The following is a 92,602-nucleotide window of genomic DNA, read 5'->3' as shown; positions in this document are numbered from 1 at the left end:
GTGAACGAGGAGGCCGCGCGCCCCCCTCCACGACTAATGCGCCGCCCGGCTGGGAGGGGGAGGCCGCCTGTCGGGGACCAACTTTCGCGAAGTTGTGAATGGAGGAGCCCCGCGCCCCGGCTTCACGACCAATGCGCCGCCCCGGCCGGGAGGTAGAGGCCGCCGCTCGGGGACCAACTTTGGGAAAGTTGCGAATGGGGTGACCGCGCGCCCCCTCTTCACGACTGATGCGCCGTCCCGGCCGAGGCGGGAGAGGCTGCCCCTCGGGGACCTACTTTCGCGAAGTTGCGAATGCGTTCGCCGCACGCCCCCCTGAGCAGCCCATGCGCCCCCAGCATCCGAGCCCACCGCGCCACAATCCCGCGATGACCGGCCCTGCGTGACGGCGCGCAGGGCGTGACAGGGGGGCGCGCGGCATCTCCATTCACAACTTTTCCAAAGTAGGTGCCCGACCGGACGCGATGGACCGTCCCGCGCCCGGCGATGAAGGGTGATGGCCCGGCCAGCCGGGCCGCGCCGGGCGGCCGCACCCCGAGCATGGCCCGCGCCCACGATGAGCCGGTCCGCACCCGGCCGCGAAAGCCGATGACCCGAGCGGCGAAGCCGGGAGCCGAGCCCCGACGGTGACGTCGGCGCACGTTGGGCCGGGCCGCACCCGGCGGCGAAAGGGGATGACCCATCCCAGGGATACCCGTCGGCCCCACCCCTGGCCGTCCGGGTCAAGGTCAACGTGCGGTGGAGGGGCGGGAGTCAAGGGTGGAGCGGAGCGGAATCGGCGTAGCCGACGCGCAGCGCAGCGGAGCGCCCTTTACTGCCGGCCCGGAGGCGCCACACTCCGGAAAGCCCGGGCGGCCCCGGTGACCGTCAACGTCACCGGCCCACCGAACACGGAGCGTTGTTGGAGTGCCTGTACTTTTCAGGTTACGTGCAGGTGGACACTCTGGGTGATGAGAAGGGAACACTCAGTGTGAGAGGTGGAGGTCATGGCGCTGACGGCGGAGGAACGGGTGCGGGCGGTCGAGGATGCCGTGCGGCAGTTGAAGGCGGGGCTCGCGGAGGTCGGGGTCACGTTGCCCTCGTTGCGGATCGATCCGCTGACGGCGGCGGCCGAGGGCACGCTGCCCCTGGTCGAGTTGGGGCGCTGCAACCTCGACACCGCGCTGCGGCTGGCCGCCGTACTGGAGGAGGCGCGGTGAAGGAGGAGGGGGCGGCGTCTCGGGCGCGGGTCGGGGGCCCGGCTGAGGCCGGGGGCTAGTCCGTGGTGCGGGAGTTGTCGAGGGCCGCGCGGAGGTGGCCGTCGGAGACGGTGAGGAGCCGGGCGGCAGTGGGGCCGTCGACTCCGCCGAGGATCGTGAGGATGGCGTTCTTCACCTCTCCGTCGGTGGCGGCGAGCGCGGCCTCGATCTCCTCGTCGGACGCGCCGGTGGCGAGGGCGACGATACGGCGGGAGCGGGCCCGCAGCTTCTCGTTCGACGCGCGGACGTCCACCATCAGGTTTCCGTACGTCTTGCCGAGGCGGATCATCGTGATCGTCGACAGCATGTTGAGGACGAGCTTCTGAGCCGTGCCGGCCTTGAGGCGGGTGGAGCCGGTGAGGAGTTCGGGGCCGACGACGACCTCGATGCCGTGCTCGGCGGCGGCCGCGAGCGCGCTGTCCGCGTTGCAGGAGAGGCCGATGGTGAGTGCGCCGTAGCGGGTACGGGCGTGCTCGACGGCGCCGATCGCGTACGGCGTGCGACCTGACGCGGAGATGCCGACGACGACGTCGTCCGCGGTGAGGCCGAGCCCGTCCAGGTCCTCGGCGGCCAGCTCCTTGCTGTCCTCCGCGCCCTCGACCGCCTCGACCAGGGCGCTCGGACCGCCCGCGATGAGGCCGACGACCTCGCTGGGGTCGGTGTTGAAGGTGGGCGGGCACTCGGAGGCGTCGAGCACGCCGAGCCGTCCCGCCGTGCCCGCGCCCGCGTAGACGAGGCGGCCGCCGCGGGCCATGCGCTCGGCGGTGGCGTCGATGGCGGCGGCGATGGCGGGGAGCCGCTCGGCGACGGCCGCGGGGACGGTGGCGTCCTCACCGTTCATGATCTGCGCGATCTCGGCGGTGGGCAGCCGGTCGATGCCGGAGAGCTCGGGCCGGAACGCCTCGGTGGTGAGGGTGGCCAGCTGGGCGCGGAGCTCGCCGTAGTCGTCGCCACGCTTGTGCTGGTGGTGGTGGGGGGCGCCCGTCGGGTCGGTCGCGTCGCTCGCGTCGGTGGTGGAGGTCATGGCGGCTGCGGCTCTTTCGTGTCCGGTGCGGGGGGTTGGGGGGGGTGTCAGCGGCTGGTGCCGCGCGGGCTGTGGCGGTGGGCCAGCGCCTCGTAGGACGCGGCGAGGGCGGGCGCCGCCGTCTCGTACGTCCGCTGGGCGACACCCACGAACAGACAGTCCACCACAAGGAGTTGGCTCGTGCGGGACGACATCGCGGCCGGCCGCAGCTCGCTCTCGCGGGCCGTGGAGGTGGTCAGTATGTGATCGGCGTACTGCGAGACGGCCGCGCCCGGCCGGCCGGTGATCGCGATCGTCGTGGCGCCGTGCTCGAAGGCGACGCGGAGGGGTTCGATCACGTCGCCGGTCGAACCGGAGTGGGTGATCGCGATCGCCACGTCCTTCGCGCGGAGCGTCACCGCGTTGGTGACGGCCAGGTGCGGGTCGGAGTGCGCGTGCGCGATGTGTCCGATGCGGAGCAGTTTCTGGGCGAGGTCCTGGGCGACGAGGCCCGAGGCGGCGACGCCGTAGATCTCCACGCGGCGGGCGGTGGCGAGCGCGGCGACGGCGGCGCCGAGCTGCACGGTGTCGAGCCCGGCGGCGGTGTCGGCGAGGGTCTGCTGCTCGTCGTACGCGAGCTTCGCCACGACGTCCGCGATGGGGTCGTCGACGGCGATGTCCGCGGTCACGGCGGGTGCGCGCCCCGACTGCTGCTGGGCGGCGAGACCGGCGAGCGCGAGACGCAGGTCGCGGTAGCCGGGGTAGCCGAGGAGGCGGGCGGTGCGCACGACGGTCGCCTCGCTCGTGCCCGTGAGCTCGGCGAGACCGGTGACCGTGAGGGCCGCGCAGCCCGCGGGATCGCCCGCGACGGCCTCGGCGACCCGCTGCATGGACCGGGTCATCGACGGGGCCAGCGTCCGCACCTTCGCCGCGAGGGCGGCGGGGGCGGGGGGCGCGGCGTCCGCGAAAATTTCCTTCACGTCATGGGTCACATTTGAAAGGTATTTTCGGTCAGGTGCCCGGTCAAGACCTCGTCGGCCGGGTGTCTCCCGTGCGTCCCGTCGGTTCTCCGGTGTGGTGCGGGTGGGGGGACAATGGCTGCATGGACGCGATCGACCCCTTGGAGCAGGCGTTGCACGCCGCTCGCGCACTTGTCCTCGCCGACCTGGTCGCCCGCGAGGTCGCCGAGGCCGAGGTCGTCTCGATGGTCGAGGAGTCGGTGGCGCACCGGCGCTGGTGGGTCGAGCAGTGGCCCGAGGGCGTCGACTACGTCGCGGGGCTCGTCGCCCAGGACGTCCAGGACGCACTCCTGGAGCGGTACGGACGGTGGCCGCTGTGCCCCGTGTGCGAGACGGGAGAGCCCCACGCGCTGGACGTGGAGCCGGAGTTGGGGCCCGACCCGCATTGGGTGTGCGGCAAGGCGGGCGTGGTCGTGGCGCCGGTGGGCGGCCTGACGTGAGCGTCTACATAGACCCGCCGACCTGGCCCGGGCACGGCCGCATGTGGTCCCACCTGGTCAGCGACGTCTCGTTCGAGGAACTGCACGCGTTCGCGGCACGCATCGGCTGCCCGCCGCGTGCCTTCGAACGCGACCACTACGACGTACCCGCCGAGCGCTACGAGGACGCGGTGCGCGCGGGCGCGGTGGAGATCGGCTCCAAGGAACTGGTCCGGCGGCTCACGGGCGCGGGGCTGCGGAGGCCCAAGGGACGGCCGGCCTAGTCGCTAGGGTCGGGCGCATGATCACCGTTCATCTGAAGTACGAGATCGATCCGGACCGCATCGACGACTTCGAGGAGTACGGCCGCCGCTGGGTGGACCTCGTCAACCGCTTCGGCGGCACCCACCACGGCTACTTCCTCCCGAGCGAGGGCGACAGCGACATCGCGTACGCCCTTTTCTCCTTCCCGAGCCTCGCCGCGTACGAGCAGTACCGCACCGACAGCACGACGGACCCCGAGTGCCAGGCCGCCTTCGAACTGGCGCGCCGGACGCGGTGCATCCGGCGCTACGAGCGGCGTTTTCTGCGGCCCTTGGAGTGACCAGCCGAGCCTCAGGACCGTTGCAGGCCGTACGCGTGGTTCGTGTCGCGGTCTGCCAGCCTGACGTAGCCGGCGCCGGTCGCCACCCGCTGGGACGGGGCGTTGTCGGGGGCGGTCACCGCGAGGAGGGACGTCACCTCGGGGTGGGTCAGGGCCCAGTCGGAGAGGGCGCGCAGTGCCTGTGTGGCGTAACCGTGGCCGCGTGCCGCCTCCACCAGGTCGTAGCCGACCTCGACGCAGCCGTTGTCGTCCGGCGGGCCGTGGAAGCCCATGCCGCCGACGGCCAGCTCGTCGGCGGTGCGGACCAGCGCGTACATGCCCCAGCCGGGGCGGAGCACCCCGGCGGCGTACGCCTTCGTGAGCATGCCCGCGGCCCTGCGTGTGCCGTCGAAGGGGGCGCCGTCCAGCCAGGTCAGTCCGCCGGTGCCGCCGTCGGCGAGATCCGCGGCGGCCGCGGGCGTCACCTCGCGCAGGGCGACGGGTCCCGCGGGGAGCGAGTGCGGGTTGTGCCAGCGCCACTGCGTGACGGGGGCGCGGCCCGGCAGGGTGCCGCGGCCCGTGGCTCCCAGCAGGGTCGTCCAGGGGGTGGTGCCCGCGAGGGCCGGCGGCACGTGCGGGAAGAGGTGCGCGAGGACCGACGCGCACAGCTCGGCGGGCGGTTCCGCGTCGACGCCGAGCGTGTGGGCGATGTCGTACGTGTGGAGCAGGACCTCCGCGACGGCCATCGCGGCGAAGCCCGTCGCGTCGGCGGCGCCAGAGGGGTAGGGGTGGTAGGCGCGGACGCCGCGGGGCGTCGCGCGGACCACGGCGGACAGGATGGCTCCCGCCGCCTCGATCGCCCGGATCGCGCCTTCGGGGCCCGTGCCCTCGTCGAGGGTCGTCTCGAAGGGGACGTAGCCGTCCGTGGCGCGGCCCGTCAGCTGGCCCGCGTACGCGATGTGGCAGCCCGCGATGTGTTCCGCCGTCTGGAGGCAGCTCCAGTCGAGGTCATCCGCCTTGGCACGCCAGTCGCGGTCCGCCGCCGCGCGCAGCACCCCGGCCGCGTGCGCGACGGCCTCGTCGATCCGGTCCCCACCCATGAGAAGCATGCGGCAGAGAGTACGGGAGTGGCACCGGAAGGGCCTCAGGTTTCCAGCAGGGCCAGTTCCGTCGCCAGGTTCTCGCGGGCCGGTGCCTCCCAGTTGGCCGCCCCGTACGGCGTCCTGAAGAGGCGCGGGAGCGCCATGAGCCGGCGCAGCACGTCGGCCCTGCCCCGGCGGAACGCCTCGTCCGGCACGAAGCCGTACTCCTCGCGGACGGCGGCCGCGTAGGCGGCGTACGCGTCGGGGGAGGCCGCGAGGATCGCCAGGTCGGCGTCGCACAGCGCCTCGCCGTTGTGGTCGCCGTCGGCCGGGTCGTGCGTGACGGTGAGGCGGACCAGGCGCGCCACTTCGGCGGTCCGGTCGGCCGGCAGGCCCGCTTCGGTGAGGGCGCGCTCGGCGAGGCGGGCGGAGCGCTCCTCGTTCTCCGAGCGGTCGGGTGCGTACACCGCGTCGTGGAACCACGCCGCGAGGCGTACGAGGTCGGGGTCGTCGGCGTGGTCCTCCAGCACGTCGATGTGGTCAAGGACCGCCGCCAGATGGTCGGTGGTGTGGTACCTGCGCTGCGGCTCGGCCCAGCGGGCGAGGAGGCGTTCCGCGTAGGGGGCGGGGTCGGGGGTGCCCTCGCCGGGGTGCGGGGTGCCCTCGCCGGGGTGCGGGGTGTCCTCGCCGGCGCGGAGCAGGGCGGCGGCCCAGCGGGCGTGGAGGTCCTTTTCGTCGGCCATGCCGCGACTCTAGTTCGCCTTCTACCCGTGGGGGGTATGTTGCCATGTGGGGCCGCAGGCTGTTGGCTGCCGCCATGGCCACCATCGAAGAGAGCTACGAACCCGACCGCGCGGGACGCCTCCTGCGTACCGAACGCGACGCCCTCATACCGCTGTTGAGGGCCGCCCCCGACACGGCGTACGAGATCCGCACCTGCTGTCCGGGCTGGACCGTGCGGCATGTGCTCGCGCACTGCGGCTCCGCGCTGATGCGGGTGGTGGAGGGCCGGTTCGAGGAGGGCGTGTACTCGCCCGAGAGCAACGAACGCGACATCGCCGAGCGCGCCGACTGGTCCAACTCCCGTGTCGTGGACGAGCTGGAGCGTGGCATGACGGAGGCCGGGCCGGTGCTCGCCGCGGCCAAGGGGCTCCTGGACGGGGTGGCGCTCGGCGAGTGGGTGCACGCCGGTGACGTACGGGAGGCGTGGGGGAAGCCGGGTGCGTACGGCGGTGAGGGGCTGGCGGACGCGCTGCCCCTGCTCGAACAGTTCAGCAGGTCGGCGCATGCCGCCGCCGCGCTGCCGCCGCTGCACGCGGACGTCGACGGCCTGGACGAGCCGCTGACCCTGGGCGTCACCGACGGCAAGCGGCCGCCCGCCCGCTACATCGGTGACGCGCCGACGCTGGTCCGGCTGTGCACGGGACGGCCGCTGACGGGCACGCGGTACGAGCTGGTGGGCGTCACCGAAAAGGAGTTGTGCCTCTTCGGGTGACGGGGATCATGGAGGGATGGCCTCCGACACCTCCGGCGCTTCCGACACCCCCGGCGCTTCCGCCACCCCCGGCACCCCCGCCGCAGCCGGCTCCGGCGCACCTCTCGTCCCCGCCGATCCGAACGTGCTGCATCCCATGCCGGGCCAGGAGCGTGTGGTGCTGCTCAAGCCGCTCGTGACGTCACCGCTCATCGAGGTCGGGGACTTCACGTACTACGACGACCCCGATGACCCGACCGCCTTCGAGACGCGGAACGTGCTCTATCACTACGGGCCCGAGCGGCTGGTCATCGGGAAGTACTGCGCGCTGGGCGAGGGCGTCCGGTTCATCATGAACGGCGCCAACCACCGGATGGACGGGGCCTCCACGTTCCCCTTCCCGATCATGGGCGGGTCCTGGAGCGAGCACTTCGACCTGATCTCCGGGCTGCCGGGACGCGGCGACACGGTCGTCGGCAACGACGTCTGGTTCGGCTACCGCTCGACCGTCATGCCGGGCGTGCGCATCGGGCACGGCGCGATCATCGCGTCGGGGGCCGTGGTCGTCGACGACGTGCCCGACTACGGCATCGTCGGCGGCAACCCGGCGAAGCTCATCCGGCGGCGCTTCGGTGCCGACGACATCGCCCGGCTGCTCGAACTCGCCTGGTGGGACTGGCCTCTCGACCATCTGACCGCGCACGTCAGGGCCGTCATGTCGGGCTCGGTGGACGATCTTGCGGCGGTGGCGCCGACCGCCGCCTGAGCCGCGCCCGGCCCCGAAGCCGTCAGTGCCCGTGGCCGCCGCCCTTCTCCGGCTCACGGGGCTCGGCGTGCGCGCCGCCGCCCGCGTGCACCGTGAACTCCGCCGTGCGGACCTTCCCCTCGTGCTTGAAGTCGAGGAACAGGCGGTACGCGCCCTTGCTCGGCGCCGCCGTGCCGAAGGAGATGCCGGGGCCAGCCTTCGTCCGCCCGTCGCCGGGCGCGCCGTTCGGGTGGACGTGGAGGTAGGCGAGGTCGCCCGCCCGCAGCGCCACGAGGTGGCCGTACGCCCCCAGGTAGGGCTGTAGATCGGTCACCGGCCTGCCGTTCTTCGCCACGCTCAGCGTGAGGTCGCCGCCCGCGCCCGTCTTCAACTCGCCCTTCAGCTCGACGTCGTAGCCGTCGACCTTCGCGGTGGTGCGGTGCCCGGGCAGTTCCTTCGGGTCGTACGAGCCCGCCACGCCGAGGTCCGCGCCCAGCGTCAGGCCCTCCTTCGCGCCCTCGGGGCGGAAGTCGGCGAAGACGCGGTAGCCGCCCGCCTCGGGCAGTTCGACCTTCGTCGACCAGGTGCCGTCGGCCGCGCGGGCCGGGTGCAGATGGCGGTAGGTGGTCAGGTCGCGTGAGGCGACGATGAGGTGCAGCTCCTTGTCGTGCTCCTTCCGGTACGCGGTGACGTTCCGGCCCGAGGAGTCCTTGACGACGGCGAAGCGGAGCTCCTGCGGCCGGCCCGCGTCGATGCGGGGCGTCTCGAGGTCGAGCGTGTAGCCGCGATCGGAGACCTGCAGGCCGCCGGGGACCGCCCCGCCGTGCCCTTCGGGCTCTCCCGTGCCCTCCTTCTCGCCGTTCGGCTGCTTCTCCTTGTGCGGGTCGCCGTCGTGCTGCCCGTGCCGGGCGGTCGGCGCCTTGTCGGTGACGGGGTCGATGCCCGTTCCCACGCCGTACGCGGTGCCGAAGGTCGCGGCGACGGCGGCGGCGAATGCGGTGATCTTCAGTCCGGAGTTCATGACACCGAAGATACCCCCCTGGGGTATGAAGTCAAGCGGGTGGAGCGGGGGAGGAACCTCTTGCATTTGATACCCCCCAGGGGTATACATGGACTCGTCACCGGTACCCGCCCCGGGTATCGGGACCCCGACGCGTACAGGAGCCCGAGACATGGCCACCACCACATCCGGTGCCGCCGAGACGGCGGCGCCCGCCGCAGAGGTCGAACTCGCCATCGGTGGCATGACCTGCGCCTCCTGCGCGGCTCGGATCGAGAAGAAGCTCAACCGCATGGACGGCGTCGAGGCGACCGTCAACTACGCCACCGAGAAGGCCAAGGTCAGCTACCGCGGCGAGGACGTCTCCGTACAGGACCTGATCGCGACCGTCGAGGCCACCGGCTACACCGCGCAGGAGCCCGCCCCGGCCCGCACCGAGTCCGGCGCGCCGGACGGCGACGGCGACGGCGGCGAGGAGCAGGCCGCCGCCGACGAGCTGCGGCCCCTGCGCCAGCGCCTGATCACCGCGGCGCTGCTCTCCGTGCCCGTCATCGCCATGGCGATGGTCCCGGCGCTCCAGTTCGAGTACTGGCAGTGGCTCTCGCTGACGCTCGCCGCCCCCGTCGTCACGTACGCGGCCTGGCCCTTCCACAAGGCGGCGTACACCAACGCCCGGCACGGCGCGGCCACCATGGACACGCTGATCTCGGTCGGCACGTCGGCGGCGTTCCTCTGGTCCCTGTGGGCGCTGTTCTTCGGGACGGCCGGTACGCCCGGCATGACGCACCCCTTCGAGCTGACCATCGCCCGCAGCGACGGCGCGGGGAACATCTATCTGGAGGCCGCGGCCGGAGTGACCGCGTTCATCCTCGCCGGGCGGTACTTCGAGGCCCGCTCCAAGCGGAAGGCGGGCGCCGCCCTGAAGGCGCTGCTCCAGCTCGGCGCCAAGGACGTCACCGTGCTGCGCGACGGCGGGCGTGAGGAGACCGTCCCGGTCGGCGAGTTGAAGGCCGGGGACCGCTTCCTCGTACGGCCCGGCGAGAAGATCGCCACGGACGGCAAGGTCGTCGAGGGCTCCTCGGCCGTCGACGCGTCCATGCTCACCGGCGAGTCCGTGCCCGTGGAGGTCGGTGAGGGCGACTCCGTCACCGGCGCCACCCTCAACGTCGGCGGCCGCCTCGTCGTCGAGGCCACCCGCGTCGGCGCCGACACCCAGCTCGCCCGCATGGCCAGGCTCGTCGAGGACGCGCAGAACGGCAAGGCCGCCGCCCAGCGCCTCGCCGACAAGATCTCCGCGGTGTTCGTGCCGGTCGTCATCGGCCTGGCGCTCGCCACGCTCGGCTTCTGGCTCGGCAACGGCGCCGGTCTGACCGCCGCCTTCACCGCCGCCGTCGCCGTACTGATCATCGCCTGCCCGTGCGCCCTGGGCCTCGCCACGCCGACCGCCCTCATGGTCGGCACCGGGCGCGGCGCCCAGCTCGGCATCCTGATCAAGGGCCCGGAGGTCCTGGAGTCCACCCGCAAGGTCGACACCATCGTCCTGGACAAGACCGGCACCGTCACCACCGGCAAGATGACCCTGCTCGCCACCCACACCGCCGACAACGCCACCGAGGCCGAAGTGCTGCGGCTGGCCGGCGCCCTGGAGCACTCCTCCGAGCACCCCATCGCCCGGGCCGTCGCCGCCGGCGCCACCGCCTCGGCGGGCGAGCTGCCCACCCCGGAGGACTTCGCGAACGTCGCGGGCCTCGGCGTCCAGGGTGTGGTGGAGGGCCACGCGGTCCTGGTCGGCCGCGAGCAGCTGCTCCACGAGTGGGCGATCCGGCTGCCCGTGGAGCTGGAGCGCGCCAAGGCCGAGGCCGAGGCGGCGGGACGTACCGCCATCGCGGTCGCCTGGGACGGCGAGGCCCGCGCGGTCCTGGAGGTCGCCGACGCCGTCAAGGACACCAGCGCCGAGGCCATCGGGCGGCTGCGCGCGCTCGGCCTGACCCCGATCCTGCTGACCGGCGACAACAAGGCCGTCGCCGATTCGGTCGCCGCGGAGGTCGGCATCGCGCCCGAGCACGTGATCGCCGAGGTCATGCCGCAGGACAAGGTCGACGTGGTCAAGCGGCTGCAGGCCGAGGGCAAGTCGGTCGCCATGGTCGGCGACGGCGTGAACGACGCGGCGGCGCTGGCCCAGGCCGACCTGGGCCTCGCGATGGGCACCGGCACGGACGCCGCGATCGAGGCGGGCGACCTCACTCTCGTACGAGGAGACCTGCGGGCGGCGGCCGACGCGATCAGGCTCTCCCGCCGCACCCTCGGTACGATCAGGTCGAACCTGTTCTGGGCCTTCGCCTACAACGTCGGCGCGCTGCCGCTGGCCGCCGCAGGACTGCTCAACCCGATGATCGCGGGCGCGGCCATGGCGTTCTCGTCGGTCTTCGTGGTCGGCAACAGCCTGCGCCTGCGGGGGTTCAAGCCGCTGGCCTGACCGCCGGCCTGACGTTCCTTCCCGCAGGTTTCCCGCACCCCGGCGTGAGCGACTCGGCTCGCGCCGGGGTGTTCTGCGCGTAGGCTGGTAATTGGACTAGACCTATGCGGGCAGCGAGCAGAAGGAAGAGACATCCATGAGCAAGCGTGCAGTCCTGGAGGTGATCGCCCTCGACACCGAGGACGCCGTCGCCGCCCAGGCCGGCGGAGCGGACCGCCTGGAGCTGGTGACCGACATGGCCGCGGACGGCCTCACCCCGTCCCGCGAGACCTTCGCCGCGATCCGCTCCGCCGTCGACATCCCGCTGCGCGTCATGCTCAGGCTGGCCGACGGATTCGCCGCGGGCGACGTCGACGAACTGCTGCGCCGCGCCCACGAGCTTCGGAGCGAGGGCGCCGACGAGTTCGTGCTCGGCTTCCTCGACGAGGCGGGCGGCCCCGACCTGCCCGCCGTCGAAGCGCTGGCGGGCGCCCTCGACGGCTGCCGCTGGACCTTCCACCGGGCCATCGACCGGGCCGCCGACCGCGACGCCCTGCGCAAGCAGCTCGCCGACCTGCCCGGACTCGACACCTACCTCACCGCGGGCGCCGCGACCGGCGTCGACGACGGCCTGCCGACCCTGCTCGCCGAGGCGGCCCGGCGCGGCGAACCGGGATACGGGCCGCAGCTGCTCATCGGCGGCGGCCTCCGCCTCGACCACCTGCCGCGCCTGACGGGGGCCGGCGTCGACGCCTTCCACATCGGCGGCGCCGCCCGGCCCGACGGCTGGTCGGCGCCGGTGTCCGCCGCGGCGGTCGCGGAGTGGCGGGCCGCGCTGGACTCCGGGTCGTTCACCGGTTGATCGTTTCTCCGCGGGACGCGATAGAACTGGTTCGACACGGAGGGGACCTCATGCCGACACCAGCAGAAAAGACGCGTCCCGCGGAGCGCATACTCGCGGCCGGGACGCTGCCCGTCGCCGCGACGCTGCTCACGGGGACGGTCGCGCTCTACATCGCGCTCGTCGCGTTCGGGAACATCACGGACTTCGACACCAACCGGCAATTCGTACGCCATGTCCTCGCGATGGACACCACCTTCAAGGACAACGGCCTCAAGTGGCGCGCGGTGGAATCCACCGCGCTCCAGGACGCGGCGTATGTCGGGATCATCGCCTGGGAGACCCTGGCCGCGCTGGTCCTCGGCACGTCGACGGTCCTGTGGGCCCGCGCCCTGCGCCGGCCCCAGGGCCCGCGCAGGGCCGAGGGCTTCCACCGGGCCCGGCGCACGGGCAGCATCGGCCTGCTGATGATCCTCGTCCTCTTCGGCGTCGGCTTCATCGGGATCGGCGGCGAGTGGTTCGCCATGTGGCAGTCGGACGCCTGGAACGGGCTGGACGCGGCGACACGGGTGATCACGCTCACGGGAATCGTCCTGATCGTCACGCACTTGCCGTCCGCCACCGCTCCGGCATCCGCCGGGACACCCGCGGACCCGGCGGACGACCCCAAGGGCCCCTAGGCCCTAGGCGCTAGGCGAGCTGCTTGGGCAGATCGTCCGCGTGGACGACGATCAGGCCCGACACGGCACGGGTCAGTGCCACGTAGAGGCGGCGCAGGCCCGTGCGTTCGTCGGGCTCGCCGTCGACGACGGCGGCCGGCTCGTCGAGTACCACGTAGTCGTACTCGAGCCCCTTCGCGAGGGACGCGGGCACCAGCGTGAGGCGGGTGTCCGGCGTCGTCTCCTCGCCGGGGGAGAGGTACGTGATCCCGGCCGCCGCCAACGCCCCGGCGAGCGACGGAATCCGGGCGTCCGCGGCGATGAGGCCGATGGAGCCCTCCTGCCGCAACGACTCCGCGCACGCCTCCAGGCAGGCCGCGTCCAGCCCCTCGACACCCGCACCATCGTCCACCCGGCGCACCGCCAGCGAACCCGGCGCCTCACGCACCGAGTCGACCGCCGTGAGACCCGGCGCGATGTCCGGCAGCAGCCGCGACGCGTACGCGATGACCTCGCGCGGCACGCGGAAACCGGCCGTCAGCTCCTCCACGACGGCACCGTCCTTGCCGAGATGCCGCAGCGCCTCGTCCCAACTCCGCGTCGCCCACGGCGTGGTGCCCTGCGCGAGATCGCCGAGGACGGTCGCCGAACCCGTCGTGCAGCGCCGGCCCACCGCGCGGTACTGCATGGGGGAGAGGTCCTGCGCCTCGTCGAGCACGACATGCCCGAGGGAGTGGGTCCGGGAGACCAGGTCGGTGGCCTCGTCGATCAGTACGGCGTCGGCGGCGGTCCACTTGGCGGACTTGACGCTTCGCGCGGGCTTCGCCCAGAGAACGGCCTTCTGCTCCTCCTCGCTCAGGATCCCCCCGGCGTGCGCGGCGAGGAAGTCGGCGTCCGACAGCAGCCGCAGCACGAGCTTCGCGGGATCGACGGGCGGCCAGACGGCCTTGACCGCCGCCTTCACCGCGGCGTTGCGGGCGACGGCGTCCTGCACGCGGTCGTCCGGCGCCTCGCCCGCCTGCTCCATGCGGACGAGCACGGCATGCGCGATGCGCTGCGGAAGTGCGTCCCGGGCGGCCCCGTACCGGATGTCCCGCGCGAGCAACTCACCGACGATCTCTTCGAGTTCATACGCGGGGACACGCCACCTGCGCGACCCGCGCACGACGACGACCGGCTCAGTGGGCATGGTGACGTGCGACCGCACCGCCTTGCGCAGCACCTCCGCCATGCGGGCGTCGCCCTTGACGAGGGCGGCGGCCGGCTCGTCCGTGCCGCGCACCTCCACGTGGGCGACGAGGTCGTCGACGGTGGCCTGCTTGACCTCCAACTCGCCGAGCGCGGGCAGGACCTGCTCGATGTAGTGCAGGAAGGAGGCGTTCGGCCCGATGACGAGGGTGCCGGTGCGGGCCAGCCGCTCCCGGTGCGCGTACAGCAGGTAGGCGACCCGGTGCAGTCCGACGGCGGTCTTCCCGGTCCCCGGCCCGCCCTGCACACAGACGCTCCCGCTCAGCCCGCTCCGCACGATTTCGTCCTGCTCGGGCTGAATGGTGGCGACGATGTCCCGCATCGGCCCGACGCGCGGCCGCTCGATCTCGCGCTGGAGCAGCTCGCTGGTCCGCTCGGCCTCGCCCGGGTCGCTGAGGTGCTCGTCCTCGTACGCGGTGAGGTCGCCGCCGGTGTAGCCGAAGCGGCGGCGCAGCGCGATGTCCATCGGGTCCTTCTTGGAGGCCCGGTAGAACGGCTGGGAGACCGGCGCGCGCCAGTCGATGACCATCGGGTCCCCGCCGGCGTCGTGCACGTGCCGCCGCCCGATGTAGAACTGCTCGCCCTCGGCGCCCTCCGCCTGCTCGGCGCCGGGCGCGTGCAGATAGTCGAGCCGCCCGAAGAAGAGTGGGGTGTGGGCGAGATCGGCGAGCGACTTGATCCGTTCGTCGAGCTGCCGCTCCAGGACCGTGGCGTTCACCCAGTTCGCGGTGACGTCACGGATGTCGAGGGCCTCGGCGTCCTCACGCATGGCGCGCAGGGCGGCACGGGACGCGGCGAGGTGGCCGCGCTCCCGGGCGAGGGGGTCGGGTTCGGCGTGCGCGTGCACGGGGTGCCTCCGGCGGTTCAGCGGTGTCGTGGTGCTGGCTCATCGGGCTGCCATCCGGTTTCCGTCCGGACGGCGGCACTCCGCGCGGGAGGCCGGGGAAGAGGGCATCTTAGGCCCCCCTTGATTGCCCCTGCCAACGACTTTTTCCCCGACGGCCCCTCAAGGGCGGGACCGCCCTCCCCTCAAGGGTGGGGGCGCCCGCTCAGGGGCGCAGGGAACTGCGCGCCCAGCTACGACGCGCCAGCACTCGGCAAACGGCCCTCAGGGACCGCTGCCCCAGGGGCGCGGGGAACTGCGCAACAAACCACGACGCGCCGGCACCCGAAAGACGGGCGCCAGGGGCCACCCCCCAGGGGCGCGGGGAACTGCGCGCCCAGCCACGACGTGGCGACACGCGAAAGACGACCGCGGGGGGCCGCCTCCCCAGGGGCGGGGGGAACTGCGCAACAAGCCACGACGCGCTGGCACCCGAAAGACGGGCGCCAGGGGCCACCCACCAGGGGCGCGGGGAACTGCGCGCCCAGCCACGACGTGGCGACACGCGAAAGACGACCGCGGGGGGCCGCCTCTCCAGGGGCGCGGGGAACTGCGCGAAAAACCACGACGCCCCCGCCCCCGGGAGCCACGCCTCACTCGTCGGCAAGCTCGGCAACCCCCGTGATCCGGTGCAAGGGAAACGTGCGGACCTCATCCGCAGTGTGGTCGTAGGCCGTCACGAAGCCCCCTTCGACCCGCACCGGCGCGATGACACGCTGACTCGCGGCCCCCTCCGCGTTGACGTAACCGATCCACACCGCCTCACCGGTCATCACCGCGGCCTGCATCGTGGCGAGCGTCTCGGCAGCGGTGGTACGCGGCAGCCGCCCGTCCGCCGCCGCCGCCGAGGCGGAAGAGGCCGACGCCGGCGCCACCTTCCGGGGCGCCGTGGACGCCAGATCCCCCGCACGAATCGCCCGCACGGCCGCGTCGATGAGCGTCGCCCCGGGCACCGGCGGCCCGTCCGGCACGGGCTCGGGCGCCGAACGGGGCGGCGTGCGGTGGGCGTGGGCGCGGGTGATCAGGACATCGCCCTCCGCGCTCTCCGCGGCGGGCGCGAACCCCATGGACCGCAGCCCGTCCAGGAGCGCCCCGGGATCCGCCTGGGCGGCGAGCACGGTGGGCGCGAGGCGGCGCAGCCGCAGACTCTGCGCCCGCTTGTCCGCCATGATCTCGTCGAGCATCGCCTCGTCGTCGCACCGCACGTACGCGGAGGCGGCGCCGATCCGCAGGTGGCCGTGGCGGCGCGCCACGTCGTCGATCAGATAGGCCAGGGGCTGCGGGACCGGCGTACGGGAGTGGGCGGCGAGGAAGGCGTGCAGGTCGGACGCGGACTGCCCGGCGTCGAGCGCGCGGCGCACGGACCCGGGGGAGAAGCGGTAGACGGTGGCGCCGCCCTTCGACTCGACGTCGGCGAGCACGGCGAGGGCGTCACCGAGCGGCCGCTCCAGCGGGCCGGGGGCGACGGCGGTGAGGTCGGCCTGGAGGAGGACGTGATCGAGGGGCTTGGGGAGGAGCGGCGCAAGGAGCTCGGCGGCACGGGCAGCGGCGAGCCGACGCTCGCCGGTACTACTGGCACCGACACCGACACCGACACCCGCACCGGCACCGGCAGCCGCACCGGCAGGAGCAGCGGCACCCGCACCGGCACCCGCACCGGCAGGGACAGCGGCACCAACACCGGCACCCGCACCTGCACCGCTCCCCGCTCCCCCATTCCCTTCAGGCAACAGCGCCCGCCCATGCGTCGACAACGCCCCCCGCCCCGTGACACCCAGCAACTCCGCCTCGTCCAACGTCCATTGGGCGATCCGGGAGCGCAGGTCCGGAGCGGACGCGGCGTCGGCGGGACGGTTGCGGCCGGCGGGCGGGCGCTCCCAGCGGAGCCGGGCCTGGAGGGACTCCGGGTCGGGCGCCGAGCCCTCGGGGAGCGTGGCGAGGAGCGCGAGGACCCGGTGGCGTACCTCGGGGGCCGACGACCGGTCGAGGTGCGGACCGAGCGCGGACAGCGTGCGGTCCTTGCCGTCGCGGCCGCCGACGAGCCCCGCCGTGCGGGTGGCCGCGAGCCAGGCGCCGGCGAGCGCGGCCCAGCGCTCGGGGGCGGGCAGCTCCTGCCATTCGTCGTACGCGGGAGTCGCGGCGTACCGTTCGTCGGCCTCGCCGTCGGACGCCAGCAGGCCCGCGGCGTAGGCGAGTTCGACCCAGAACGCGGCCAGCGGCTCGGACGTGTCGAGCGCCACCGCGGTCCGCTTCAGGTCGCGCACGCTGAGGCCGCCCGCGCGCAGCACGGCGGGGCCGCCCTCGTCCCAGTCCTTCAGGAGTTCCTCGACGGTGGCGAGCGCGGTGTACGCCTGCCCGGCGGCGGTCGCGTCCACAACCTGTGGACGGTGTTCGCGCGCGACCTCGACGGGCGGCGGCGTCGGCTCGACCGTGCGGTGGGCGCGGCCGGCGCGCAGGTGCAGGGCGGCCTCGCGGGGCAGTACGACGGTGCCGGGCGCGGTCGGAAGGAGCAGCCCCCGGTCCAGGAGCCAGCGCAGGTGCCGGGCCGGGTCGGCGGTGACCTGTCCGTAGGGCGGCCCCCACACCAGGCGGGAGAGCACCTCGACGGCCTCGGTGGGCGCCTCGTCGAGCAGTGCCGACATGCGCGTACGGTCTGTGAACAGCGCGGTCAGCGACTGTACGGCGGACACCGCGTCGTGCGTCGTCGGGAGCCCGGCCGCCGCGACGATGTCCTGGATGCGGGTCGGCGACATCCCGGCCGTGGCCTCGGCGACGGTGGGGCCGAGGCCGGTCGGGGACGGGTGCTGCGGCGACGGGGCGAGGAGCTCCCGCGCGGTGCGGACGAGCCGGAGCCGGTCGTCGGTCCCCCACACGAGTGCCTGCTCGTGGAGCGTGCCGAGGGCGCGCCGTAGCGCCCGCTCGACGGCCGGGTCCCCGTCGTCCCCGGCGAGCAGCCCACGCACCTCCTCGTACGAGGCGGGGTCCGACGCCACGGCGAGCGCCTCGGCGACCTGCTGCGCGAACCGGTCGAGCCGCTCCAGGGCCCGCACCACGGAGGCCCGGGTCCCCGCCCGCGTGGCGAGCTGGGTGAGGTCGCCGGGCACCGGGTTCAGCAGGTCGGGCCGGACCCGGAGCAGGTCGGCGAGCGCGCCGTCCTCCCGCGACCGCAGCGCTTCGGCGAGGGAGCGGGGCGTCTCCGCCCCGCGAGGCGATACGGGCGCGCTCGCGCCGGCACTGTCCGTGGGCTGCGGCTCGTCGGTGCTCATCCGGTTCACGGTAGCGGGTCGGGCGCTCCCGCCGGTGGAGTCACCTTCGCGGTCGAGCCTCGGCAGGGGGCTGGTGGCCGACGTCTTCGTTCCGCGCACCCGAGTGCGAGAGACCGGATGTTCTGCCTACGAGAGACGCTTGCGTGCACAGCCCTCCCTTCGTTCGGTCGGCCAGGGATCACCCATGTCTCTGAGTGACCGGACGCCCTCCGCACGATGCGGCATGCTTGTGCAGGGGAGGGTGGTGTGGGCAAAGCATCGAGAAAGAAGCGGGAGCGGAAGGTGGCCGTAGCCCCTTCAGTCGAAGTCCTGGACGGTAGTGGTGGCCCCCGAGCGATCGGCGAGGCTGCAATGGTGCGGCTGTTGCGCTCAAACACCCCAGGAAAGCCCAGCTTGGCCGCTGCCTACGCAGCCGGTTTCATGGAGTTGTGGCTTGCTCAGCAAGAGGACTCAGCGCCGCACTGGTATGACGACATGGACCCGTTGGACGCACTGTTCCTGGGGGCTGCCTTCCCCAGGACTTTCCGTGACGAGTTCGAGTTCGCCAACGCGCGTGATGCCTGGCTGCGCTTGTTGCGCGGCACTGTGCACGGGAAGGGCATCCAGCGCTTCGTCCGCGAGGTCGTCTCAGCCAGCGAGGAGCTCCATCTCCCGGTGGACGGCGCAGAGCTGATGCTGGTGCTCAACGGGCGACTTGAAGGTGCAGGACTCGACCAGCGCAGCCTGCCCCGGCGACTGCTGCCCGAGGCGGCCCTCCAGAACTGCCGTGCGGTCTACGGTCCGCCTTCGAGCCTGCCGCTGCCCGAGCCGCCGGTGGACGCGAAGGAAAGGAGCAGGCAGTTCTGGAAAGGCGCTGACGAGAATTCGGGGGGCGAGGACACGCCTCGGGCCATCCTCCGCGACGGGCTGCGCCGGTTCCGCGAGGCCGGGCTACGGGTGAAAGACGAATCCGGACTGCTACTGCCGGCGTTGTATGTGGCGCTGATGGCGAAGCCGGGCGAGCTTCTGGAGGACTCGGGTGAACACGCCTCTGCATGGGCGCTGTCCCTGGACGAGTCATCAACGCTGGTACCGGTACTCGACACTCTGCTACTTGCCCCCCAGCTGGAGATGTCTGTGGCCGAGACTCTCGGCAGTCTCTCCACCGTCCCCGCCTTCACCGAGCCGATCCCCTCGGAAGCCCTGCTGTGGACCAGCTCTCCTGGTCTCGCCCTGCACCGTCTGGCCTTCGAGCTGGGAATTCCCAAGGTGTCCACGCTGACCGGAATGGTGACCCCGGACCTGCTGGACTGGGTGGGCATGCACGCCAGAATGCGCTTGCGCAGCATCGCTCGAGAGAACACCGCTGACCTCGAAGGCTCGGATATCAGCGACGTTGCGGAGGTCGCGCAGGACGAGTCGGACGACGGATGGGCCGAGCGACGGGAAGCCGTTCGCGAGACGGTGCTGAAGAAGGTCCGCAAGAGGGCCGGCAGGACGGAGCCGCCGCGTCGCCGGTCCAATCACCCCGCCGAACGCATCTGGAACGCCGACGGCAGCTCTGTGGTGCGGTTCTCCACCGACACGCCGTACGGAGATGAGGTGAAGGAGGGCTTGGAAGGCCAACTGAAGGCCTTTCGAGATAAGTTCGGACGCGAGCCTGGGCCTCACGACCCCGTCTTTTTTGACCCCGATGCGGACGAGCCCACCCCTCTCAGCAAGGAGTACTTCGACACCATGCTGCTGGAAATCGCGGAGCGCGCGGCCGAGATAGGCATCGACCCGGCCTTCCTCCATGCCTGGCGTGAGGTCGGATACGTGGTCACAGAGCAAAACAGGAACATGTTCACCACAGCCGAGGTCCTTTCCTTCAGTAGGGCTATCGTCCGGCACCAGCAGGCCCAGGAATGACCAGCACGGTCGAGAACCACATCAGCGGAGGAGTCTTTTTCGGCTTTGTCGTACAGGGGCAGACCGTCAACCTGACGTTGCCGGACCGAGCGGGCCCTGCGCTCGCCGGACTGCCCCCAAGATCCGAGACCTTCGCCGGACGATGTACCCAGCTGGAAACTGTCTGCACGGCCCTGGAGCCGAGTGAGTCGGGAGAGGCGGCTGGCACCATTACGGTAACCGGACTCGCGGGTACGGGTAAGACCGAACTCATACTCCAAGCTGCGCACAGAGCATTGCGGGAAAACAACTGGTTCCCCGGTGGAGTCCTCTTCGTCGATCTGCACGGTTATGACGCGACGCGCAAGGTGTCTCCGAAGCAGGCGCTCGGCACCCTCCTGCGGGCACTCGGCATACCTCCGGAACACATTCCTTCCGGAACCGAGGAACGCGCGCTCGTGTACCGGTCAGCGCTTGGGGCGCTCGCTGCTGCCGGACGGCGGGTCCTGGTCGTTCTGGACGACGTACCGGCTACTGCCAAGATTCGCCATCTGCTGCCGAGCGACACGAGCACGGCCACCCTCATCTCTTCGCGGCACTCCCTTGCAGAGCTGGACGCCCTGGCGGTCACCTTGAGGGAGCTTCCTGCTGACGAGGGACGGGAGCTGCTGGACAACGTGCTGAGCGTGGCGCTGCCGGATGATTCCCGAGTGGCGGTCGAGGCGAGCGAGGCCGACCGGCTTGTCACGCTGTGCGGCGGTCTGCCGTTGGCCCTGCGTATCTTGGCTTCCCTATTGGTGGACGTGCCGACTCGGCCCCTGTCCCACCTCCGCCGGAACCTGGAGGACGAGCACTCCCGGCTCGATGTGCTGAGCCGGGAGGAGCGCGCCGTGACGGCGGCCTTCGAGTTGTCCTACCGGTCGCTCACAAGAGATCAGGCAAGGCTCTTCCGGTTGATGTCCCTGCATCCGGGGCCTGACTTCTCCGTAGAAGCTGCGGCCGCGTTGTACGGCGAGAGTGGCACAGAAACGGAACGGCTACTGCTGGACCTCGCTCGTCGGCACTTGGTCGAGCCACGGGACCCCTATGGCCGCTGGCGGCAGCATGCTCTGGTGCGTCTTTACGCCCGGAGGCGGCTCGTGTCGGGCAGCGACGCCTGGGGAAAGGCCCTCATGCGTCTGCTCGCCTATTTTCACAAGATGGCGACCTTGGCGTGTGACAAACTCTTCGACCCAGCGGAAACCCGTCCGGCGACTGATTCCGTCTTCACGACTCGAGCGGAAGCGTTGCAGTGGCTGGAGTCCGAGCGGTCTGCTCTCGTCGTGGCTGCTCTCTGGGCTCACGACGCCGACGACGACCTGACATGTGTCGCCCTGACAGTCCCTGTTTCGCAGTTCTTGATGGAGATGCGTTATCTGGAGGACGCCAGGTGTGTGATGTCCGCGGGCATCCGTTCGAGCCGACGGTGCAAGGACCGTTTTCATGAGGCATCTCTGCTGAGCGCTCTCGGCGTGGTGCTCCGGGACATGCGTAAGTTGCGCAGGTCTGTTCGAGCGCACAACAAGGCCATCAAGATCTGCCGGGAGCTGAAGAAGCGCGAGGCCCTTGCCAGTGCACTGAACAACCTCGGGCTCTCTCTCCACGAGCAACGCAGGTTCGAACAGGCCGTGGCGGCCCATATCGAGGCAGCGCGGCTGTTCAAGTGCGTCGGCGACCGGGTGGGGGCGGCGCGCGCTCTGAGTAACACCGGAGAGACTTTGACTGAGCTAGGCCGCCGGAAGGAAGCTACCCATGTCCTGCGCAAGGCCGCGAAGATCCTACGTAAACACGGCGACCTGCGCGGGTATGCCCAGGCTCTGGGGAGTATCGCCACGGCGGTGCGCAACGACGGGCAAGCCGGGCAGGCCCTGGAGCTGCACAGGCGCGCACTCGATATGGCCGATGGACTGCTCATGCCCCATGAGAGGGCAGTCGAGCTGTCCAACTGCTCTGGAACGCTGATCGCTGCCGGAGACCTGGAGGCAGCTCTCGCCGCACAACAGGAAGCACTGAACATCTTTCGGCAGCTTGGAGATCGCCGTGGTGAGGCGATGTCCCTGGGCAACATGGCGCTCGCACGTCAGATGCAGGGCAAGTGGAACAAGGCTGTGCGGCTGCACACCCTTGCGCTGGAGGCATTCCTCGAGGGTAAGGACGATCACGGTCTGGCCGACGAACTGACGAGTCTCGCGCGTGCGCTGCTTCAGCAGGGCTGCAATACCGAGGCCCTGGAGAACTTGGAGCTCGCCGCCGACCTGTACCACCAGATCGGCGACACAGAGAAGGATGTGGACACGCGCAACACCATCGATCAGGTACGCAGGAGGGTCGGACGCGGCGTGCGACCTGCGGTGGCCCGGTCGTGATCACGCCCCCATGCGGCACACTGGACGTTTGGCCTATGGAAAGGGCGCTCGCGTGAACGGTCCCCTCATCGTCCAGTCGGACAAGACTCTCCTGCTCGAGGTCGACCACGAGCAGGCCGACGCCTGTCGTCGGGCCATCGCGCCCTTCGCGGAGCTGGAGCGGGCGCCCGAGCACATCCACACGTACCGGGTCACCCCGCTCGGGCTGTGGAACGCGCGGGCCGCCGGGCACGACGCGGAGCAGGTCGTGGACGCGCTCGTGGAGTTCTCCCGGTATCCCGTGCCGCACGCCCTCCTCGTCGACGTGGCGGAGACGATGGCGCGGTACGGGCGCCTCACGCTCTCCAAGCACCCCACCCACGGGCTCGTGCTGACCACCACCGACCGGCCGGTGCTTGAGGAGATCCTGCGGTCGAAGAAGGTGCAGCCGCTCGTCGGCGAGCGGATCGACCCGGACACCGTCGTCGTGCACCCCTCCGAGCGCGGGCAGGTCAAGCAGACGCTGCTGAAGCTGGGCTGGCCCGCCGAGGACCTCGCCGGGTATGTGGACGGTGAGGCCCACAAGATCGATCTGGACGAGAGCGGCTGGTCGCTGCGGCCCTATCAGCAGCAGGCCGTCGAAGGGTTCTGGCACGGCGGAAGCGGTGTCGTCGTGCTGCCCTGCGGGGCGGGGAAGACCCTCGTCGGCGCGGGGGCCATGGCGCAGGCCAAGGCGACCACGCTGATCCTCGTCACCAACACCGTCTCCGCCCGCCAGTGGAAGCACGAGCTGGTGAAGCGGACCTCCCTCACGGAGGACGAGATCGGTGAGTACAGCGGGACGCGGAAGGAGATCCGGCCCGTCACCATCGCCACGTACCAGGTGCTCACGACCAAGCGGAAGGGCATCTATCCGCACCTCGAGCTCTTCGACTCGCGGGACTGGGGGCTCGTGATCTACGACGAGGTGCACCTCCTGCCCGCGCCCGTCTTCAAGTTCACCGCCGACCTCCAGGCGCGGCGGCGCCTCGGGCTGACCGCGACCCTCGTCCGCGAGGACGGGCGCGAGTCCGACGTCTTCTCACTCATCGGGCCCAAGCGGTTCGACGCCCCGTGGAAGGAGATCGAGGCGCAGGGCTACATCGCGCCCGCCGACTGCGTCGAGGTCCGCGTCAATCTGACCGACAGCGAGCGGCTCGCGTACGCCACCGCCGAGGCCGAGGAGAAGTACCGGTTCTGTGCGACCACCGCCACGAAGCGGAAGGTCACGGAGGCGCTCGTCAAGAAGCACGCCGGTGAGCAGACCCTCGTCATCGGGCAGTACATCGACCAGCTCGACGAGCTCGGCGAGCACCTGGACGCGCCCGTCATCAAGGGCGAGACGACCAACGCGCAGCGCGAGAAGCTCTTCGGCGCGTTCCGGGAGGGGGAGATCTCCGTCCTCGTCGTCTCGAAGGTCGCCAACTTCTCCATCGACCTGCCCGAGGCCACCGTCGCCATCCAGGTGTCCGGCACGTTCGGGTCGCGGCAGGAGGAGGCCCAGCGGCTCGGGCGCGTGCTGCGGCCCAAGGCCGACGGGCACGAGGCCCGCTTCTACTCCGTCGTCGCCCGCGACACCATCGACCAGGACTTCGCCGCCCACCGGCAGCGGTTCCTCGCCGAGCAGGGGTACGCGTACCGGATCGTGGACGCGGATGAGCTCCTGGCCCAGTAGCTAGTAGCTAGTAGCTAGTAGAGGCGAGCCAGAGTCCTAGGCGCCCGCCAGCATCGCCGCCGGGATCACCAGCACCGAGGCCAGCGCCCACACCGTCCGCAGCCACGCCGCGCGCGAGTCGCGCGGCGTGAGCCAGCCCGCCGTCAGGCCGCCGAGGCCGCCGAGCGTCGCCAGGACGTAGCGGCCGACCACCTCCTGGTGCTCCGGCGACGACGCGTCGCCGAGCTCCGCGTCGAGCGCGACCACGAACCAGCCGAGCGTGAGCAGCAGGAGGACGACCGGGGTCGCCAGGGCCAGGGCGAGGACGCGGGAGGGCCGGGGGACCGGATGGGCGGCGGCGTAGGCGGCGTTACGCGCGGCCCACTCGTGGCGGGACTCCGTCTCGGGGTGCATGCGGCGAGTCAACCCGCGGGCGCGGGGCGGGCACCTCGGTGCGCGTACTCAGGTACGTACTCAACATCGGCGCCAGAGCCAGCGCCAGCAGCGCGTACGGCGACGCAAGCGGCTGCTGCCACCACGGCAGGCGCAGGTCCAGGTCGCCCTGGTGCGGAAGCAGCCAGAAGGTGCGGGCGGTGAAGAGGACGGCCACGGCGGCGGCCGCCCGCGGCCTGCCCTCCGCGATCAGGACGGCGAGGAGCGGCACGCACCACACCCAGTGGTGCGACCAGCTGATGGGCGAGATCAGCACGGTCGTGAACGCGGCCAGGAGCAGTGCGCGGGGCTCGTCGGGCGTGCGGCGGGCCAGCCAGAGGCCGGCGACGGCCGTCATGGCCGCGGGGACGGCCCAGGCCGCGCCGGGTTCGGCGTCGTGCAGGAGCCGGGCGATCAGACCCTGAAGGGACTGGTTGTCGACGATCCACGCCTTGCCGACCCGGCCCGTCTCGAAGACCCGCCGCGTCCAGAACTCGACGCTCGCCGCGGGCAGCACCAGCGCGCCGAGCAGCACGGTGCCCGCGAACCCGGCGAGCGCGGTGGCCGCCTCCCGGACCCGCCCGCGCAGCAGCAGGTACGCGATGAACACGGCGGGCGTCAGCTTGATGCCGGCCGCGACGCCGAGCGCGAAGCCCTTGCCGAGGGCGCCGGACGGCCGGGTGAGGTCCCAGAGGACGAGGCAGGCGAGGGCGAGGTTGATCTGGCCGAACAGGACGGTCTGGAAGACGGGTTCGAGCCAGAGGGCGAGGGCCGTGGCGGCGCACAGGGGCGCGGCGCGCGCGGGGAGGCCCGCGAGACGGCAGGAGAGGCGGATCAGGAGCGCGAGGAGACCGGCGTTGCCGACGAGGAAGACGGCCTTCAGGACCCCTACGGGAAGCCAGGTCGTCGGTACGAAGAGGATCGCGGCGAACGGCGGGTAGGTGGCGGGCAGTTCCCACTCCGTGACGGTGAACCCGTACAGGTCGCTGCCGTTGGCGACGGCCGCGCCCTCCGCCCGGTAGACCAGGGTGTCGACCATCCGTACGTCCTGGACGACGCAGAGGACGGCCAGCGCGGTGAGGGAGACCGCGAGCAGCGAGGCGGCTGCGAGGAGTGAGGACTTCGTCACCGCACGTGATGTCACGGCGTGACTTTAATGGACCTCGTGGCGCGGGCGAGGGCGCCCGGCCGGGGCGGGTCAGCGGTGTCGTACGCCCGCTCCTTGGCGTGCGTCAGCGGTGTCGTACGCCCGCTTCCTCGGCGTACTCACCGAGCACGACGACGCCGAACGCGGCGCTCGCCAGGACCTTCGCGGCGCGCAGGACGCCGCTCACGCGATGCGGGTGCCGGGTGCCCCGGCCGTCGGCGGCGGGGTCCGCGGAGGAGTGGACGGACACGGGGGTGAAGGTTGCTGCGCTCATGACTTCATGATGGTTTCCGGGCGCCCTCCGCACATCGGCCTCCGGTGCGACCCGCCTCTCGCTCTCCGGTGCACCTCACGGCGGAGCCCGTACACCCTGAGACGGACGGCGACCCCTAGGGTGCGGGCGCCCTGTGGCCCTGAGACGGTAACGTCGGGAGCGCTGTGCACAACCGCGGCGCGTCAACGCAGCCGCCCCGGAGGGGACTTCGTGGGGATCGAGAGCGATCAGCTGGTCTACGACTATCTGAGCCGGGTCGGAGACCTGGCCCAGCAGCGGCAGTTGCCGTCCGGCGACCGGATGCGGCTGGTCGCCGACCTGCGGAACCGGATCGACCGGGGCCGGTCGTCGGGACCCGCGGGCGACAGCCCCGCCGCGGTCCGCCGCATCCTGGCCCGCCTCGGCACGCCGGAGGAGGTCGTCGAAGCGGCGGGCGGGGCGTCCGGCGACGTACCGGAGGACCCGCCCGCGGAGAAGAGCGCCCCCGCCCGGCAGAAGAGCCCGAGGAACCCGAGGAGTCCGAGGAGTCCGAAGAGCCCAAGGAGTCCGAACAGTTCGAAGAGTTCGAAGAGTGTGCAGAGTCTGCGGCGCGTCGTGCCCGGGCCCCGCCGCGAGAGCTCCTCGAAGGCCCCGGCCGCCCCGGAACACCCCGCCGACTTCGAGGGCGCGTCGCCGCCGCACCTCGCGGGCACGGACGAGCTGGGGCCGAGCGGTTCCGAGCCCGACTGGTGGCGGGTGGACAGCAGCCCGTTCGGCCTCGCCGACAGCGTCCCCGGCTTCGTCGGCGGTGTGGAGATCCCGGAAATACTCAAGCCCCCGCCCAAGGAGGACCCCGAAGAGGCGGACGAGGACGAGGAAGGGGCGGACGCGTACGCCTACGAGGAAGAGGCAGCGGAAGAGGCGGCGGGCGAGGGGGCGCGCCGGCGGTGGTGGCGGGTCGGCCGGGCGGGCGGCGGCGCAGGCCCGGGCCTCCCCACGTTCAGCAACCCGCTGCTCCTGCTCGCCGCCGCGCTCCTCGTCGTCGGCGCGGTCCTCGGCAACCTCGTGGTCCTCGGCGTCGGCTGGCTCATCACCTACGTCTCCCGCAGGCTCACCCCCGCCGAGGTGAAGTTCGCCGTCCTGTGGCTGCCGGGGCTCGCGGTGGCCGCGGGCATCACGTGGCTGTGGGGGCGCGCCGATAAGGGCTGGGGCGAGCCGATCGCGGACGGGCACATGAGCGACGCCATCGGCGACACCTGGCCGTGGGTGGTGCGCGGCGCGGCCGTCACCTCCGCGCTCTTCCTGCTGTGGAGATCGCAGCGGCGACGGCCGTGAGGCACCGCCCGCCAGGGGCCTACTTCTTCGTCAGGGCCGTCTGCATCTCGTCCAGGATCTTGTCCGCCGCGGTGTAGCCGATGCCCTGGATCCACAGCGCGTCGTCGACGGTGTGGACGTTGCCGGACTGCACGGCCTTCATGTTCTTCCACAGGGCGCTGCCGGTCGTCTGCGTCTGCTTGGCCTTCTTCGGGTCGCCGTACGTCGACTGGAAGATGACGTCCGTGTCCGCGAGGTCGATCTTCTCGGGGGACAGGTCGTAGGAGAAGCCGTCCTTGGCCTTCGCGGAGATCGGCGCGCGGCCGAGGCCGACGTCCTTGAGGAGCGTGGCGATGTAGCTCTGGTCGCCGTAGAGGCGGATGTCGGCGCCCTCCATGAAGCGGATGACGTTGACCTCGGTCCGCTCGGCCTCGGCGGGGCCGCCGATGGCGGTGGTGACCTTCTTGGCGTGCGCCTTGTAGTCGTCGACGACCTTCGCCGCCTCGGCCTGCTTGCCCATCGCTTCCGCGTGGACCTGGAAGTTCTCCTTCCAGGGGTAGCCGGTCGTCTCCGTCATGACGGTCGGCGCGATCGCCTTGAGCTGGTCGTACTTGGCGGCGTGCCGGATCTTCGACGTCAGGATGAGGTCGGGCTTGAGCGCGGCGATGGCCTCCATGTTGGGGTTCAGCATCTCGCCGACGTCCTTGATGCCCTTGACCTTGTCCTTGGGCAGGTAGCTCGGGAAGCCGGACTCGGCCTCGACGTGCGTGGAGCCGACCGGCTGCACGCCGAGCGTGATCGCGGAGTCCAGCTCGGCGGTGTCGAGGACGACGACGCGCTGCGGCTTCTCGGGGACCTTCACGTCGCCCATGGCCGTCTTGACGGTACGGGTCTTGCCGCCGGCGGCGCCGGACCCGTCGGAGTCGGAGGAGCCGCAGGCGGAGAGCGCGAGCGCGCCGGTCAGGGCCAGCGATCCGGTGAGGAGCGCCCGGCGGCGCAGCGGGGAGCGGGAGGGGGTCATGGGGACGCCTTTCATGCGGTGGGGTCGTGCCGTCGGGCGGGGGCGGTGCGGGCGGGCGAGGGCGCGGACCACGGCGCCCCGGGGACGACCAGGGGGGAGCCGGTCACGGGGTCCGGCACCACCACGCAGTCCAGGCCGAAGACCTGGCGTACGAGATCCTCGGTGACGATCTCCGAGGGGGCTCCCTCGGCGACGACCTCGCCCTTCTTCATGGCGACGAGGTGGTCGGCGTACCGCGCGGCCTGGTTGAGGTCGTGCAGGACCACGGCGACCGTGCGGCCCCGGTCGCCGTCGTGCGTGGCCGTGGCCAGCTGGCGCACCAGGTCGAGGACTTCGACCTGGTGGGAGATGTCCAGGTAGGTGGTGGGCTCGTCCAGGAGGAGGATGTCCGTGTCCTGCGCGATGGCCATCGCGATCCAGACGCGCTGGCGCTGGCCGCCGGAGAGTTCGTCGACGGGGCGTTCGGCGAGCGCGGTGACGTCGGTACGTGCCATGGCCTCGGTCACCGCCCTCTCGTCGTCGTCGGACCACTGCTGCCACCAGTGCTGGTGCGGCTGGCGGCCGCGCGCGACGAGGTCGGCGACGGTGATCGCGTCGGGGGCGACGGGCGTCTGCGGGAGCAGGCCGATCTGCTGGGCGATCTTCCTGGTGGGCAGCTTGGCGAGGGACGCGCCGTCGAGGAGGACGGCACCGTTCTTCGGCTTGAGGAGGCGGCCGAGGGCCCGCAGCGTCGTGGACTTGCCGCAGGCGTTGGGGCCGACGATGACGGTGACCTTGCCGTCGGGGATCACGAGGTCGAGGCCGTCGACGACGGTGTGGTCCTCGTAGGCGAGGGTCAGCTCGCGGGCCGAAAGGCGGGCGGCGGCTGTCACGACGTGCCTCCATTGCGGACGGAGCGGCTCCGGACGATGAGCCAGATGAGGTACGGGGCACCGACCGCCGCCGTCAGGACGCCCACCGGGAGCTCCGTGGGCGAGAAGAGGCGGCGCGCAAGGAGGTCGGCGAGGACCACGATGAGCGCGCCGAGCAGCGCCGAGCACAGCAGCGGGAGCTGCGCGGTGCGGGTGAGGCGGCGGGCGATCTGGGGGGCGAGGAGCGCCACGAAGTCGACGGGGCCCGCGGCGCCGGTCGCCACCGAGGCGAGGACGACGCCGAGCAGGACGAGCCCGAGGCGTACGTGTCCGAGGCGCGTCCCGAGAGCCGTCGCCGTGTCGTCGTCCATGCTGACGGCGCGCTGGGCGCGGGCCGCCCACAGGACGAAGGGGAGCAGGACGAGCAGGGTGACGCCGAGCGGGTTCGCCTCGGCCCAGCCGCGGCCGTTGAGGGAGCCCGTCATCCAGATCTGCGCCTGCTGGGCGACGAGGTAGTCGCCCTTCGTCATGAAGAGCGTCGTCAACGACCGCAGGGCGATGGCGATGCCGATGCCGATCAGGACGAACCGGGTGGCATGCAGGCCGCCGCGCCACGCGAAGACGTAGACGAGGGCGGCCGCGGCGATCCCGCCGAGCACGGACAGGTAGGGGAGCACCGTGTACGAGGAGATGCCGAAGGTCATCGCGCCGACCGTCAGCGCGCTCGCGCCCTGGCTGATGCCGATGATGTCGGGGCTGGCGAGCGCGTTGCGGGCCACGGTCTGGATGAGCGCACCCGCCACGCCGAACGCGGCGCCGACGAGCAGGCCCACCACCATGCGGGGTTCGCGCAGGGTGCCGACGACCAGCGTGTCCGGCGAGGGCTGCCCGAGGACGACCTTCAGGGCCTCGACGGGCTGGACGAAGGACTCGCCGACACAGAGGTACGCGAGACAGCTCGCGGCGAGCAGCAGGGCGAGGGCGGCGGCCACCGCGGCGGCCCTGCGGTGCACGAGGAAGGCGGCCTTGCGCACGCGGAGCACGGCGTAGCCGGCGGGCCGGACGCGGGCCGGGTTCCTGGCCGGGGCCACGGCAGTCGTACCGCTGCTCATGCCGCCACCGTCTTCCGGCGGACGAGCGCCACCAGGAACGGCACCCCGATCAGCGCGGTCATCACGCCGGCGGGCACCTCGCTGGGCGGGAAGACGATCCGCCCCACCGTGTCGGAGGCGAGGAGCATCACCGGGCCGAGGACCGCCGCGAGCGGCAGCACCCAGCGGTGGTCGCTGCCGATGAGGGCGCGGGCGATGTGCGGCACGGCGAGGCCGATGAACGCGATCGGTCCCGCTGCGGCCACGCCCGCGCCGGTGAGGACCGTCGCGCCGAGCCCGCCGACGATCCGTACCGCCGCGACGTTCTGGCCGAGCCCCTTCGCCACGTCCTCGCCGAGCGCCAGCGCGTCGAGGCCGCGTGCGACCGCGAGGACGAGCACCAGGCCCACGAGCAGGAACGGCCAGATCTGGCCGACGATCTCGGCGTCGCGGCCGGCGAGCGAACCCACCTGCCAGAACCGGAACTCGTCGAGAGCGGAGGCCTTGGTGGTGAGGATCGCGGTCGTCACGGAGACGAGCAGCGCGTTGATCGCGGCGCCGCCGAGGGCGAGTTTCACGGGGGTCGCGCCGCCCCGGCCGCCGGCCGCGATGGCGTAGACGGCGACGGACGCGAGCCCGGCGCCGGCGAACGCCCACCAGACGTAACCGGTCAGGGTGTGGACACCGGCGTAGGCGATGGCGAGGACGACACCCACCGAGGCGCCCTGGCTGATGCCGAGGATGCCGGGGTCGGCGATCGGATTGCGGGTCATGCCCTGGAGGACGGTCCCCGCGAGCGCGAGCGAGGCGCCGACGAGCACGCCGATCACGGTGCGGGGCACCCGCATCTCGCGGATCACGCCGGCGGAGCCGCTGTCCCCGCCGTGCAGCAGCGCGTCGAACACGGCGGAGGGCGCGACGGCGCGGGCGCCCACGGAGAGGCTGAACAGGACGGCGAGCAGCAGGGCCACGACGGCCGCCGTCATCACGGCGGCGCGTCCGACGGGCACACGCATCGGCTGAGCTCGTTTCACGGGGGCGAGGACAGGGGGGAGGGCCGGGGCACGGGGGAGGGGGCAGTAAGGGTGGGCTAAGTCTATGTGCGGGCGGGGCGGCCGCCGTCGGCAGAATGGGCCCATGAGCTCACACACGCTGACCGTCGGCTTCGACCTCGACATGACCCTGATCGACTCACGGCCCGGCATCAAGGCCGCCTACCAGGCGCTCTCCGCGGCGACGGGGACGTACGTCGACGCCGACCTGGCGATCACGCGGCTCGGCCCGCCGCTGGAGCAGGAGCTGCGGAACTGGTTCCCCGAGGACAGGATCGAGGAGACGGCCGACCTCTACCGTGAGATCTACCCCACACACGCCATAGAGCCGACGCTCGCGATGCCCGGCGCCCGCGAGGCCGTCGCCGCGGTCCACGCGCACGGCGGCCGCGCGATCGTGGTGACCGCCAAGCACGAGCCCAACGCGAAGCTGCACCTGTCGCACCTCGGCATCGAGGCCGACGCCGTCATCGGCTGGCTGTGGGCGGAGGCGAAGGCGGCGGCGCTGCGCGAGCACGACGCGGCGGTGTACGTCGGCGACCACACCGGCGACGTACGCGGCGCGCGTACGGCGGGCGCGCTCTCCGTCGCGGTGGCGACCGGACCGTGCGACGCAGCGGAACTGCGCGCGGCGGGCGCGGACGTCGTCCTCGGCGGGCTGCCGGAGTTCCCCGCCTGGCTCGACGCGTACGCCGCGCGTGGCGCCGTCAGCTGACGCCGGACCTGGCCTGACGCCGTTGGGAGGCGATGCCGCGCAGCACCCCGATCCCCGCGATGAGGAAGCCGACGCCCATCAGCATGCACACCGCGTACGCGATGGAGGGAAAGGGGTCGGTGCCCAGGAACAGCGGGGCCACCGTGACCAGTGTGGCCACGGCTCCGACGAAGAAGACGATCGCTCCGGTCCGGACCATGCCATCGCCGGGACCGGCGGAATTCGCTTGGGTTTTGTCACGCACCCGACCAGGGTAGTTCCCAGCGCGTAGGAAGAATCCGGGGACGTCTTGTCACCGGCCCCCGGACCAATAGTCTTGGGTTCGGCGGGTCGTGCGACCCGCTGTAGTGCTATCCAGAGCCGTTTTCGCCCCGCCGTTCCGGACGGGCGGACCCGGCATAAACGAGTACGACGAGTACGAGGACGAGGACTTCACGTGCCTACCGGCAAGGTCAAGTGGTTCAACAGCGAGAAGGGCTTCGGCTTTCTCTCCCGCGACGACGGCGGCGACGTCTTCGTGCATTCCTCAGTACTGCCCGCCGGCGTCGACACACTCAAGCCCGGCCAGCGCGTGGAATTCGGCGTGGTCGCGGGACAACGCGGTGACCAGGCTCTTTCCGTCGTGATCCTCGACCCGACCCCGTCGGTGGCGGCCGCGCAGCGCCGCAAGCCGGACGAACTGGCGTCGATCGTCCAGGACCTGACGACCCTCCTGGAGAACATCACCCCCATGCTGGAGAAGGGCCGCTACCCCGACAAGGCGTCCGGCGCGAAGATCGCGGGCCTGCTGCGGGCGGTCGCGGACCAGCTGGACGTGTAGCGCCGCCCGGCCGCCCGGATCCCGCCGGGCGCGCCCGCTCGAGAACCGCTAGGGGAACGACAGAGCGTCCGGGCCGAGGGGCGGCACGAGTCCCTCGGCCGCGGCGCGCGTCAGCAGCCCGCGGACCGCCGCGTAGCCGTCCTCGCCGAGGTCGGCGGTGAACTCGTTGACGTACAGGCCGATGTGCTGGTCCGCCACCGCCGGGTCCATCTCCTGCGCGTGCTCCAAGACGTACGGACGGGAGGCCTCCGGGTCGTCCCAGGCCATGCGGACCGAGGCGCGGGCCGACTCGGCGATGTGCCGCAGGGCCGCCGTGCCGAGGCTCCGCCTCGCGATGATCGCGCCCAGCGGGATCGGCAGGCCCGTCGTGGCCTCCCAGTGCTCGCCCATGTCGGCGAGGCGGTGCAGGCCGTAGTTCCGGTACGTGAAGCGGGCCTCGTGGATGACCAGGCCCGCGTCGACCTTGCCGTCGCGCACCGCCGGCATGATCTGGTCGAAGGGCAGCACGACGATCTCGCCGACACCGCCGTCGCGGAGGGTGTCCGCCGCCCAGAGCCGGAACAGCAGGTACGCCGTCGACTTCTCGCTCGGCACGGCGACCGTCTTCCCCGTCAGGTCGACGCCCGGCTCCCGGGTCAGGACCAGCGGCCCGCAGCCGCGGCCGAGAGCGCCGCCGCAGGGCAGCAGCGCGTACTCGTCCAGGACGTACGGGAGGACGGCGTACGACACCTTCAGGACGTCCAGGTCGGACTCCGCGGGGCCCCTCTCCGCGATGCCGTTCGTGATGTCGATGTCCGCGAACGTCACGTCCAGGGCGGGCGCGTCCGGCACCCGGCCGTGCGCCCACGCGTCGAAGACGAACGTGTCGTTGGGGCAGGGGGAGTACGCGATGCGCAGGGGCCGTTCGAGGCCCGGGCCGTCGGACTCAGTCATGTGTGCTGCTGTGTGTGCTGCCATGTGGGTTCCAACTCCTCAGTACCGGCGCGGCCTTCCCGAACGCGTCGCTCAGCGCGGCCAGCGCGTCGCCGATCCGCCAGGCGGCGCGGTCGCGCGGGCCGACGGGGTTCGAGACCGCGCGGATCTCCAGGACGGGCAGGCCGTGCAGGGCGGCCGCCTCGGCGACACCGAAACCCTCCATCGCCTCGGCCAGGGCGCGCGGATGGCGCAGCCGCAGCTCGGCGGCGCGCTCGGCGGAGCCGGTCACGGTGGAGACGGTGAGGACGGTGCCGGTCGCGGCACCGCAGGCCTCCGCCACCTCCCGTACGAGGGAGGGCGGGGGCCGGTGTGTGACGGCGCCGAAGCCCAGTTCGGTGACCGGCGCGAAGCCGTCGGGGGTCTCGGCGCCCAGGTCGGCGACGGTGATCTCGTCGGCGACGACGAGCGAGCCGACGGGCGCGTGGGGCGGGAAGCCGCCGCCGATGCCCGCCGAGACGACGAGGGCGTAGGGCAGGTCCGCGGCGGCGGCGCGGGCGAGCGCGGTCGCCGTGCCCGCCGCGGCGGCGGCCGGGCCCACGCCGACGGCGAGGACGTCGATGGGGGTCGTCGCGTCCGGGCTCCCGGTCAGCGCTCGGGCCACCGCGTCCCGTTCGGCGGAGACGGCGGTGGCGACGAGGACGCGGCCCGCGAGGGGCGCGGTGTGCGGGGCGGACGTGGTCAGGAGTCCTTCTCGAACTTGAACGACCACAGACCCGTGGCCTTGGACTCCGAGCCCTTGCCGCCCTCAAGGAGGCTCACGGTCGACTTGCTGCCGCCACCGCCGTACTGCTGGTTGAAGAAGACGCTGCCCGGGATGACGACGTACGTCTTCTTGCTGGCCTCGGTCAGCGGCTGACCGTTCATCAGCAGCGTCCAGCCCTTCTCGGCCATCTCCGGGTCGACACCGAAGCGGACCTTCTCGTCCGGGTCGATCTTCACCGTCTTGACGTCCTTGTCCTGCAGGCAGGACTTCAGCTGGGACTCCTTCAGCTCCTTGCCGTCGTTGTAGCAGGAAGCTTCCGTGTGCACCGAGTCGCTGCCGACCGTCACGGTGGCCAGCGGCGTCGGCTTGTCACAGGCCGAAAGAACGAGGAATCCGGCGGAGACGGCGCCAAGGGCGGCCACGGTGCGGCGGCGGCGCACCGCGCTGTTCACATTCGCGGCTCCGCCGCGGAGCAGGGAGGTCATGGGCGAAGGCTATCGGGCGCGTCGGGGGGTGCTGTTACGCGGGGGGCACGGCGTGCCGTCCACTCGCGTCCGCGGGCCCGTGGAGCGCGTCCCCCGGGGGCTCACACCACCCGGGCGCGGCGGGGGGCGCCGTGCCGGGACGAGAGCAGGAGGCCGCGTACGGTCGAGAGCCAACCCACCGCGACTATGCCGGCCGCCACCGAGAGACCGAGCGTCCCGATCAGCGGCAGGGCGATGCCCACGGCGCCCCCGACCACCCAGGCCACCTGGAGCAGCGTCTCGGAACGGGCGAACGCGGAGGTGCGGACCTGCTCCGGGACGTCCCGCTGGATCAGCGCGTCCAGGGACAGCTTGGACAGCGCCTGCGCGAAGCCCGCGCACGCGCCGAGACAGGCGACGGCCACCGCTCCGAAGAACAGCGCGGACGTCACCGCCACGCCCAGCACCACCGCGACGACCGTCACGATGATGAGCTCCGGGGCCCGTGACTTCAGCCAGGCCCCGACCGCCGTGCCCAGCGCGTTGCCCGCGCCCGCCGAGACGCCCACGATGCCGAGCGACACCGCCGCGCTCTGCCCCGCGAGCGGATGCTCCCGCAGCAGGAACGCCAGGAAGAAGATGAGGAAGCCGGACAGACAGCGCAGCGACGCGTTCGCCGCCAGGGCGTGGGTCACGGCGGGGCCGACCGTACGCAGCCCGAGGCGCCGCTTGCGGAAGGTGTCCGCATCGGCCTCGGCGCGGGCGTGCAGGTGCAGGTGCTCCTCATCGGCGGCGAGGAGGGCCTTGCTCTCGCCCTTCGACGAGTCGACCTTGTGCGGCAGCGAGAACGACAGGAACATCCCGGAGACGAAGATCACGAAGGCGCCGTACAGCGGCCAGCGCGGGCCGAGCGCCTGGAGCCCCGCACCGGCGGGCGCCGCGACCGCGGTGGCGAGCAGACCGCCGAGAGTGACCCGGGAATTGGCTTTGACCAGGGAGAACCCCGGTGGCAGGAGGCGTGGCACGACAGCGCTTCTGACCACCCCGTACGCCTTGGAGGCGACCAGCACGCCGAGCGCGGCGGGATAGAGCTCCACGCTGCCGGTCACCACCGCGCCCGAAAGGACCAGCGCGAGCAGCGCGCGGGCCAGCATGGCGCCGGCCATCGCGGCGCGGCGGCCGTGCGGGAGCCGGTCGAGGAGCGGGCCGATGACGGGCGCGAGGAGCGTGAACGGTGCCATCGTGATGGCGAGGTAGAGCGCGACGCGGCCGCGGGCCTCGTCCGTCGGCACGGAGAAGAAGACGGTGGAGGCGAGGGCGACGGTGATCATGACGTCACCCGCGCCGTTCACGGCGTGCAGCTCGATGAGCTTCCCGAGGCCCGACTCGCCCGCTCCGTGGGCGTGGGTGGCCTTGCGGATGCCTCGGGCGGTGCCGGTGAAGGGGAGGTGGAGGGCGCGGGCCAGCGCACGGGCGGTTCGTCTCGCCGGGCCCGGCGAGACGGTTCCTTCGGACATCGACCTGGTGGGGGCCACCCCGTCATAGTGCCCCCTTGGGGGCACTACTAGTGCGAATACTGGCTGTGAGCCGTGGCGTCCTCCGTCACCGGCGGCACACCGCCCCTCCCCGCCGGCGGCCTGGGCCCCGCTGCACCCGGCGAGCCGGGACGCTGCCCCGCCGCTGCGCGGCGGGTTCTCCCACCCACCCACCCGTTCACCCCGCACCGCAAGGTGGGCGTGCTTGCGCCGCTCCGCGGCGGTTTTCCCACCCGCCCACCCGTTTGCCCCGCACCGCATGGTGGGCGCGGTACGCCGCTGCGCGGCGGGGTCGACCGGCGCGCCGTAGTCCCCGAGCCGAGCGCTTCTCCGCCGCTGCGCGGCGGTCTCCCCACCCGCCCACCCGTTTGCCCCGCACCGCATGGTGGGCGTGTTTGTGCCGCTGCGCGGCGGGAGGTGGTCCGGCTTTCCGCAGTCCGTGAGGCGGACGCTGCCTCGCCGCTGCGGGGCGGTTTTCCCGCCCGCCCACCCGTTTGCCCCGCGCCGCGGCGTGGGCGTGTTGCCCCGCTGGAGGGCGGGTGGGTGGGGGAAACGCCGTGGAGCGGCGACGCGGGGGGTGGGGGTGCAGGGGGATGTGGGGGTGGGCGTGAGGGGGGTGTGGGGGAGGGGGCCGGGGGTGGGTCGGGGCGCGGGGGCGTACGTCGGTGTAGGCCCAGGGGCCAGGAGAAGGTAGCGTGCGTAGCGCGCCTGCGGCGGTTGTTCTTGGCCGCGCGCCTCTCGGTCATCCCGCAGAATGGGTGACGTAGGTGCGCCCGAGAACGTCGGGCGCGGACGTTGACGCGGCCCTCTGGTCCGCTCCGTCCGTACCCCCGCGTAAGGGTGGCGCACTCGTGAGACGGCGTAGGAGAGAAGCGATACTTGTGAGCGCAGCGACAACGCGAAGCCGTACCCCGCGCACCCCGCGTACCCCCGACCGCCTGTGCGCCGAGGCGGTCGGCCTGGCGCGCGCCGCGGCCGAGGAGGCCGCCGCGCCCGGTGTGGTCGGTGAGCATGTCGAGGTCGTGGTCGAGGGTGACCGCGTCGTCACGCACCTCTTCGAGTGCAAGGAATTCGGCTACCGCGGCTGGCGGTGGGCCGTTACGGTGGCCCGCGCCTCGCGGGCGAAGATCGTCACCCTGGACGAGACGGTGCTGCTGCCGGGCCCCGACGCGCTCCTCGCCCCCGAGTGGGTGCCGTGGAGCGAGCGGCTGCGCCCGGGCGACATGGGGCCGGGTGACCTGCTGCCGACGGACGCGGAGGATCTGCGTCTGGAGCCCGGTTACTCGGGCGAGGAGGAGCCGCCGCCGAACTCCGCGGTGTCGGAGGAGATGGCCGAGCTCGTCGAGGCGGAGGACGCCGACGTGACGCCGGTGTCGCCGGCGGAGCTGCCGGTCGCGCCGGCCCGCGGTTCCATCGCGGCGGTCGCCGACGAGCTGGGCATGCGGCGGGCGCGGGTGCTGTCCCGTTACGGGCTGCATGTCGCCGCGGACCGCTGGGACGAGGCGTACGGGGCGAAGACGCCGATGGCGCAGGCGGCGCCCGCGGCGTGCGTGAGCTGTGGGTTCCTGGTGCGGATCGGTGGCTCGCTCGGGCAGGCGTTCGGTATCTGCGGCAATGAGTTCGGGCCGGCGGACGGGCACGTGGTGTCGCTGTCGTACGGGTGCGGTGGGCACTCGGAGGCCGCGGTCATGCCGAAGCCGCCGCGGCCGGCGCCGCCGGTTCTGGACGAGACGCGGGTGGACGTACTGCCGCTGCGGCCTGCGGCGGATTCCGGGTCGGTGAGTGGGGAGGGGCCGGGGGAGGATCTCGGCCACTCATAGTTCCGGCGGCGGTGGCCCGGGGCTGAGGCGCCCCCACTCCCCCTGCACCCTCCCTCCCCGCGTCGCCGCTCCGCGGCGTTCTCCCCACCCACCCACCCTTCCATCCCACCCCGGGGCGGGCGGGCACCGACCGGGCCCCACCGCGCAGCGGCGCAACACGCCCACGCTGCGACGCCGGGCAAACGGGCGGGCGGGTAGGAGCCCCGCCGCGCAGCGGTGAAGAAACGCCCACCTCACGGAACGGACTGCGGAAAGCCGTCCCACCTCCTGCCGCGCAGCGGCGCATTGCGCCCACCGTGCGGTGCGGGGTGAACGGGTGGGTGGGTGGGGAGACCGCCGCGGAGCGGCGCAAGTACGCCCGCCTTGCGGTGCCGGGCAAACGGGTGGGTGGGTGGGAGAGTCGCCGCGCAGCGGCGTAGCGCGTTCCGGCTGCCGGGGGGGCGGAGCCGTGGGAAGGCGGCCCCCCATGGGGTGCCCCGCCCGTCCTGCCCCGACGCCCCCGGCGAGACGCGATACCGTTCGCCCGCAGGCCAAGCACCATCACCAGGAACCGAAACGCGCGCGCCAAGAGCCACCACAAGAGGAGACAGTCGACCGTGAGCAAGACCGTGCGGCCGGCGGCCGAGGGTACTGATCCCTTTGGCACCGCCCGCCTCCGCCGCGGAGTCCTCGACGCGTGGGCGGCGGCGCCGGCCCGTTTCCGTGAGGACGCCAACGCCGAGGAGGACCTCGCCCTCGGCGGCTACCGCGACCGTCTCATCGTGGAGCTCGCCCAGAACGCCTCGGACGCCGCCGCCCGCGTGGGCGTGCCGGGCCGGCTGGCGCTGACGCTGCGCGGCGGGGTCCTCGCCGCGGCGAACACCGGCGCGCCGCTCGACGCCGCCGGCGTCGAGTCGCTCTCCACCCTCCGCGCTTCCGCGAAGCGGGAGGAGAGCCCGGCGCAGCTACAGCAACAGCAACAGCAGGAGCACGGGCAGGAGCACGGGCAAGGGCAAGCGCACAGCGTCGGGCGTTACGGCGTCGGCTTCGCCGCCGTCCTCGCCGTCAGCGACGAGCCCGCCCTCGTCGGGCGCACCGGCGGTGTCCGCTGGTCGCTCTCCGAGGCGCGGGAACTCGCCGCGGAGACGGCCAGGTTCAGCCCGGGGCTCGGGGACGAGGTACGGCGGCGGGACGGCCACGTCCCGCTGCTCCGGCTCCCGTTCGCCGCCGAGGGCACCGCCCCCGCCGGCTACGACACGGTCGTCATCCTGCCGCTGCGCGACGCCGCCGCGGAGGACCTCGTGGCGCGGCTGCTCGACGGCGTCGACGACGCGCTGCTCCTCGCCCTGCCGGGCCTGGCGGAGGTCACCGTCGAGACGCCGGACGGGGCGACCCGCACCCTGCGCCGCCGGACCGAGGCCCCGTACACGATCGTCGAGGACAGCCGGGAGGGCACCACCCGCTGGCGCACCGTCAGCCGGCAGGGTCCGCTCGACGCCGTCCTCCTGAAGGACCGGCCCGTCGAGGAGCGGCTGCGCCCGTACTGGTCCGTGACGTGGGCCGTGCCCGCGGGCGGCGACGGCGCTCCGGAGCGGCCCCGCACCAGCCCCGTCGTGCACGCGCCGACGCCGAGCGACGAGCCGTTGGGCGTACCGGCGCTGCTCCTCGCGTCGTTCCCGCTGGACACCGCACGACGGCACACGGCGCCGGGGCCGTTGACCGACTTCCTGGTGGAGCGGGCCGCGGAGGCGTACGTGGAGCTGCTCGCCGACTGGCGGCCGGTCACGGAGGAGATCATCTCCCTGGTGCCGGGGCCGCTCGGCAGGAGCGAGCTGGACGGCGCGCTGCGGCAGGCCATCCTGGACCGGCTGCCCCGCACCGCCTTCCTGCCGCCGGCCCTGCCCCGCGCCGAGGGCGAGGAGGACGAGCTGCCGGAGGTGCTGCGGCCGCGGGACGCGGAGGTCGTGGAGGGCGCAGGGGCGGACACCGTCCGGGTGCTCGCCGAGGTGCTGCCCAGCCTGCTGCCCGCGGGGCTCGAGCGCCGTGCCGAGCTGCGCACGCTCGGTGTCGCGCGGATTCCGCTGACCGAGGCGATCGACCGTCTCGCGGGTCTCGAGCGGGAGCCGGGCTGGTGGCGGCGGCTGTACGACACCCTGGCGGGGGTCGACCCGGACCGGCTGTCCGGGCTGCCGGTGCCATTGGCCGACAGCCGTACCACCATCGGACCCCGGCAGGTTCTGCTTCCCGCGTCCGGGGACGAGCGCGACCCGGCGTCCTTGGCCCGTCTCGGTCTGAAGGTCGCCCACCCGGACGCCGTCCACCCGCTCCTGGAGAAGCTCGGCGCGCTGCCCGCGACGCCCCGCGCCGTCCTCACGACGCCGCAGGTCCGGGCGGCCGTGGCCGCGTCCCTCGACGACGACACGTGGGACGAGGACGCGCTGGACGCCGAGGAGCTTGCGGACGTCGTGCTCGCGCTCGTGCGGGACGCGAACCTCGCCCCGGGCGACGAGCCGTGGCTGGCCGCCCTCGCGCTGCCCGACGAGGACGGCGAGCTCTCCCCGGCGGGCGAGCTCGTCCTGCCGGGCAGTCCTTTCGCGCAGGTCATGCGGGAGGGTGAATTGGCCCTTGTCGACGAGGAGTTGGCCGAGCGGTGGGGGGAGCAGCCGCTCGCCGCCTGCGGTGTGCTCGCCACGTTCGCTCTCGTACGCGCCACCGATGTCGTCCTCGACCCCGACGAACTGGAGCCCCGCGAGGGCGACTTCGCCGAGCCGGACGACGCGGGTCTGCTCGACGCCGTGGACGTGTGGTGCGAGGACGTCCTCGACCGGCTGCCGGAGACTCCGGTGCCGCCGGTGGCCACGGAGATCGTCGCCGTACGGGATCTCGACCTGGTCGACGACGACTGCTGGCCGCAGGCGCTGGCGATGCTGTCGCGCCCGCCGCTGCGGGACGCGCTGACGCAGCCGCTGCGGGTGCTGCTGCCGGACGGGACGACGGAGACGGTCCGTTCGTACGCGGCGTGGTGGCTGCGCGGCCACCCGGTCCTCGACGGCCGCCGGCCCGCCGGACTGCGCGCGGCGGGCGGCGATCCGCTGCTCGCCGGGCTCTACGACGCGGCGGACGCGTCCGGGTTCGGCGACGAGCAGGTGCTGCGGGCGCTGGGCGTACGGACGTCCGTGGCCGCACTCCTGGCGGAGCCGGGCGGCGCGGCCGAACTGCTCGACCGTCTCGCGGACCCGGACAGGACCGTCACGGCCGCCCAGCTGCACGCCCTGTACGGGGCGCTGGCCGATCTCGACCCGGAGCAGGTGACGCTCCCGGACGAGCTGCGCGCGGTGGTGGACGGCGAGGTCGTGGTGGTCGACGCGGCGGACGCGGTGGTCGCCGACGCGCCCGATCTGCTGCCGCTGGCCGGCGGTGTGGCGCTGCTGCCCGTGCGGCCCGGCAGGGCGGGGGACCTGGCGGAGCTGTTCCAGGTGCGGCGGCTGAGCGAGACGGCGGCCGTGGAGCCGTCGGGGGAGGGTGTCGAGCACGCGGTGCCGGAGTCGGTGCGGACCCTGCTCGGGGCGGCGACTCCGGAGACGTACGTCGAGTACGACGAACTGGTCGCGGGCGGCGTGGAGCTGGACTGGCGCCGCACCCCGGACGGTGTCGTGCACGCGGCGACCGTGGAGGGTGTCGCGGCGGGTCTCGCCTGGGCGGCGGGCCAGTGGCCGCGCCGTTTCGAGGTGGCGGCGCTGCTCGAAGATCCCTCACGGACGGCGGAGTTGGCACGGGACCGCTGGTTCGACTGACGCGGCGCAGCTCGGAATGGACTGTTCCGCCCTGACCTCAGGGGCGGAACAGGGCATTCCGTAACGCGGTCACATTTCCTTCACCCGTCGTACAACCGTTCGCCTCGGTGGCGTGTCTGATCTTGCGAGTCAACAGACTCCTAGATCACTTGGGCCTCGCGTGACGGCAATGCACCGCGAGGCCCCCTTCTCCAACTGGGGAAACACATGCGCATCCGTGCCACCGTGGCCGCACTGTCCGGCACCCTGGCCCTTTCCGCACTCGCCGTCCCGGCTGCCCAGGCCGACGACGCCCCGAAGGCTCCGAACCTCTCCTCCTTCGTCGCCAAGGCTCCGGCCGACGTGGCCGTGGGCGACACCAAGATCACGAAGATCACCGTCAACGGCGGCAAGGACATCGTGGTCGGCACCTCCGCCAAGAAGACGGTCAAGATCGCCGTCACCGCGACGGACCCGTCCGGCATCGAGGACGCCGTGGCGTTCCTGTGGCACGGCACGTCCTTCGACGAGGACAACATCGACGGCTCGATGGTCCCCGAGACCGAGAACGGCGACTGCACGGCTGTGGACGCGACCACCTCGACCTGCACCGTCACGGTCGTCGCCGACCCGAACGTGAACATCTACAGCAACATCCTGGCCGGCAAGTGGAAGGTCTGGACGATCGCGCAGGGCAAGGACGGCGACCACGTCCAGCAGGACTCGTACCCGACCAGCGTCTCGGTGAAGCGCGCCGCCAAGCTCACCACCAACGCCTCCCCCGAGCCCATCAAGAAGGGCAAGACCCTCACGGTCACCGGCGCCCTGACGCGCGCCAACTGGGACACCTCGAAGTACGCCGGCTACACCAAGCAGGACGTGAAGCTGCAGTACAAGAAGAAGGGTGCCACCAGCTACACCACCCTCAAGACGGTCAAGTCCGACACCAAGGGCAACCTGAAGACCACGGTGACGGCCTCCGCCGACGGCTACTACCGCTACGTCTTCGCGGGCACGTCCACGACCCCGTCGGTGACCTCGACCAGCGACTTCGTCGACGTCCAGTAGCAGCCGCCGGTAGCAGCCGTCCGCCGTCAGGCGGGGAAGCGGCGGTCCACCACGCGGTACACGACCTCGATGGCGAGTGAGGCCACCGCCGCGATCGCGACCGCCGCCCACGGCATCGTCGTGCCCACCAGCTTCAGCTGGAAGAAGTCCTGGAGCCAGGGCACGGTGAGCACGAGCAGGAAGCCGAGACCCATCGCGCCGATGAGGCCGATCCGCCACCACGTGTAGGGGCGGGCGATGATGGCGAGCACCCACATGGCGATCAGGAACAGCGCCAGGGTCGCCGCGCTGGTCTCGGCTTCCCGCGCGCCCGCGCCGTCGTAGTGGTGCCGGGCCAGGATGTACGTCAGGAAGGTCGCGACGCCCGCGATGACGCCGCCCGGGATCGCGTACCGCATCACCCTGCGGACGAAGTGCGGCTTCGCGCGCTCCTTGTTGGGGGCGAGCGCGAGGAAGAAGGCGGGGACGCCGATCGTCAGGGTGGAGAGCAGCGTCAGGTGGCGCGGCAGGAAGAGGTACTCGACCTGCGAGCAGACCACGAGCAGCGCGATGATCACTGAGTAGACGGTCTTGACCAGGAACAGCGTGGCGACGCGGGTGATGTTGCCGATGACGCGGCGGCCCTCGGCGACGACGGACGGCAGCGTCGCGAAGCTGTTGTTGAGCAGGACGATCTGGGCGACCGCGCGCGTGGCCTCCGAGCCTGAGCCCATCGAGACACCGATGTCGGCGTCCTTCAGGGCCAGGACGTCGTTGACGCCGTCGCCCGTCATCGCGACCGTGTGGCCGCGTGCCTGGAGCGCGCCCACCATGTCGCGCTTCTGCTGCGGGGTGACGCGGCCGAAGACGGAGTTGTCGTCGAGGGCCTCGCCCATCTCGTCCCGCTCGGCGGGCAGCTTGCGCGCGTCCACGGTGTTCTCCGCGCCGGGCAGGCCGAGCTTGCCGGCGACCGCGCTCACCGAGACGGCGTTGTCACCGGAGATGACCTTGGCGGCGACGTCCTGCTCCTCGAAGTAGCGCAGGGTGTCGGCGGCGTCGGGGCGCAGCCGTTGTTCGAGGACGACCAGCGCGGTGGCCCGGGCCCCCGAGGCGACGTCCGGGTCGTCGAGGGCGCCGCTCGCGCGGGCGAGCAGCAGGACGCGCAGGCCCTGCTGGTTGAGCTCCTCGACCTCGGTGAGGGACGCGTCGCCGTCGGGCAGCAGGACGTCGGGCGCGCCGAGCAGCCAGGTCGAGTCGGTGCCGTCGCCCTCGCTGAAGGAGGCGCCGCTGTACTTGCGGGCCGAGGAGAAGGGGAGGGACTCGGTGCAGCGCCACTCCTCGCTGTCGGGGTAGGCGTCGATGACGGCCTGGAGCGAGGCGTTGGGCCGCGGGTCGGACTCGCCGAGGGCGCCGAGGACCTTGCGGACGTAACCCTCGTCGCTGCCGTTCAGCATGCGCAGCTCGGTGACGTCCATGCCGCCCTCGGTGAGGGTGCCGGTCTTGTCGAGGCAGACGGTGTCGACGCGGGCCAGGCCCTCGATCGCGGGGAGCTCCTGCACGAGGCACTGCTTGCGGCCGAGGCGGATCACGCCGATCGCGAAGGCCACCGAGGTGAGGAGGACGAGCCCCTCGGGGATCATGGGGACGATCCCGCCGACGGTGTACGCGATGGACTCCTTGAAGTTGTCGTCCTTGACGACGAGCTGGGAGATCACCAGGCCGATGGAGGTGGGGACCATCAGCCACGTCACGTACTTGAGGATCGTGGAGATGCCGGAGCGCAGCTCGGAGTGGACGAGCGTGAAGCGGCTGGCCTCCTCGGCGAGCTGTGCGGCGTACGCCTCGCGGCCGACCTTGGTGGCGGTGAAGGCGCCGCCGCCCGCGACCACGAACGAGCCGGACATCATCTTGTCGCCGGGCTTCTTGACGACCGGGTCGGCCTCACCGGTCAGGAGCGACTCGTCGACCTCCAGGCTGTCGGTCTCGACGGCCTCGCCGTCCACCGGGATCTTGTCGCCGGGGCCGAGCTCCACCACGTCGCCGAGGACGATCTCGGAGGTGGAGATCTCCGCCGCCCTGCCGTCGCGCCGGACGGTGGGTTTCGCCTCGCCGATGACGGCGAGCGAGTCCAGGGTCTTCTTGGCGCGCCACTCCTGGATGATGCCGATGCCGGTGTTGGCGACGATGACGAAGCCGAAGAGGCTGTCCTGGATCGGCGCCACGAAGAGCATGATCACCCAGAGGACGCCGATGATGGCGTTGAAGCGGGTGAAGACGTTGGCCCGGATGATCTCGCCCAGGGAGCGGGAGCTGCGGACCGGTACGTCGTTGACCTCGCCGCGGGCGACCCGCTCGGCGACCTCCGCGGTGGTCAGGCCGGTGGCCCGCCCTTTGGGCGGCGGCACCGGGTGGACCGGATCGAGCTCGGCGCCCGCGTCGATATGCGTCATGCATTCGACGGTAAGGGTGGTCCTGGGGCTTCACCCCTTGAATGCCCCAAAGATCCGACCAGGGTAGGAGTCGTACCGTCCCGTGGTTGTACGGGACCGCTGGGGCCGGGTGACCTTCCTACTGGGGCTGGGTGGCCTTCGCCCTCTTGATCGCGGCGTCGCGTCCCCGTACGTACCAGATGCCGATGAGGCCGAGGCCCGCGCCGGCCAGGCAGGTCCACACCCACCAGGTGGCGTCGCGGTCGTCGAACCAGCCGTAGAACGGGAGCTGGACCAGGAAGAGGACGAACCAGAGGATCGTGCCGCCCGTGATGGTGGCGACCACGGGGCCCTCAAGGGGCTCCGGCGCCTCGTGCTGTGGGGTCCACTTCGCCATGAGTACACCTTACGAGGCGGGGTGGGCGTCCCGTACACCCGTTGCCCGGCAAGGGTCTACGCGCGGAGATAGCGATTTCGCTCTCATGTATTCATACTGAAACGGCTCGTTAATGGCCGATTGCTTTCGTACGAAGAAACAACTCGCCCCATGGTCGGTCCGTAGCCGCCGCTTAACGATCTTTCCTTTCTCTGAGTTCATGAGGTCACGCATGTCTCCCTCGGCCAGCGCCCCGGTCGACGCCAAAACGCCGCAGCCGCAGTCCCCGCAGGGCGGCATCGACAAGTTCTTCAAGATCACGGAGCGGGGCTCGACCCTGGCCAGGGAGGTCCGCGGCGGCTTCGCCACCTTCTTCGCGATGGCCTACATCGTCGTGCTGAACCCGATCATCCTGGGCAGCGCGAAGGACATGTACGGGCACCAGCTCGACAACAAGCAGCTGGTCACCGCGACCGTGCTCACCGCCGCCTTCACCACGCTCCTCATGGGCGTCATCGGCAACGTCCCGATCGCGCTCGCCGCGGGCCTCGGCGTGAACACCGTCGTCGCCCTCCAGCTCGCGCCCCGCATGTCGTGGCCCGACGCGATGGGCATGGTCGTCCTCGCCGGCTTCGTGGTGATGCTGCTCGTCGCGACCGGCCTGCGGGAGCGCGTGATGAGCGCCGTCCCGCTCGGCCTGCGCAAGGGCATCGCGATCGGCATCGGCCTCTTCATCATGCTGATCGGCCTCGTCGACTCCGGCTTCGTCTCGCGCATGCCGGACGCCGCGCACACCACCGTCCCGCTGCAGCTCGGCGGCGACGGACACCTCAACGGCTGGCCCGTCCTCGTCTTCGTGCTCGGCGTGCTGCTCACGCTTGCCCTGCTGGTACGCAAGGTGCCGGGCGCCATCCTCATCAGCATCGTCGTCATGACGATCGTCGCCATGATCATCAACTCCCTGGCGTCCGTCCCCTCCTGGGGCCTGACCACCCCGGAGTGGCCCGGCAACCCCGTCTCGACGCCTGACTTCGGGCTCGTCGGCGAGATCAGCCTGTTCGGCGGGTTCGAGAAGGTCGGCATCCTGACCGGCGTCCTCTTCGTCTTCACCGTGCTGCTCTCGTGCTTCTTCGACGCGATGGGCACGATCATGGGCGTCGGCGACGAGGCGAAGCTGACCGACGCCAACGGCAACATGCCCGGCATCAACAAGGTCCTCTTCGTCGACGGCATCGCCGTCGCCGCGGGCGGCGCCTCGTCCTCCTCCGCCACCACCTGCTTCGTGGAGTCCACGGCGGGCGTCGGCGAGGGGGCGCGCACCGGCTTCGCGAACGTCGTCACCGGCGGGCTCTTCGCCGTCGCGCTGTTCCTCACGCCGCTCGCCACGATGGTCCCGTCCCAGGCGGCCACGCCCGCGCTGCTCGCGGTCGGCTTCCTGATCCTGTCCGGGTCCATCCGGCAGATCGACTGGGCGGACCACACGATCGCGATCCCGGCGTTCGTGACGATGCTGATGATGCCGTTCACGTACTCGATCACGAACGGCATCGGCATGGGCTTCATCACCTTCACCGTGCTGCGGCTCGCGTCCGGGCGCGGCCGCGAGGTGCCGGTCGCGATGTACGCGGTGTCGGCGGTGTTCGCCTTCTACTACCTGATGCCGGCGCTGGATCTGACGTAGCGGTGCGCGGTTCAGGCCGCGCCGTAGAACTTCTCCGTCTCCTCGACGGACGTCTTGAAGCGTTCGTCGAAGTCGTCCCGAATGAGCGTCCGGACCACATAGTCCTGGACGCTCATTCCTCTTTTGGCCGCGTGCTGTCGGAGCCGGTCGAGCAGCTCACCGTCTATGCGCAGGCTGAGCACTGGCGATCCCATGCGGGACAGCGTCCCGGGCGCCCCGCGGGCCGCGCGTCGCTTTCGGAAGTCACCTCACTCGTTCGGGTGACGAAATGGTGCGGCGTGGGAAGTGGGGAAAACCGAGTGGTCCTTAGCTAGGGTAATGAGTTACGCTAACAAACATGCCGGACCTCTCCCATGGTGACGACGCCGTCGCCGTGAACGCCTTGCGCTCCGCTGTGATGCGCCTGTCCCGTCGACTCAAGCACCAGCGGGTCGACGAGTCGCTGAGCCCCACCGAAATGTCGGTGCTCGGCACCCTCGCCCGCTGCGGCTCCGCCACCCCGGGCGAGCTCGCCCGCAAGGAGCATGTGCAGCCGCCGTCGATGACCCGCATCGTGGCCCTGCTGGAGGCCAAGGGTCTGGTCCGGCTCGAACCGCACCCCGAGGACCGCCGCCAGAAGGTGGTGACCCAGACGGAGACCGCCGAGGCGATGCTCGAAGAGAGCCGCCGCAAGCGGAACGCCTGGCTCGCGGGTCTGGTCGAGCACCTCGACCAGGACGAGTGGGAGCGGCTGCGTGCCGCCGCCCCCGTCCTGGAAAAGCTCGCCCACCTGTAGTCCCGCGGCAACCCGCGGGTACTCCCGTCAGTACCCCGCGGGTACCCCTGGGGCCTGCGGGGCCCCCGCGCCCGGCGGGAAACCCGCGCCCCGCGGAACCCCCGCCGACCGGCGGGGCCCCCGGCCACCGGTGGGGCGCCTGCCGGCCGGCGGGACCCTGCCGACCGGCGGGACCCTGCCGACCGGCGGGACCCTGCCGACCGGCGGGACCCTGCCGACCGGCGGGACCCTGCCGACCGGCGGGTGCCCTGCCACCCGCGGGGCTCCTGCCACCGGTGGGGCGCCTGCCGACCGGCGGGGCTCTTGCCGATTGGCAGGGGGCTCTTGCCGCCGGCGGGAAACCCGCTACTGGCGGGACCCCTGCCGACCGGCGGGCGCCCTGCCACCCGCGGGGCTCCTGCCACCGGCGGGGCTCCTGCCACCGGCGGGGCTCCTGCCGACCGGCGGGCGCCCTGCCACCGGCGGGAAACCCGTCGCCGGCGGGACCCCTGCCGACCGGTGGGGGGCCCGCCCCCGCGCGCCTCCCGTCGACCGGCGGGAGGCGTCAGACATTACGTACGCGCACGTACGCCAAGGAGGCGAACCTACTTTGAGTACGGGACCCGGAGCAGACTCCGCCCCCGCACCAACCACCCTCGACAAGACCGTCCGCCCCCACAAGACCTCGATGTTCAGCTCGCTGAAGATCCGCAACTACCGGCTCTTCGCGACCGGCGCGGTCGTCTCCAACACCGGCACCTGGATGGCCCGCATCACCCAGGACTGGCTGGTGCTGAGCCTCACGGGATCGTCCGCGGCCGTCGGTATCACCACGGCCATGCAGTTCCTGCCGATGCTCCTCTTCGGCCTGTACGGCGGCGTGATCGCTGACCGCTTCGCCAAGCGGAACCTGCTCTTCGTCACGCAGGGCGCGATGAGCCTCAGCGGGCTCTTCCTCGCCGCGCTGACGCTCAGCGGCCACGTCCAGGTCTGGCACGTCTACTTCGCGGCCTTCTTCACCGGCCTCGTCACCGTCGTCGACAACCCGACGCGGCAGTCCTTCGTGTCCGAGATGGTCGGCCCCGACCAGGTCCGCAACGCCGTCTCGCTGAACTCCGCCAACTTCCAGTCCGCCCGCCTCGTCGGCCCCGCCGTGGCGAGCGCGCTGACCGCCGCCGTGGGACCCGGCTGGGCGTTCCTCGCCAACGGCCTGTCCTTCCTCGCGCCGCTCACCGGCCTGCTGCTGATGCGCACCTCCGAGCTGCAGCACACCCCGCGCAAGGCGCGCGGCAAGGGGCAGCTCCGTGAGGGTCTGAACTACGTCTCGAAGAACCCCGAGCTGATCTGGCCGATCGTCCTCGTCGGCTTCATCGGCACCTTCGGGTTCAACTTCCCGATCTGGATGAGCGCCTTCGCGGACGACATCTTCCACGGCGGCGTGGGGATGTACGGGCTGTTCAACACCCTGATGGCGGTCGGTTCGCTGGCCGGCGCGCTGCTCGCCGCCCGCCGCGGCACCTCGCGGCTGCGGCTCCTCGCCGGGGCGGCCGTCGCCTTCGGCGTGCTCCAGATGGCGGCCGCGTTCGCGCCCGACCTGTGGATGTTCGTCGCGCTGATCGTGCCCATCGGCATCCTCGGCCTGACGGTGAACGTCACCGCCAACTCCTCGGTCCAGATGGCCACGGACCCGGAGATGCGGGGCCGCGTCATGTCGCTGTTCATGATGGTCTTCACCGGCGGCACCCCGCTCGGCGGCCCGCTCTTCGGCTGGCTCGCCGACGCCTACGGTGTCCGCGTCAGCATGGCCATCGGCGGCCTCGTCTGCGCGCTCGCCGCGATCGGCGTCGGCCTGATGCTGGGACGCGCCGCGAACCTGCGGCTGAAGGTGGACCTGCGCCGCGGCCGCCGGCACGTGCAGTTCGTGCCGAGGGAGCGGGAACTGGCGACGGCGGCGTAGCCGCACAGTGTGCCGGCCCGGCCGGCGGCCCTCAGCGAGCACCTGCCCGCCGGGCCGGTTCTTGTCGGTTCCGGTGGTGTGCCGGGCCCGGTCGGGCCGGCTGTGCGGGGGCCTGGCCGGGTCGGTTCTCGTCGGTCCCGGGTCCGGTTGGGCTGGCTGTGCGGGGACGTGGCCGGGTCGGTTCTCGTCGGTCCCGGTGGTGTGCCGGGCCCAGTCGCACTCGCTGTGCGGGGACGTGGCCGGGTCGGCTCCGGCGGGCGCCGTGCAGGGCTTAGTGGCGGTGAAGCCGCTGCTCTCGTCGTACGCGATGAAGGCGCGGCCCACACCGCGACTCACGCCGCGACCCGCACCGCAGCCCACGCAGCCACCTGCACCGGGCCCACGCAACGGTTCACACCGCGGCCCGCGAGCGGTGGTGGTCGGTGGTGAGCAGGGGGCTGTAGCGCCTCCACCGGCGGCACCGATCATCGGTTCGCCCCGTGCGGCCGGGAGGCTAGCGTTCCGTCCCATGAGACTCTTCGCCGCCGTCCTCCCGCCGGACTCCGCGATCGCCGAACTGGCCACCGCCGTCGGCGCGTTGCAGGAGCTGCCGGGCGGCGACGAGCTGCGCTGGACGGCGCGTGACGGCTGGCACTTCACTCTCGCCTTCATGGCGGAGGTCGACGAAGGGACGGTGCCGGACCTCACCGCCCGCCTGGAGCGGGCCGCGCACCGCACGCCGCCCTTCACCCTCTCCCTGCGCGGCGGCGGCCACTTCGGGAACCGGGCGCTGTGGGCGGGCGCTGCGGGCGACGTGGCCGCGCTGCGGCTGCTGGCCGCGCGGGCGGACGCGGCGGCCCGCAAGGCGGGCGTCACGATGGAGGAGCAGCACCGGCACTACCGCCCGCACCTCACGGTGGCGCGCGGCCGCGGCGAGCCGGACCTCGGGCCGTACGCCGAAGCGCTCCGCTCCTTCGAGGCGCGGCGTGGACCGTACGGGAGCTGACGCTCGTACGCAGCAATCTGCCGAGGAGCGGAGTGCCGGGGGAGCGGCCCCGGTACGAGGCGGTCGGGCGCTGGATTCTGGGAGGCGGCGTCCGGGGGCCGGGCGGCGCCGGTTAACCTCGACGGTGTGGACCCGAAGACCAGAAACCGGATCATGGCCGGTGTGCTCGTGCTGATGTTCGTCGTGGTGGCGGTGGCGGCCGCGCTCGGCGGTTAGCCGGCGCGGGCACCACCGCCCCTCACCGTCCGTCCTGTCCGTCCTGGCGTCCGTCCTGGCTCACCAGGCGAAGGACTCCGGCGACGGTCCGGGCCCGGGGAAGATCTCGTCCAGCGCGTCGAGGATCTCCGCGGGCAGTTCCAGCTCGACGGCGCGCAGCGCGGAGTCGAGCTGCTCCGCCGTGCGCGGGCCGACGATCGGCGCGGTGACGCCGGGCCGGGTGAGCAGCCAGGCCAGCGCGACCTCGCCGGGTTCGAGACCGTGCTTGTCGAGCAGGTCCTCGTACGCCTGGACCTGCGCGCGGACCTCCGGCTTGGCGAGCTCGGCGGCGGCGCGCCCGCCGGTGCGGCGCGAGCCCTCGCCCTCCTTCTTCAGTACGCCGCCGAGCAGTCCGCCGTGCAGCGGCGACCACGGGATGACGCCGAGGCCGTAGTCCTGGGCGGCGGGGATGACCTCCATCTCGGCGTCGCGCGAGGCGAGGTTGTAGAGGCACTGCTCGCTGACGAGGCCGTAGCTGCCGAGCCTGCGGGCGGTCTCGTTGGCCTGGGCGATCTTGTAGCCGGGGAAGTTGGAGGATCCCGCGTAGAGGATCTTGCCCTGCTGGACGAGGACGTCGACGGCCTGCCAGATCTCCTCGAACGGCGTCAGCCGGTCGATGTGGTGGAACTGGTAGAGGTCGATGTGGTCCGTCTGCAGCCGCTTGAGCGACGCGTCGACGGCGCGGCGGATGGAGAGCGCGGAGAGCCGGTCGTGGTTGGGCCAGGAGGACTCCCCGTCGGGGGCCATGTTCCCGTACACCTTGCTGGCGAGCACGACCTTGTCGCGGCGGCCGCCTCCTTGCGTGAACCAGGTGCCGAGGATCTCCTCGGTGCGGCCCTTGCCGGCGCTCTGTCCGTAGGTGTTGGCGGTGTCGAAGAAGTTGACGCCCGCGTCGAGCGCGGCGTCCATGAGCGTGTGGCTGTCGGGTTCGTTGGTGAGCGGCCCGAAGTTCATGGTGCCGAGCGTGAGCCGGCTGACCTTGAGCCCTGTGCGTCCCAGTTGCGTGTACCTCATGGGGTCATAGCCAACGGGGTGGAGTGGGCTCCAGGCAAGGGGGCTCGGTCAGTCGCGGGGGAAACCGTCGGTCTTGAGGATGAGGTCGACGACGGTGCCGGTCAGGTCGATCTCCTCGCCGAAGTCGGACTTCGACTCGGTGCGGTACTCGCCGTCCTTGGGGTCGGTGTACACGTGGCATCGGCCTTGGTACGGGTCGGCGACGAGGTAGACGGGGACGCCGGCTTCGGCGTAGGCGGCCTTCTTCGGGCCGTAGTCGTTCATTCCGGTGCCTCGGGAGATGACCTCGGCGATGAACTCCACGTCTTGGTGACGCCAGCGGCCGTGCCCGTCCTTCTTGGCCGTCTCTCGCAGCTTTGCCACGTCCGGGCAGAAGCCGTTGTCGAGGCCCGGAAAGTCGATGCGCACGTCGGACGTCACCCGGACGTCCATTCCGAACTGGTCCTCCAGTGCCCGCACGATCCTGCGGATGATCTGCCAGTGAGTGTCCCGCTGCGGCACCATGGAAACGGCCCCCTCGACAACTTCTGCCTTGATTCCCTCGGGGGTCATCCGCTCGAGCAGCTCGAACCATCGGTCCAAGTCCCACTCGACGTCGTCTTCGGCCATGGCGATCCTGTCGGTCTCTACGACGGTCATCGTGGCGCTCCTCCCCGACCGCTCCCGGTCGAGCGCGGTCGCGCGGTACAACGATACGCACGGAGCCGAGGGCACGTCCGGTCACGAGCCGCCGAGCCAGCCCGCCGCGTCGAGGCGGAACGCGTCCGGGGGAACGACCGTGCGAAGGTCCGACTCCAGCTCGCCGAGTCGCCGGGCCCCGAGGGCCTGCGCCCACTCCGCCCGCAGCTCGTCGAAGACCGCCGCCGAGCGGCGCAGCGCGTCGATGCCGTGCGGGGTGAGACGGACGAGTTTGCGGCGGGCGTCGGCGGGGTCGTCGGTGCGGGCGGCGTAGCCGAGGGCGATGAGGCGGTCGACCGTCTTGCCCGCAGCCTGTTTGGAGACGCCGAGCCGCCGCCCGACCTCGCTGGCGGTGGCGCCGTCCGCCCCGATGGCCTGCATCGCGAACCCGTGCGCGGGGCGGAGGTCGGGGTGGCCCTGGCGGGCGAGTTCGGCGTGCAGGCGGTCGATGAGGGTGCGGAAGCCGGCGAAGAGGAGCAGGGGCAGCTCATATCCCTTGCCCGAACCGTCATGCCCCTTGCCCGAACCGTCAACCTGGTTTACCTTCTTCTTGTCGTCAACCATGTTGTCCATTTTAGGGCCGGGCAGGCCCGCAGGGGGTACGGGATGTTCACCGCGCACACACTCGAAACCGCACCGTCCGACTCACGCGCCGCGATGGAGCGCACCGCCGCCGCCTTCGGTCAGGTGCCGGACGCGGTCGCCCGCCTCGCCGAGTCGCCCGAACTCCTCAACGGCTTCCTGGAGATGACGGCGGCCTTCGACCGGACGACCCTCGACCCCGTCGCCCGCGAGGTCGTCATCATGACGGTCGCGACGCGCAACGACTGCCACGTCTGCGTTGCTCTGCACGCCGGCAAGCTGCGCAAGCTGGGCGCGTCGACCGAGCTGGTCGCGGCCCTCCGCGAGGAGCGGGCGCTGCCCGACGAACGCCTCGAAGCGGTACGCCGGTTCACGCTCACCGTCCTCGCCACGGCGGGCGGGGTCGACGACGCCGCCCTGAAGGAATTCTTCGCCCACGGCTACACCGAGCGCAACGCCCTCGAAGTCGTCATGGGCATCGGCACGTACACGATGTCGACGCTGGCGAACCGGCTGACGCGGGCGGTGTGAGCGCGTCAGTCCGCCTCGCCGCGGCGCGCCAGGAAGGCGGTCCAGGTGGCGGGGGATATCCGGAGGGTGGGGCCGGTGGGGTTCAGCTTTGAGTCGCGGATGTGGATGGTGGTGGGCGTTGCGGCGAGTTCGAGGCATTCGCCGCCCTGATCGCCGCTGTATGTGGACTTGGTCCAGCTGAGGGCCGCCTCCAGGCATTCGCCTTCGTCGGTGCTGTAGCTGCTCTTGAACCAACTGAGGTCCGTGCTCATAGATCCTGGGCCACCTGTCCGATCAGCTTTGCGGACTCCTCGGGGGTCAGAGCCTGCGCTCGCAGAATGCCATATCGCCCGAACAGGTCTGCCAGGTCCGGCTGTTCGCTGACAAAGTAGCCACCCTTGTGTCCTTCGATGTAGGCGAGCTGGCGGCGTTCCGCTGTCTCCAGGAGGATCCGGGGACCCGCCAGCCCGGCATGGGTCTCCCGGTCGTGCAGCATGACTTGAATCTCGACGTGGCGAAGTCGGCCCACGTCGAGGATGTGGTGCAGCTGTTCCTTGAGGACCGAGGGGCCACCCAGGGGGCGGGTCAGTGCACTCTGCTCCACCACGAACCCCAGGTTCGGTGGTGGCTTGCGATGGATGAGCTGCTGGCGCTTCAGTCGGGCTTCAACCTGCTTCTCGACCTCGTCGTCGTCCAGTGAGGGAAAGCAACTGCTGTTGTAGACCGCCTGCGCGTATGCCCTGGTCTGGAGCAGTCCGGGGATCACATGGCTCTGGTACGAGTGAATGGACGACGCATTCCTCTCCTCGGCCAGATAGTCCTCGGTCCACGGCCGCAGCCCACTGCCCCCGAACTCCTTCTCCGCGAGCAGCGTCAGTGCACCTTGTGCACCCAGCACCTCATCAGCGATCTCGACCAACTTGCCCTTGGGGGGTCGCTCCCCGCGCTCCACCATCGCCACCTGCGACTTGGAGTACTGGACATGCGCGCCCAGCGCCTCAAGGGTGAGTCCGGCTCGCTCGCGGTAGAACCGCAACAGTGCGCCGAACGTCTCCGAACCTCGTTCACCGGAGTGCACAACGTCCTCCCCAAGTGCACAGCGCAGCACGCCACCTGCGAATCCCTGGTCACAGTATGTGAGCGCCCGACAGCATCTGCTGCATGAACTCGGAAACGTCATCACTCAGGGTCCACGACTGGATCCCGGCGACGGGCCACGCCCTGCGGCACGCGGGCATTCACTTCGACGCGGTACGGATCGAGGGCGCACTCGGCGAGCAGGTCGCGTACGACCTCATGCAGTTCACGGAGTTCCGTGCGGGCCCGATCGTCCGCGAGGCGACGGGCGGGCGCTACCTCTACTTCCTGCTACCCCCGCAGACGGCGGACTCCTACACGTGGCCGGTCGGCGCGCGTGCGCTGAGCAGGCGCGCGGGGAACCTCGCGTACGTGGGTGTGCCCGCGTTGGACGGCTACACGTGGCCGCTGGACTGGAGGTCACGCCCCACGAGTGAAGTCCCCTTCGTGGAGGGTGATTTGTTGCACGAGACGACTAAACGTGCGGTACGGTGACCGCGTCATCACGCTCTGTGCCCGTCCGGGCATGGAGCGGTCCCCGGAGGTGCTAGCAACACCGCCCGAGGACCTTCACCACCGAATGGATCAGAGGTCCACCGGGATGCTTCGGCATGCTATCGCGCCCACCCGGCGCTACACGAAGGCTTCGCACGACGTCGTACGGCATCAGTGTCTGAACAGCGACGCGAAGATCCTGCTCCTGTACGTGCAGGGGCTCTCCGAGGCGGACGCGTTCGCCAGATCGCTCGGCGAACACGCGGCGCGACTCGGCATCAAGGGCCGCGCCTACCAGCGGGCCAAGCAACTCCTCACCGAATCCGGCTACTTGCACGCCTGGCGGTGGCAGGGGGAGCGGGGTCGCTGGGTCACGGAACAGCTCCTGGCGAACGTCACCCTGACGGGTGAGGAGGCGGGGCGGGCCCGGGTCGGAGACGGGCCGCCGCCGAGTACGCAGGGTCCGACGGTCGGCGGGCCGGGGACGCGGGAACCCGGCGGCTCTTACCCGGAAGAACAACGGGAGAAGAATCTTCCCCACCCCCCACCCGAAGACCCGGCCCCGGAGCCCGCAGCCGACGCGGAACTGGCCGAGGCCGAAAGGGTGTTGCTGTCCCTCCGCCACGTGCACCGAGACCTGCTGCTCGGCGTACGAGAGGCGAGAGCCCTGGCGGGGTCGGCGGCGGAGTGGCTGCGACGGGGCGTTCCGGCGGGTGACCTGCGCAAGGCGCTGACCGCTGGGTTGCCTGCGGGTGGGGTCCGGTCGGCGGTCGGGTTCGTACGGCATCGGCTGGTGCAGAAGCTGCCGGACCGTGCGGGACCGGTGCCCGCTGCGGGGGAGGCGGTGAGACCCGGCCTCGTCACGTGTTCGGGGCCGGGGGCGGAGCACGTGTTCCGTCCGGTGGGGGAGGAGTCGCGGTGCGGCCGGTGCCGGGCTGATGGAGCCGCCGGCGCGGCGGACGACCGTCGTGCGCGGCCATTGCCGTGGCGCGACCGGCTGGCCAACGTGAAGGTGTGACGGACGAGTTCACTGCACCCGGACCAGAAGTTCCGTGCGGGCGCTGGGCCGTTCCGGTCCCGGGCCGCGCGACAGCGGTCAGTCCGAATTTCCCGCCGACGATGTTTCCACCGACGCCGTGTCCGGCCACGCGATGTCGTCCACCGCCAGCCCTGGCTCGCGGGCCATGGCCGCCGGAGTCGACCCGGTGAACTCCAGGACGTCGCGGTGCAGGTGGGACTGGTCGGCGTAGCCGCTGTCCGCCGCGATCCGGGCCGCGTCCTCACCCGCCGCCAAGCGGCGGACGGCATGGTGGAAGCGGACCAGCTTCGCGGCACGCTTGGGCGGGAGGCCGATCTGCGTCCCGAACCTGGACCACAGACGTTTGCGGCTCCAACCGACCTCGGCCGCCAGTTCGTGGACCCGGACCCGGCCGCGGCTGCCGACGATCCGGTCCCAGGACCGGGCCACCCGGGGGTCCACGGACGGCCCCGCCGCGACCCGGCGGGCGAGCAGGTCCTCGGTCAGGGCGAAGCGGTCCTGCCACGATCGGGCTTCGCCGAGTTGCTCGCGTATCCGTGACGCGCTCCGGCCCCACAGGTCGTCGAGGCTCACCACTTGCTCCGACTCCGCCAACTCCGCGGGTGAGGTGCCCAATACCGCGTACGCGACCACTGGGGACAGGCGTACCTCCACGCACTTGATGCTTTCGCCCCGCACGTGCAGAGCGCCGTGCGCGAACTTGGCGACAAGGCTTGGCAGCTGCTGCCGGCCCATGGCGGTATCCACCACGAGCGGACTGTCACCGAACTCCAGAACCAGCGTGACGGCCGGGTGCGGAACCACCCGCATGTCGGCCGGGCCCGCGTCGCGGTCGCGGAATCCGGCCAGGCCGACGCCGACGGTCCGGCTGGTCCACGTCGGCCTCGCGACTTCCCACCTGGTCACCGCGTCATGCTCGTGCACGTGCACGGGGGATCGCGCGGATTGGGAGGATCGCGTGGATCGCACCCCCTCATTCTAGGCGGGCACCGACGGGAACATTTGTCCAATACGGGGGCATGTGCCGAAGGTGACAGTGGGTTCATGAGCCACGACATCATCCAGAACGCGTTCCAGGCGTTCGCCAGTAACGATCCGGACCGGATCTCCGCGGTCCTCACCGAGGACGCCGAATGGCTGTCGCCGCCCGGGAACGCCGTCGCCGTCGCGCTCGAGAGGACCAACCACATGGTGGGCAGGGAGGCGATCGTGCGCTTGTTCGCCCAGGACTTCCCCCGCTTGTACGTGCGTGACGTCGCGCTCACCTTCCAGGGGGTGCACGTCGACGGCGAGCGGGTGGTTGTGGAGGCGGCCATGACGGCGACGCTCTCCAACGGCAACCACTACAGCAACGACTACTGCTTCGTCATCGAACTCCGGGACGGACTGATCCACCGGGTTCGGGAGTACGTGGACACAGCCCGCGGTCTCCGTATGGTCTTCGGTGAGATCCGGTAGTCGTCCCCGCCGGGGTGTTCTCGCCCGCAAGGGCGGCACCCGGGCCGCCGATCCCCCACGCTTGCGCCATCGCGTCCCCGAACGCGGCCGCCAGCTTGTGCTCGCCGCTCGCGTTCGGGTGCGTGCCGTCGTACGTGTCGAGCCGGATGTCGTACGAGCGTGGGGGTGAGGCCAGGAGCAGGGAGGAGGCGGGGGTGTCCAGGTCCGCCACCGTCTTCGCGAGGAGTTCGTTGAAGCGGGACACCTCCTCCGCGAACGGGGCGTCCGATGCCGCGCGGACGTTCGGGATCACGGGGAGCAGGACCATCCTGACGTGCGGGTTCGCCGAGCGGGCCGCCGTGATGAAGGCGCGGACGTTCTCCGTCGTCTGGTCCGCGTTCGTGTAGAAGCCGAGGTCTATGAGGCCGAGGGAGACGAGGAGGATGTCGGCGGGGTCGCGGTGCAGGGCTTCGGCTATCCGCGGGGCCATGTGCAGCCAGCCCTCGCCCCAGCCCGCGAGGTGGTGGCGCGGGAAGTCGGGGGACGGGTCGGCGTAGTCGTACGAGAGGGGTTCTCCCGCCGCCTTGTCGTAGAGGGCGGTGCGCGGGCCGACCACGGCGAAGCCCTCGGGGCCGAGGGTGGCGCGCAGGTGCTGCCACATCCGGTGGCGCCAGGTGTGTTCCCCGGCGCTTCCGATGGTCATCGAGTCGCCGACGAACATGAACCTGAGCATCCGGACATCATCCCGGATCACGGCCCGCGCCTGCGATGTGAGGCTGCGCACTCCGCCCGGAAGCGCGGATGGCACTCTTGGGCGCATGCGTTCGCTTCGGGCTGTTCCGTCTGTCCTCGCCGCCACCGCTGCCGGTGCCGTGCTGGTCTTCGCCACGGCCGTGTCCGCCGTGCCCGCCGCGGCCGACGACCACGACGGGTTCACCATCAAGGACCCGCGGATCGTCGAGTCCAGCGGCCTCGCCGCGTCCCGCGCCCACCCGGGCGTCTACTGGACGCACAACGACCAGGACAAGGGCGCCTTCCTCTACGCGGTCGACTCGAAGACGGGGGAGACCGTCGCCACCGTGACCATGACCGGCGTGGGCGCCCCGCGCGACGTCGAGGCGATCTCGGTCGGCGGCGACGGGAACATCTACGTCGGCGACATCGGCGACAACCTCAACGGCACCTGGCCGAACGTCTGGGTCTACAAGCTGCCCGAGCCGAAGCAGCTGAAGGACCAGACGGTCCGCGCCACGCAGTACGTCGTGAAGTACGCCGACGGCGCGCGGGACGCGGAGGCGCTGATGGTGCACCCGAAGACCGGGCGGATCTACATCGTCAGCAAGAACGAGGACGGCGGCGGACTGTACGAGGGCCCGGAGCGCATGTCCGCCTCGGGCACGAATGTCTTCAAGCGCGTGTCCGAGATCGACCTCTGGGTGACCGACGGAGCCTTCTCGCCCGACGGCGAACAGCTCGCGCTGCGCGGGTACTTCGGCGGCATCTGGTACGCGTGGCAGGGCGAAGGGAAGAAGCCGCAGCGCAAGGGTCGGCTGAGCGTGCCGCTCCAGCGGCAGGGCGAGTCCGTCACCTACACGCCCGACGGGACCACGCTGATGTACGGCACCGAGGGCGAGCAGAGCGACGTCGAGCCGGTCGAGGCGCCGGGCGGGTCGGGCGGCGGGTCCGGCGGCTCGTCGTCGGGCGGCGGCGGTGCCGACGGTGACGGGGGCGGGGACTCCGGGATCGACGGCAACGTCAAGACGGGTGCCATCGTCCTCGGGGCCGTCCTGCTCGCCGTGTTCGGGCTGAAGCGGCTGGGCCGGCGCGGAGGCAGGTAGCGGCCCGCCCCGGGGTCACTTCCGGGCGCGACTGGCCACCAGCACGTCCAAGCCGTCGAGCAGGCGCTGCAGGCCGAACTCGAAGTGGTCGAAGTCCGGGCCGAAGGAGTCCTCGGAGAGGCCCGCGAGGGTCGGGTAGCGGCCGCTCGTCATGACGCGTTCGAGGACCGGGGTCTGCGCCTCCCAGAACGCCTGGTCCGACAGGCCCGTGTTCTTCGTCGCCTCCACCTCGTGCACCTGGGTGCGGGCGATCCCGGTGACGTACCCCTCCGTCATCACGATCACGCCGATCAGCTCGGGGTCGGTCAGGCCCATCGGCTTGATCCGGGACAGGGTGCGGTCCAGGCCGCCGACGGCGCCGGGGCCGAGCACCGGGCGGGCCTGGTTGACCTGGAGCAGCCAGGGGTGGCGGCGGTAGAGGACCAGGGTCTCCCGCGCGTACTGCTCGACGCCCTCGCGCCAGGTGCCGGTCCAGGGGGCCGCGCCCTCGGGTTCCTCGGGCGGCGCGTACACGCGGTCCAGCATCAGGTCGACGAGCTCGCTCTTGCCGCGCACGTACCGGTACAGGGACATCGTGCCGGTGCCGAGCTCCGTGGACAGGCGGCGCATCGAGACCGCCGAGAGGCCTTCCGCGTCCGCGAGGCGCACCGCCTCGGTGACGATCCGGTCCAGCGTCAGGCCCGGCTTGGGCCCCCGGGTCGGGCGGCCGCCCTCGCCCCAGAGCAGCTCCAGGCTGCGGGCGATGTCGTCACCGGTGCGCCGGTCGTCCCCGCCGCCGCTGCCGTTCGTGCTCGTCATGGCTCTCACCCTAATCGCAGGGCCAGAAATTGAGTACGGCGTACCCACGAAACTGAGTACGGTGTACTCTCTATTGGGTACGGCGTACTCAGATGGCGGAGAAGGGGCAGTCCATGAACGGGAGCGGCTACGCGGTACGGGCCGAAGGGCTCCAGAAGCGGTACGGGGAGAAAAGCGCCCTGGACGGCTTCGACCTGCACGTCGAGCAGGGCACGGTGCACGGACTCCTCGGACCCAACGGCGCGGGCAAGACCACCGCCGTCCGGATCCTCTCCACCCTCGTCCGGCTCGACGGCGGCCGCGCCGAGGTGGCCGGCGCCGACGTGGTCCGCGAACCCGCCCTGGTCCGCGGCCGCATCGGCCTCACCGGGCAGTACGCGGCGGTCGACGAGATCCTCACCGGGCGGCAGAACCTGGAGATGTTCGGCCGCCTCTTCCACCTGGGCGGCAGGCGGGCCCGGCAGCGCGCCGACGAACTCCTGGCACAGTTCCACCTCCAGGACGCGGCGGAGAAGGGCGCAGGTCAGTACAGCGGCGGCATGCGGCGCAGGCTCGACCTCGCCGCCTCGATGATCCTCGCGCCCGCCGTCCTCTTCCTGGACGAGCCGACCACCGGGCTCGACCCCCGCAGCCGCCTCGAAGTGTGGGACACCGTCAGGGACCTGGTCGCACGCGGCACCACCGTGCTGCTCACCACCCAGTACCTCGAAGAGGCCGACCGGCTCGCCTCCCGCATCACCGTCATCGACCGGGGCCGGGCCATCGCCGACGACACCCCCGAAGGCCTGAAGAACACGGTCGGCGGCAGCCACCTCGACGTCGTGGTCCGCGACACCGCCGACCTGCCCGCCGCGGTGAAGGCCGTCGCCCGCGTCTGCGACGGCGAGCCGCTCACCGTCGACGTGGAGCGCCGCGTGCAGGCCGCCGTGACCGACCGGGTCGGCGCGCTGACCGAGGTGGCGCGGAACCTGCGCGACGAGGGCATCGACGTCGAGGACATCGGCCTGCGCAGGCCCAGCCTCGACGACGTGTTTCTGCGCCTGACGGGACAGACATCCCTGGCGGGACAGACATCCCTGACGGGACAGACATCCGAGAAGGACGACGAGAAAGCGGAGGCCGCGGCATGAGCGTCGCCCTCACCACCGGCACCTCGCAGGCGGCGCGCGGGCGCCTCTTCTGGGCCCTCTCCGACTGCTGGAACGTCACCCGCCGCTACCTCACGCACTTCCTGCGCCAGCCCGTCACCATCGCCTGGCAGCTGGGCTTCCCCATCATCAGCGTGCTGCTGTACGGCTTCGTCTTCGGCGAGGCGATGAAGGTGCCGGGCGGCGGCGAGGACGGCGACTACAAGCAGTTCCTGATGCCCGGCATGTTCGTGATGACCATGGCCTTCGGCTTCATGAACACCGCGATGGGCGTCGTCACGGACTCGGCGAAGGGCGTCATCGACCGCTTCCGCTCGATGCCGATGGCCCCCTCGGCGGTGGCGTCGGGGCGCGGCCTCGCCGACCTTATCGTGGCCTGCGCCGAGCTGACCATCCTCGCGCTGACCGCGCTCGCCATCGGCTGGCGCTCCAGCGCGGGCGTGCCCGACACGCTGCTCGCCTTCGGGCTGCTGCTGTTCCTGCGGTTCAGCCTGATCTGGGTGGGCGTCTTCCTCGGCCTCGTCGTGCCGACCCCGGAGGCGGCGGGCGGCCTCTACGCGGTGGCGTTCCCGCTCACGATGATCTCCAGCGTCTTCGTGGCACCGTCCCTGATGCCGGACTGGCTGGCACCGGTCGCCGCATGGAACCCCGTCTCGTCGACGGGTACGGCTACCCGGGAGCTCTTCGGCAACCCGGGCGCGGGCGGCGCGAGTTGGGTGGAGCAACACGCGGTGTTGATGGCCGTGGTGTGGCCAATCGTGATCTCACTGGTGTTCTTGCCGCTGGCGGTACGAAGGTTCAAGGGGCTCAGCCGCTAGGTACTGGGGGCGCCCCTTCAGGGGCGCGGGGAACTGCGCGACCAGCCACGACGAACCCGCAGCCGGCCGCGCAGCGAAACGTCAGAGGCGCTCGATCACATAGTCGATGCACTTGGTCAGCGCCTCGACATCCGCAGGATCGATCGCCGGGAACATAGCGACGCGCAGCTGGTTGCGGCCCAGCTTGCGGTACGGCTCCGTGTCCACGATGCCGTTGGCGCGCAGCGCCTTGGCGACAGCACCCGCGTCGACCTCGTCGGAGAAGTCGATCGTGCCGATGACCTGCGACCGCTTCGCCGCATCCGTGACGAACGGCGTCGCGTACTTGGACTCCTCGGCCCACCCGTACAGCGCCCGCGCCGACGCGGCCGTACGGCCGGTCGTGAAGTCGAGACCACCCTGCGAGTTCATCCAGTCCAGCTGCTCGGCGAGCAGGAACAGCGTGGCGAGCGCCGGGGTGTTGTACGTCTGGTTCTTGCGGGAGTTGTCGATCGCGGTGGGGAGCGAGAAGAACTCCGGGACGTGCCGGCCCGACGCGTGGATCCGCTCGGCGCGCTCGATCGCCGCCGGGGAGAACACGCCGATCCACAGGCCGCCGTCCGACGCGAAGGACTTCTGCGGGGCGAAGTAGTAGACGTCCGTCTCGGCGATGTCGACCGGGAGGCCGCCCGCGCCGGACGTGGCGTCCACGAGGACGAGGGAGCCGGAGTCGGCGCCCGCGACGCGCTTGACGGGCGCCGCGACGCCGGTCGAGGTCTCGTTGTGCGTGAAGGCGTAGACGTCGACGCCCGCCTCCGCCTTCGGGTCGGGGTGCGTGCCCGGGTCGCTGGCGATCACGGTCGGCTCGGCCAGCCACGGGGCGAGCTTCGCCGCCTTCGCGAACTTGGAGGAGAACTCGCCGAAGTTGAGGTGCTGCGACTTGTTCTCGATCAGGCCGTGCGTCGCCACGTCCCAGAACGCGGTGGAGCCGCCGTTGCCGAGGATCACCTCGTACCCCTCGGGGAGGGAGAAGAGGTCCTTGACGCCCTCGCGCACGCGGCCGACCAGGTTCTTGACCGGGGCCTGGCGGTGGGAGGTTCCGAGGAGGGAGGTGCCGGTGGCGGCCAGGGCGTCCAGCGCCTCCGTACGCACCTTGGAGGGGCCCGCGCCGAAACGGCCGTCGGCGGGCTTCATGTCAGCGGGAATCTGGATCTCAGCCACGAAGCGAGCCTAGCGGTTCCTGGCCCCTGGGCCTCGACCAGTCCGGCGACTGAGATCGCACCTCGGGGCTCCGCCCCGGACCCCGCTCCTCAAATGCCGGAGAGGCTACCCCCTCGCGCTCCGCGCTCGTCCTCAATCGCCGGACAGGCTCAAATCCCCGCGCCCGGCCCCGCTCCATGAACGCCGGAGGGGCTGGAACGACCCAACACAACTGGCAGCTCGTACAAATCGTTCTGCGTCACCACCGGCTTGTTGCGGAGGGATGTGTGCGGGACCGCCAGGGTCAGGTCCGGGAAGCGGGCGTACAGGGCAGGGAGGGCGACGCCCGCCTCGAGGCGGGAGAGCGCTGCGCCGGGGCACACGTGCGGGCCGTGGCCGAAGGAGATGTGGCGGGTGGGGGACGTGCGGGTGATGTCGAAGGTGCCAGCCGTGGGCCCGTGCGCCTGCTCGTCCCTGCCTATCGCGCCGTAGGAGACGATCAGCGCGTCACCCGCACGGATCACCTTGTCGCCGACGGGGACGTCCTCCGCCGCGAAGCGGATCAGGACGTGCGAGGTCGGGGTGGCGTAGCGCAGGGTCTCCTCGATCACCGCGTCCCAGCCGACCTGCCCGGACAGGACCAGGGCGAGCTGGTCGGGGTGGGCGGAGAGGTTGACGACGGCGTTGACGATGAGGGAGATCGTCGTCTCGTGGCCGGCCGCGACCATCAGTTGCAGGGTGGAGACGATCTCGGCGTCCGTGAGGTGGTCGCCGTTCTCGGAGGCCTGGATCAGCGCGCTCGTCAGGTCGTCGCCGGGCTCCGCGCGGCGGGCCGCGACGACCTTGCCCATCATCCTGGCGAGTTCGCCGAGCGTCGCGACGACCTCCTCGGGGGGCGTCTGCGTGGAGAAGAACTTGTCGAAGAGGACCTTCAGGCGGGGGTGGTCCGCCTCGTCGATGCCCATGAGGTCGCTGATGACGTACATGGGGAGGGGGTAGGCGAACTCCGCCTTCAGGTCGACGGCCCGCCCGTCCGTGGGGAGGCCGGCCAGCAGGCCCGCCGTCAGTTCCTCGATGCGGCCGCGCATGTGCTCCACGCGGCGCGGCGTCAGCGCCTGTGCGACCAGCGTGCGCAGCCTGCGGTGCTCCTCGCCGTCGACCGTCAGCATGGAGCGGCCGGGGTTGGCGAGGCCGATCAGCGGCCAGTCGGCGGGGATCTCGCCGCGCCGCCAGGCGCCCCAGACCTCGATGTCCTTCACCAGGCGCCTGTCGGTGAGCAGCTGCCGCGCCTCGGCGTGGTGCGTGACCGCCCACACCGGCACGCCCCCCGGCAGCTCCGCCTCCGCGAGCGGGCCCGCCGCCCGCAGCCGTGCGCTCTCGCCGTCGAGGTCGGTGACGAACGGGTCCAGGGCGATGCGCGTCATCTGGAGTCTCCAAACGCTGAGGTCGGGGTCGGGGTGAAGCTCACCGGCAGTTCGGTCAGGCCCCGCAGCCACGGCGAAGGGCGGCGGGTCAGGGAAGCGGCCGGGACCGCGAGGTCGAGGTCGGGCAGGCGGTCGAGGAGGACCTCGATGCCGGTCCGCGCGATGACCTCGGCGACCTCCTGGGCCGGGAAGGGACAGCGGTGCTCACCGTGGCCGAAGGAGAAGTGGGCGCTGTTGCCGCCGGTCAGCGCGGAGCCGTCGGTGCGGACCTGCGGGTCGGAGTTGGCGGCGGCGAGCCCGAGGAGGAGCAGGTCGCCCGCGTTGATGCGGCGGCCGCCGAGCTGGGTGTCGCGGGAGGCCCAGCGGCCCGCGACGTTCTGCGTCGGGGTGTCCTCCCACAGGACCTCGTTCATGGCCTCGGCGACGCTGTGCCTGCCGCCGAACAGGGAGGCGGCGAAGCGGTCGTCGGTGAGCATCAGGCGCAGCGAGTTGCCGATCCAGTCGGCGGACGGCTGGTGGCCCGCGGCCATCATCACCATCAGGTCCTGGGCGATCTCCTCGTCGGTGAAGTCCGCTCCGTCCTCGGTGAGCTGGGCCTCGATCATGTACGAGGCGACGTCCTGGTCCGGCTTCGCGTGCTTGTCGGCGATGAGCCGCATCATGGAGCCCGCCAGGTGCTGCTGGCCCGCGAGGGCCCGCTCGCGGCCGTCGATCATGTCGTTCATGGCGGTGACGAGGCCGGGGCCCTGCTCGTCGGAGAAGCCGTAGATACGGGCGAGGACGCGGACCGGGAGCAGCATCGCGTACTCGGAGATGATGTCCGTGGTGCCCTTGCCGCAGAAGCGGTCGATCAGCTCGTCCGCGAACGTCTCGGCGTGCGCCTTGAGTTCGAAGGGGTCGATCGCTTCGAGGGCGTGCGAGATCACCGCGGCGCGCCGGGTGTGGCGCTCGCCGACGGTGTAGAGGATCGACGGCTGCTTGTGGCCGATCATGGGGAGCAGCGGCCAGTCGGCGGGGACGTTCGGCCACTGGTTCCACAGCTCGGAGTCGCGGCTGTAGAGCAGCGGGTCGCCGGTGACCTGGTGCAGTTCGCGGTAGCCGAGCACCAGCCAGGCCGGTATGCCGCCGTCGAGGAGCACGGGGGCGACGGGGCCGTGGTCGCGTCGCATCTCCCGGTACAGCTGGGCGGGTTCGGTGGCGAACCGCGGGCCGGAGAGCGGGACGGGGCCGGGGGCGGCGCCCTGTCCGGCGCCGGTCACGGGGCAGGTCACTGGGCGGTCTCCCGGTGCGTGTGCGGCTGGTCGGCGCGCTGGGCGGCGTACAGCGTCTGGAGGTGTTCGACGAGGGTGATCAGCACGTCCTTGCCGGACTGCCGGGACCGGGCGTCGCAGTCGATGAGCGGCACCCCGGGGTCGAGGTCGAGCGCCTCGCGCAGCTGCTCGGTGGTGTGCGCGGGGCCGCCGAAGTCGTTGCGGGCCACGATGAACGGCGTGCCGTGGCGCTCCAGGCGGTCGATCGCGTACCAGGAGTCCTCCAGGCGGCGGGTGTCGACGAGGACGACCGCGCCGAGCGTGCCGGCGAAGAGGCGGTCCCACAGGAACCAGAAGCGCTCCTGGCCGGGGGCGCCGAAGAGGTAGAGGACGTTGTGCGCGTCGAGCGTGATGCGGCCGAAGTCGAAGGCGACGGTCGTGGACGTCTTGGCGCGCAGCCCTTCGAGGCCGCCCGTCTCGTCGATGCCCCGCCCGGCCTGCGTCATCGTCTCCTCGGTGTTGAGGGGACGGATCTCGCTGACGGAGCGGACCAGGGTCGTCTTGCCGACGCCGAAGCCGCCGACCACGACGATCTTCAGGCCGTTGTCGGCGGTGGCGGTCAGCTCGGTGCGGGCGGGCCCGGCCGCCGGGGCGGTCCCGGCGGCGCTGCGTTCAGAGGTTGCGGAGTCCAACGAGCACCTGCTCCAGGAGGTCGGAATCGGGAAGGCTGTGGGCGGGGCCCGAACGCGGGTGACGCGCGCTGATCCGGCCCGCGTCGAGCAGGTCGGACAGCAGGATGCGCGTGATGCTCACCGGCAGGCGGAGCTCGGCGGCGATCTCCACGACCGCGGTGGGCAGCGCGCACATCCGCAGGATCGCGGCGTGCTCGGACTGCATGCCGGGGACCGGCGCGGACTCGGCGACGACGAGGGTCACCAGGTCGAAGGGCGCGTCGGGCGCCGACCGGCTGCGACCCCCGGTGAGGGTGTACAGCCGGTCGGGGGAGTCGTCCCGGCCGGGGCGGCTCATGACGCGGGCCGGCCGCGGGGAGCGTCCTCCGCGCGGGGCGCGGCGCGCAGGTGCTCGCCGAGCTGCTCGACCAGCTCGCTCATGGTGTGGCCGACGAGACCCGCGTCGGCGTCCTCGGCGGCGATGACGGCGAGGTGCGCGCCCTCGCCGGCCTCGACGATGAAGAGGATGCCGCCGTAGAACTCGGCCATCGCCGAGCGGACCCCGCCGGTGCCGTCGCCGAACTCGGCGGACGCGCCGTGCGACAGGGACTGGATGCCGGCGGCTATCGCGGCGAGCTGGTCGGCCTGGTCGACGGAGAGCTCGGGGGTGCGGCACAGCTTCAGGCCGTCACGGGAGAGTACGAGGGCGTGGCGGGCGCCGGGGGTGCGCTCCAGGAGTCCTTCGAGCAGCCAGGTCAGCTTGGCGTCGGTGGTGCTGCCGGGGGAGGTGCCGGTGGTGCCGGTGGTCATCGGGGGGTGTCGCCTTCCGGGTGCTGGGGGATTGCGGGGGCGTCCGTGGCTTCCGGGGGAGCCGGGGGAGTGGCGGCCTCGGCCGGAGTGGTGCGGACGGCCTGACGGAAGCTGCTGAAGCGGTCGGCGGTGCTCGCGGCGCCGGGGGCGCGGGGCCTGCGCGTCTCCCCGGTGTCACTGTCGGCCCGGGCGCGCTCGGCAGCGGCGAGGGTACGACCACGGGGCCGCTTGGGGAGAGGGACTTCGGCGGCCTCCGCGGGGGCGGGGGCGGGGGTGGGCGCGGCCGACTGGTGGGTGGGCACGGGGTCCGGGTCGACGCGGTCGAGGGGGGCTTCGAGGGCGTGGGTGTCCGGGGTGGCCTCTGCGACTGGGCTGGACTCCGTGGCCGGTGCGCCTGCGAGTGGCGGGAGTTCGGACCGCGTCCGCGAGGGGAGTTCGGCCGGGGTCTTCGCCGGAAGGGCGGCGGCGACCGGTGCCGTCGGCTCCGAGGGGCGGGAGAGCAGCTCCTGCGGTATGAGCAGGAGTACGCCTGTGCCGCCGCGGGCCGATGGGCGGAACGACACCGTGAGCCCGTGCTTGCGGGCCAGCCTGCCGACCACCGCGAGGCCGAGCCGGGTGCCGGACAGACCGCTGAGGCCCGTCGTCTCGCCGGAGACGGCGCGCTCGGCGCGGCGCTGCTGCACGGGGCCCATCACCAGGCCGCTGTCCTCGACGGAGACGATGACGCCGGCCGCGACCTCCTCGATGTAGACGTGCACTTCGGAGGTGGGCGGCGAGAAGTTCGCCGCGTTGTCCAGGATTTCGGCGAGGGCGTGCATGACGCCCTCGGCGGCGTGGCCCGCGACGGCGACCTCGCTCGCCGAGTGGACCCGCACGCGCTGGTAGGCGCCGATGCGGCCCATCGCGCCGCGCAGGATCGACTCCATGACGATGGGCCGGGACCAGCGGCGGCCCGAACGGGCGCCGGTGAGCACCGCGACGGAGTCGGCGATGCGGCCCGCCTGCGCGGTCCTGTGGTCGAGGTGGAGGAGGTCGGTGAGGACGTCCTCGTCGGCGTGCCTGCCCTCCATCTCGCGCAGGTCGGCGAGCATGCCGGTGGCCAGGGCCTGCATGCGTCCCGCGGCGTTGGCGCAGGCGGCGAGGGCTGCGGCCCGCTCGGACTCGGCGGTGCGGGCCCGCATGGTCATTTCGTTCCGCTCCCGGGCGAAGTACTCGGTGAGCGCGGTGCGTTCGCGGGTGAACTCCGCGGTGCGGGCGGCCTGTTCATGGACGAGCCGTTCCGCGTCCTGGCGCGCGGCGGCCACGCGGCGACGCAGCAGGGCGGCGGCGCGGAAGAAGTGGAAGGCAAGCGTCACGGCGACGCTCAGCGCGAGGGAGGCGGCGCCGGCGCCCCACGCCAGGGGGGTCCGCACGGAGCCGGGCGCGACGGCCACGGCGGCTCCGGTGAGGGCCGCGGTGGTCAGGGCGCAGGCCAGCAGGACGAGCGCGGCCGGGCGCAGCGGGGGCTTTTCCGCCGTTCCTGTCTCCGCTCGAGCAGGGGAGACCCCACTCGTCCCGGGGCGCGCGAGGGGGGTTTGCGCGGTCATCAATCGGGGTCCTCGATCGGAAGCGACACACTCTGCTCAAGTCGGGATCACTATAGGAGAGTTAGAGACCGGCTTGGGAACCTTCCCGTCCGGATCGTGCGAAATCGGGTGGGGCGGGGTGGCCGCGGGAGGCCTCCGCGGGGGCATCCTGTTCGACATGAGCGATCTCGACGCGGACGCCGACGGCCCGACGGGGAACCGGGGGGACCAGGAGCGGGCGGCCCCGGCGCGGGGAGGCGCGGACGGCCTCGGGCGGGAGCTGCGTGCCGCCGTGCGCGGGGACGTCGACCTCTCCGTCACCGCGCGGGCCCTGCACACCATGGACGCCTCCAACTACCGCCGGGTGCCCGCCGCGGTGGTGGCCCCGCGCGACGCCGACGACGTCGCCGCGGTCCTTGCGGTCTGCCGCGACCGGGACGTGCCGGTCGTGCCGCGCGGCGCCGGCACCTCCATCGCCGGGCAGGCCACGGGGACCGGCGTCGTCCTCGACTTCACCCGCCACATGAACCGCGTCGTCGCCCTCGACCCGGAGCACCGCACAGCCGTGGTGCAGCCGGGCGTCGTCCTGGACGACCTGCGCGCCGCCGCGGCCCCGCACGGCCTCACCTTCGGCCCCGACCCCTCCACCCACAGCCGCTGCACCCTCGGCGGAATGATCGGCAACAACTCCTGCGGCTCCCACTCGGTGGCCTGGGGCACGACCGCCGACAACGTCTCCGCCCTCTCCGTGGTCGACGGCGCGGGCGTCCCCCGTAACCTCGCCAGAGGATGGGACAGCGCCCCCGCGGGCCTGCGCGCGCTCGTGGACGGCGACTTGGCGCTCCTGCGCACCGGCTTCCCCGACCTGCCGCGCCGCATCTCCGGCTACGCCCTGGACGCGCTGCTCCCCGAACGCGGCCCGGACCTGGCGCGCGCCTTCTGCGGTTCGGAGGGCACGCTCGGCGTCGTCACCGAAGCGGTCGTACGCCTCGTCGATGCGCCCCGCGCGCGTGCGCTCGCCGTGCTCGGTTACGCCGACGAGAGCGCGGCCGCCGAGGCCGCGGCCGGACTCCTGCCGCACGGGCCGCTGACCGTCGAGGGCATGGCCGCCGACCTCGTACGCGGAGCCGCCCGGGAGAACGGGCTGCCCAAGGGCGGCGCCTGGCTCTTCGTGGAGACCGGCGGCGACAGCCCGGCCGAGGCACGCGCGCGTGCCGTCACGATCGTGCGGGCGGCCGCCGCCGACACGGTGGACGCCGTGGTCGTCGACGACCCGGCGGGGCAACGGGCGCTGTGGCGGGTACGCGAGGACGCCAGCGGGACGGCCACCCGCATGCCGGACGGGTCCGAGGCCTGGCCCGGCTGGGAGGACTGCGCGGTGCCGCCCGCCCGACTCGGCGCCTACCTGCGGGACTTCAGGGCCCTGCTCGGCGAACACGGGCTGCGCGGCACGCCGTACGGGCACTTCGGGGACGGCTGCATTCACGTACGCATCGACTTCGACCTGCTCAGCACCGAAGGCGTGGCCCGCTTCCGGCGCTTCTCCGAGGACCTCGCCGACGTGGTCGTCGCGCACGGCGGCTCGCTCTCCGGCGAACACGGCGACGGACAGGCCCGCGCGGAACTCCTGCCGAAGATGTACGGCCCCGGACTCATCCGCCTCTTCGAACGCGTCAAGGACCTCTGGGATCCCGCGGGCCTGCTCAACCCGGGCATGCTGGTGCGGCCCGCGCCCCTCGACGCCGACCTGCGGTTCGCACCCCTGCCCCGCGAACCCGTCGACGTCGTCTTCGGCTACCCGCAGGACGGCGGCGACTTCTCGGCGGCGGTCAGGCGGTGCGTCGGCGTGGCCAAGTGCCGGACCGCGGCACCGGCCTCGCCCACCGGCGTGATGTGCCCGTCCTTCCGCGCCACCGGCGAGGAGGAGCACTCCACGCGCGGCCGCGCCCGCCTCCTGCACGAGATGCTCGCAGGCGAGGTGGTGACGGACGGCTGGCGCTCCACGGAGGTCAGGGACGCCCTCGACCTCTGCCTCTCCTGCAAGGGCTGCCGCTCGGACTGCCCGGTGGGCGTCGACATGGCCACGTACAAGGCGGAGTTCCTCCACCACCACTACGAAGGCCGCCGCCGACCCGCCGCCCACTACACGATGGGCCGACTCCCCCGCTGGCTCCGCGCCGTCGCGACGACCCGCACGGCCCGGCTCGTCAACACGCTCTCCCGCGTCACCCCGCTGGCCGCACTCGCCAAGCGCCTGGGCGGCATAACCCCGGAGCGGCCACTCCCTCGGGTGGCGCCGCGAACGTTCCGGCAGTGGTGGGGGAGCAGGGAGAGGAGTGGGGGTGGGGGCGGGAGTGGGGGCGGCCTGGGGGCTGGGAGCAGGGCCGGAGCTGGGGCCCGGAGCTGGTCGCGGGACGGGAGTGAGCCGCGGGACGGGAGTGAGTCGCGGGTCAGCGGTGACTCGTGGGGCCGGAGCCGGTTGCGGGCCGGGGGCTGGTCGTGGGCCGGGGCTGAGTCGTGGGTCCGGAGTGGGTTGCGGGGCCGGAGCCGGGCGCGGGTCGGGGCTGAGTCGTGGGTCCGGAGTGGGTTGCGGGGCGGGAGTTGGGCGCGGGGCGGGGGGCAGTCGGACGGCGGGAGCTGGTCGCGGGGTGCGGAGGCGGCCGACGTCGTGCTGTGGCCCGATACCTTTACCGAGCACCTCTCGCCGTCCGTGGGGCAGGCCGCGGTGGCGGTTCTGGAGGACGCGGGGCTCCGCGTCGCTGTGCCGCCGCGCGGCGTGTGCTGCGGCCTGACGTACGTCTCCACCGGTCAGCTCGACCGCGCCCGTGCCGTCCTGCGCGCCACTCTCGACCGCATGGAGCCGCTCCTGGACGCCGGCACCCCGGTCGTCGTCCTGGAGCCGAGCTGCGCCGCCGCGCTGAAGTCGGATCTGCCCGAGCTCCTCGGCGACGATCCCCGCGCCCCACGGCTCGCCGCCGCGATCCGCACCTTCGCGCAGGCCGTCGAGGAACTGGCCCCGCAGTGGCAGCCCCCGGCCCTCGGCCGCCCCGTCGCCGGCCAGACCCACTGCCACCAGCACGCGATCCTGGGCGACGCGGCGGAGCGGCGCCTGCGGGCGAAGGCGGGCCTGACGGGCGAACTGAGCGGCGGCTGCTGCGGACTCGCCGGGAACTTCGGTTTCGAGCGCGGCCATTACGACGTGTCGAAGGCCTGCGCCGAGGAACAACTGCTGCCCTCGGTGGCGGAGGCGGAGGCGGGGGCGGACGGGGACGCGGTGATTCTGGCCGACGGCTTCTCCTGTCGTACCCAGCTGGACCAGCTTGCGGGAGTGCGGGGGCGGCATCTGGCGGAGGTGCTCGCGGAGGGACTGCGCCACGCCGGCGCCGGGAGCGAGGACCGGGAGCGGGGCTCCGGGGGTGAGCACCACGAGCGGGGCTCCGGGGGCGGGTGAGCGTCAGGTGGGTGCCGGGGAGGTGGGTGCCGGGGAGGCGGCTACCCCCGGGTGATCTCCCTGGCCAGCTCCACCAGTTCCCTCACGTACGGGTGTGGGGGCGGGCCGTCGCGCCAGGCCAGGGAGACCGGGAGGGGCGGGGCGTCCGTGAGGGGGACGTAGGCGACCGCCGGGTGCGGGTGCATGTCGGGGGTCGCCGTCGTCGTGACGCCCACCGCGCGGTCGGCGGCGATCGCGGCCAGCCAGTCGTCGGTGTTGGCCACGGTGACCGTGGACGTGGGGCGCGCGTCGGCGGGCCACAGGTCGAGCGTCGTGGTGCCGGAGACCGGGTTGAGGGCGATCGTGCGGTGCGCCAGGTCCGCGAGAGCCAGCGCGGCACGGTCCGCGAGAGGGCTGTCGGCGGGGACGGCGGCCACCCGGCGCTCCGTGTGGAGGAGCTCGGTGACCAGGCCGGGCGCGTCGACCGGCCCGCGCAGCAGCGCGACGTCGACTGCGCCACGGGTCAGCCCCGCCGTGCGGTCGTCGATGCGGAGGAGTTCCAGCGGGACGTCGGGGTGCGCCGCGCGCCAGCGGCGCAGCAGGGGCGTGGTGTAGGGGCCCGCCGCCGACCACGCGTGCCCGAGCCGCAGCGGTCGGCGCACCGAGCGGCCCGCGTCCAGCGCGTCCTCGAACGCGGCGACGGCGACCGCCGCCCGGTCCCGGAAATCCTGCCCCGCCGCGGTGAGCGTGAGGTGGTGCGTCGAACGGTCCACGAGCCGTACGCCGAGCGCGTCCTCCAGCGCGGCGAGCGTGCGGGACACGGCGGGCTGCGTGATGTGGAGGCGGGCGGCGGCGCGGGTGACGCTGCCCTCCTCGGCGACGGCGAGGAAACAGCGCAGGTGACGCACTTCGACGGCGCGCGTACCGGGCGGCGGATCGGTCATGTCCGCGGAGCATAACCGGAGCGCAATCGGTATTTCTCAAGCCGTGCCGGGCGCCGTAGCTTCGACATGTGGACGTGGTTTGCGTACAGCAGTGAAACGGCTCCACAATCCTGTCTTGGTGCACTACCTTGGCTGGCGTAGTGCAGGATACTGAACTTTTCGGGGAAGGGCTCGCCGTGAATGTCTCCCGCAGCGATCAGGCGGCACCCGAGGCGACCTCCCAGGGGGCGTCGGGCCACGGGGCGTCGGGGCTCCGCGGGCGCATCGGTTCGCTCGGCCCCGTCGGGCTCGTGCTCGCGGGCGGCATCTCCGTGCAGTTCGGCGGCGCGCTCGCCGTGAGCGTGATGCCGAGGGTCGGCGCGGTCGGCATCGTGGCGCTGCGGCTAGTCTTCGCCGCGCTCGTGCTGCTCGTCGTGTGCCGGCCGAAGGTGCGCGGGCACTCGCGGGCCGACTGGGGGACGGTCGTCGCGTTCGGCGTGGCCATGGCCGGGATGAACGGCCTCTTCTACCAGTCCGTCGCCCGCATCCCCATGGGCCCCGCCGTCACCCTCGAAGTCCTCGGCCCGCTCGCGCTCTCCGTCCTCGCCTCGCGCCGCGCCGTGAACGTGGTCTGGGCGGGGCTCGCCCTCTGCGGTGTCTTCCTGCTCGGCGGCGGGGGAGGCTTCGACGGCCTCGACCCGGTCGGTGTCGCGTACGCCCTGGGGGCCGGCGCGATGTGGGCGATATACATCCTCTTCAGCGCGCGCACCGGGCGGCGCTTCCCGCAGGCCGACGGTCTTGCCCTCGCGATGGCGGTCGCGGCGGTGCTCTTCCTGCCGCTCGGCGTCGCCGCGTCCGGGTCGCGCCTTGTCCAGCCGGGCACGCTGGCGCTCGGCGCGGCCGTGGCGGTGATGTCGTCCGTACTGCCGTACACCCTCGAACTCCTCGCCCTGCGGCGGCTGCCCGCGCACACCTTCGCGGTCCTGATGAGCCTGGAACCGGCCATCGCGTCCGTCGCCGGGTTCCTCGTCCTGAGCCAGGCCCTCTCCGCCGTCGAGGCCGTCGCCATCAGCCTGGTCATCGCGGCGAGCATGGGCGCGGTGCGGACGCAGGTGGGGCGGCGGCGGAGGCGTGTGGGTGCGGAGCCGGTGGCAGGGGCGGACCCGGTCGCGGGGGTGGATCCTGTTGCGGGGGTGGCCGCGGCGACCCCCGCCGACCCGGGCCCTGTCCACACCACCCCGGGCGCCGAACCCGTCGGGCGGCCGTCCGAAAAGTAATGCAAGCACGCTTGCTTGTTTCTATGAGCGCTGCCATGCTCCGAGGCACTTCCCTCAGCCCTTGACCTGGTTCGGGCAGGGGGGACCCGACCGTGCCCCGAGGGGAGCGTTCCGTGTCCGATGCCTTGCCCGTGCTCGACGACCTGCGCAGCGAGAGCGAGGAACTCGACCGCCTCGTGGCGGAGTTGAGCCAGGAGCGGTGGTCCCTCGCAACGCCCGCGCCCGGCTGGACCGTGGCCCATCAGATCGCGCACCTGACCTGGACGGACCGGGCCGCGCTGCTCGCCGCCACGGACCCGGACGCCTTCGCGGCGGAGGTCGAGAAGGCCGCGGCTGCACCCGACTCGTTCGTGGACGAGGGCGCGGAGGAAGGCGCCGCGCTGCCGCCCGCCGAGCTGCTCGCCCGCTGGCGGGCCGGGCGCGACGAGCTGTGGCAGGTCCTGAGCGAGGCCCCCGCCGGTACGCGCCTGCCCTGGTACGGGCCGCCCATGGCCGTCCCCTCCATGGCGACGGCGCGGCTCATGGAGACCTGGGCGCACGGCCAGGACGTGGCGGACGCGCTCGGCGTGACGCGGGCCGCGACGGACCGGCTGCGGCACGTGGCGCGGATCGGAGTGCGGGCACGTGACTTCGCCTTCGCCGTACGCGGACTGAGCGCCCCGGGCGAGGAGTTCCGGGTCGAACTGACCTCACCGGTGACGGACGAGGTGTGGTCGTACGGCCCGGAGGGCGCCGCGCAACGCGTGACCGGCCCGGCACTCGACTTCTGCCTGCTCGTCACCCGACGCGCCCACCGCGCCGACCTGTCCGTCAGGGCGGAGGGCCCCGACGCCGACCGCTGGCTCGACATCGCCCAGGCCTTCGCAGGCCCACCCGGCCCCGGCCGCCCCCGGAAGACCCCGGCCCAGTGACCCCACCCGGCCGTCCGACGAAGGGACCCGGACAGTGACCGTACGACCCCGACCTCTCCGTGTCGGCAATGGCTCCGGTTTCTACGGGGACCGGTTCGATGCCATGCGCGAGATGCTCACCGGTGGGGAACTCGATGTCCTCACCGGGGACTATCTCGCCGAGTTGACCATGCTCATCCTCGGGCGGGACCGGCTCAAGGATCCGGGGCGCGGGTATGCCAAGACCTTTCTGCGGCAGCTGGAGGAGTGTCTCGGGCTCGCCCGGGAGCGGGGCGTGCGGATCGTGGTCAATGCGGGTGGGCTCAATCCGGGCGGACTCGCCGAGGCCGTGAGGGAGTTGGCCGGGCGGCTCGGGCTCGGGGAGACGCGGGTCGCGCACGTCGAGGGCGACGACCTCGGCGCCCGCTTCCCCGGCGCGCTGACCGCCAACGCCTACCTCGGCGGCGCCGGCATCGCCGCGTGCCTCAACGCGGGCGCCGACGTCGTCGTCACCGGGCGCGTCACCGACGCCGCCCTGGTCACCGGGCCCGCCGCCGCGCACTTCGGGTGGGGGCCGACGGAGTACGACCGGCTCGCGGGTGCCGTCGTCGCCGGGCATGTGCTGGAGTGCGGTGCGCAGGCCACGGGGGGCAATTACGCCTTCTTCGCCGAGCACGGGGCGGACGGCCTGCGTCATCCCGGATACCCGCTCGCCGAGATCCACGAGGACGGCTCGTGCGTCATCACCAAGCACGACGGCACCGGCGGCTTCGTCGACGTCGGGACCGTCACCGCGCAGCTCCTGTACGAGACGCAGGGCGCCCGGTACGCCGGGCCCGATGTGACCGCCCGCCTCGACACCGTCACCCTCACCCAGGCAGGCCCCGACCGCGTCCGGATCGACGGCGTGCGCGGTGAGGCACCGCCCCCGACCCTCAAGGCGGGCCTCAACCGACTCGGCGGGTTCCGCAACGAAGTCGTCTTCGTGCTCACCGGGCTCGACATCGACGCCAAGGCCGCCCTCGTCCGTTCCCAGATCGAGGACGCCCTCGACCGTGCCAAGTCCCGCCCCGCGCACGTCCGGTGGGAGCTCGCCCGCACCGACCGCGAGGACGCGCCCACCGAGGAGAGCGCCAGCGCCCTGCTCCGCCTCGTCGTGCGCGACACCGACGCCGACACGGTCGGCCGCACCCTCAGCGGCGCCGCCATCGAGCTGGCCCTCGCCAGCTATCCCGGTTTCCATGTCACGGCACCGCCCGGAAAGGGCTCGCCCTACGGGGTCTTCGAGGCGGCGTACGTCGACCGGGACAGCGTCCAGCACGTGGCGGTCCTGCCGGACGGGGAGCGGCGCCCGATCCCGTCCGGCGCCGACACCCTCGTACGGGAAGACACCCTCGTACCGGAAGACCGCCCCGTACCTGAAGACCTCGATCCGCCCCCGCCCCCGCTCCCCGCGCCCCTCCCGCCCGGCCCCACCCGCCGCGCCCCCCTCGGCCTCGTCGCCGGGGCCCGCAGCGGCGACAAGGGAGGCGACGCGAACATCGGCGTGTGGGTGCGCACCGACGACGCGTGGCGGTGGCTCGCCCACGAGCTGACGGTGGACCGGCTGCGCGAACTCCTGCCGGAGACCGCGGGGCTGCACGTCACCCGCCACGACCTGCCCAACCTGCGCGCCCTGAACTTCGTCGTCGAGGGGCTGCTCGGCGAGGGCGTGGCCGCGCAGGCCCGCTTCGACCCGCAGGCCAAGGGCCTCGGCGAGTGGCTGCGCGCCCGCCACCTGGACATACCGGAGGTACTGCTGTGACACAGGAGGTACTGCTGTGACCGTCCTCGCCTCCGCGCTCGACCCCGCGAGCGCCGAATACGCCGAGCACCGGCAGGTCATGCTGGACCGGCTCGCCGAGCTCGACGCCGAACAGGCCAAGGCGCTGGAAGGGGGCGGGGAGAAGTACGTCCAGCGGCACCGCAAGCGCGGCAAGCTGCTCGCCAGGGAGCGGATCGAGCTGCTCCTCGACCCGGACACGCCCTTCCTGGAGCTGTCGCCGCTCGCCGCCTGGGGCAGCGACTATCCCGTCGGCGCGTCCATGGTCACCGGCATCGGCGTCGTCGAGGGCGTGGAGTGTCTGATCACCGCCAATGATCCGACCGTGCGGGGCGGCGCCTCCAATCCCTGGACGCTGAAGAAGGCCTTCCGGGCGCACGAGATCGGGCACGCGAACCGGCTGCCCTCCATCCACCTCGTGGAGTCCGGAGGCGCCGACCTGCCCTCCCAGAAGGAGATCTTCATCCCGGGCGGCGCCCTCTTCAAACACCTCACGCAGTCCTCGGCGGCCGGGATTCCGACGATCGCCGTCGTCTTCGGGAACTCGACCGCCGGAGGCGCGTACGTCCCCGGCATGAGCGACCACGTGATCATGGTCAAGGAGCGCGCGAAGGTCTTCCTCGGCGGGCCGCCGCTGGTGAAGATGGCGACCGGCGAGGAGAGCGACGACGAGTCGCTGGGCGGCGCCGAGATGCACGCCCGCACCTCCGGCCTCGCCGACCACCTCGCCGAGGACGAGCGGGACGCGCTCCGCCAGGCCCGCCGCGTCGTGTCGCGCCTCAACTGGCGCAAGGCGTACGCCGATCCGGGCCCCGCCGAGCCGCCCAAGTACGACGAGGACGAACTCCTCGGCATCGTCCCCGGCGACCTGAAGAAGCCCTTCGACCCGCGCGAGGTCATCGCCCGCGTCGTCGACGGCTCCGACTTCGACGAGTTCAAGCCGCTGTACGGCAGTTCCCTCGTCACCGGGTGGGCCGCCCTGCACGGCTATCCCGTCGGCATCCTCGCCAACGCGCAGGGGGTGCTGTTCAGCGAGGAGTCGCAGAAGGCCGCACAGTTCATCCAGTTGGCCAACCAGCGCGACATCCCGCTGGTCTTCCTGCACAACACCACCGGCTACATGGTCGGCAAGGAGTACGAGCAGGGCGGCATCATCAAGCACGGCGCGATGATGATCAACGCGGTCAGCAACTCGCGCGTGCCGCACCTGTCGGTGCTCGTGGGGGCGAGTTACGGCGCCGGGCACTACGGCATGTGCGGGCGCGCCTACGACCCGCGCTTCCTCTTCGCCTGGCCGAGCGCCAAGTCCGCCGTCATGGGCCCGCAGCAGCTCGCGGGCGTCCTGTCGATCGTGGCGCGCGCCTCCGCAGCCGCCAAGGGACAGCCGTACGACGACGAGGCCGACGCCGGGCTCCGCGCCATGGTGGAGCAGCAGATCGAGGCCGAGTCGCTGCCGATGTTCCTGTCCGGGCGGCTCTACGACGACGGGGTCATCGACCCGCGCGACACCCGCACCGTCCTCGGTCTGTGCCTGTCCGCGATCCACACCGCCCCCTACGAGGGCGCACGCGGCGGCTTCGGCGTCTTCCGGATGTGAGGAGAACACCCCATGATTTCCACCCTGCTGGTGGCCAACCGGGGCGAGATCGCCTGCCGCGTCTTCCGCACCTGCCGCGATCTCGGCATCACCACGGTCGCCGTGCACTCCGACGCCGACGCGGGCGCCCTGCACGTACGCGAGGCCGACACGGCGGTACGGCTGCCGGGGGCGGCGCCCTCCGAGACGTATCTGCGCGGCGACCTCGTCGTGAAGGCCGCGCAGGCCGCGGGCGCCGACGCGGTCCACCCCGGCTACGGCTTCCTCTCCGAGAACGCCGACTTCGCGCGGGCCGTCCTCGCCGCGGGCCTCACCTGGATCGGTCCGCCGCCCGCCGCGATCGAGGCGATGGCGTCCAAGACGCGCGCCAAGGAACTGATGGGCGTCGAACCGCTCGGCGACGTCACCGAGGCCGACCTGCCCGTCCTCGTCAAGGCTGCGGCGGGCGGCGGCGGGCGCGGCATGCGCGTCGTACGGGACATCGCCGATCTGCCGGGGGAGCTGGCGGCCGCCCGGGCCGAGGCCGCCAGTGCCTTCGGCGACGGGGAGGTGTTCGTCGAGCCGTACGTCGAGGGCGGCCGGCACGTCGAGGTGCAGATCATGGCGGACGCGCACGGCACCGTGTGGCCGCTCGGCACCCGCGACTGCTCCCTCCAGCGCCGCCACCAGAAGGTCATCGAGGAGTCCCCGGCCCCCGGCCTCACGCCGGAACTGGTCGCAGAGCTGCACGCGCAGGCCGTGCGCGCCGCCCGCGTCACCGATTACCGCGGCGCGGGCACCGTCGAATTCCTGGTGGCCGGAGGGCGAGCGCACTTCCTGGAGATGAACACCCGGCTCCAGGTGGAACACCCGGTCACCGAGGCCGTATTCGGCATCGACCTCGTGGCGCTGCAGATCCGGATCGCCGAAGGCCTCGCCCTGGAGAAGGACCCGCCGGCCGCGCACGGCCACGCCGTCGAGGCCCGCCTCTACGCCGAGGACCCGGCCGCCGACTGGGCCCCGCAGACCGGCACCCTGCACCGCATCGACGTGCCCGGCGGCGTACGCCTCGACACCGGGTACACCGCGGGCGACACCATCGGCGTGCACTACGACGCGATGCTCGCCAAGGCCGTCGCGTACGCGCCGACGCGCGCCGAGGCCGTGCGCAAACTGGCGGGCGCCCTGGAACGCGCCGCCGTCCACGGCCCCGTGACCAACCGTGACCTGCTCGTACGCTCCCTGCGGCACCCCGAGTTCACCGAGGGCCGCATGGACACCGGCTTCTACGACCGGCACGCCGCCGCGCTCACCGCCCCGGCGCCCGACCCGCACGCCCCGCTGGCCGCCGCCCTCGCCGACGCGCACGGCCGCTCCCGGTTCGGCGGCTGGCGCAACCTCCGCTCCCAGCCCCACCTCAAGCGCTACCGCACCGAGCCTGACGGCACCGAGCACGAGGTGCGCTACCACCACACCCGGCAGGGGCCGGCCGCCGACGGCGTGACCGTGATCGACGTGCGCCCCGGACTCGTGGTCCTCGAAGTGGACGGCGTGCGGCGGCAGTACAGGGTCCACCGGTACGGAGACCGCGTGCACGTCGGCACACCCGACGGGGACACCGCCCTCACCCCGCTGCCGCTGCTCCCCGAACCGGCCGCCCGCCGCGCGCCCGGCTCGCTGCTCGCCCCGATGCCCGGCACCGTCGTCCGCGTCGCCGAGGGGCTCGCCGAAGGGCAGCCGGTTGCGGCCGGACAGCCCCTCGTCTGGCTGGAGGCCATGAAGATGGAGCACCGCATCTACGCCCCCGCCGCCGGAACGCTCACCGCCCTGCACGCCGTGCCCGGCCGCCAGGTCGAGGTCGGCACGCTGCTCGCCGTCGTCCAAGCCGCAGCCCAGGCCACCGGCCAAGCCGCCGCCCAAGCCGCCGTCCCGGAGGAGAACGCCTCATGAGCACCGCTCGCAGCACCGTCCTCGAAACCGCTGAGCACCAGGCCCTGCGCGCCGCCGTCGCCGCGCTCGGCAAGCGGTACGGCCGCGACTACCTGGCCCGCGTCGCGGGCGCCGGCGGCCACCCCGACGAGCTGTGGGCGGACGCCGCCAAGCTCGGCTACCTGGGCGTCAACCTGCCCGAGGAGTACGGGGGAGGGGGCGGCGGCATCGCGGAACTCTCCATCGTCCTAGAGGAGTTGGGTGCCGCAGGCTGTCCGCTCCTCATGATGGTCGTCTCGCCCGCGATCTGCGGCACCGTCATCGCCCGCTTCGGCACCGAGGAGCAGAAGCGGGCCTGGCTGCCCGGCCTCGCCGACGGCTCCCGCACCATGGCGTTCGGGATCACCGAGCCCGACGCGGGCTCCAACTCCCACCGCATCACCACCACGGCCCGCCGCGACCCCGACTCCGGCGACTGGCTCCTGTCCGGCCGCAAGGTGTTCATCTCCGGCGTCGACATCGCCGACGCGACACTCATCGTGGGCCGTACGTCCGACGCGCGGACCGGCAACCTGAAACCGTGCCTGTTCATCGTCCCGCGCGACGCCCCGGGCTTCGGGCGACGGCAGATCGACATGGAACTCCAGGCCGCCGAGAAGCAGTTCGAGCTGACCCTCGACGATGTGCGGCTGCCCGCCGACGCGCTCGTCGGCGACGAGGACGCGGGGCTCCTCCAGCTCTTCGCGGGCCTCAACCCCGAGCGCATCATGACCGCCGCGTTCGCACTCGGCATGGGCCGGTACGCGCTGTCCCGCGCCGTCGAGTACGCCAAGGAACGCAGCGTGTGGAAGTCCCCGATCGGTGCCCACCAGGCCATCGCGCACCCCCTCGCCCAGTCCCACGTCGAGATCGAACTCGCCCGCCTGATGATGCAGAAGGCCGCCAGGCTCTACGACGAGGGCGACGACGTCGGCGCGGGCGAGGCCGCCAACATGGCCAAGCTCGCCGCCGCCGACGCCTGCGTGAAGGCCGTCGACCAGTCCGTGCACACGCTGGGCGGGAACGGCCTGACGAAGGAGTTCGGCCTCGCCTCGCTGATCGTCGCGTCCCGCGTGGCGCGGATCGCCCCGGTGAGCCGGGAGATGATCCTCAACTACGTCTCGCACCAGACGCTCGGCCTGCCCAAGTCCTACTGAGGAGCGCTCCCGTGAGTCTTTCCGTCTCTTCACCGGTGCGGGGCATCACCACCGTCACGCTGGACGCGCCCGAGCGGCGCAACGCGCTCTCGGCGGAGCTGGTGGGCGCCCTGGCCGAGGCGCTCGGCGACCTCGGCGAGGACCGCGACACGCGCGCGGTCCTCCTCACCCACACCGGCACGACGTTCTGCTCGGGCGCCGACCTGAAGGCGCCGCCCGACCCGCGGGACTTCGTGGCGCTGCTCCGGCAGCTCGTGGCGCTCCCCAAGCCGGTCGCCGCGCGGGTGGACGGGCATGTGCGGGCGGGCGGGCTCGGGCTGCTCGGCGCCTGCGACGTGGCGGTCGCGGGCCCGGGGGCGACGTTCGCGTTCACGGAGGTGCACATCGGCGTCGCCCCCGCCGTGATCTCCCTGCCCCTGCTGCCCCGCCTCGACCCGAGCGCCGCGTCCCGCTACTACCTCACCGGGGAGCGCTTCGACGCGGCGGAGGCGGCCAGGACCGGCCTGGTCACGGTGGCCGCGGCCGACGTCGACGCCGCACTGGAACCGCTGCTCGACGGGTTCCGCGCGGCGGCGCCGGGCGCCCTGGCCGAGACGAAGAAGCTGCTCACGGCTAGGGTGCTCGACGCATTCGACGACCAATCGGACGCCCTCACGGCCCTGTCCGCGCGGCTCTTCGGCTCCGCCGAGGCGCGCGACGGCATGACGGCGTTCCTCGAACGACGGGAGCGCCCATGGGTGCTGTGACCGCCGACGACCGCGCGCCCCGGCAGGAGCGTGCCGCGAAGCAGGAGCGTGCGCCGAAGCAGGACCGCAGCCGCGCGACGCGGCAGAAACTCCTGGAGGCGGCGGTGTCCTGCCTCGCCGAGCACGGCTGGGCGGGCTCCACGGTCTCGGTGGTCGCCGAGCGGGCGGGCGTCTCGCGGGGCGCGGCTCAGCACCATTTCCCCACCCGGGAGGACCTGTTCACAGCGGCCGTCGAGTACGTCGCCGAACAGCGCTCCACGGCGTTGCGCGCCCTGCCCGCCCAGGACAGGGCGTCCGTGGTCGCCGCCCTCGTCGACCTCTACACCGGTCCGCTCTTCCGCGCGGCGCTCCACCTGTGGGTCGCCGCGTCGAACGAGCCGCAGCTCGGCTCCCGCGTCACGGAACTGGAATCCCGCGTGGGCCGCGAGACGCACCGCATCGCGGTGGAGCTGCTCGACGCCGACGAGTCCCGCCCCGGCGTCCGCGAGACGATCCAGGGCCTCCTGGACATGGCGCGGGGCCTGGGCCTCGCGAACCTGCTGACGGACGACGGGACGAGACGGGAGCGGGTGGTGGCGCAGTGGACGGTGCTGGTGGAGGAGGCGTTGAGGACGAAGGATTGAGCCCCTCCGGCGATCGGGGAGCGGGGTCCGGGGCAGAGCCCCGGGACGTCAGCACACGGTGCCGTCAGCGGGCGATCTCGTCGTACCCCTCGATGGCCTGCGGGGAGCGGCTGCCGGGCCCGGTGTAGCGGGCGGAAGGCCGGACGAGCCGTCCCGTCCGCTTCTGCTCCAGGATGTGCGCCGACCAGCCCGCGGTCCGCGCGCACGTGAACATCGACGTGAACATGTGCGCCGGCACCTCGGCGAAGTCGAGGACGATCGCCGCCCAGAACTCCACGTTCGTGGCGAGGACACGGTCGGGCCTGCGGGCGTGCAGCTCGTCGAGGGCCGCCTTCTCCAGGGCCTCGGCGACCTCGAAGCGGGGCGCGCCCAGCTCACGGGCGGTGCGCCGCAGCACGCGCGCGCGGGGGTCCTCGGCCCGGTACACCCGGTGCCCGAAGCCCATCAGCCGCTCGCCCTTGTCCAGGGCCTGCTTCACGTACGCGACCGCGTCGCCCGTGCGCTCGATCTCCTCGATCATGCCGAGGACGCGGGAGGGCGCACCGCCGTGCAGCGGGCCGGACATCGCGCCGACGGCCCCGCTCAGCGCCGCCGCCACGTCCGCGCCGGTGGAGGCGATGACGCGGGCGGTGAACGTGGACGCGTTCATGCCGTGCTCGGCGGCCGACGTCCAGTACGCGTCGACGGCCTGCACGTGCTTGGGGTCGGGCTCGCCGCGCCAGCGCTTCATGAACCGCTCGACGACCGTCCCTGCCTTGTCGATCTCCCGCTGCGGAACCATCGGCAGACCCTGCCCGCGGGCCGACTGGGCGACGTACGAGAGGGCCATGACGGCGGCGCGCGCCAGGTCCTCGCGGGCCTGCTCCTCGCTGATGTCGAGCAGCGGCCGCAGGCCCCAGACGGGCGCGAGCATCGCCAGGGCGGACTGGACGTCGACGCGGATGTCACCGGAGTGCACCGGGATCGGGAAGGGCTCGGCGGGCGGCAGACCGGGGTTGAAGGCGCCGTCGACGAGCAGGCCCCACACGTTCCCGAAGGAGACGTGGCCGACCAGGTCCTCGATGTCGACGCCGCGGTAGCGCAGGGCGCCGCCTTCCTTGTCCGGTTCGGCGATCTCCGTCTCGAACGCGACGACTCCTTCAAGACCAGGTACGAAGTCGGACATCAGGCGGCTCCTCGTGATGGGTTCGACATGATGGTGGCGAGAGAGGCGGCTTCGGCGACTCGCGGACCGGAACGTATCCCGGTGATGCCCCGTGAGGCCGGCGGTCACCCAACCGATACGGCAGAGGGACGATATCCCTTGGTGCCACCTTTGGCGATGGAATGCGGCACTCAGTGCCACACGTCACCTCTCCGTGGCGCCACGTGCCTCTTCGGGCAGCCCTGTGTTCAAGGCTCATACGGCAAGATGACCGCGTGACCGACTCCAGTGCTCCTCTTCCGGAACCGGCTGACATGCGTGAGCAGTACGTCACCGGAGGGCTCTCCGAGGCCGAGCTGCCGGCCGCGCCCATGGACCAGTTCGCTCTCTGGTTCAAGGAGGCGGCACGCGACAAGGACGCCGTCCCGGAGCCGAACGCCATGGTCGTCTCGACCGCCGACGAGGCGGGCCGGCCCAGCTCCCGCACGGTGCTCCTGAAGGGCTTCGACGAGCGGGGCTTCGTCTTCTACACCAACTACGGCTCCCGCAAGGCCCGCGAGCTCGCCGCCAATCCGCACGTCTCGCTGCTCTTCCCCTGGCACGCCGTGGCCCGCCAGGTGATCGTCTCCGGCACCGCGGAGCGCGTCGGGCGCGAGGAGACGGTCGCGTACTTCCGCACCCGCCCGCACGGCTCCCAGCTCGGCGCCTGGGCCAGCGCCCAGTCCTCCGTGCTCGCCTCGCGCGCCGAACTGGACCGCGCCTACGCCGACCTGGCGGCCCGTTACCCGGAGGGCGAGCAGGTCCCGGTGCCGCCGGACTGGGGCGGCTTCCGGGTGAGACCGCAGGCGGTGGAGTTCTGGCAGGGCCGCGTGGACAGACTCCACGACCGCTTGCGGTACGTGCGCACGGAGGACGGCACCGGGTGGCGCATCGAGCGGCTGAGCCCGTAGATGTCAGCCCGTCCGGCGTTTGAGGACGAGTAGGCCGAAGGCCACGATTGACGGCGCCGCACACGCCGGGCACCGCACGGGGCACCACGTCACCCGCCGGCCAGGACCCCGTCCAGAAACGGTTCCACCGCGGCGCGCCACGCGTCCGGCTGGTCGTAGTGCACGAGGTGCCCCGCGTCGGCCACTTCGGCGTACTCCCCGCGGGGCAGTACGCGGACCATCTCCTGGGACTCGGCCCTGCCGAGCTCGCCGTCCTGGCCGCGCACGACGAGCGCGGGGCAGCGGACCTGGATGAGCTCCTCCCAATGCGCGTCGTGCACCCACGTCTCGCGGGAGCTGAGCATCTGGGCGCGGTCGAAGACGGGCCGCCAGCCGTCCGGGCCCTCGGCCATCACCTCGGCGAAGAACTCACCGCGCGCGGGGTTCGGGCGCTCCACCCAGGGGTCGTCCTCGCCGAACCACTTGCGTACGTCGGCGAGGGTCGCGAACGGCACCGGCCAGGACTTGAACCAGTCCTCCCAGTCGCGCTGGGACGCGGCCCCGAGGGCGGAGGCCCGCATGTCGCAGATGACGAGGCCCTGGACGAGGTCGGGGCGGCGCGCGGCGAGCTGCCAGGCGGTGAGGGCGCCCATGGAGTGGCCGATGAGGACGGCGGGGGCGAGGCCGAGCTGGACGAGGGCGGCCTCGGCGTCGTCCACATAGGCGTCGCGGGTGTAGGGGCCGTCGGCGGGCTTCTCGCTCCTGCCGTGGCCGCGCTGGTCGAGTGCGACCGCGCGGTGCCGCTCGGCGAGCCAGCGGGCGGTGCCCGCCCAGTGCGAGGCGCGGCCCATCAGGCCGTGCAGCAACAGCACCCCGCCGGACGCTCCCTCGGCCTCCCTGAGCTTGGGAGGGTCGGCGTACTCCCAGGCGGCGAGGCGTACGCCACCCGCACCCGTCACGTCGATGCGCCGCACCATGGTTCCTGGCACCCCCCTTGGTTCCGCTCGGGTTTCACGCCTGGTCCTGCTTCACACCCCCGCACGCTATCGAACTCCCTTTCGAAATCGGCCGGTTCGCCGATAACACCCCACCTTCGGGTGACCACGCTCAAGGATTGACCGGCGCGGCCGAGGGGAGATCTTCATCGGGAGGCGGGCCGCTCGGGGAGTTCGGTCCGAGGGGAATGACCCTGAGAGCTCGGGGCTCCGGGTCAGCACAGGGGAGGACAGGCCCCGGCGCTCTTGAGCGCCGGGGCCCTCGCCTTGCTCGCGCTCACCAGACGGGCACATCCTCCAGCCCCCTCTCCGGCCGACCGGCCAGACCTGGCGCCGACACGGTCAAGAGCCCTCAGGTCATATGCCTCTCGCGACAGCCTCGCACGCAAAACGCTCGGGCGCTGCGATTCCGCACACTGAATCTTGGACTCCGCAAAATCGCGTGGAGACCATGAAGAACCGTCAACTACCTCATCCGCAACGGAAGTTGACCTCAGCGCGGCGACCGGGCCCGAGAGCCCGGCGACCGGCGGTGCCGAGAGCCCGGCGACCGGCGGTGCCGAGAGGTCGGTGCCCGGTGGCGGACGGCCTCAGCGCTTGGCGACGAAGACGTGCGACGCGACCTCCGTGGTGAGCTCCGCGGCCTCGCCGCTGCTGCCCACCAGGACACCGCCCGCCGACTCCGTCACGCTCACCACGGAGCCCGGCTGCACGCCGGCCCGCCGCAGCGTGTACATCAGCTGCGCGTCCGTCTGGATCGGCTCGCCGATGCGGCGCACCACGACCGTCTTGCCCTCGGAGCCCGGGTCGAGCTCCGTCAGGGAGACCATGCCCTCGTCCAGGAACGGGTCCGCGCCGTCCTTCTCGCCCAGCTCCTCCAGGCCCGGGATCGGGTTCCCGTACGGAGACTCGGTGGGGTGGCGCAGGAGCTCAAGGACGCGGCGCTCCACCGCCTCGCTCATCACGTGCTCCCAGCGGCAGGCCTCGGCGTGCACCTGCTCCCACTCGAGACCGATCACGTCGACGAGCAGGCACTCCGCGAGGCGGTGCTTGCGCATCACGCGGGTGGCCAGGCGGCGGCCCTCCTCGGTCAGCTCCAGGTGCCGGTCGCTGGCGACCGCCACCAGGCCGTCGCGCTCCATGCGCGCCACGGTCTGGCTCACCGTCGGTCCGCTCTGGTCGAGCCGCTCCGCGATCCGGGCGCGCATGGGGACCACACCTTCCTCCTCCAGCTCGAGGATGGTGCGCAAATACATCTCAGTGGTGTCAATCAGCCCCGACATGGGTGCCCCTCAGAATTCGCTCGTGCGCTGGCCCTGCCCTCAATTCTGACGCATACCACTGACAACCGTGCCGCGCCGGTGGAATTCCCGCCCAGTACCGGCCTGTGAGGGCCTGCGACGGTGTTGACAGGGCACTGGTCCAGACCGCAACGTGATGCGAATGAGCTCGAAGAGCGAGAGCAAGAGCGAGAGCAAGTCGGCAGGTCAGTACTTCGACGCCGCGATCGGACTGCTCCAGAGGGTCCGCGACGAAGAGTCCGGGAATGTGGCGGAGGCCGGCACGCTGCTCGCCGACGCGGTCGAGGCCGGCGGCCGCCTCTTCGCCTTCGGCGCCGGGCACTCCTCCCTCGCCGCGCAGGACGTCGTCTACCGCGCGGGCGGCCTCGCCCTCGTCAACCTCCTCGCCGTGCCCGGCGTGGTCGGCGTCGACGTGATGCCCGCCACCCTCGGCTCCGCCCTGGAGCGGGTCGACGGCCTCGCGGGCGCCGTCCTCGACTCCTCGCCGGCCCGCCCCGGCGACGTACTCGTGATCGTCTCGCTCTCCGGGCGGAACTCGCTGCCGGTCGAGATGGCCATGAACGCCCGGGCGCTCGGCCTGAAGGTCATCGGCGTCACCTCGGTGGCGTACGCGACGGAGACCAGGTCGCGGCACGTCTCGGGCACCTTCCTGAAGGACCACTGCGACGTGGTGGTCGACTCCAAGATCGGCGTCGGTGACGCGGAGCTGTCCCTCGACGGGGTCGACGCCCCCTTCGGGCCCGCCTCCAGCGTCGTCACCAACGCGCTGATGCAGGCCATGACCGCCGCGGCCGTCGAGCAGCTCGCCGAGCGCGGCATCCAGCCGCCACTCCTCAGGTCGGGGAACGTGGACGGCGGCCACGACTGGAACGGCCGCGTCTTCCAGGAGTACGGGGACCGGATCTTCTACCGGCACTGAGTCACCCACCGGCCACCGCGGCGCCCGGGAAGCCCACCCGCACGGTGAGGCCGCCGCCCCGCCGGTTCGCCTCCGCCGACACCTCCGCGCCGTGCGCCCGCGCGATCGCCGCCACGATGGACAGGCCGAGACCCGCGCCCTCACCACGCCCGTGCGTGCGTTCGGCGAGGCGCCGGAAGGGCTCGAAGAGCTGCGGGACGGTGTCCGGCGGGACCTCCGGGCCCGTGTTGGCGACCTCCAGCGTGCCGTCGCCGGTGACGAGGACGCTCACCCGGCCCTCCGGCGTGTTGTACCGCACCGCGTTCGCCACCAGGTTGTGGACCAGCCGGTCGAGCAGCACCCCGTCACCCGCCACGGTCAGCGGCTCCGCCCGCACGGACACCGTGACGCCGCGCCCGGCGGCCTCCTCGGCCAGGCCGTCCGCGACGGCGTGCGCGAGGACATCCACCGCGACGGGCTCGCGCCGCTCCAGGCCCTGCTCCGACGCGGCGAGCAGCAGCAGCCCCTCGATGAGGTGCTCGCTGTCGTCGGCGACGGAGATCAGCTTCGTACGGATCCGCGCCACGCGCTCCGCGTCCGGCTCCCCGGCGAGACCGATCTCGGCGGCCGCCCGCTGCACCGCGAGCGGGGTGCGCAGCTCGTGCGCCGCGTTGGCCGCGAACCGCTGCTGCGCGCCGACGAGCCGCTCCATCCGGTCCAGCATCTCGTCGAACGTGTCGGCGAGGTGCTTCAGCTCGCCCGGCGGCGCGTCCAGCGCGATCCGCTCGTGCAGGTTGGCCCCCGAGAGGCGGCGCGCGGTCTCCGCGATGACCGACACCGGGCGCAGCACCCGGCCCGCCATCCACCAGGCGAGGGCGATCGACAGGACGGCGTAGACGGTGAGGACGATCACCGAGACGCTGAGGAGGCGGTTGAGCGCGGCCTCTCCCGCGAGGTCGCTGATCTTCGTCACGACGAGGCCCTTGTCGAGGTCGACCGGTACGCCCTCCATGCGCCGGGCGGGCACCGCCGAGGCCGCGGGCAACGGGCCGGTGTTCCAGGGCGGGACCGGGCCGCGCGGCACCGCCGTGGTCACCGCCGTACTGATCGACGTGTACAGGCCCTGCTGCACGAGCAGGTACACGAGCCCTGTCAGGAGCGCCCCGGCCAGCACGAGCAGCCCGCCGTACAGGGCGGTCAGCCGGGCCCGCTCGCCGCCGGCCGTCACCTTCACAGGGACTGCCCCGCGATCCGGTACCCGGCCCCCGGCACCGTCTCCACCACCGGCGGCTCGCCCAGCTTCGCGCGGAGCTTGGAGAGGGTGACGCGGACCGCGTTGGTGCGGTAGCTGGTGTCCTCCTCCCACACCTGCTCGATCAGGTCATCGCCGCTGACCACCGCGCCGTCCGCCCGCAGCAGGGCCTCCAGGACCGCGAACTCCTTGCGGGACAGCGTCAGATGGCGGCCGTCCCTGCTGGCCTGGCGGCGCGCGGTGTCCAGGACGAGACCGGCCCGCTCGATCACCGGCGGCAGCGCGGGGCGCGCGCGTCGGCCGAGCGCGAGGACCCGGGCGAGCAGTTCGTCGTACGCGAACGGCTTGGTCAGATAGTCGTCCGCGCCGAGGCCCAGACCCGCCACGCGGTCACGCACCGTGCCCGAAGCCGTCAGCATCAGCACCCGGGTCAGCAGGCGCTGCCGGACGACCCGGCGGCACACCTCGTCGCCGTGCACGCCCGGCAGATCGCGGTCGAGGATCAGCACGTCGTACTCGCCGAGCTGCAGTTTCCGCAGCGCGGTCAGTCCGTCGGCCGCGACGTCGACGGCGAGCGCGTCGCGGCGCAGCCCGTCGGCGATCATCTCGGCCAGGAATTCCTCGTCCTCCACCAGCAGTACGCGCATGCCGCCCTGTGTACCCGAGAGTGACCTTTCGCCGGTGTAAGCGTCTCCGCTGAGAGAAACGAAACCCCGCTCCCCGCCAGCCTGTGCGCGTCACTCACGCCACATGTGAAGGGGAAGCCATGAAGACAAGGACCGTCTCCCGGACCCGTACCCGTACCCGTACCGGCTCAGTGGCCGTCGCGTCGGCCTTCGCCGCGCTCGCCCTGTTCGCCGGGGGCTGCTCGGCCGGCTCGGACTCGGGGTCCGGTGCCAAGGGCGACAGCGCCGACGGGGGCAAGGGCGCCGACGCCGACAAGGCGTTCAAGGAACGCGCATGCCTGCGCGAGCAGGGCCTGAAGGTGCCCGAGCCCAAGAGCGGCCAGGACAGCCGCGGCATCACCATCGGCGGCGACATGAGCAAGGAGAAGATGCAGGCCGCCATGGAGAAGTGCGGCCTGGGCGGCGGCTCCAAGGGCGGCGGCGTCTCGCAGGCCGACAAGGACAAGATGCTCAAGTACGCGCAGTGCATGCGCAAGAACGGCTTCGACATGCCGGACCCGAAGTTCGACGGCGGCGCGATGCAGGCCCAGCCCATGCCCAAGGGCGCCGAGGCCAAGAAGATGGAGAAGGCCGCCGAGGCGTGCAAGGGCATCGTCGGATGAGGCGCCGCACCGCCGTGGTCTCCACCGTCGTCGCGCTGCTCGCCGTCACGGGCGGCGGCATAGCCGTCACCGCCCTCGCCGACGCGGGCGGCACACCGGACGCAGGCCACCGGACCACGGGCCTGCCACCGGCCACCGCGCCCGTCGAACGCGGCGACCTCAGCAGCGGCACCCAGGTCGACGGCACGCTCGGCTACGCCAAGGAACGCAAGGTCAACGCGGGTACGGCGGGCACGCTCACCTGGTCCGCCGAGGCCGGCTCCACCATCCGGCGCGACGGCCGGCTCTACGAGGTCGACGGCGTCCCCGTCCGCCTCATGTACGGCACCGAACCCATGTACCGCACGCTGAAGCCGGGCGCCAAGGGCAACGACGTACGCCAGCTCGAAGAGAACCTGGTGGCGCTCGGGTACGGGGCGGGGCTCGCCGTCGACGACACGTACACCGACGGCACGGCGGCCGCCGTCAAGCGGTGGCAGCAGGCCCACGACCGCGAGCGGACCGGCCGCGTCGGTCCCGACCAGGTCTCCTTCCAGCCGTCCGCGGTCCGCGTGAAGTCCACCGGGGCCACCGTCGGCGACCAGGTCGCGCCGGGCAGGCCGGTGCTCTCGACGACCGGTTCGGAACGCGTCGTACGCGTCCAGCTCGACGTGGCGGAGGCGGGCACGGCGAAGAAGGGCACCAAGGTCACCGTCACGCTCCCGGACGGCTCCACGGCGGGCGGCAAGGTCTCCGCCGTCGGCAGGACAGCCAAGCCCGGCGA

84 protein-coding genes and 1 pseudogene (1 of these 85 cut by a window edge) are annotated in these 92,602 nt (G+C 72.2%); 42 read left to right on the top strand and 43 right to left on the bottom strand.

Features of this window, described 5'->3' with window-relative positions; genetic code table 11:
- Positions 1 to 983: 983 nt before the first annotated feature.
- A complete protein-coding gene (locus ACZ7LU_RS35380) occupies positions 984 to 1,196 on the top strand; it encodes a hypothetical protein (RefSeq protein ID WP_398302945.1) in 213 nt (70 codons plus the stop codon).
- A 55-nt stretch (positions 1,197 to 1,251) separates the two neighbouring features.
- Here ACZ7LU_RS35380 and murQ read toward each other — a convergent pair whose 3' ends face one another.
- Positions 1,252 to 2,259 (bottom strand): N-acetylmuramic acid 6-phosphate etherase, encoded by a 1,008-nt coding sequence (gene murQ, locus ACZ7LU_RS35375; protein ID WP_471919083.1) that lies wholly within the window; start codon positions 2,257 to 2,259, stop codon positions 1,252 to 1,254.
- Between the two features lie 47 nt (positions 2,260 to 2,306).
- Complete coding sequence (locus ACZ7LU_RS35370; protein ID WP_362999572.1) at positions 2,307 to 3,230, bottom strand: MurR/RpiR family transcriptional regulator; 924 nt, start codon at positions 3,228 to 3,230, stop codon at positions 2,307 to 2,309.
- A 110-nt stretch (positions 3,231 to 3,340) separates the two neighbouring features.
- Here ACZ7LU_RS35370 and ACZ7LU_RS35365 point away from each other — a divergent pair, with 110 nt between their 5' ends.
- The 3 genes from ACZ7LU_RS35365 to ACZ7LU_RS35355 are packed head-to-tail and all read left to right on the top strand — an operon-like array spanning position 3,341 to position 4,280.
- Positions 3,341 to 3,697, top strand: a complete 357-nt coding sequence (locus ACZ7LU_RS35365; protein ID WP_398302949.1) for a hypothetical protein — start codon at positions 3,341 to 3,343, stop codon at positions 3,695 to 3,697.
- On the top strand, positions 3,694 to 3,960 hold the full coding sequence (locus ACZ7LU_RS35360; RefSeq protein WP_398302951.1) for a DUF4031 domain-containing protein: 267 nt from the start codon (positions 3,694 to 3,696) through the stop codon (positions 3,958 to 3,960). Before ACZ7LU_RS35365 ends, ACZ7LU_RS35360 begins: the two co-directional genes overlap by 4 nt.
- Positions 3,961 to 3,977: 17 nt before the next feature.
- Positions 3,978 to 4,280, top strand: a complete 303-nt coding sequence (locus ACZ7LU_RS35355; RefSeq protein WP_398302953.1) for an NIPSNAP family protein — start codon at positions 3,978 to 3,980, stop codon at positions 4,278 to 4,280.
- Positions 4,281 to 4,291: 11 nt separating this feature from the next.
- On the opposite strand, the gene ACZ7LU_RS35350 is transcribed toward ACZ7LU_RS35355, so the two are convergent.
- Positions 4,292 to 5,368, bottom strand: a complete 1,077-nt coding sequence (locus tag ACZ7LU_RS35350; RefSeq protein WP_471919082.1) for a GNAT family N-acetyltransferase — start codon at positions 5,366 to 5,368, stop codon at positions 4,292 to 4,294.
- Positions 5,369 to 5,403: 35 nt separating this feature from the next.
- Positions 5,404 to 6,084, bottom strand: coding sequence for an HD domain-containing protein (locus ACZ7LU_RS35345; protein WP_471919081.1), 681 nt, complete (start codon positions 6,082 to 6,084; stop codon positions 5,404 to 5,406).
- Between the two features lie 74 nt (positions 6,085 to 6,158).
- Between ACZ7LU_RS35345 and ACZ7LU_RS35340 the strand changes: the two genes are divergently transcribed.
- Positions 6,159 to 6,836, top strand: coding sequence for a maleylpyruvate isomerase family mycothiol-dependent enzyme (locus tag ACZ7LU_RS35340; RefSeq protein ID WP_471919080.1), 678 nt, complete (start codon positions 6,159 to 6,161; stop codon positions 6,834 to 6,836).
- 136 nt (positions 6,837 to 6,972) lie between these two features.
- Positions 6,973 to 7,581 (top strand): CatB-related O-acetyltransferase, encoded by a 609-nt coding sequence (locus ACZ7LU_RS35335; RefSeq protein WP_471919095.1) that lies wholly within the window; start codon positions 6,973 to 6,975, stop codon positions 7,579 to 7,581.
- A gap of 22 nt (positions 7,582 to 7,603) precedes the next feature.
- Here ACZ7LU_RS35335 and ACZ7LU_RS35330 read toward each other — a convergent pair whose 3' ends face one another.
- Positions 7,604 to 8,581 (bottom strand): hypothetical protein, encoded by a 978-nt coding sequence (locus tag ACZ7LU_RS35330; RefSeq protein WP_471919079.1) that lies wholly within the window; start codon positions 8,579 to 8,581, stop codon positions 7,604 to 7,606.
- Positions 8,582 to 8,732: 151 nt separating this feature from the next.
- On the opposite strand from ACZ7LU_RS35330, the gene ACZ7LU_RS35325 reads away from it, so the two are divergent.
- From ACZ7LU_RS35325 to ACZ7LU_RS35315, 3 genes are all read left to right on the top strand, one after another.
- Complete coding sequence (locus ACZ7LU_RS35325; RefSeq protein WP_471919078.1) at positions 8,733 to 11,036, top strand: heavy metal translocating P-type ATPase; 2,304 nt, start codon at positions 8,733 to 8,735, stop codon at positions 11,034 to 11,036.
- Positions 11,037 to 11,172: 136 nt separating this feature from the next.
- Entirely contained in the window at positions 11,173 to 11,877 is a 705-nt protein-coding gene (locus ACZ7LU_RS35320) for a copper homeostasis protein CutC (RefSeq protein ID WP_470975140.1), read from the top strand.
- 50 nt (positions 11,878 to 11,927) lie between these two features.
- Positions 11,928 to 12,536 (top strand): DUF2165 domain-containing protein, encoded by a 609-nt coding sequence (locus ACZ7LU_RS35315; RefSeq protein WP_471919077.1) that lies wholly within the window; start codon positions 11,928 to 11,930, stop codon positions 12,534 to 12,536.
- Positions 12,537 to 12,546: 10 nt separating this feature from the next.
- Here the strand turns inward: ACZ7LU_RS35315 and ACZ7LU_RS35310 are convergent, their stop codons facing one another.
- Together ACZ7LU_RS35310 and ACZ7LU_RS35305 are read right to left on the bottom strand one after the other, a co-directional pair.
- On the bottom strand, positions 12,547 to 14,610 hold the full coding sequence (locus ACZ7LU_RS35310; protein WP_471919076.1) for a HelD family protein: 2,064 nt from the start codon (positions 14,608 to 14,610) through the stop codon (positions 12,547 to 12,549).
- 629 nt (positions 14,611 to 15,239) lie between these two features.
- Positions 15,240 to 17,912 carry a helicase-associated domain-containing protein gene (locus ACZ7LU_RS35305; protein ID WP_471919075.1) on the bottom strand — a complete coding sequence of 891 codons (2,673 nt, stop codon included), beginning with the start codon at positions 17,910 to 17,912 and terminating at the stop codon, positions 15,240 to 15,242.
- Positions 17,913 to 18,305: 393 nt separating this feature from the next.
- On the opposite strand from ACZ7LU_RS35305, the gene ACZ7LU_RS35300 reads away from it, so the two are divergent.
- Genes ACZ7LU_RS35300 through ACZ7LU_RS35290 form a run of 3 tightly spaced genes read left to right on the top strand, consistent with a single transcriptional unit; the run spans position 18,306 to position 23,879 of the window.
- The gene (locus tag ACZ7LU_RS35300; protein WP_471919074.1) at positions 18,306 to 19,802 is read left to right on the top strand and encodes a hypothetical protein; all 1,497 of its coding nucleotides are present in this window, start codon (positions 18,306 to 18,308) and stop codon (positions 19,800 to 19,802) included.
- Positions 19,799 to 22,186 carry a tetratricopeptide repeat protein gene (locus tag ACZ7LU_RS35295; protein WP_471919073.1) on the top strand — a complete coding sequence of 796 codons (2,388 nt, stop codon included), beginning with the start codon at positions 19,799 to 19,801 and terminating at the stop codon, positions 22,184 to 22,186. Before ACZ7LU_RS35300 ends, ACZ7LU_RS35295 begins: the two co-directional genes overlap by 4 nt.
- 52 nt (positions 22,187 to 22,238) lie before the next feature.
- A complete protein-coding gene (locus ACZ7LU_RS35290; RefSeq protein WP_398302977.1) occupies positions 22,239 to 23,879 on the top strand; it encodes a DNA repair helicase XPB in 1,641 nt (546 codons plus the stop codon).
- A gap of 36 nt (positions 23,880 to 23,915) precedes the next feature.
- Here the strand turns inward: ACZ7LU_RS35290 and ACZ7LU_RS35285 are convergent, their stop codons facing one another.
- The 3 genes from ACZ7LU_RS35285 to ACZ7LU_RS35275 all read right to left on the bottom strand — a co-directional run bounded on the left by ACZ7LU_RS35285 (position 23,916) and on the right by ACZ7LU_RS35275 (position 25,711).
- Entirely contained in the window at positions 23,916 to 24,272 is a 357-nt protein-coding gene (locus ACZ7LU_RS35285) for a hypothetical protein (RefSeq protein WP_471919072.1), read from the bottom strand.
- Positions 24,229 to 25,434 carry a glycosyltransferase 87 family protein gene (locus tag ACZ7LU_RS35280; RefSeq protein WP_471919071.1) on the bottom strand — a complete coding sequence of 402 codons (1,206 nt, stop codon included), beginning with the start codon at positions 25,432 to 25,434 and terminating at the stop codon, positions 24,229 to 24,231. Before ACZ7LU_RS35280 ends, ACZ7LU_RS35285 begins: the two co-directional genes overlap by 44 nt.
- 88 nt (positions 25,435 to 25,522) lie before the next feature.
- Positions 25,523 to 25,711: a hypothetical protein gene (locus ACZ7LU_RS35275; protein ID WP_471919070.1), complete on the bottom strand. Its 189-nt coding sequence runs from the start codon at positions 25,709 to 25,711 to the stop codon at positions 25,523 to 25,525.
- Positions 25,712 to 25,921: 210 nt separating this feature from the next.
- Here ACZ7LU_RS35275 and ACZ7LU_RS35270 point away from each other — a divergent pair, with 210 nt between their 5' ends.
- Complete coding sequence (locus tag ACZ7LU_RS35270; protein ID WP_471919069.1) at positions 25,922 to 27,025, top strand: hypothetical protein; 1,104 nt, start codon at positions 25,922 to 25,924, stop codon at positions 27,023 to 27,025.
- Between the two features lie 19 nt (positions 27,026 to 27,044).
- Here the strand turns inward: ACZ7LU_RS35270 and ACZ7LU_RS35265 are convergent, their stop codons facing one another.
- The 4 genes from ACZ7LU_RS35265 to ACZ7LU_RS35250 are packed head-to-tail and all read right to left on the bottom strand — an operon-like array spanning position 27,045 to position 30,983.
- Positions 27,045 to 28,025 carry an ABC transporter substrate-binding protein gene (locus ACZ7LU_RS35265; protein WP_471919068.1) on the bottom strand — a complete coding sequence of 327 codons (981 nt, stop codon included), beginning with the start codon at positions 28,023 to 28,025 and terminating at the stop codon, positions 27,045 to 27,047.
- An 11-nt stretch (positions 28,026 to 28,036) separates the two neighbouring features.
- The gene (locus ACZ7LU_RS35260; RefSeq protein WP_471919067.1) at positions 28,037 to 28,897 is read right to left on the bottom strand and encodes an ABC transporter ATP-binding protein; all 861 of its coding nucleotides are present in this window, start codon (positions 28,895 to 28,897) and stop codon (positions 28,037 to 28,039) included.
- Positions 28,894 to 29,988 carry a FecCD family ABC transporter permease gene (locus tag ACZ7LU_RS35255; RefSeq protein WP_471919066.1) on the bottom strand — a complete coding sequence of 365 codons (1,095 nt, stop codon included), beginning with the start codon at positions 29,986 to 29,988 and terminating at the stop codon, positions 28,894 to 28,896. Before ACZ7LU_RS35255 ends, ACZ7LU_RS35260 begins: the two co-directional genes overlap by 4 nt.
- Entirely contained in the window at positions 29,985 to 30,983 is a 999-nt protein-coding gene (locus ACZ7LU_RS35250; protein ID WP_471919065.1) for a FecCD family ABC transporter permease, read from the bottom strand. Before ACZ7LU_RS35250 ends, ACZ7LU_RS35255 begins: the two co-directional genes overlap by 4 nt.
- A 121-nt stretch (positions 30,984 to 31,104) precedes the next feature.
- On the opposite strand from ACZ7LU_RS35250, the gene ACZ7LU_RS35245 reads away from it, so the two are divergent.
- The gene (locus ACZ7LU_RS35245) at positions 31,105 to 31,734 is read left to right on the top strand and encodes an HAD family hydrolase (protein ID WP_398302995.1); all 630 of its coding nucleotides are present in this window, start codon (positions 31,105 to 31,107) and stop codon (positions 31,732 to 31,734) included.
- On the opposite strand, the gene ACZ7LU_RS35240 is transcribed toward ACZ7LU_RS35245, so the two are convergent.
- Positions 31,727 to 31,978: a hypothetical protein gene (locus ACZ7LU_RS35240; RefSeq protein ID WP_398302997.1), complete on the bottom strand. Its 252-nt coding sequence runs from the start codon at positions 31,976 to 31,978 to the stop codon at positions 31,727 to 31,729. The two genes, ACZ7LU_RS35245 and ACZ7LU_RS35240, sit on opposite strands and share 8 nt — an antisense overlap.
- Positions 31,979 to 32,170: 192 nt before the next feature.
- Here ACZ7LU_RS35240 and ACZ7LU_RS35235 point away from each other — a divergent pair, with 192 nt between their 5' ends.
- On the top strand, positions 32,171 to 32,554 hold the full coding sequence (locus tag ACZ7LU_RS35235; RefSeq protein WP_362999596.1) for a cold-shock protein: 384 nt from the start codon (positions 32,171 to 32,173) through the stop codon (positions 32,552 to 32,554).
- 48 nt (positions 32,555 to 32,602) lie between these two features.
- Here ACZ7LU_RS35235 and ACZ7LU_RS35230 read toward each other — a convergent pair whose 3' ends face one another.
- The 4 genes from ACZ7LU_RS35230 to ACZ7LU_RS35215 all read right to left on the bottom strand — a co-directional run bounded on the left by ACZ7LU_RS35230 (position 32,603) and on the right by ACZ7LU_RS35215 (position 36,213).
- On the bottom strand, positions 32,603 to 33,487 hold the full coding sequence (locus tag ACZ7LU_RS35230; protein WP_468715321.1) for a 1,4-dihydroxy-6-naphthoate synthase: 885 nt from the start codon (positions 33,485 to 33,487) through the stop codon (positions 32,603 to 32,605).
- Positions 33,480 to 34,211, bottom strand: coding sequence for a futalosine hydrolase (locus ACZ7LU_RS35225; RefSeq protein ID WP_471919094.1), 732 nt, complete (start codon positions 34,209 to 34,211; stop codon positions 33,480 to 33,482). Before ACZ7LU_RS35225 ends, ACZ7LU_RS35230 begins: the two co-directional genes overlap by 8 nt.
- Entirely contained in the window at positions 34,208 to 34,717 is a 510-nt protein-coding gene (locus ACZ7LU_RS35220; protein ID WP_362999597.1) for a DUF2771 domain-containing protein, read from the bottom strand. Before ACZ7LU_RS35220 ends, ACZ7LU_RS35225 begins: the two co-directional genes overlap by 4 nt.
- Positions 34,718 to 34,818: 101 nt before the next feature.
- Positions 34,819 to 36,213, bottom strand: a complete 1,395-nt coding sequence (locus ACZ7LU_RS35215; RefSeq protein WP_398303741.1) for an MFS transporter — start codon at positions 36,211 to 36,213, stop codon at positions 34,819 to 34,821.
- 899 nt (positions 36,214 to 37,112) lie between these two features.
- Here ACZ7LU_RS35215 and ACZ7LU_RS35210 point away from each other — a divergent pair.
- The 3 genes from ACZ7LU_RS35210 (at position 37,113) to ACZ7LU_RS35200 (ending at position 42,871) form a co-directional block, all read left to right on the top strand.
- Positions 37,113 to 38,051, top strand: a complete 939-nt coding sequence (locus tag ACZ7LU_RS35210; RefSeq protein WP_398303004.1) for a DUF3027 domain-containing protein — start codon at positions 37,113 to 37,115, stop codon at positions 38,049 to 38,051.
- A 596-nt stretch (positions 38,052 to 38,647) separates the two neighbouring features.
- Positions 38,648 to 41,824, top strand: a complete 3,177-nt coding sequence (locus ACZ7LU_RS35205; RefSeq protein WP_471919064.1) for a sacsin N-terminal ATP-binding-like domain-containing protein — start codon at positions 38,648 to 38,650, stop codon at positions 41,822 to 41,824.
- Between the two features lie 207 nt (positions 41,825 to 42,031).
- Positions 42,032 to 42,871 carry a DUF5707 domain-containing protein gene (locus ACZ7LU_RS35200; protein WP_471919063.1) on the top strand — a complete coding sequence of 280 codons (840 nt, stop codon included), beginning with the start codon at positions 42,032 to 42,034 and terminating at the stop codon, positions 42,869 to 42,871.
- Positions 42,872 to 42,897: 26 nt separating this feature from the next.
- Here ACZ7LU_RS35200 and ACZ7LU_RS35195 read toward each other — a convergent pair whose 3' ends face one another.
- Positions 42,898 to 45,300 (bottom strand): cation-translocating P-type ATPase, encoded by a 2,403-nt coding sequence (locus ACZ7LU_RS35195; RefSeq protein ID WP_471117474.1) that lies wholly within the window; start codon positions 45,298 to 45,300, stop codon positions 42,898 to 42,900.
- A 118-nt stretch (positions 45,301 to 45,418) separates the two neighbouring features.
- A complete protein-coding gene (locus ACZ7LU_RS35190) occupies positions 45,419 to 45,676 on the bottom strand; it encodes a DUF2530 domain-containing protein (protein ID WP_398303012.1) in 258 nt (85 codons plus the stop codon).
- A gap of 211 nt (positions 45,677 to 45,887) precedes the next feature.
- Between ACZ7LU_RS35190 and ACZ7LU_RS35185 the strand changes: the two genes are divergently transcribed.
- The gene (locus ACZ7LU_RS35185) at positions 45,888 to 47,336 is read left to right on the top strand and encodes an NCS2 family permease (RefSeq protein WP_398303014.1); all 1,449 of its coding nucleotides are present in this window, start codon (positions 45,888 to 45,890) and stop codon (positions 47,334 to 47,336) included.
- 11 nt (positions 47,337 to 47,347) lie between these two features.
- Here ACZ7LU_RS35185 and ACZ7LU_RS35180 read toward each other — a convergent pair whose 3' ends face one another.
- On the bottom strand, positions 47,348 to 47,530 hold the full coding sequence (locus ACZ7LU_RS35180) for a ribbon-helix-helix protein, CopG family (RefSeq protein WP_362998072.1): 183 nt from the start codon (positions 47,528 to 47,530) through the stop codon (positions 47,348 to 47,350).
- A 143-nt stretch (positions 47,531 to 47,673) separates the two neighbouring features.
- Here ACZ7LU_RS35180 and ACZ7LU_RS35175 point away from each other — a divergent pair, with 143 nt between their 5' ends.
- The 3 genes and pseudogenes from ACZ7LU_RS35175 (at position 47,674) to thpR (ending at position 51,148) form a co-directional block, all read left to right on the top strand.
- Entirely contained in the window at positions 47,674 to 48,111 is a 438-nt protein-coding gene (locus ACZ7LU_RS35175) for a MarR family winged helix-turn-helix transcriptional regulator (RefSeq protein ID WP_362998070.1), read from the top strand.
- Between the two features lie 589 nt (positions 48,112 to 48,700).
- On the top strand, positions 48,701 to 50,047 hold the full coding sequence (locus ACZ7LU_RS35170; RefSeq protein WP_468305180.1) for an MFS transporter: 1,347 nt from the start codon (positions 48,701 to 48,703) through the stop codon (positions 50,045 to 50,047).
- Positions 50,048 to 50,555: 508 nt separating this feature from the next.
- A pseudogene (gene thpR / locus ACZ7LU_RS35165) lies at positions 50,556 to 51,148 on the top strand (RNA 2',3'-cyclic phosphodiesterase).
- A 160-nt stretch (positions 51,149 to 51,308) separates the two neighbouring features.
- On the opposite strand, the gene ACZ7LU_RS35160 reads toward thpR, so the two are convergent.
- From ACZ7LU_RS35160 to ACZ7LU_RS35150, 3 genes are all read right to left on the bottom strand, one after another.
- Positions 51,309 to 52,301, bottom strand: a complete 993-nt coding sequence (locus ACZ7LU_RS35160) for an aldo/keto reductase (RefSeq protein WP_468305173.1) — start codon at positions 52,299 to 52,301, stop codon at positions 51,309 to 51,311.
- A 48-nt stretch (positions 52,302 to 52,349) separates the two neighbouring features.
- Entirely contained in the window at positions 52,350 to 52,940 is a 591-nt protein-coding gene (locus tag ACZ7LU_RS35155; protein WP_468086926.1) for a Uma2 family endonuclease, read from the bottom strand.
- 81 nt (positions 52,941 to 53,021) lie between these two features.
- Positions 53,022 to 53,543 carry a MarR family winged helix-turn-helix transcriptional regulator gene (locus tag ACZ7LU_RS35150; RefSeq protein ID WP_468715325.1) on the bottom strand — a complete coding sequence of 174 codons (522 nt, stop codon included), beginning with the start codon at positions 53,541 to 53,543 and terminating at the stop codon, positions 53,022 to 53,024.
- 42 nt (positions 53,544 to 53,585) lie between these two features.
- Between ACZ7LU_RS35150 and ACZ7LU_RS35145 the strand changes: the two genes are divergently transcribed.
- On the top strand, positions 53,586 to 54,092 hold the full coding sequence (locus ACZ7LU_RS35145; RefSeq protein ID WP_471919062.1) for a carboxymuconolactone decarboxylase family protein: 507 nt from the start codon (positions 53,586 to 53,588) through the stop codon (positions 54,090 to 54,092).
- A 5-nt stretch (positions 54,093 to 54,097) separates the two neighbouring features.
- On the opposite strand, the gene ACZ7LU_RS35140 is transcribed toward ACZ7LU_RS35145, so the two are convergent.
- Together ACZ7LU_RS35140 and ACZ7LU_RS35135 are read right to left on the bottom strand one after the other, a co-directional pair.
- The gene (locus ACZ7LU_RS35140) at positions 54,098 to 54,343 is read right to left on the bottom strand and encodes a DUF397 domain-containing protein (RefSeq protein ID WP_471919061.1); all 246 of its coding nucleotides are present in this window, start codon (positions 54,341 to 54,343) and stop codon (positions 54,098 to 54,100) included.
- Positions 54,340 to 55,149 carry a helix-turn-helix domain-containing protein gene (locus tag ACZ7LU_RS35135; protein WP_398303031.1) on the bottom strand — a complete coding sequence of 270 codons (810 nt, stop codon included), beginning with the start codon at positions 55,147 to 55,149 and terminating at the stop codon, positions 54,340 to 54,342. Before ACZ7LU_RS35135 ends, ACZ7LU_RS35140 begins: the two co-directional genes overlap by 4 nt.
- 83 nt (positions 55,150 to 55,232) lie before the next feature.
- Here ACZ7LU_RS35135 and ACZ7LU_RS35130 point away from each other — a divergent pair, with 83 nt between their 5' ends.
- Both ACZ7LU_RS35130 and ACZ7LU_RS35125 read left to right on the top strand, forming a co-directional pair.
- Positions 55,233 to 55,643 (top strand): hypothetical protein, encoded by a 411-nt coding sequence (locus ACZ7LU_RS35130; RefSeq protein ID WP_471216836.1) that lies wholly within the window; start codon positions 55,233 to 55,235, stop codon positions 55,641 to 55,643.
- Between the two features lie 106 nt (positions 55,644 to 55,749).
- Complete coding sequence (locus ACZ7LU_RS35125; protein WP_471919060.1) at positions 55,750 to 56,661, top strand: hypothetical protein; 912 nt, start codon at positions 55,750 to 55,752, stop codon at positions 56,659 to 56,661.
- A gap of 78 nt (positions 56,662 to 56,739) precedes the next feature.
- On the opposite strand, the gene ACZ7LU_RS35120 is transcribed toward ACZ7LU_RS35125, so the two are convergent.
- Complete coding sequence (locus ACZ7LU_RS35120) at positions 56,740 to 57,612, bottom strand: AraC family transcriptional regulator (RefSeq protein ID WP_471919093.1); 873 nt, start codon at positions 57,610 to 57,612, stop codon at positions 56,740 to 56,742.
- Between the two features lie 114 nt (positions 57,613 to 57,726).
- Between ACZ7LU_RS35120 and ACZ7LU_RS35115 the strand changes: the two genes are divergently transcribed.
- On the top strand, positions 57,727 to 58,140 hold the full coding sequence (locus ACZ7LU_RS35115) for a nuclear transport factor 2 family protein (protein WP_471919059.1): 414 nt from the start codon (positions 57,727 to 57,729) through the stop codon (positions 58,138 to 58,140).
- Here ACZ7LU_RS35115 and ACZ7LU_RS35110 read toward each other — a convergent pair.
- Positions 58,049 to 58,852 carry a GDSL-type esterase/lipase family protein gene (locus tag ACZ7LU_RS35110; protein ID WP_471919058.1) on the bottom strand — a complete coding sequence of 268 codons (804 nt, stop codon included), beginning with the start codon at positions 58,850 to 58,852 and terminating at the stop codon, positions 58,049 to 58,051. The genes ACZ7LU_RS35115 and ACZ7LU_RS35110 overlap by 92 nt on opposite strands.
- A gap of 85 nt (positions 58,853 to 58,937) precedes the next feature.
- On the opposite strand from ACZ7LU_RS35110, the gene ACZ7LU_RS35105 reads away from it, so the two are divergent.
- Positions 58,938 to 59,957 (top strand): TolB-like translocation protein, encoded by a 1,020-nt coding sequence (locus tag ACZ7LU_RS35105; protein ID WP_471919057.1) that lies wholly within the window; start codon positions 58,938 to 58,940, stop codon positions 59,955 to 59,957.
- Positions 59,958 to 59,972: 15 nt separating this feature from the next.
- Here ACZ7LU_RS35105 and ACZ7LU_RS35100 read toward each other — a convergent pair whose 3' ends face one another.
- The gene (locus ACZ7LU_RS35100; RefSeq protein WP_398303040.1) at positions 59,973 to 60,755 is read right to left on the bottom strand and encodes a TetR/AcrR family transcriptional regulator; all 783 of its coding nucleotides are present in this window, start codon (positions 60,753 to 60,755) and stop codon (positions 59,973 to 59,975) included.
- A 113-nt stretch (positions 60,756 to 60,868) separates the two neighbouring features.
- On the opposite strand from ACZ7LU_RS35100, the gene ACZ7LU_RS35095 reads away from it, so the two are divergent.
- Both ACZ7LU_RS35095 and ACZ7LU_RS35090 read left to right on the top strand, forming a co-directional pair.
- Positions 60,869 to 61,885, top strand: a complete 1,017-nt coding sequence (locus tag ACZ7LU_RS35095; RefSeq protein ID WP_471919056.1) for an ATP-binding cassette domain-containing protein — start codon at positions 60,869 to 60,871, stop codon at positions 61,883 to 61,885.
- A complete protein-coding gene (locus ACZ7LU_RS35090; RefSeq protein WP_471919055.1) occupies positions 61,882 to 62,721 on the top strand; it encodes an ABC transporter permease in 840 nt (279 codons plus the stop codon). The genes ACZ7LU_RS35095 and ACZ7LU_RS35090 overlap by 4 nt, the downstream gene beginning before the upstream one ends.
- 81 nt (positions 62,722 to 62,802) lie before the next feature.
- Here the strand turns inward: ACZ7LU_RS35090 and serC are convergent, their stop codons facing one another.
- The 7 genes from serC to ACZ7LU_RS35055 all read right to left on the bottom strand — a co-directional run bounded on the left by serC (position 62,803) and on the right by ACZ7LU_RS35055 (position 69,641).
- Positions 62,803 to 63,921: a phosphoserine transaminase gene (gene serC / locus ACZ7LU_RS35085; protein ID WP_471919054.1), complete on the bottom strand. Its 1,119-nt coding sequence runs from the start codon at positions 63,919 to 63,921 to the stop codon at positions 62,803 to 62,805.
- Between the two features lie 149 nt (positions 63,922 to 64,070).
- Positions 64,071 to 65,324, bottom strand: coding sequence for a cytochrome P450 family protein (locus tag ACZ7LU_RS35080; RefSeq protein WP_471919053.1), 1,254 nt, complete (start codon positions 65,322 to 65,324; stop codon positions 64,071 to 64,073).
- The gene (locus tag ACZ7LU_RS35075; RefSeq protein WP_471919052.1) at positions 65,321 to 66,595 is read right to left on the bottom strand and encodes a cytochrome P450; all 1,275 of its coding nucleotides are present in this window, start codon (positions 66,593 to 66,595) and stop codon (positions 65,321 to 65,323) included. The genes ACZ7LU_RS35080 and ACZ7LU_RS35075 overlap by 4 nt, the downstream gene beginning before the upstream one ends.
- A complete protein-coding gene (locus ACZ7LU_RS35070) occupies positions 66,592 to 67,266 on the bottom strand; it encodes a GTP-binding protein (RefSeq protein WP_398303052.1) in 675 nt (224 codons plus the stop codon). The genes ACZ7LU_RS35075 and ACZ7LU_RS35070 overlap by 4 nt, the downstream gene beginning before the upstream one ends.
- Entirely contained in the window at positions 67,247 to 67,603 is a 357-nt protein-coding gene (locus ACZ7LU_RS35065; protein ID WP_398303054.1) for a DUF742 domain-containing protein, read from the bottom strand. Before ACZ7LU_RS35065 ends, ACZ7LU_RS35070 begins: the two co-directional genes overlap by 20 nt.
- The gene (locus tag ACZ7LU_RS35060; protein WP_398303056.1) at positions 67,600 to 68,055 is read right to left on the bottom strand and encodes a roadblock/LC7 domain-containing protein; all 456 of its coding nucleotides are present in this window, start codon (positions 68,053 to 68,055) and stop codon (positions 67,600 to 67,602) included. Before ACZ7LU_RS35060 ends, ACZ7LU_RS35065 begins: the two co-directional genes overlap by 4 nt.
- Entirely contained in the window at positions 68,052 to 69,641 is a 1,590-nt protein-coding gene (locus tag ACZ7LU_RS35055; protein WP_471919051.1) for a sensor histidine kinase, read from the bottom strand. The genes ACZ7LU_RS35060 and ACZ7LU_RS35055 overlap by 4 nt, the downstream gene beginning before the upstream one ends.
- Before the next feature lie 157 nt (positions 69,642 to 69,798).
- Here ACZ7LU_RS35055 and ACZ7LU_RS35050 point away from each other — a divergent pair, with 157 nt between their 5' ends.
- Positions 69,799 to 73,071 (top strand): FAD-binding and (Fe-S)-binding domain-containing protein, encoded by a 3,273-nt coding sequence (locus ACZ7LU_RS35050; protein WP_471919050.1) that lies wholly within the window; start codon positions 69,799 to 69,801, stop codon positions 73,069 to 73,071.
- Positions 73,072 to 73,112: 41 nt separating this feature from the next.
- Here the strand turns inward: ACZ7LU_RS35050 and ACZ7LU_RS35045 are convergent, their stop codons facing one another.
- Positions 73,113 to 73,994 carry a LysR family transcriptional regulator gene (locus tag ACZ7LU_RS35045; RefSeq protein ID WP_471919049.1) on the bottom strand — a complete coding sequence of 294 codons (882 nt, stop codon included), beginning with the start codon at positions 73,992 to 73,994 and terminating at the stop codon, positions 73,113 to 73,115.
- A gap of 176 nt (positions 73,995 to 74,170) precedes the next feature.
- Between ACZ7LU_RS35045 and ACZ7LU_RS35040 the strand changes: the two genes are divergently transcribed.
- From ACZ7LU_RS35040 to ACZ7LU_RS35005, 8 genes are all read left to right on the top strand, one after another.
- A complete protein-coding gene (locus ACZ7LU_RS35040) occupies positions 74,171 to 75,250 on the top strand; it encodes an EamA family transporter (RefSeq protein ID WP_471919048.1) in 1,080 nt (359 codons plus the stop codon).
- Positions 75,251 to 75,363: 113 nt separating this feature from the next.
- A complete protein-coding gene (locus ACZ7LU_RS35035; RefSeq protein WP_471919047.1) occupies positions 75,364 to 76,161 on the top strand; it encodes a TIGR03084 family metal-binding protein in 798 nt (265 codons plus the stop codon).
- Positions 76,162 to 76,264: 103 nt separating this feature from the next.
- Positions 76,265 to 77,944 carry an acyclic terpene utilization AtuA family protein gene (locus tag ACZ7LU_RS35030; RefSeq protein ID WP_471919092.1) on the top strand — a complete coding sequence of 560 codons (1,680 nt, stop codon included), beginning with the start codon at positions 76,265 to 76,267 and terminating at the stop codon, positions 77,942 to 77,944.
- Between the two features lie 16 nt (positions 77,945 to 77,960).
- Positions 77,961 to 79,559: an acyl-CoA carboxylase subunit beta gene (locus tag ACZ7LU_RS35025; RefSeq protein WP_471919046.1), complete on the top strand. Its 1,599-nt coding sequence runs from the start codon at positions 77,961 to 77,963 to the stop codon at positions 79,557 to 79,559.
- 12 nt (positions 79,560 to 79,571) lie between these two features.
- The gene (locus tag ACZ7LU_RS35020) at positions 79,572 to 81,488 is read left to right on the top strand and encodes an acetyl/propionyl/methylcrotonyl-CoA carboxylase subunit alpha (RefSeq protein ID WP_471919045.1); all 1,917 of its coding nucleotides are present in this window, start codon (positions 79,572 to 79,574) and stop codon (positions 81,486 to 81,488) included.
- The gene (locus tag ACZ7LU_RS35015) at positions 81,485 to 82,663 is read left to right on the top strand and encodes an acyl-CoA dehydrogenase family protein (RefSeq protein WP_471919044.1); all 1,179 of its coding nucleotides are present in this window, start codon (positions 81,485 to 81,487) and stop codon (positions 82,661 to 82,663) included. The genes ACZ7LU_RS35020 and ACZ7LU_RS35015 overlap by 4 nt, the downstream gene beginning before the upstream one ends.
- An 11-nt stretch (positions 82,664 to 82,674) precedes the next feature.
- Positions 82,675 to 83,409, top strand: coding sequence for an enoyl-CoA hydratase family protein (locus ACZ7LU_RS35010; protein WP_468086976.1), 735 nt, complete (start codon positions 82,675 to 82,677; stop codon positions 83,407 to 83,409).
- Entirely contained in the window at positions 83,397 to 84,032 is a 636-nt protein-coding gene (locus ACZ7LU_RS35005; protein ID WP_398303080.1) for a TetR/AcrR family transcriptional regulator, read from the top strand. The genes ACZ7LU_RS35010 and ACZ7LU_RS35005 overlap by 13 nt, the downstream gene beginning before the upstream one ends.
- A gap of 64 nt (positions 84,033 to 84,096) precedes the next feature.
- On the opposite strand, the gene ACZ7LU_RS35000 is transcribed toward ACZ7LU_RS35005, so the two are convergent.
- Positions 84,097 to 85,197, bottom strand: coding sequence for a citrate synthase 2 (locus ACZ7LU_RS35000; RefSeq protein ID WP_398303082.1), 1,101 nt, complete (start codon positions 85,195 to 85,197; stop codon positions 84,097 to 84,099).
- A gap of 293 nt (positions 85,198 to 85,490) precedes the next feature.
- Between ACZ7LU_RS35000 and pdxH the strand changes: the two genes are divergently transcribed.
- A complete protein-coding gene (pdxH, locus tag ACZ7LU_RS34995; RefSeq protein ID WP_468087482.1) occupies positions 85,491 to 86,126 on the top strand; it encodes a pyridoxamine 5'-phosphate oxidase in 636 nt (211 codons plus the stop codon).
- Positions 86,127 to 86,215: 89 nt separating this feature from the next.
- Here pdxH and ACZ7LU_RS34990 read toward each other — a convergent pair whose 3' ends face one another.
- Together ACZ7LU_RS34990 and ACZ7LU_RS34985 are read right to left on the bottom strand one after the other, a co-directional pair.
- Positions 86,216 to 87,082 (bottom strand): alpha/beta fold hydrolase, encoded by an 867-nt coding sequence (locus ACZ7LU_RS34990; protein ID WP_398303084.1) that lies wholly within the window; start codon positions 87,080 to 87,082, stop codon positions 86,216 to 86,218.
- 608 nt (positions 87,083 to 87,690) lie between these two features.
- Positions 87,691 to 88,383, bottom strand: coding sequence for a metal-dependent transcriptional regulator (locus ACZ7LU_RS34985; RefSeq protein ID WP_398303086.1), 693 nt, complete (start codon positions 88,381 to 88,383; stop codon positions 87,691 to 87,693).
- Positions 88,384 to 88,543: 160 nt separating this feature from the next.
- Here ACZ7LU_RS34985 and ACZ7LU_RS34980 point away from each other — a divergent pair, with 160 nt between their 5' ends.
- On the top strand, positions 88,544 to 89,320 hold the full coding sequence (locus ACZ7LU_RS34980; protein ID WP_398303088.1) for an SIS domain-containing protein: 777 nt from the start codon (positions 88,544 to 88,546) through the stop codon (positions 89,318 to 89,320).
- 1 nt (position 89,321) lies between these two features.
- On the opposite strand, the gene ACZ7LU_RS34975 is transcribed toward ACZ7LU_RS34980, so the two are convergent.
- Both ACZ7LU_RS34975 and ACZ7LU_RS34970 read right to left on the bottom strand, forming a co-directional pair.
- On the bottom strand, positions 89,322 to 90,533 hold the full coding sequence (locus ACZ7LU_RS34975) for a sensor histidine kinase (RefSeq protein ID WP_471919043.1): 1,212 nt from the start codon (positions 90,531 to 90,533) through the stop codon (positions 89,322 to 89,324).
- Complete coding sequence (locus ACZ7LU_RS34970) at positions 90,530 to 91,198, bottom strand: response regulator transcription factor (protein ID WP_398303092.1); 669 nt, start codon at positions 91,196 to 91,198, stop codon at positions 90,530 to 90,532. The genes ACZ7LU_RS34975 and ACZ7LU_RS34970 overlap by 4 nt, the downstream gene beginning before the upstream one ends.
- Before the next feature lie 119 nt (positions 91,199 to 91,317).
- On the opposite strand from ACZ7LU_RS34970, the gene ACZ7LU_RS34965 reads away from it, so the two are divergent.
- Positions 91,318 to 91,839, top strand: coding sequence for a hypothetical protein (locus ACZ7LU_RS34965; protein WP_471919042.1), 522 nt, complete (start codon positions 91,318 to 91,320; stop codon positions 91,837 to 91,839).
- Positions 91,836 to 92,602: the 5' portion of an efflux RND transporter periplasmic adaptor subunit gene (locus ACZ7LU_RS34960; RefSeq protein ID WP_471919041.1), read on the top strand. 304 nt of this gene lie beyond the right edge of the window; 767 of the gene's 1,071 nt are visible here — the first part of the coding sequence; its start codon is at positions 91,836 to 91,838; its stop codon lies beyond the right edge, outside the window. Before ACZ7LU_RS34965 ends, ACZ7LU_RS34960 begins: the two co-directional genes overlap by 4 nt.

The sequence above is a fragment of the Streptomyces sp. NPDC039462 genome, assembly GCF_055639375.1.
This window is presented reverse-complemented; position numbering and strand designations above follow the sequence as displayed.

What these genes read in the sequence shown, in the direction of transcription:
- ACZ7LU_RS35380 (WP_398302945.1), top strand. Translation starts at nt 984, where the DNA reads ATGGCGCTGACGGCGGAGGAACGGGTGCGGGCGGTCGAGGATGCCGTG.
- murQ (WP_471919083.1), bottom strand. Translation starts at nt 2,259, where the DNA reads ATGACCTCCACCACCGACGCGAGCGACGCGACCGACCCGACGGGCGCC.
- ACZ7LU_RS35365 (WP_398302949.1), top strand. Translation starts at nt 3,341, where the DNA reads ATGGACGCGATCGACCCCTTGGAGCAGGCGTTGCACGCCGCTCGCGCA.
- ACZ7LU_RS35355 (WP_398302953.1), top strand. Translation starts at nt 3,978, where the DNA reads ATGATCACCGTTCATCTGAAGTACGAGATCGATCCGGACCGCATCGAC.
- ACZ7LU_RS35350 (WP_471919082.1), bottom strand. Translation starts at nt 5,368, where the DNA reads ATGCTTCTCATGGGTGGGGACCGGATCGACGAGGCCGTCGCGCACGCG.
- ACZ7LU_RS35345 (WP_471919081.1), bottom strand. Translation starts at nt 6,084, where the DNA reads ATGGCCGACGAAAAGGACCTCCACGCCCGCTGGGCCGCCGCCCTGCTC.
- ACZ7LU_RS35340 (WP_471919080.1), top strand. Translation starts at nt 6,159, where the DNA reads ATGGCCACCATCGAAGAGAGCTACGAACCCGACCGCGCGGGACGCCTC.
- ACZ7LU_RS35335 (WP_471919095.1), top strand. Translation starts at nt 6,973, where the DNA reads ATGCCGGGCCAGGAGCGTGTGGTGCTGCTCAAGCCGCTCGTGACGTCA.
- ACZ7LU_RS35330 (WP_471919079.1), bottom strand. Translation starts at nt 8,581, where the DNA reads ATGAACTCCGGACTGAAGATCACCGCATTCGCCGCCGCCGTCGCCGCG.
- ACZ7LU_RS35325 (WP_471919078.1), top strand. Translation starts at nt 8,733, where the DNA reads ATGGCCACCACCACATCCGGTGCCGCCGAGACGGCGGCGCCCGCCGCA.
- ACZ7LU_RS35320 (WP_470975140.1), top strand. Translation starts at nt 11,173, where the DNA reads ATGAGCAAGCGTGCAGTCCTGGAGGTGATCGCCCTCGACACCGAGGAC.
- ACZ7LU_RS35315 (WP_471919077.1), top strand. Translation starts at nt 11,928, where the DNA reads ATGCCGACACCAGCAGAAAAGACGCGTCCCGCGGAGCGCATACTCGCG.
- ACZ7LU_RS35305 (WP_471919075.1), bottom strand. Translation starts at nt 17,912, where the DNA reads ATGAGCACCGACGAGCCGCAGCCCACGGACAGTGCCGGCGCGAGCGCG.
- ACZ7LU_RS35295 (WP_471919073.1), top strand. Translation starts at nt 19,799, where the DNA reads ATGACCAGCACGGTCGAGAACCACATCAGCGGAGGAGTCTTTTTCGGC.
- ACZ7LU_RS35285 (WP_471919072.1), bottom strand. Translation starts at nt 24,272, where the DNA reads ATGCACCCCGAGACGGAGTCCCGCCACGAGTGGGCCGCGCGTAACGCC.
- ACZ7LU_RS35275 (WP_471919070.1), bottom strand. Translation starts at nt 25,711, where the DNA reads ATGAGCGCAGCAACCTTCACCCCCGTGTCCGTCCACTCCTCCGCGGAC.
- ACZ7LU_RS35265 (WP_471919068.1), bottom strand. Translation starts at nt 28,025, where the DNA reads ATGACCCCCTCCCGCTCCCCGCTGCGCCGCCGGGCGCTCCTCACCGGA.
- ACZ7LU_RS35255 (WP_471919066.1), bottom strand. Translation starts at nt 29,988, where the DNA reads ATGAGCAGCGGTACGACTGCCGTGGCCCCGGCCAGGAACCCGGCCCGC.
- ACZ7LU_RS35250 (WP_471919065.1), bottom strand. Translation starts at nt 30,983, where the DNA reads ATGCGTGTGCCCGTCGGACGCGCCGCCGTGATGACGGCGGCCGTCGTG.
- ACZ7LU_RS35245 (WP_398302995.1), top strand. Translation starts at nt 31,105, where the DNA reads ATGAGCTCACACACGCTGACCGTCGGCTTCGACCTCGACATGACCCTG.
- ACZ7LU_RS35230 (WP_468715321.1), bottom strand. Translation starts at nt 33,487, where the DNA reads ATGACTGAGTCCGACGGCCCGGGCCTCGAACGGCCCCTGCGCATCGCG.
- ACZ7LU_RS35220 (WP_362999597.1), bottom strand. Translation starts at nt 34,717, where the DNA reads ATGACCTCCCTGCTCCGCGGCGGAGCCGCGAATGTGAACAGCGCGGTG.
- ACZ7LU_RS35215 (WP_398303741.1), bottom strand. Translation starts at nt 36,213, where the DNA reads ATGTCCGAAGGAACCGTCTCGCCGGGCCCGGCGAGACGAACCGCCCGT.
- ACZ7LU_RS35200 (WP_471919063.1), top strand. Translation starts at nt 42,032, where the DNA reads ATGCGCATCCGTGCCACCGTGGCCGCACTGTCCGGCACCCTGGCCCTT.
- ACZ7LU_RS35195 (WP_471117474.1), bottom strand. Translation starts at nt 45,300, where the DNA reads ATGACGCATATCGACGCGGGCGCCGAGCTCGATCCGGTCCACCCGGTG.
- ACZ7LU_RS35190 (WP_398303012.1), bottom strand. Translation starts at nt 45,676, where the DNA reads ATGGCGAAGTGGACCCCACAGCACGAGGCGCCGGAGCCCCTTGAGGGC.
- ACZ7LU_RS35185 (WP_398303014.1), top strand. Translation starts at nt 45,888, where the DNA reads ATGTCTCCCTCGGCCAGCGCCCCGGTCGACGCCAAAACGCCGCAGCCG.
- ACZ7LU_RS35180 (WP_362998072.1), bottom strand. Translation starts at nt 47,530, where the DNA reads ATGGGATCGCCAGTGCTCAGCCTGCGCATAGACGGTGAGCTGCTCGAC.
- ACZ7LU_RS35175 (WP_362998070.1), top strand. Translation starts at nt 47,674, where the DNA reads ATGCCGGACCTCTCCCATGGTGACGACGCCGTCGCCGTGAACGCCTTG.
- ACZ7LU_RS35160 (WP_468305173.1), bottom strand. Translation starts at nt 52,301, where the DNA reads ATGAGGTACACGCAACTGGGACGCACAGGGCTCAAGGTCAGCCGGCTC.
- ACZ7LU_RS35155 (WP_468086926.1), bottom strand. Translation starts at nt 52,940, where the DNA reads ATGACCGTCGTAGAGACCGACAGGATCGCCATGGCCGAAGACGACGTC.
- ACZ7LU_RS35150 (WP_468715325.1), bottom strand. Translation starts at nt 53,543, where the DNA reads ATGGTTGACGACAAGAAGAAGGTAAACCAGGTTGACGGTTCGGGCAAG.
- ACZ7LU_RS35145 (WP_471919062.1), top strand. Translation starts at nt 53,586, where the DNA reads ATGTTCACCGCGCACACACTCGAAACCGCACCGTCCGACTCACGCGCC.
- ACZ7LU_RS35140 (WP_471919061.1), bottom strand. Translation starts at nt 54,343, where the DNA reads ATGAGCACGGACCTCAGTTGGTTCAAGAGCAGCTACAGCACCGACGAA.
- ACZ7LU_RS35130 (WP_471216836.1), top strand. Translation starts at nt 55,233, where the DNA reads ATGAACTCGGAAACGTCATCACTCAGGGTCCACGACTGGATCCCGGCG.
- ACZ7LU_RS35125 (WP_471919060.1), top strand. Translation starts at nt 55,750, where the DNA reads ATGCTTCGGCATGCTATCGCGCCCACCCGGCGCTACACGAAGGCTTCG.
- ACZ7LU_RS35115 (WP_471919059.1), top strand. Translation starts at nt 57,727, where the DNA reads ATGAGCCACGACATCATCCAGAACGCGTTCCAGGCGTTCGCCAGTAAC.
- ACZ7LU_RS35110 (WP_471919058.1), bottom strand. Translation starts at nt 58,852, where the DNA reads ATGCTCAGGTTCATGTTCGTCGGCGACTCGATGACCATCGGAAGCGCC.
- ACZ7LU_RS35105 (WP_471919057.1), top strand. Translation starts at nt 58,938, where the DNA reads ATGCGTTCGCTTCGGGCTGTTCCGTCTGTCCTCGCCGCCACCGCTGCC.
- ACZ7LU_RS35100 (WP_398303040.1), bottom strand. Translation starts at nt 60,755, where the DNA reads ATGACGAGCACGAACGGCAGCGGCGGCGGGGACGACCGGCGCACCGGT.
- ACZ7LU_RS35095 (WP_471919056.1), top strand. Translation starts at nt 60,869, where the DNA reads ATGAACGGGAGCGGCTACGCGGTACGGGCCGAAGGGCTCCAGAAGCGG.
- ACZ7LU_RS35090 (WP_471919055.1), top strand. Translation starts at nt 61,882, where the DNA reads ATGAGCGTCGCCCTCACCACCGGCACCTCGCAGGCGGCGCGCGGGCGC.
- ACZ7LU_RS35080 (WP_471919053.1), bottom strand. Translation starts at nt 65,324, where the DNA reads ATGACGCGCATCGCCCTGGACCCGTTCGTCACCGACCTCGACGGCGAG.
- ACZ7LU_RS35065 (WP_398303054.1), bottom strand. Translation starts at nt 67,603, where the DNA reads ATGAGCCGCCCCGGCCGGGACGACTCCCCCGACCGGCTGTACACCCTC.
- ACZ7LU_RS35060 (WP_398303056.1), bottom strand. Translation starts at nt 68,055, where the DNA reads ATGACCACCGGCACCACCGGCACCTCCCCCGGCAGCACCACCGACGCC.
- ACZ7LU_RS35055 (WP_471919051.1), bottom strand. Translation starts at nt 69,641, where the DNA reads ATGACCGCGCAAACCCCCCTCGCGCGCCCCGGGACGAGTGGGGTCTCC.
- ACZ7LU_RS35050 (WP_471919050.1), top strand. Translation starts at nt 69,799, where the DNA reads ATGAGCGATCTCGACGCGGACGCCGACGGCCCGACGGGGAACCGGGGG.
- ACZ7LU_RS35045 (WP_471919049.1), bottom strand. Translation starts at nt 73,994, where the DNA reads ATGACCGATCCGCCGCCCGGTACGCGCGCCGTCGAAGTGCGTCACCTG.
- ACZ7LU_RS35030 (WP_471919092.1), top strand. Translation starts at nt 76,265, where the DNA reads ATGCGCGAGATGCTCACCGGTGGGGAACTCGATGTCCTCACCGGGGAC.
- ACZ7LU_RS35020 (WP_471919045.1), top strand. Translation starts at nt 79,572, where the DNA reads ATGATTTCCACCCTGCTGGTGGCCAACCGGGGCGAGATCGCCTGCCGC.
- ACZ7LU_RS35015 (WP_471919044.1), top strand. Translation starts at nt 81,485, where the DNA reads ATGAGCACCGCTCGCAGCACCGTCCTCGAAACCGCTGAGCACCAGGCC.
- ACZ7LU_RS35005 (WP_398303080.1), top strand. Translation starts at nt 83,397, where the DNA reads ATGGGTGCTGTGACCGCCGACGACCGCGCGCCCCGGCAGGAGCGTGCC.
- ACZ7LU_RS35000 (WP_398303082.1), bottom strand. Translation starts at nt 85,197, where the DNA reads ATGTCCGACTTCGTACCTGGTCTTGAAGGAGTCGTCGCGTTCGAGACG.
- pdxH (WP_468087482.1), top strand. Translation starts at nt 85,491, where the DNA reads ATGCGTGAGCAGTACGTCACCGGAGGGCTCTCCGAGGCCGAGCTGCCG.
- ACZ7LU_RS34990 (WP_398303084.1), bottom strand. Translation starts at nt 87,082, where the DNA reads ATGGTGCGGCGCATCGACGTGACGGGTGCGGGTGGCGTACGCCTCGCC.
- ACZ7LU_RS34985 (WP_398303086.1), bottom strand. Translation starts at nt 88,383, where the DNA reads ATGTCGGGGCTGATTGACACCACTGAGATGTATTTGCGCACCATCCTC.
- ACZ7LU_RS34980 (WP_398303088.1), top strand. Translation starts at nt 88,544, where the DNA reads ATGAGCTCGAAGAGCGAGAGCAAGAGCGAGAGCAAGTCGGCAGGTCAG.
- ACZ7LU_RS34970 (WP_398303092.1), bottom strand. Translation starts at nt 91,198, where the DNA reads ATGCGCGTACTGCTGGTGGAGGACGAGGAATTCCTGGCCGAGATGATC.
- ACZ7LU_RS34965 (WP_471919042.1), top strand. Translation starts at nt 91,318, where the DNA reads ATGAAGACAAGGACCGTCTCCCGGACCCGTACCCGTACCCGTACCGGC.